Below are 87,255 nucleotides of genomic sequence, written 5' to 3' on the forward strand. Positions count from 1 at the left end.
CGAGTCGGTCACGGAAGGCCACCCGGACAAGATCGCTGACCAGATCAGCGACGGGATTCTCGACGCCCTGCTCGCACAGGACCCGCGCAGCCGTGTCGCGGTCGAGACCCTGATCACCACCGGCCAGGTGCACGTGGCGGGCGAGGTCACCACCCAGGCCTACGCCGACATCCCCAGCATCGTGCGCGACACCATCCTGCGGATCGGCTACGACTCGTCGAAGAAGGGCTTCGACGGCGCGTCCTGCGGCGTGAGCGTGTCGATCGGGTCGCAGTCCCCGGACATCGCCCAGGGCGTGGACAGTGCCATCGAGCTGCGCGAGGGTGACTCCGAGCACGTCCTCGACCAGCAGGGCGCCGGCGACCAGGGCATGATGTTCGGCTTCGCCTGCTCGGAGACGCCTGAGCTGATGCCGCTGCCGATCGCGCTGGCGCACCGGCTGGCGCGCCGGTTGTCCGCGGTGCGCAAGGACGGCACGATTCCGTACCTGCGTCCGGACGGCAAGACCCAGGTGACCATCGAGTACGACGGTCTGCGCCCGGTCCGGCTGGACACCGTGGTGGTGTCGACCCAGCACGCCGCGGACATCTCCCTGGAGTCGCTGCTGACCCCGGACATCCGGGACCACGTGATCGCGCCGGAGCTCGAGGGCCTGGGTATCGACACGAAGGACTACCGGCTGCTGGTGAACCCGACCGGTCGGTTCGAGATCGGTGGCCCGATGGGCGACGCGGGTCTGACCGGCCGCAAGATCATCGTGGACACGTACGGCGGGTACGCCCGGCACGGTGGCGGCGCGTTCTCCGGCAAGGACCCGTCGAAGGTGGACCGGTCCGCGGCGTACGCGATGCGCTGGGTGGCCAAGAACGTGGTCGCGGCGGGTCTGGCCGAGCGGTGCGAGACCCAGGTCGCGTACGCGATCGGCAAGGCGCACCCGGTGTCGCTGTTCGTGGAGACGTTCGGCACCGAGAACGTGCCGGTCGAGCGGATCGAGAAGGCCATCCGGGAGGTCTTCGACCTGCGCCCGGCCGCGATCATCCGGGACCTGGACCTGCTCCGGCCGATCTACCAGCAGACCGCGGCGTACGGCCACTTCGGCCGCGAGCTGCCGGACCTGCGCTGGGAGAGCACCGACCGCGCGCAGGACCTGAAGAACGCCGCTTCCTGAGGGTTTTCGCTTTTCGGACGGCCGGCACCCCACTCGGGGCGTCGGCCGTTTCGCGTCGCTCGGGGCGGTGCTTGCTGCGGCGCCGGCTCCGGTCGTACCACATCAGGGTTTGCCGAAAGCGGTCGGGGATCGATCGATCGTGGTGATCCGGTGGTGGATCTTTTGCGTGATTGTTCGCATGGGAGTCTTCGGAGGTTCGGGCGGCTACTCTGTCGCGATGACGGCTGTCCAAGGTGAACGGCTGTTCCTGGTCCGGCACGCGATGCCCGCGGTCGATCCCGGAGTGCCCGCCGAGCAGTGGCAACTCGCGCAGGAGAGCCGGGTCGCGGCCCGGTTGATCCGGCTGCACGTGAAGCATCCGGCGTACTACGTGGCCAGCACCGAGCCGAAGGCCGCGCAGACCATGCAGGAGATCGCCGGGGCGCAGCGGGTGGTGACCGACGACGACCTGACCGAGGTGCACCGGCCGCACGTCTGGCTCACCGACGCGGACTATCGCGGCGCGGCGCTGGCCTACGCGGGCGGCGAGTGCCCGGACGGCTGGGAGTCCCGCGAGCGGGTGGTCGAGCGCTTCGACGCGGCAGTGGTCCGGCACGCGGCGGCGGCCAGCGAGCGCGGGCAGACGCTGGTCATCGGTACGCACGGGCTGGCACCGACGGTGTGGATGGCGAGCCGGTACCGGCTGGACCCGGACCCGGCGCGGTTCTGGGCGGGGCTGCGCTTCCCGGACATCGTCGAGATCGACCTGGGCACCGAGACGGTCAGCTGCCTGGCCCACTGAGTCGTCTTGTCCACAGCCTCGGCGTGACGGTGCGGGTCTTGTCGGTGGGTGCGGGCAGAATGTTCGACGATGGCGACCAAGGGTGTGCGAGCGGAACGGGAACCGGCGGAGCGTCTGCCGGTGGCCAGGGTGTGTGTCGACGTCCCGTTGCCGCACCTGGATCGTCCGTTCGACTATCTGGTCGCCGGCGCCGACGACGTGGCCGCGCAGCCCGGGGTGCGGGTCAAGGTGCGGTTCGCCGGTCAGTTGGTCGGCGGGTTCCTGCTGGAGCGGGCCGAGGCGTCCGAGCACCAGGGCAAGCTGGCCTACCTGGAGAAGGTGGTCTCCCCGGAGCGGGTGCTCGATCCGGAGGTCGCCCGGCTGGCCCGGGCGGTCGCCGATCGTTATGCGGGCAGCCTCAACGACGTGCTGCGCCTGGCGATCCCGCCACGCCACGCCCGGGTGGAGTCCCCGCCCGCCAAGGCGAAAGGTGACGCACCGGCCGAGCCCGCTGAGCCCGCTGAGCCCGCTGTCCAGCGGGCGTTCCAGGCGCCCGTGCCCGGCGGCTGGGATTCCTATCCGACCGGCCCGGCATATCTGAAAGCGCTCGAAGCCGGCCGTCCCGCCCGCGCCGTCTGGTCGGCGCTGCCGGGGGAGGACTGGTCGTTGCGGATCGCCGAGGCGGCCGCGGCCACCGTGACCGGCGGCCGGGGCGTGGTCATCGTCGTCGGCGACGCGCGTGACCTGGACCGGGTCGACCGATCGCTCGGTGCGGTGCTCGGCCCGGGCCGGCACGTCGCGCTGAACGCGGCGCTGGGCCCGGCCGAGCGCTACCGGCGGTTCCTGGCCGCGAGCCGGCACCAGGTCCCGGTGGTCGTCGGCACCCGGGCCGCGATGTGGGCGCCGGCCGCCGAGCTGGGCCTGGTGGTGATCTGGGACGACGGCGACGACCTGCACGCCGAGCCCCGGTCGCCCTATCCGCACGCCCGCGACGTGCTGCTCACCCGTGCCCAGCTGGCCGACTGCGCGGCGCTGGTCGGCGGTTTCGCCCGGACCGGGGAGGGTCAGCTCCTGCTGGAGACCGGGTGGGCCAAGGAGATCGTCGCGGAGCGCGCCGTGCTGCGGCGGCGCCAGCCGGCGATCTCGCCGACCGGCGACGACCCGCAGCTGGCCCGGGACGCCGGCGCGGTGGTCGCCCGGCTGCCCAGCCTGGCCTGGCAGACCGCCAAGCAGGCGCTGCAGGCCGGCCTGCCGGTGCTGGTCCAGGTGCCCCGGCGGGGCTATCTGCCGTCGGTGGCCTGCGCCGAGTGCCGCACCCCGGCGCGCTGCCCGGAGTGCTCCGGGCCGCTGGCGCTGCAGAACGCCCGTGACGTGCCGGTGTGCCTGTGGTGCGGGCGGTCGTTCCCGGCCTACCAGTGCCCGGCCTGCGGCGAGCGCCGGCTGCGCGCGTCGGTGATCGGCGCGAAGCGCACGGCCGAGGAGCTGGGCCGGGCGTTCCCGGGTGTGCCGGTGCGCACGTCCGGGCGAGACGAGATCTTGGACACGGTTCCGGGGGAGGCGGCCATCGTGGTGGCCACCCCGGGCGCCGAGCCGGTGGCCGAGGGCGGCTTCGGCGCGGTGCTGCTGCTGGACACCTGGGCGCTGCTCAGCCGGGCCGACCTGCGCGCCGCCGAGGAGACCATGCGGCGCTGGCTGAACGCGTCCGCGCTGGCCCGGCCGGGTTCCGAGGGTGGCCGGGTGATCGTGGTCGCGGACGGTTCGCTGGCGCCGGTGCAGGCCCTGCTGCGCTGGGATCCGGGCTGGTTCGCCGCCCGTGAGCTGGCCGAACGCCGCGAGCTCGGCTTCCCGCCGGCGGCCCGGATGGCCAGTGTCACCGGTCCGGCGCCGGCCGTCGCCGACCTGCTGACCATCGCCGACCTGCCGGACGGCACCGAGCAGCTGGGCCCGGTCCCGGCCGGCGAGGAGCAGGAACGGATGCTGTTGCGGGTGTCCCGTTCCCGGGCCGCCGAGCTGGCGCACGCCCTGCACGTGGCGGCCGGCGTGCGCAGCGCGCGTAAAGCGGCGGTCGCGGTGCGCATCCAGGTGGACCCGGCCGAGCTCTTCTAGGTCCGTAGACTGTTTCGCAGCCGTTTCCCTGACTGCAGCCGTTCCTGACTGAGGAGTTCCGCCGCGTGACCGTCCAGCCCATCCGTCTCTTCGGCGACCCGGTGTTGCGCACCGAGGCCGACCTAGTGGTCGACTTCGACAAAGAACTCCGCAAGCTGGTCAAGGACCTCACCGACACCATGCTCGACGAGGGCGGTGCCGGCCTGGCCGCCCCGCAGCTCGGTGTCGGCCTGCGCGTGTTCACCTTCGACGTCGACGAGGTGGTCGGGCACATCGTCAACCCGGTGCTGTCGTTCCCCGACGAGGAGGAGCAGGACGGCCCGGAGGGCTGCCTCTCCATCCCGGGCATCTACGTCGACACCAAGCGCCGGCAGAACGTGGTGGCGAACGGCTTCTCCGAGCACGGCGACCCGATCCAGCTGGTCGGCACCGGGCTGATGGCACGCTGCGTGCAGCACGAGACCGACCACCTGGACGGCGTGCTCTTCCTGGACCGGCTGGACACCACCTCACGCAAGGATGCGATGAAGCAGATCCGCTCCGCCGAGTGGTACGACGTGGCAAAGCCCCCCACCGTCAAGGAGAGCCCGCACGGCCGGGGCATCTTCGGCATGGGCCGGTGATCTGATGCGCCTGGTCTTCGCCGGCACGCCCGAGGTGGCGCTGCCCAGCCTGGACGCGATCTCCGCGTCCGGACACGAACTGCTCGCCGTGGTGACCCGCCCGGACGCGCCGGCCGGTCGTGGCCGCCGCCTGGTCCGGTCGCCCGTCGGGGCCTGGGCCGACGAGCGCGGCATCGAGGTGCTCACCCCGGAGCGGCCGCGGGAGCCCGAGTTCCAGGAGCGCCTGCGCGAGCTCGCGCCCGACTGCGCGCCGGTGGTGGCGTACGGCGCGCTGGTCCCGCCGTCCGCGCTGGAGATCCCCCGCCACGGATGGGTGAACCTGCACTTCTCGCTGCTGCCCGCCTGGCGCGGCGCGGCGCCGGTGCAGCACGCCGTCCTGCACGGCGACGAGGTGACCGGTGCCAGCGTGTTCGAGCTGGAGGCCGGGCTGGACACCGGTCCGGTCTACGGCACCGTCACCGACCAGATCCGGTTCAACGACACCTCCGGCGATCTGCTGGAACGCCTCGCCACCGAGGGTGCCGGGCTGCTCGTCGCGGTGCTCGACGCGATCGAGTCGGGTCAGGCCGTGGCACGTCCGCAGCCGCACGACGGGATCAGCCTGGCGCCGAAGCTGAGCGTCGACGACGCGCGGATCCGCTGGACCGATCCGTCGTTCGCGGTGGACCGGCGGATCCGGGCGTGCACCCCGGCGCCGGGCGCGTGGACGACGCTGCGCGAGGACCGGCTGAAGCTGGGACCGGTCCGGCCGATCGCGAACGGGCCGTACCTGGAGCCCGGCGAGCTGCGGGTGGAGCGCGCCCAGGTGCTCGTCGGTACCGCGACGACACCGGTGCAGTTGGGTGAGGTGCGAGCCGCCGGCAAGAAGCCGATGGCCGCGACTGATTGGGCGCGTGGATTGCGCCTCGAAGCAGGGGAGAAACTGGCGTGACGGAACATCGGGCTTCACGGCCGCACAGTGCCGGGCCTCGTCGGCCGTCCGGCCCGGGAAGTCCCCGCGACGACCGCAGTGGCCGGGCGCCGCGGGCCGGTCGCCCGCCGTCCGACCCGGCGAGGCAGGCGGCGTACGAGGCGATCGCCGCCGTGCACCGCGACGACGCGTACGGAAACCTGGTCCTGTCCGACATCCTCAGCGGGATGGGTCTGCACGGGCGGGACGCGGCGTTCGCCACCGAGCTGACCTACGGCACCCTGCGTGCCCTCGGCACCCTCGACCTGATCATCGCCGAGGCGGCCGGCCGTGAGGTGTCCCGGATCGACCCGCCGGCCCGGGACGCGCTGCGGCTCGGCGCCTACCAGCTGCTCTACACCCGGGTCCCGTCGCACGCCGCGGTCAACCAGACCGTCGACCTGGTGCGCTCGGTGGCGCCGGCCGCGTCCGGCTTCGCCAACGCGGTGATGCGCACGATCTCCGAGACGCCGGTCGAGGCCTGGCTCGAGAAGATCACCCCGAAGTACGAGGACGACCCGATCGCCAGCCTGTCGGTGCTGCACAACCACCCGCAGTGGATCGTCCGGTCGTTCGCCGAGGCGCTCGGGGGCGACCTGGAGGAGACCGCCCGGCTGCTGATCGAGGACAACCAGCCGCCGGCCGTGCACCTGTGCGCGCGTCCGGGGCGGGTCGACGCGGTCGACCTGGCCGACGAGGTGAACGGGGTGCCGGGGGCGTTCTCGCCGTACTCGGTCTATCTCAGCGGTGGCGCGCCGCGCGAGATGGCAGCCATCCGGGAGGGCCGGGCCCACGTCCAGGACGAGGGTTCGCAGCTGGTCGCGGCGGCGTTGCTGGCCGCACCGGTCGAGGGCCGGGACACCCGCTGGCTGGACCTGTGCGCCGGCCCGGGTGGCAAGACCGGCCTGATCGGCGCGATCGCGGCCGGCCGGGGCGCCGAGGTGACCGCGGTCGAGGTGGCCGAGCACCGGGCCCGCCTGGTCGAGCAGGCCACCGAGGGGATGCCGGTGACGGTGTTCCCGATGGACGGCCGCTCGGTGGGCCGGGACCCGGACCTGCCCGAGGAGGCGTTCGACCGGGTGCTGGTGGACGCGCCGTGCACCGGGCTGGGCTCGCTGCGGCGCCGGCCCGAGTCGCGCTGGCGCCGGCAGCCGGCCGACCTGCCGCCGCTCACCAAGCTGCAGCGGGAGCTGCTGGTGGCAGCGCTGCGCGCGGTCCGTCCGGGCGGCGTGGTGGCGTACGTGACGTGCTCCCCGCACATGGTGGAGACCCAGGTGACGGTGAGCGAGGGGGCCCGGCGCAGCGGCGTCGAGGTCGACTTCGTGGACGCCCGTCCGCTGCTGCCGCCGGGCATGCCGGGGCTGGGCCCGGGACCGACGGTGCAGCTGTGGCCGCACCGCCACGGCACCGACGCGATGTTCCTGGCCGTGCTGCGCCGTACGAGCTGAGACCGGACGACGAACTAACTGACGACGCGGCCGGGCTGATCAGCCCGGCCGCCTCGCGAGGGCGGCCTGGTCGAGTTTCACCCGCATCACCCGGGCGAGTGGTCTCTCCACCAGGCGGTGCAGCAGCCAGGCGGCGAGAAGCAGCAGCAGGATCACCGCCACGAGCACGAGCAGGTGCGGCCGGATGCCGTTCATCGCGTGGATGAGCGACCAGCCGATGCTCTGGTGCAGCAGATAGAACGGGTAGGTCAGGGCGCCGGCCCAGGTCAGCCAGCGCCACTGGATCCGGGCCGTCCAGCCCATCGCGATCACGGCGAGCAGGGCGAAGAACAGGGTCACCATGACCATGCCGACCCGGGGGTCGAGGTGGTGCCGGTCCGAGGACGCGGTGCTCGCCACCCGTCCTACCACGGTGTGCATGGCGAGCGCCCAGGACAGGCCGACCAGCCCCCACAGCTGCAGGTCCGGTCCGAACTTGTGGATCAGGAAGAACGCGATGCCGGCCACGAAGAGCGGTGCGAAGGTGGGCTGGAAGATCTGGCCGAGGACCGGCATCTTCGAGGCGTCGCTCAGGACGGCGGCGACCAGCCAGCCGTACCCGAACAGCAGGGTGTTGCGCAGGGTCAGCCCGCGCCACACCAGGACGACGGCGAAGAGCAGGTAGAACCGCATCTCGGCCCAGAGCGTCCAGTACGACGCGTCGACGTTCTTCACCCCCATCGGGGTGTGCAGCATGGTCAGGTTGGCGATCACCTGGTCCCACGGCAGCCGGGTGGTGGCGACCGGCCAGAACGCCACCACGGCCGTGGTGATCAGCACGGCCGGCCAGTACGCCGGGAAGAGCCGGATCACCCGGGACCGGAAGAACTGCCCGGGGGTACGACCCCAGCAGCTCATGCAGATGACGAAACCGCTGATCATGAAGAACAGCTCGACGCCCAGCCAGCCGTAGGCGGCGATCGGGGACAGGGTGGGGAACAGGTCCCGAGGATGCGCCGCCCAGGCCTTGGCCACCGTCAGGCCACCGGACAGGTGGTAGAAGGCGACGGCCAGCGCGGCCAGCAGCCGGAGCCCGTCGAGGACCGCGATGCGGTGCGGCCGGCGGGGTTCCAGGGTGCTGGTGGGGTCCTCCGGCGCGCGGCGCTGGTCCAGCGTCGTGATCATGGGGCGGGACGATACCCAGCGCACAGCCCGTACACAGGCGCCCGCGGGCGGGTTCGCGGATTGGTGAGCGAAAGTTCGCGTGCCGGTCGGCTGCCGTTCCCGTGCTGTGGCTCGAGTGCGGGGTCATACACTTTGCCGGTGACGCCTTCACCGATCATCGCGCCGAGCATTCTCGCCTCCGACTTCTCCCGTCTCGGTGAGGAAGTGCGTGCCATCGAGGGGGCGGCCGACTGGGTGCACGTCGATGTCATGGACAACCATTTCGTGCCGAACCTGACGCTCGGCCTGCCGGTGGTGCAGAGCCTGCGCAAGGCCACCACGATCCCGTTCGACGTCCACCTGATGATCGCCGACCCGCAGCGCTGGGCGCCGGCCTACGCCGAGGCCGGGGCGTACAACGTGACGTTCCACGCCGAGGCGTGCGACGACCCGGTGGCGCTGGCGAAGTCGCTGCGGGCCGCGGGCGCCAAGGCCGGGCTGGCGATCGACCGGGACACGCCGGTCGAGCCGTACCTGGAGTTGCTGCCCTATCTGGACACCGTGCTGATCATGACGATCAAGGCCGGGTTCGGCGGGCAGAAGTTCATGCCGGAGATGCTCGACAAGGTGCGTGACGTGCGGCGGCGGGTCACCGTCGGCGACCTCGACGTGCGGATCGAGGTGGACGGCGGCATCGCGGCGGACACCATCGAGCAGGCCGCCGAGGCGGGTGCCGACGCGTTCGTGGCGGGCACGGCCGTCTATGGCGCGGCCGATCCCGCCGAGGCGGTGCGTAAGCTGCGTGCATTGGCCGCCGGACGTATGGGGAAGTCGATGTGAGTACTGCCGAGCCGGGACCCGTTGTCGACGACTTCGGGTTCGAGGACGAGGAGCAACGACCTGACCTGATCCTGGTCGTCGACGACGATCAGGACATCGCGAGTTTCGTCGAGTTCAACCTCAAGGTGCAGGGCTTCGAGGTGATCCGGGCCCGGGACGGGCAGGAAGCGCTCGACCTGATGGAGACGCACCGCCCGGATCTGGCGGTCGTCGACTGGATGATGCCCCGGATGGACGGGGTCGAGCTGGTCCGCAAGCTGCGCGCGGAGCCGCTGACCTCCGCCCTGCCGGTGATCATGCTGACCGCCCGGAGCATGACCGTGGACAAGGTGGTCGGGCTGACCAACGGCGCCGACGACTATCTGACGAAGCCCTTCGACACCGCCGAGCTGATCGCCCGGGTGACCACCACGCTGCGCCGCAACAAGGAATTCCGCGAGGTCTCGCCGCTGACCGGGCTGCCCGGCAACGCCCGGGTGCGCCGCGAGATCGGCGACCGGATGCGGGCCGGCGGCGACTACTCGGTCGGATACATCGACGTCGACCGGTTCAAGAGCGTCAACGACGTCTACGGCTTCGACCGCGGTGACGAGTTCATCATCACCCTGGCCCGGAGCCTGCAGCGGGCCAGCGCGTCGACCGGCAAGCCGTCGATCTTCCTGGGCCACATCGGCGGTGACGACTTCGTCTTCATCTGCCACCCGGACCAGGTGCTGCCGCTGACCAAGAGCATGGTCACCGACTTCGAGTCGGCCGCCGACCGGCTCTACGACGCGATCGACGCGCAGCGCGGCTACATCGAGGTGCCGGACCGCCGGGGCAACAAGCAGCGGGCCGCCCTGGTGACGCTCTCGATCGGGGTCGCGCAGGCCACCGACGGCGGCCGGCAGTTCGACGACCCCCGCATGGTCATCGCGGTCGCCTCGGAGATGAAGAAGGTCGCCAAGTCGCAGCCCGGCTCCTACGTCGCCATCGACCGCCGCAGGCCGGAGCCGGAAGGCTGACGCGGGCCGGAGCCGGAAGGCCGACGCCGGTCAGCCGTGTCGGATCGGGGCGTAGGACCCGGCGTACTCCTGCCCGGTCAGCGCCTGGATCGCGGCGATCAGCTCGTCGGTGAGCCGCCGCGCGTCGGGCGCCGACTCGACCTTCACCGGGATCGGCGTCCCGAACGCCAGGCTGATCGCCTGCGGCCGCGGGAACCGGTCGCCGGCCCGCCGGATGTGGTCGGTGCCGCGGATGCCGATCGGCACGACCGGCACCCCGGCCTGTCCCGCCAGGCGCACCGCACCGGTACGCCCGCGGTAGAGCCGGCCGTCGGGGGAACGGGTGCCCTCCGGGAAGACCGCGACCAGCCCGCCGCCCCGCAGGATCGGCACCGCCGCGTCGAAGGCGGTGAGCACCGCCCGCCCGCCGGCCCGCTCGACCGGGATGGCGCCCATCCCGGTGACCACCCGCCGGGTCAGCCCGCCGACCAGGCCGTCGCCGCGGAAGTACTCCGCCTTGGCCCAGAACGCGATGTGCCGGGGCGTGTTGATCCCGAGGAACAGCTGGTCGGCGATGGCGTGGTGGTTGGCGGCCAGGATCGCGCCGGTGGCCGGCAGGTTCTCCAAGCCGGTCACAGTGGTCGGCCAGAGGCCGCGCAGCAGGATGCCGAGGGTGCGGTGGGCCGAGGCGTACAGGGGCGGCATGCGGGTCATCGGGAACCTTCCGGTGCGGGCATGGCGGCGTTGTGTTCCGAAGGGCCGAGATGGGCGGTCAGGATCGCGTCGACGAACGGGGCCGGGTCGGTGGCGCCGGCGGCCAGGGTCAGCGAGCCCCAGTTCCACAACTCCGCGGTGCCGTGCAGGGCCGCCCAGATCGCGGCCGCGCTGATCTCGGCGGAGGTCCCGCCGGTCGGCCGGGCCGCGGCGACCAGGTCGACCAGGAGCCGGAACAACGGGAGCGACGCGTCCCGCAGGCCCAGGTGGCCGCCGCTCTGCAGCAGGTCGTGCCGGAACATCAGCTCGAACATGCTGCGGTTGGTCGCGGCGAACCGTACGTAGAGGTGCGCCATCGTGGTGATCTGCGTCCGCGGGTCCTGGGCGGCGGTGCGCAGGGCCGTGGTGACCTGTGCGGACAGGTCGGCGAAGCCGGACCGGGCGATGGCCGAGAGCAGCGCCAGGTGGGTCGGGAAGTAGCGGCGTGGCGCGCCGTGCGAGACGCCGGCCCGGCGGGCTATCTCACGCAGTGAGAGGGCGCCAGGACTTTCGGTACGCAACAACTCGGCGCCCACGCGCACCAGACGATCACGTAAGGCGTCGTCAGCGGGCATAGACAGTGTCTACCAGAGCCGGTAGACACTGTCTACGACAGGTGCGACGTGCCGGTGAATCTGCCAATCTGCGGAGATGGACGTCGACGCGCTTCGTGCCGGCACTCCCGGTTGCCGGCACCGGATCCACCTCAACAACGCGGGCGCGGCCCTGATGTCGCAGGCCACCCTGGACACCGTCGTCGGGCATCTGCGCCTGGAGGCCGAGATCGGCGGGTACGAGGCGGCGCAGGCGGCTGCCGGCCGGGTCGCCGCCGTCCACACCGGCCTGGCCGAGCTGCTCGGCGGCCGCCCCGACGAGATCGCGCTCTTCGACAACGCGACCCACGCCTGGCAGGCGGCGTTCTACGCGGTGCCGCTGCGCGCCGGCGACCGGGTGCTGACCGGCCGCAACGAGTACGGCAGCAACGTCCTGGCCTACCTGCAGGCGGCCCGCCGGGCCGGCGCCGAGGTGGTGGTGGTGCCGAACGACGAGCACGGCCAGATCGACACGTCCGCCCTGACCGGCCTGATCGACGACCGGACGAAGCTGATCGGCCTGACCCACGTGCCCACCGCCGGCGGGCTGGTCAACCCGGCCGCCGAGGTGGGGCGGATCGCCCGGGCGGCCGGCGTGCCGTACCTGCTGGACGCCACCCAGTCGGTCGGCCAGTTCCCGGTCGACGTCGAGGAGATCGGCTGCGACTTCCTCTGCGGCACCGGCCGCAAGTTCTTGCGCGGGCCGCGTGGCACCGGCTTCCTCTGGGTACGCACCGGCCTGCTGGAACGGCTCGACCCGCACGTCGTGGAGATCCAGTCGGCGGTCTGGGACGGCGCGCGCGGCTTCGACTGGGTGCCCGGCGCGCAGCGGTTCGCCACCTGGGAGCTCAACTACGCGGCCGTGCTCGGGCTGGGCGCGGCCGTCGACCAGGCACTCAACCTGGGCCTGGACGAGATCGGCAAGCGGAACGCGGAGCTCGGCGACCGGATGCGCGGCCTGCTCGAGGACACCCCCGGCGTGACCGTCTACGACCTGGGCCGCGAGCAGTGCGCGATCGTCACGGCGGTGGCCGAGGGGGTGCCGGCCGAGCAGGTGGTGGCCCGGCTGGCCGAGTCCGGGGTGAACGTCAGCAGCACCACGCCGGCGCACCAGCAGTTCGACACCGAGGACCGGAATCCGCCGCCGCTGGTCCGGTTCTCGCCGCACTACTACAACACCGAGGACGAGGTCGAGCACGCCGCAACCCTTATCGGAGCCCTGGTCGGTAAGCGGTTGTGAGATCCCTCGCGCCCGGGGTGGCAAATCCGCAAGTGCGTGCAAGACTCGGGGGTAACCCACCACGCGCTGGCGGGATTCGGTGAGATTCCGAACCGGCGGTGATCCGACGCGCAAGCATCGGTAAGCCCGCGACCCGGACGTCAGACCATGACGGCCGGTGGACCTGGTGAGACTCCGGGGCCGACGGTTGGTCAGGCGAAAGCCCGGCCAGACAGTCCGGATGGGAGACAGCGCGCGGAATCGGACGGGTGTGCCCTCAGCAGGGGTGCATCCAACCGGGGTGCGCGAAGCGTACCCTTGGTGTCCTTTTCTGGCGTTTTTCTCCCTCTCTCAGCGCGTGACCAGACCGCGCGAGAGATCGTGCGGACCGGATCGGGCGGGAAGATTCGCGGCAAAAGCCGCGTTTGTCTCCTCGCACGAACCGGACGAACGCGCGAGAGGACGACACGCGGATGGTGACCGAGGACGAGGCGATGCGCCGCGCGATCGCGCTGGCCGCCCGGGGCCTCGGCACGACCAGCCCCAACCCGGTGGTCGGTTGCCTGCTGCTCAGCCCCGAGGGCGAGGTGGTCGGCGAGGGCTTCCACGCGTACGCCGGCGGCCCGCACGCCGAGATCGTCGCGCTGGCGCAGGCCGGTGAACGGGCTCGCGGCGGCACCTGCGTGGTCACCCTGGAGCCGTGCAACCACACCGGCCGCACCGGCCCGTGCTCGGACGCGCTGATCCAGGCCGGGCTGCGCCGGGTGGTGATCGCTGTCGACGACCCGAACCCGGTGGCCTCCGGCGGCGCCGCCACCATGCGCGCGGCCGGTCTGCAGGTCGCGACCGGGATGCGCCGCCCCGACGCGGAGCTGGGCAACATCGCCTGGCTGACCGCGGTCCGCCGGGGCCGGCCGTATGTCACCTGGAAGTTCGCCGCCACCCTCGACGGGCGCTCGGCCGCCGCCGACGGCACCAGCCAGTGGGTCAGCTCCGCCGAGTCGCGCGCCGACGTGCACGTGCTGCGCAGCACGGTGGACGCGATCGTGGCCGGGGTCGGCACCGTGCTGGCCGACGACCCGCAGCTGACCGTCCGCGACCTGCGGGACGGTTCGCTCGCCATCAAACAGCCGCTGCGGGTGGTGGTCGACTCGCACGGGCGTACCCCCACGACCGCCCGGGTCCGCGACGCGGCCGCGTCCACCTGGATCGTCACCACGGCCGAGGCGGGTCCCGGGCCGGACGGCCGGGTCGACCTGACCGCCGTGCTCACCGGCCTGTTCGAGCGGGGCATCCGCAACGTCCTGCTGGAGGGTGGGCCGACCCTGGCCGGCGCGTTCCTGGCGGCCGGCCTGGTCGACCGGGTGATCGGCTACGTCGCGCCGAAACTGCTCGGCGCCGGCCGCGCCGCCCTGGTCGACGCCGGGATCGGCACCATCGCCGAAGCGCTCGAACTCGACTTCACGGATATCGCGCAGATCGGTGCAGACCTGCGCTTCACCGCCACGCTCCGCCCCAAGCCTTCCGACCGCCCCGCCCACCGCCCTAGTTCGGAGTGAAAGCCTTCCGACCGCCCCGCCCACCGCCCTAGTTCGGAGTGAAAGCCTTCCAACCGCCCCGCCCACCGCCCAAGTTCGGAGTGAAAGGCCCTTCTTTATGTTCACCGGCATCATCGAAGAACTCGGCGAGATCGTTCAGCTCACCGACGGCAAAGAGGACTCCGCCGTGATCGCGGTCCGAGGGCCGCTGGTCACCTCGGACGCCCGCGACGGCGACTCGATCTCGGTCAACGGGGTCTGTCTCACCGTCATCGACAACGTCGACGGCGTGTTCACCGCCGACGTGATGGGTGAGACCCTGCGCCGCTCCTCGCTCGGTGCGCTGAAGGTCGGCGGCAACGTCAACCTGGAGCGTGCCGCCGCCCTCGGCAGCCGCCTCGGCGGTCACCTGGTGCAGGGCCACGTGGACGGGGTCGCCAAGGTCGTCGGCCGGGAGGCCGCCGACCAGTGGGAGATCGTCACGTTCTCGCTGCCGGCCGAGCTGGCGCGCTACGTGGTGGAGAAGGGCTCGATCACGGTGGACGGCGTCTCGCTGACCGTCATGGCGGTCACCGACGACACGTTCTCGGTCGGGATGATCCCGGCCACCTCCACGAACACCGTTCTGGGCAGCAAAGCCATCGGCGAACCGGTCAACCTCGAGGTCGACGTGATCGCCAAGTACGTCGAGAAGATGCTGGGGAGCCGTCATGTCTGAGAGCGTCGAGCGCGCGATCGCCGAGATCCGCGCCGGTCGTCCGGTGATCGTGGTGGACGACGAGGACCGGGAGAACGAGGGCGACCTCATCTTCGCGGCCGAGCACGCCACCCCGGAGCTGGTCGCGTTCATGGTCCGCTACACGTCCGGGTACATCTGCGTGGCGATCACCGAGTCGGAGGCCGACCGGCTGGACCTGCCCCCGATGTACCACACCAACCAGGACAAGAAGGGCACCGCCTACGCGGTGGCCGTCGACGCCAAGCACGGGGTCAGCACCGGCATCTCGGCCGCTGACCGGGCGCGGACCATCGGCCTGCTCGGCTCGGCCACCACCGAGCCGGCCGACCTGTCCCGGCCCGGTCACGTCGTGCCGCTGCGGGCCAAGTCCGGCGGCGTGCTGCGCCGCCCGGGCCACACCGAGGCCGCGATCGACCTGGCCGTGCTGGCCGGGTGCAGCCCGTCCGGCGCGCTCTGCGAGATGGTCAACGACGACGGCACCATGCAGCGCCGCCCCGACCTGGAGAAGTTCGCGGTCGAGCACGACCTGGTGCTGGTCACCATCGCCGACCTGGTGGCGTACCTGCGGGAGAAGGACGGCAAGCAGGTCGAGCGGGTGGTGGAGACCACCATGCCGACCGAGCACGGCGTCTTCACCGCGGTCGGGTACCGCACCGCGGCCGACCAGGGCGAGCACGTCGCGCTGGTCTTCGGCGACCTGACCGACGGCGAGGACGTGCTGGTCCGGGTGCACTCCGAGTGCCTGACCGGCGACGTCTTCGGTTCCCGGCGCTGCGACTGCGGCCCGCAACTCGACGCCGCCCTGGAGCGGGTCGCGGCGGCCGGGCGCGGGGTGGTGCTCTACATGCGCGGTCACGAGGGGCGCGGCATCGGCCTGCTGCACAAGCTGCAGGCGTACCAGTTGCAGGACCGCGGCTTCGACACCGTCGACGCGAACCTCGAGCTGGGCCTGCCGGCCGACGCCCGTGACTACGGCACCGGCGCGCAGATCCTCTACGACCTGGGCGTGCGCTCGATGCGCCTGCTCACCAACAACCCGGCCAAGCGCGCCGGCCTCGAGGGTTACGGCCTGCGGGTCACCGGCCGCGAGTCGCTGCCGGTCCGCCTGCACCCGGAGAACGTCCGCTACCTGCGCACCAAGCGGGACCGGATGGGGCACCTGTTCGAGGCATTGGGCTGACCTGCACGCGTTCAAGGGGTGAAAATGACGATAAAGGGGGACGACTAATGGCCGGCTTCGGAGATCCACACACACAGCCCGTCGACGCGGCCGGGCTCCGGCTCGGTATCGTCGGCTCACGCTGGCACAACGACCTGGTCGATCACATGATCGAGCGCGCCTGGGCAGCGGCCGAGGCGTGCGGCGTCACGGACGTCGTGGTGGCCCGGGTGGCCGGCTCGGTCGAGCTGCCGGTGGTCGCCCAGGCGATGGCCAAGCGCTTCGACGCGGTGGTCGCCCTCGGCGTGGTGATCAAGGGCGAGACCCAGCACTTCGAGTATGTCTGCGACGCCGTCACGGCCGGCCTCACCCGGGTCGCGCTGGACGAGCAGACCCCGGTCGCGCACGGCGTCCTCACCGTGCAGAGCCTGGGCCAGGCCCGGGACCGCGCCGGCCTGGAGGACTCGATCGAGGACAAGGGCTGGCAGAGCACTGTCGCGGTCCTCGACGCCGCCCTGGCCATCCGCGAGATCGAGAAGTCCGACCGCTCCTGATCACCAAGAAGCCCGGCCCGCCTCGCTCCTTTCGGGAACGAGCGGGCCGCTTCATTTTTTTCGGTACGGATGGGGAGCGCCCGTCCGCAGGCTACGAGCCGAGTCCCGCCCGTGAGGCCGACGCGAGACCGCGGCTCCTCCCGGCCGCAGCGCGCCTCCGGGTCTTGGCTGGTTCTCAGGGGTGCCTCCGGCACCCTGAGACACCCCTGGGCGCCAGCCGGGGACCGGGAGCGCGGCACGGTCCGGGCCGCGGGTGGCCTCGCGTGCACGAGGACCGGATTACAGGCGGCCGGCCTCGATGATGCGGGCGAGGAACTGGCGGGTGCGGGGTTCGACCGGGTCGCCGAGGACCTGGGCGGGCGGGCCCTGTTCGAGCACCCGGCCGGCGTCCAGGAAGACCACCCGGTCGGCGACCCGCTTGGCGAAGCCCATCTCGTGGGTGGCCAGCACCATGGTCATGCCCTCGGCCTTGAGGTCACGGATCATGCTGAGCACCTCGCCGACCAGTTCCGGGTCGAGCGCCGAGGTGACCTCGTCGAGCAGCAGCAGCCGTGGGCTGTTGACCAGCGCCCGGACGATCGCCACCCGCTGCTGCTGGCCGCCGGATAGCCCGTCCGGGAAGGCCTTCGCCTTGTCGGCCAGCCCGACCCGGTCCAGCCACTGCATGGCCAGCTCACGAGCCTCGGTGGCGGACTTGCCGTGCACCCGGGTGGGCGCCAGGGTGATGTTGTCGAGCACCGTCATGTGCGGGAACAGGTTGTAGGACTGGAAGACCAGGCCGATCTTCTGGCGTACGAGATCGGGGTTGACCTTGGGGTCGGTGATCTCCTCGCCGTCCAGGTGGATCGTTCCGTCGTCGATCCCGGTGAGCAGGTTGACGCAGCGCAACAGCGTCGACTTGCCCGAGCCGGAGGCCCCGATCAGCGCCACCACCTCGTGTTCCGCGACCTCGAGGCCGAGGTTGTCCAGAACCACGTGGTCGCCGAACGTCTTACGCACGTCGGTGCAGGAGAGCAGCATCAGATCCCCGCGTTCTGGGTCCGGGCGGCCCGCAACGTCACCCGGTCGGTGATCACGATCAGGGGCAGGGCGAGCAGGATGAACAGGACCGCGGCCACCACGTAGGGCGTGAAGTTCGCGCTGCCCGCCTGGCCGATCTGCGCCGACCGGATCGCGTCGATCGGGCCGGCCAGCGAGATCAGGCCGACGTCCTTCTGCATCGACACGACGTCGTTGAGCAGCGGCGGCGCGACCCGGCGGACCGCCTGGGGCAGCACCACGTGCCGCATCGCCTGGCGATAGCTCAGGCCCAGCGACCGGGCCGCGGCGATCTGGCTAGGGTGCACCGACTCGATGCCGGCCCGGAACACCTCGGCCAGGTACGACCCGTAGGTGATCGTGATGGCCGCCCCGCCCAGCACCAGCACGTCCGGGGTGCCCTGCAGGCGCAGCCCGGGCAGGCCGAACGCGAACAGGTAGATCGTGATGATCAGCGGCAGCCCGCGGAACATGTACGTGTACCCGGTCGCGATCGCGCGCACCGGGAAGAAGACCGGCCCCCGCAGCGTGCGCAGCACCGCCATCAGCAGCCCGAGCAGCAACGCGAGCGGCGCGCAGACCAGGAACAGCTGGATGTTGAGCCAGAAGCCGTCGAGGATGTCCGGCAGGTACTTCGTGGCGACGTCGACGTTCAGGAACGACTGCTTGACGCGGGGCCAGCCGGGTGACCCGGTGATCCCGACGGCGAACAGCACGCCGACGACGGCGGTGGAGAGGGCGGCGAGCAGGACCGAGCGGATCGCCTGCCGGCGACGGTAGGCGAACCGCTCCTGCTGCCGCGCACTTGGCGCGTAGGTCACTTGAGTTCGGGTGCTCCCGCGTCGGACAACCAGGTCTTCTCCAGTACAGCGAGCGTGCCGTCCTGGCGCAGCTGATCCACGGCCTTGCTCACGCAGCCGGTCAGCTTCGAGCCCTTGTCCAGCACCAGGCCGAACTGCTCGGGCACGCCGACCTGCGGCAGCTGGCCGAGGATCACGCCGTCGTCCAGCTCGGCCGCGGTCATGTAGAACGCGGTCGGCAGGTCCACCACGATGCCGTCGACGGTGCCGTTCTCCAGCGCCGCCTTGGCGTCGTCGTTGCTGTTGAACACCGACGGCTTGCCGGACGGCTTGATGATGTCGGTGATCGCCTGGTAGCTGGTCGTACCGACCTGGGCGCCGAGCTTCGCGCCGGTCAGCCCGGCCAGCGTGGTGACGTTCGCGATCTTGGACTTCTTGGTGGTGATGACGGTCTGCCGGACCAGGTAGTACGGCGAGGAGAAGTCGACCGCCTGCTTGCGCTCGTCGGTGATCGAGAACTGGTTGACGTCGAAGTCGAACGTCTTGGGCCCGGGCGCGATGGCGTTGTTGAACGTCACCGAGGTCCAGACCACCTTGTCCTTGGAGTACCCGAGCCGCTCGGCGACCTGGTACGCCACGGCGGACTCGAAGCCCTCACCGCTGGCCGGCTTGTTGTCCTTGAACCACGGCTCGTACGCCGGGTTGTCGGTGCCGATCGTGATCTTGCCGGCGGTGGTGGTGTCCAGCGAGCCGGACGGGCAGGCATCCGCCGCTGAGGAGCTGGGGGATGCGGTGGATGTGGTGGTGTCGTCCTCGACCGGGGAGCAGGCCGTGACGGTGGCGAGCGCCAGCACGGCGCCGCCCACGAGGAGGGGGGTGAAACGGCTGACCATGACGGGCAGCTTAAAAGACGTCCCAACCGCTGGGGGCGTTCGTCGTCAAGACGTGATGAGCTGCCACAATCGTCTCCCGTGAAGACGTTCGAAGAACTGTTCGCCGAATTGCAGCGCAAGGCGGCGGAGCAGACCCCCGGTTCGGGCACGGTCGCCGCGCTCGAACGAGGAGTCCACTTCATCGGGAAGAAGGTCGTCGAGGAGGCGGCCGAGTCCTGGATGGCCGCCGAGCACGAGGGGCCGGAGCGGGCTGCCGAGGAGATCTCGCAGCTGCTCTACCAGGCACAAGTCCTGATGATCGCCACCGGTCTCGAGCTCAAGGACGTGTACCGACATCTCTGACGTGCGCCCCTATCCGTCCATCAGAACGAAGGAGCACGTCAATGCTGCGCATCGCCATTCCGAACAAGGGGACCCTCTCCGGGCCGGCATCACAGATGTTGCGGGACGCCGGCTATCGCCAGCGTTCCGACCCCAAGGACCTGGCCTGCCGTGACGAGGGCAACAACGTCGAGTTCTTCTACCTGCGGCCCCGGGACATCGCGACCTACGTCGGTTCGGGTGACCTGGATCTCGGGATCACCGGTCGCGACCTGCTCGTCGACTCCGGGGTGCCGGCCGCCGAGCTGCTCGACCTGAACTTCGGCGGTGCCACGTTCCGCTGGGCCGCCCCGGCCGGGACCCTGACCTCGGTCGACCAGCTCGGTGGCAAGCGGATCGCCACCGCGTTCCCCGGCCTGGTCGGCCAGTACCTGGACGAGCACGAGCTGAAGGCCGAAGTGGTCCGCCTGGACGGCGCGGTCGAGAACGCGGTCCGGCTCGGTGTCGCCGACCTGATCGCCGACGTGGTGGAGACCGGCGCCACGCTGCGCCAGGCCGGTCTGGTCACGCTCGGCGAGCCGCTGATGCGCTCGTCGGCGATCCTGATCGGCCGCCAGGCGGAGCCGCCGGCCGGCGCCGCCCAGCTGCTGCGCCGGCTCAACGGGGTGCTGGTGGCACGCAACTTCGTGATGCTCGCCTACGACGTCCGCGCCGACCTGCTGGAGCAGGCCACCGGGCTGACCCCGGGCATCGAGTCGCCGACCGTGTCGCCGCTGCACCGGGAGGGCTGGGTCGCCGTGCAGGCGATGGTCCAGCGCAGCCAGGTGCACCGGGTGATGGACGAGCTGTACGAGCTCGGCGCGCGTGCGATCCTGGTAACCGATATCGCCAACTGCAGGTTGTGATGATGGCTGACGTGATTTTTCGCCCGCAGAAGATCCGCTGGGTGGCCGGCACGCTCGCGCTCGGCGTGGTCGTGCTGTTCACCGTGCTCAGCTTCGGCCTGCACGGGCAGGGCGGTTTCGAGAACGCCGGGCAGGTCGGATCGGGCAGCTTCCAGCGCGGTGACCAGGCCGCCATGGTCGGTCTGGGCGTCCTGATCGGCCTCGGCATCCTGGCGTTCTGCCGGCCCAGGGTCACCGCTGACGACCAGGGTGTGCACGTGCGCAACGTGGTCGGCGGCTACGACCTGCCGTGGGCGGTGGTCCGCGCCGTGCGGTTCGACCGCAACTCGCCGTGGGCGCAGCTCGAGCTGCTGGACGACGAGCAGGTGTCGATCCACGCGCTGCAGGCGGTCGACAAGGACTACGCGGTGGACGGAGTGCGGAGCCTCCGGGCCCTGCACCAGGCCTCCCACGAGGCCTGATAGACTAGCGGGCAGTCGACCACGCCATGCGTTGCTCTTGATCTTCTGAGAGCCCAGCACGGCGCGAAAGAGGAGCCCGCTGGTTCCCACCCGAGTCATTGACTATGACCGGGTCCGGTCAGCCGTACAGGGAATTTTTCCTGTCCGGGGCGCGTCCTCCCTTTGGACGCCGATGACCGGTCGAGCGGGCCTCGGCATGCGCGGAAACGTGCGGCCGAGGTCTTCTGCTTTCCCGGCCGTTCCTGCCCATGCGGGGACGGTGACTCGGGGCCGACCGACATTGGCAGAAGTAGGTACGTTCTGAGGAGGCCCCATCAGCGTCGAACCACGCGTGAACGAACAGATCAGGGCTCGCGAAGTCCGTCTGGTCGGCCCTGAGGGTGAGCAGGTCGGCATTGTGCCGGTCGAGCGCGCCCTGCAGCTGGCTGCGGACGTAGACCTGGATCTGGTCGAGGTTGCTCCGATGGCGCGGCCGCCGGTGTGCAAGCTCATGGACTTCGGCAAGTTCAAGTACGAGAGCGCACTGAAGGCCCGCGAAGCGCGGCGCAACCAGCAGCAGACCGTCATCAAGGAAATGAAGCTTCGGCCGAAGATCGACCCGCACGACTACGAGACCAAAAAGGGTCACGTGGTGCGGTTCCTCAAGGCGGGCGACAAGGTCAAGGTGACGATCATGTTCCGCGGCCGTGAGCAGAGCCGCCCCGAGTTGGGTTTCCGGCTGTTGCGCCGGCTCAGCGAGGAGATCTCCGAGCTCGGATTCGTGGAAGCGAGCCCGAAGCAGGACGGTCGAAACATGATCATGGTGCTGGCACCGCACCGGGCCACCAAGGCCGCCGCGGTCGCCGCTGTCGCGGCCGGCGCGAAGCCCGCCCGGGAGCCGCGCGAGGGCGACGACGGCACCGAGGTTCCGTCGGCCGAGCCTGCCGACACCCCAGCAGCAGTAGAGTAGTCAGCTTTTCCGCGCGTCCCCCGGGCGCGCGGAAAGATCAGAAAGAGGCGTTTTAAAGTGCCGAAGATGAAGAGCCACACCGGCATGGGTAAGCGGGTGAAGGTCACCGGCAAGGGCAAGATCGTGCGCGAGCTGACCGGTAAGCGTCACCTGCTGGAGCACAAGTCCTCCCACGTTACCCGTCGGATGACCGGCACTGTCACGGTGGCCAAGGTCGACATTCCGCGAGTGAAGAAGCTTCTGGGTCGCTGACGCGAGCCTGACACGTTCCCCTGTAAGGAGTCCTTGAAATGGCACGCGTCAAGCGGGCGGTAAACGCCCAGAAGAAGCGCCGCACTCTGCTCGAGACCGCGAGCGGTTACCGCGGTCAGCGCTCTCGCCTGTACCGGAAGGCCAAGGAGCAGGTACTGCACTCGATGCAGTACGCCTACCGTGACCGCCGTGACCGGAAGGGCGACTTCCGTCAGCTCTGGATCACGCGCATCAACGCGGCCTCCCGGGCCAACGGCATGACCTACAACCGTCTCATCCAGGGTCTGAAGCTGGCTGAGGTGGAGGTCGACCGCAAGATCCTGGCTGAGCTCGCGGTCAACGACGCTGTCGCGTTCGCGGCCATCGTCGAGATCGCTCGCGCGGCCGTTCAGGCCGAGGGCATCGGCGGCGCTGCCGCTCAGGCTGCCTGAGTTTCTGCTTTCCGGAGACGCCCCCCGAGGAATCGGGGGGCGTTTCCCATTCCCGGAGTCGGAGCCGATGTTCACACCGCGTACCCCGAGAATCGTCACGGCCCGGCGCCTGCAGCGCCGTAAGGACCGCGACCAGGCCCGGCGGTTCCTCGCCGAAGGGCCGCAGGCCGTCCGGGAGGCCCTCGCCGCCGGCGTCGTGCTGGAGCTGTTCGGCACCCCGGCCGGGCTGGAGCGGCACGCCGACCTGGCCGCGCAGGCGCCGGAGGTCTCCCCGGTCACCGACGAGGCCCTGGCCGCGCTCACCGACACCGTCCACCCGCAGGGGCTGGTCGCGCTCTGCGAGCAGGTGGACGTGCCGATCGGCGAGGTGCTGGCGAAACAGCCGAAACTGATCGCGGTGCTCGCCGAGATCCGGGACCCGGGTAACGCCGGGACCGTGCTGCGCACGGCCGACGCCGCCGGCGCCGACGCGGTCATCTTCGCGGGAGACGCCGTCGATCCCTACAACGGCAAATGTGTACGGGCGTCCGCCGGCTCGCTGTTCCACCTCGACGTGGTCCGCGCCTCGCTCGATGTGCTCGACCTGCTGCAGAACTCCGGCCTGCAGGTGCTCGCCACCAGTGGCACCGGCGAGGACGACGTGGACTCGCTGCTGGACGGCGGGCTGCTGGCCGCGCCGACCGCGTGGCTGTTCGGTTCCGAGGCGCACGGGCTGCCGGGTGAGCTGATCGCGGCCGCCGACCGCCGGGTCCGGGTGCCGATCTACGGCGGCGCCGAGAGCCTCAACCTGGCCGCCGCCGCTGCCGTGTGCCTGTATTCGTCAGCTCGCGCCCAGCGCTGAGGGTGATTCTGCTCCCGGGATGAGCAACTGGGACGGGCCCGAGCCGTCGGCGGGCACGGTCCACACGTCCGGGCTGCCGTCGCTGTGCCGCAGCGTGTAGGCCAGCGTCGAGTCGTCCAGCCAGGCGGCCTGGTCGTCCACGCTGGCCGGTTCCGCGGTCGCGGTGACCCGCAGGGTGGCCAGGTCCAGCACCGAGAGGCGCCAGCCGCGCAGCGGGTCGCCGCCGATCGCCTGCTTGAACGCGACCCGGGTCCCGTCCGGGGACAGCGACGGGCACTCGACGTTCGTGGCCAGCGTCACCACGGCCCGTTTCGCGAAGTCGCCGCGGACCAGGTAGCGCTGCCCGCCGGTGGACATGGTGGCGTAGAAGACGTTGTCACCACCCGCTGTTCACGTCCAGTTCGAACCACGCCCCGTCCACCGGGACCCGGCCGCTCTACCAGGCGCTCTACGACTACAACGCGGACGTGGTGCTCTGGGGCCACAACCACGTCTACGAGCGCTTCGACCCGATGAACCCGAGCGGCGCGCTGGACACCGCCCGCGGTCTGCGTACCTGGGTGGCCGGGATGGGCGGCGCCGACCACTACAACTTCGGCACCATCCAGCCGAACAGTGCGGCCCGCAACAACAACACGTTCGGCGTTCTCAAGTTCACCCTGCACGCCGGATCGTACGATTGGCAGTTCGTGCCGGTCGCCGGCAAGACCTACACCGACAGCGGCACCGCCGGCTGCCACTGAGCCGATATCTCTCGGCGGGGCCCAGCAGCGTGCCGGTATGCTGGGCCCCATGTCAGGACTGAGGTCACTGTTTATCCGGCCCGCTGGTCGCGGGCGCCGGGTCTGACACTTTCCTGCGCGACTCCCGTGACCGGTGGGCTGCGGCTCAGCCGTGCCTCCGTACACTGCCCGATGGCTCATCCGGTGTGAGGGAGTTCGCCCGACCATGTCCTACCGCAACGATCCGTACGATCCGAAACAGGCCGTCCTGCTCGCGCCCGAGGCGCTGGAAGCCGCCGTCGCCGACGCCGAGAAGGCGTTCGCGCAGGCCGCCGACCTCGACGCGCTCGCCGCGCTGAAGTCCGCGCACCTCGGCGACCGCTCGCAGATCTCGCTGGCCCGCCGGGAGATCGGCTCGCTGCCCCCGGCCGCGAAGTCCGACGCCGGCAAGCGGGTCAACATCGCCCGTCAGGCCGTCCAGGCGGCGTACGACGCCCGCCTCGCCGAGCTCGAAGCCGACCAGGCCGCCCGGGTGCTGCTCGAGGAGCGGGTCGACGTCACCCTCCCGGTCGCCCGCCGCCCGCGCGGCGCCCGGCACCCGATGACCACGCTGATGGAGCACATGAGCGACATCTTCATCGGGATGGGCTACGACATCATCGACGGTCCCCAGCTCGAGCTGGAGTGGGCCAACTTCGACGCGCTCAACATCGGCCCGGACAACCCGGTGCGCGGTGCCTCCGACACGTTCTTCGTCGACGTGCCCGGCCTGGTGATGCGGACGCACACGTCGCCCGGCCAGGTGCGCACCATGCTCGACCGGCAGCCGCCGATCTACGTGGTCAGCCCGGGCCGGGTCTACCGGACCGACGAGCTGGACGCCACGCACAGCCCGGTCTTCCACCAGATCGAGGGTCTGGTCATCGACGAGGGCATCACGATGGCCCACCTGCGCGGCACGCTCGACCACTTCGCCAAGGCGATGTTCGGCGCGGACGCGAAGACCCGCTGGCGGCCGCACTACTTCCCGTTCACCGAGCCGTCCGGCGAGTTCGACGTCTGGTTCGCCGAGCACCGCGACGGCCCGCGCTGGGTCGAGTGGGGTGGCTGCGGCATGGTCAACCCGCGCGTGCTGGTGGCCTGCGGCATCGACCCGGAGAAGTACTCCGGCTTCGCGTTCGGCATGGGCGTGGACCGCACCCTGATGTTCCGCAACGGGGTGAGCGACATGCGCGACATGGTCGAGGGCGACGTGCGCTTCACCACGAACTTCGGAATGGAGGCCTGAGGACATGAAGACGTCACTGTCGTGGCTCCGCGAATACGTCGAGCTGCCCGCGGACCTCTCCGCGACCCGCCTCGACGAGGCGCTGACCAACCTCGGCATGGAGGTCGAGTCGATCGTCGACCAGGCCGCCACCATCCTCGGTGACCTGGTCGTCGGCCGGGTCCTGACGATCGAGGAACTGACCGGCTTCAAGAAGCCGATCCGGTTCTGCACGGTCGACGTGGGGCGCGACGCACCGCAGGAGATCGTTTGCGGTGCCCGCAACTTCGCCGAAGGCGATCTGGTGGTCACGATCCTGCCCGGCGGCGAGCTTCCCGGTGGTTTCAAGATCGGAGCCCGCAAGACGTACGGGCGGAACTCGCACGGGATGATCTGCTCGTCGGCCGAGCTCGGGCTCTCCGGCGACCACGACGGCATCATCGTGCTGCCGGCCGGCTCGGCCACGCCGGGTGTCGACGCGCGCCCGGTGGTCGGGCTGGACGAGATCCTGGTCGAGGTGGAGATCACCCCCGACCGCGGTTACGAGATGAGCGTCCGCGGCATCGCCCGGGAGCTGGCCACCCACTTCGGTGTGCCGTTCACCGACCCGGCCGCTGCCCAGGCCGTCCCGGCGACCCCGGACGCGCCGTACGCCGTCACGATCGAGGACACCGTCGGGTGTGACCGGTTCTCGGCGCGCGTGGTGCGCGGCATCGACCCGGCGGCCCCGTCGCCGGCCTGGATGCAGCGCCGCCTGATCGCGTCCGGCATCCGGGCCATCTCGCTGCCGGTCGACATCACCAACTACCTGATGCTCGAGTTCGGTCAGCCGATGCACGTCTTCGACCTGCAGCGGCTCAGCGGCGGCCTGCTGGTGCGCCGCGCCCACCCGGGCGAGAAGCTGACCACCCTGGACGGCGTCGCCCGTGTGCTGGACGCCGAGGACATGGTGATCTGCGACGAGACCGGGCCGATCTCGCTTGCCGCCGTGATGGGCGGGGAGACCAGCGAGTGGCAGCAGGGCACCGTCGACGTGCTCCTCGAGGCCGCGCACTGGGACCCGGTGATGGTCGGCCGGACCGCGCGCCGCCACAAGCTGTTCAGCGAGGCCGCCAAGCGCTGGGAGCGCGGTGTCGACCCGCAGCTGACCCTGGCCGCGCTGGAACGGGCCGTCGCGATCCTGATCGAGCACGCCGGCGGTACCGCCGACGAGCGGATCCTCGACATCGACCATGTCGCCGCGCCGGCCGTCATCACGCTGCCGGCCGAGGCGCCCGCGCAGCTGATCGGGCTGCCGTACACGTCGGCCAAGGTCGCCGAGCTGCTCACCGCGGTGGGCTGCGCGGTGACCGGCGTCGAGGTGCTCGAGGTCGTGCCGCCGAGCTGGCGTCCCGACCTGCAGGCACCGGTCGACCTGATCGAGGAGGTGGCCCGGCTCGGCGGCTACAACGAGATCCCGAGCCTGCTGCCCCGGGCCGTCGCCAGCAACGGGCTCACCCCGGGCCAGCGCCGCCGCCGTTCGATCGGCCGGGCGATGGCCGAGAACGGGTACGTCGAGGTGCTGTCCTACCCGTTCGTCGCCCCGGGCACCGCGGACCAGCTCGGGCTGCCCGTCGACGACCCGCGGCGCAGCGCGGTACGGCTGACCAACCCGCTCTCCGAGGAGGAACCGCTGCTGCGGACCACCCTGCTCGGGCCGCTGCTCGGCACGCTCAAGCGCAACCTGGGCCGGGGCCGCCGCGACGTCGCCCTCTACGAGACCGGCACGGTGTTCCTGCCGCACCTGTCCGCGGGCGCCCCGCCGGCGCTGGGTGTCGACCGGCGGCCGACCGACGAGGAGTGGGCACAGGCCAACGCGATCGTGCCGGAGCAGCCGTGGCACCTCGCCGCGGTGCTGGCCGGTGACATCGAACCGGCCGGTTGGTGGGGCGCGGGTCGCGCGGCCGGCTGGGCGGACGCCATCGAGGCGGCCCGGACCGCACTCAGCGCGGCCGGTGTCCCGGCCGTCCGGGTGACGGTGCGCGCGGCCGAGCAGGCGCCGTGGCACCCGGGCCGGTGCGCCGCGATCCTGGTCGGCGACACCGTGATCGGGTACGCCGGCGAGCTGCACCCGGCCGTGCTCTCCGCCCTCGACCTGCCCAAGCGCACCAGCGCCATGGAGATCGACCTGGACGTCCTGCCGGACGCCCCGGTGGTGGACGCTCCGTACATCTCCACGTTCCCGCCCGCGCTGATCGACGTGGCGCTGGTGCTGGACCGCGCGGTCCCGGCCGGCGAGGTGCAGACCGCGCTGGCCGAGGGCGCGGGGGAGCTGCTGGAGTCGGTCGCGCTCTTCGACGTGTACGAGTCGGAGCAGCTCGGCGAGGGGAAGCGGTCGCTGGCCTACAAGCTGACGTTCCGCGCTCCGGACCGCACGCTGACCTCGGAGGAGACGATCACCGCCCGCGACGCCGCGGTGGCGGTCACGGCGTCCCGCTTCGGCGCCGTCCTGCGCGGCGCCTGACCATCCCTGGAGAAGGGCCCGCGGCGACTTGCCGCGGGCCCTTCCTCATGTCCAGCCGCGCGGACGCACGCGATGTCCGCGTTCCGCACGGCCGCAGCGCGTGTTGCGACCTCGGCTGGTGCTCAGGGGTGTCTCGGACGGGTTGAGGCACCCCTGAGCACCAGCCGGGATCGGGAGCCGCGTTGCGGTCCGGGGTGGGGCGGGCCTGGCGAGGGTGACCAAGAGCTACACCTGTGAGGCGCGCAGCGATCGGGAGTGGGTGCGGCGTGGCGTGGAGACCCGGGACCTGCTTGCTGCGGTTGTCCGGGGTCGAGGTCGTACCGTAAAGGGGTTGGGGTCAGCGGACCCGGCCGCTTTCCGCGCTGAGGCGGGTCAGCGAGCGGTCGGCGAGGATCAGGACCAGCAGCAGGGCGGCGACCGCGATCAGGAACCAGGCGACGTCGTGCAGGCCCGCGGTGTCGGCGCCGTGGCGGAAGAACGCGCCGTAGGCCGCGGAGGCCACCAGCCGGCCCCGACCCGCGCCTGACTGACCCAGATCAGCCCCTGCGCGAAACGCCACGCCCCACCGGCCGGATCACTGGCCAACGCCGGCCCCGCGGCCGCGGGTGAAGGAGACGACGGTTGGCGTCGCTTGAAGAACATGCCCGCACGCTAACCAGCGGGTGTGACAATTTCCCGGAGCAGCAGCCTGGCCTGCGGCCGCTCGCCCGGATCGAGCCGCGCGCACCCGGCCTCCACCAGCTCCCACGGCCCCGCCGCCAGCGCAGTGTCGATCACCCCGCGGATCTCGTCGACCAGATCCGGCGCGGCGGCGAACAGCACCCGCAGCCGATCACCGTCCGGCGACACGGTGGTCCGGTGCGGTGTCGCCCCGCCGAGCGCTGACGTGACCACCGCGCCCGGGTCGGCGCCGTGGGCGCGCTGGAGGATCGCGTGGTGCGCGTAGACCTGCCGCATGGCTGCCCCTTCGCCCGTCGACGGCGTGTCCGCCGAGTGTCCGACGGCGTGTCCGCAGCCAACGGTAGCCCGCGTTCACCGGCGGTCGTTGCGCCGGCGGATCAGGACGACGGAACCCGCGACCACCAGGAGGGCGGGGAGGATGAGTCCCCACATCAGCCATCCGTTCATGCGAGCCAGAGTGCCGCCCCGGAGTCCACCACGGCTCATCCCGGCCGGGTGAAAGGCCCGCCGTTTGAAAAGGGGCCGCCGTTTGAAAAGGGGCCACCGGTTGAGAAGGGGCCGCCGGGTGAAAGGGCCGCCGGCGCCGGCGGCCCGTCCCGCTCAGTACTTGGCGATGTAGAGGCGCTTCCCGGCGGCCCGGTAGCCGACCCGCTCGTACACCCGCCAGGAGTCCTCGCCGGAAGCCTCCAGCCAGGCCAGATCGACCCCCGCCGCGAAGAGCCGGCTGGTGATCGCCGCGGTGATCGCGCCACCGAGGCCGGCGCGGCGGAACGGTTCGCCGACCGCGATCCCGGCGACCTCGCTGACCCCGTCACTCGGGGCTGTCGAGGTGCCGCCGCCGGCGTACCGGCCGTCGGCCGCCTGGGCGGTGATCTGGACCGCGCCGTGGTCCTGGTTGCGGCGATAGCGCGCCACGTCGTCCGGGGTGGCCGAGGCGGGACCGCCGAACGCCTGGTTCTGTGCGGCGATCATGCCGGTCAGGTCGTCGTCGGTGACCGGTGCGAAGACCCGGAAGCCGTCCGGCACGGGCGGTGTGGCCAGCGAGGACGGCGTGCAGACCAGGTACTCGTTCCGGGCCTCGACCGCAAAACCCGCGTCGAGCAGCAGCTTCTCCAGGTCGGGGGCGCAGCTGGTGACGTACTCCAGGCGGGGCGGGCGTCCGCCGAACGCCGTGACCAGGTCCGCGACGTCGTCCGAGGTGATCGCCGCGCCGGGCAGCGGTGTCGCGTAGTTGATGTGCGGGCTGTCGGTGCCGTGGTCCAGGCCGAGCACGAACGGACCGGCTTGCACGGCGTCCGGGCGGGTGCGGAGGTTGGCGACGACAGCGTTCTGGATACGCAGATCCATGGTGAGGTGAAACCTTTCGAGTGTTCTACAAGAAGGAAGACCGAAGCGTGGGGGTGGACACCGTGGTCATCACTGGCTTCATTCCTTCGAGCACTCGAGGATCGCCCATTCTGGGTGATCTCGCCGGAATGCTAACGCATCACGCGGCGGGCCGGGGGGCGGCTGCCGGGCTGCGGTGCCCGCCGGTGTCCACCGCCCGTACGCCGAATTGGACGTTGTCCTTGGACACGTCCACCGTGACCGCGCCGACCTTGCCGACCGGCAGCACGTCGGTCCAGTCCGGCGCGGTCGTCTCCCGCCAGACCACCTCATACCCGGCCAGGTCGGGCTCGGTGCCGACGGTCCAGCGCAGCGTGGTCTGGTTGGTCAGCTGGGTGGTGTCGACGACCACGCCCTTCGGGGTGCCGGGCGCGGTCGCCAGCGACCACAGCGTGGCGGCGTTGACCTTGGCGACCCGGGCGATGTAGTCGAAGTCGCAGAACTCGACGAGGTCGCCGTACTGCACGCCGTCGACCACCCGGACGTCCTGGTGCTCGTGGGCGAAGTTCTCCCGCGGCTCGGTGAACCGGGCCGCCGGGTAGCCGCGCAGCAGGAACGACACGTGGTCGCTGCCGCGCAGGTAGCGGTCGCGGCGCCAGACCACCCGGACGTCGGTTCCGGCGGGCTCGACCTCCTTGACGAACCGGCCCAGTTGCCGTGAAGGGCCGTCGTTCTCCCCGCCGATGCTCCTGCGCGTGGTCGCCTCGGCCGCCGTCTCCGCGGTCGGCACCCCTTCGACGAAGAGCCGCACCGTGCGGTGGTCGGGCCGGGTGCCGTCGTGCGCGTCACCGGTGCCGACGATGTCGTTGCTGAACATCGCCTGGATGTCGGCGCCCGCGTTCTGGTAGACCTGCGCCATGTGGTCGGAGCCGTAGAGCCCCTGCTCCTCACCGGCCACGGCGGCGAAGACCAGGGTGGCCTCCGGCTCACGACCGGCCAGCACCCGGGCCAGTTCCAGCACGACAGCGACTCCGGAGGCGTCGTCGTCGGCGCCCGGCGCGTCGCTGGTGAAGTCGAGCACGTCGGTGGCCCGGGAGTCGTAGTGGCCGGTCACCACGTAGATCCGCTCCGGGGTGACGCTGCCGCGCAGAGTGGCGATCACGTTGGTGATCACGGTCGGCGTGGGCACGCGCGGGGAGACCGGCTGGGTGAAGGACTGCAACTCGACGGTCATCCGGCCGCCGGACGTCGCCGCGTACGCGGTGAGCTGCTGGTGGATCCAGTCGCGGGCGGCGCCGATCCCGCGTACCGGATCGGTCTGTGACGACAGGGTGTGCCGGGTGCCGAAAGCGGCGAGCCTCCGCACCACGGCTTCGATCCGGTGGGGGTCGATCTCGCGCAGGATCGCCTTCAGCGTGGGGTCCGGCGGGCGCCGGCGCGGGCCGGCCGCCTGCGCGGCCCGCGCCGGCGCGGCAAGTGATGCCGCGGCCGCGGCGGAGAGGAGGCTACGCCGACTCGTCATGCCTGACACTGTGGTCCACTCTGGTTCAGATGTCCACGTCCGTCAATGTCCCGGGGTGTCGTGCAGGTACCGCTGGACGGTCGGCGCGAGCCAGGCGACCGCCGCGTCCCGGTCGAGCGCGACGATCGGCGGCAGCCGCAGCACGAACCGGCACAGCGCGAAGCCCAGGATCTGGGTGGCGATCAGGCCGGCCCGGGTGGCGGCGGTGGCCGGGTCGGGTGCCAGCCGGGCGGCGACCGGGCCGACCTGGGCCGCGAAGATCGTGCGCATCCGCTCGGCGGCGGCCTCGTGGCTGACCGCGGCCCGGATCAGCGCGAGCAGGGTCTCGTCGCCGGCCCAGCGGTCGAGGAAGTGCTCCACCAGCACGGCGCCGTGCCGGTCGGCGGGGACCAGGGCCATGTCCGGCAGGCGCAGGTCGAACTCGGCGGCCGCGGCGAACAGCTTCTCCTTGTTGCCGTAATAGCGCATCACCAGGGACGGGTCGATGTTCGCGTCGGCGGCGATGGCCCGGATGGTGGCCCGCTCGAACCCATCGGCGGCGAACCGCTCGCGTGCGGCGGTCAGGATCGCGGCCCGGGTGCCGTCCGAGCGGCGTGGCGCTGTCATGGTCCCAACCTATGTCAACGGGCGTTGGTCAACAAGTGTTGACTCGATCTCGCCGGGATGCCTATCGTTGTCAACAAGTGTTGGCAAACGAGTCGAGGAGTAGTCATGCACACCACCGTGGCGATCGTCGGAGCCGGGCCGACCGGTCTGCTCCTGGCCGGTGACCTGGCCCAGGCCGGGGTTCAGGTGACCGTTTTCGAGCAGCGTTCCGGCGCGTCCGGTCTGACCCGGGCGTTCGGCGTGCACGCCCGCACCCTCGAGGTGCTCGACGCACGCGGGCTGGCCGGCGAGCTGATCGAGACCGGGGCCAAGGTGCAGCGGCTGCGGCTGTTCAACCGGATCCGGGTCGATCTGGCCGGTCTGCCGTCGCGGTTCCCGTACCTGCTGATCACCCCGCAGTACCACGTCGAGCGGCTCCTCGAGCAGCGCGCGGAGAAGGCCGGGGCGCAGATCGTCAGGGGCGCCACGCTGACCGGGCTCGATCAGAGCGCCGACACGGTCACCCTGCACCTGGGCGCGGAGACCGTCACCGCCGACTGGGTGATCGGCGCGGACGGTGTGCACAGCGCGGTCCGCCAGGCGGTCGGCCTGCCCTTCCCCGGGCAGTCGGTGCTCACCTCGATCATGCTGGCCGACGTCCGGCTGGCCACCCCGCCGGAGGACGTGCTCGCGGTCAACGCGGTCGGCGACGCGTTCGCGTTCGTCGCCCCGTTCGGCGACGGGTGGTATCGGATCTTCGCGTGGGACCGCCGCAAGCAGGTCGGCGACGCCGAGCCGGTGACCCTCGACGAGATCCGCGCGGTCACCCGGCGGGCGCTCGGCACCGACTTCGGGGTCACCGAGAGCCGCTGGATGTCCCGTTTCCACAGCGACGAGCGACAGGTGCCGAGCTACCGGTCCGGCCGGGTGTTCCTGGCCGGCGACGCGGCGCACGTGCACTCGCCGGCCGGTGGGCAGGGCATGAACACCGGCTTGCAGGACGCCGCGAACCTGTCCTGGAAGCTCGCCGCGACCGTCCACGGCTGGGCGCCGGCCGGGCTGCTCGACACGTACCAGGCCGAACGCCACCCGGTCGGCAAGTTGGTCCTGCGCAGCAGCGGCACGCTGATCCGGCTCGCGATGATCCGTTCCACGGCGGGCCGCCGGACCCGCGACACGATCGGCTCCGCGCTGATGTCCCTGCCGCCGGTGATGCGCCGGGCCGCCGGCATCCTCTCCGGCGTCGGCATCGACTACCCGGACGCCCCGCGCGCCGCGGATCGGGAGCTGCGCGACGGAACACGCCTCTACGAGGCGCTGCGCGAGGGACGGCACGTCCTGCTCACCGACGATCAAAACCAGACAGGGTACGACGATCGTCTGCACCTGGCCCGGCCCCTGACGCCGTCCCGCCGAGCCACCCTGATCCGCCCGGACGGGTACGTCGCCTGGGAGGGCGCTGCCGCGCAGACCCCGACCGCGCTGCGCCGTCTCCTGGGCCCGCCCGATTAGCCCTTCGCGATCGCGGCCTCCACGCCGGTCTCGTGCGGGCCCAGGAAGATCGGGTCCCGGCCGGTGGCGGCGTCCCAACCGGCCTTCACCGCGGCCGCCCACTCCCGGACCTCGCCCCGCGCCCACATCGGCTTGAAGACCCGCGCGGTGTCGTCACCGACCCCGGTGGCGTCGATGCCCATCGCCCGGCACAGCGCCACCGCCCGCGGCACGTGGAACGACTGGCTGACCACGATCGCCTGCCGCACCCCGAAGATCTTGCTGGCCCGCGAGCACGAGTCGTAGGTGTCGAACCCGGCGTGGTCCATCACGATCCGGTCGGCGGGCACCCCGCGCGCGACCAGCCAGACCAGCATCGCGCCGGGCTCGTCGTACTTCCACTCGGCGTGATCACCGGAGACCAGGATCGCCTTGACCTTGCCGGCCTCGTAGAGCTGCCGGGCGATGTCCAGCCGCGCGGCCAGGAACGCCGACGGCTCACCGGGCGGGTCCACCTGCGCGCCCAGCACCAGAGCCACCGGCGCGTCCGGCACGTCGGCGATCGAGTAGACGTGACCGGCCGCGGCCCGATCGACCCAGAGGTTGGCGGCCGCCACGGTCGCGACCGTCAGCACCGTGCCGAGACCACCCGCGACGACCAGGCGGCGAAACCAGCGGGACCGGCCGAGCCGGCCGAGGGAAACCTTGCGCACCAGCACACTCTGGCAGCCCCCGACAAGATCCTCGTCCCGCCTTCGTGCCAACGGCAAACCCCTTTCCGGTACGAGATACCGAGCGCTCGTCCGCAGGCGACGAGCCGCGTCCCGTGGTGGCCTCGCGCGACACCGTCCCGGCACCGGGCCGCCGCGCGGCGCACTGTCACCGGCTGGCTCCCAGGGGTGTCTCGACGGTCGTGAGGCACCCCCGGGAGCCAGCCGGTGACCGGGACTCGCGCTGCGGGTCAGCTGATCCGGAACTTGGCGGACTGCAGGGCGGAGAGCCGCGAGTTCGGGCCGACCAGCAGCTCGAAGTCGCCGGGCTCGACCACCCGGCGGCAGTCCGCGTCGACCAGGGTGCACTCGGCGGCCGGGATCTCGATCTCCACGGTCACGCTCTCGCCGGCCGGCACGGTCACCTGCCGGTAGCCCTTCAGCTCCCGGCTCGCCCAGGTCACGCTGGTGACCAGGTCGCTGACGTACGCCTGGACGGTCTCCAGCGCCGGCCGCGTCCCGGTGTTCGACAGCCGCACGGTCGCCCGCACCACCCCGTCGGCCGGGACGTCCGGCTCGCCGATGGTCAGGCCGTCGTAGACCACGGTGGTGTAGCTGAGCCCCTCGCCGAACGCGAACAGCGGGTCCTGGGTCAGGTCGGCGTACCGGGTGCCGTGCTGGCCGCGCAGCTGGTTGTAGTAGACCGGCTGCTGGCCGACGTGCCGGGCGGCCGAGATCGGCAGGCGGCCGCTCGGCTCGATCGCGCCGAGCAGCAGCTCGGTGAGGGCCTGACCGCCGCGCATACCCGGGTTGAAGGTCTGCACGATCGCGGCCGCGCCGAGCGCCGACGGCGGGAGCGCCAGCGGCTTCGAGTTGACCAGCACGACGATCATCGGGGTGCCGGTCGCGGCCACCGCGTCGAGCAGCGCGATCTGCCCGCCGAGCAGCTCCAGGGTGGCGGTCGAGCAGCCCTCGCCGGTCAGGTTGACGGTGTCGCCGACCACCACGACGGCGTAGTCGGACTCGGCGGCCAGGTGCGCCGCCGCCGCGATCCGGGCCGGGTCGACCGGTGCCGACTCGGAGATCGGCGGCCGGGGCTGGCCGTCCGGGAACGTCTCACCCTCCGGGTCCGGCACCAGGCGCTCGACGTCGGCGCCGCGCTCGTACGTGACGGTCCAGCCGTCCGGCACCCCGGCGCGGAGGCCGTCCAGCACCGTGGCAGTCAGCTCGCGCGGGTGGCCGTCCGGCATCCAGCCGACCTGGCCGGAGTTGCCGGCCCAGTCGCCGAGCTGTGCGGAGACGTCGTCGGCGTTCGGGCCGAGCACGGCGATCCGGCGGGCGCCGGCGGCCGGGTCGATCGGCAGCGTGCCGTCGTTGCGCAGCAGCACCAGCGAGCGGCGGGCGATCTCCAGGTTCAGGTCCACGTGCTCGGCGCAGCCGATCACCTCGCGCTGGCGGTCGGCGTCCGGGGTGCGCGGGTTCTCGAACAGGCCGAGCTCGAACTTCAGGCGCAGGATCCGGCGGGCCGCCGCGTCGATGTCGGACTCGGCCAGGATGCCGCGCTGGACGGCCTCCTGTGCGCCCTCGAAGAACGCCGGGGTGGTCATCACCAGGTCGTTGCCGGCCTTGACGGCGAGGGCCGAGGCCTCCGCGTAGTCGGCGCAGACCTTCTGTTCCCAGACCATCCGGCCGACGTTGTCCCAGTCGGTGATCAGCGTGCCGGTGAAGCCCCACTCCTGCTTCAGCACGTCGTTGAGCAGCCACTTGTTCGCCGTGATCGGCACGCCGTCCATCGACTGGTAACCGAGCATGAAGACCTGGCAACCCTCCTTGGCGGCCCGCTCGAACGGCGGCAGGAACCAGGAGCGCAGCTTGCGCCGGCTGATGTCGGCCTCGCTGGCGTCCCGGCCGCCCTGGGTCTCGGAGTACCCGGCGAAGTGCTTGGCGGTGGCCAGGATGCCGGTCGGGTCGGTCAGGCCCCGGCCCTGGTATCCACGGATCATCGCGGCGCCGAGGTCGCTGATCAGCAGCGGGTCCTCGCCGAAAGTCTCGTCGACCCGGCCCCAGCGCAGATCCCGGGCGATGCACAGCACCGGCGAGAAGGTCTGGTGGATGCCGGTCGCGGAGACCTCGACCGCAGTGGCCCTCGCCACTCGTTCGAGCAGCTCCGGGTCCCAGGTGGCGGCCATCGCGAGCTGGCTCGGGAAGATCGTCGCACCCGGCCAGAACGAGTGGCCGTGGATGCAGTCCTCGGCCGTGAGGAGCGGAATTTTCAGCCGGGTGCGGGCCAGCAGCTCGCTCGCCTCGATCAGCTTGGCCGGCGAGGTGTGCAGGATCGATCCGGCCAGTTTGTCGTGAATGATCTCGGCCAGGTCCTGCCGGGCGTCGAGCTGCAGCATCTGGCCGACCTTCTCGGCCAGTGTCATGCGGCTGAGCAGGTCGTCCACCCGCCGCTCGACCTCGATAGAAGGGTCCAGATAGGGGAAGTCTGCGGGCACGCGGGCCTCCGGTCGTCATGACCGCAAAGCACGGTCTCCCAAACGCGAACGTGTCGGAGTCTTCCAGTCCGGAACCGGTTCCGGCACCCCGGGTCGGTTCCGGAACTTTTAGATCCCCCGAACGGTCGCCGCGCGGCCGGTCCGGCGGCATCGTGGAAGTCGCGGCTCGTTCGACGTCCGGGCGAGGTGCGGCTGACGTTCTAACGAACGTTCAGGTTCGGGGTGGGCGGATCCGGGCTATGCCGGTAAGGTCCGAAGAGCGGCAAACACATCGGAGTTCTTCGATTACCTAGGGTGATCGTCCGGACGTCGAGGGGGAACATGAGCACCACCGATCGAGTCCTTCGGGGCGTGGCGGAGGCGATCGAGCACATCGAGGGGATCTGCTTCAAGACCGGGCCACCCCGATGGATCGGCGCCGAGCTGGAATGGACCACACACCGTGCCGGTGACCCGGCCGCCTACCTGCGGCCCGAGGAGCTGAGCGCCGCACTCGGCGGGCACACGCCCGCCAGCCTCGGCAACCCGGAGCCGCGACCACTGCCCGGCGGAGGCCCAGTCACCGTCGAACCCGGTGGCCAGGTCGAGATCTCCTCCGCACCGGCGGAATCCCTCACCGCCCTGCACGCCGCCGTGACCGCCGATCACACCGCACTCACCGAGCTGCTCGCCCGGGGCGGGATCGAGCTGGGGGACCACGGGATCGACCCGCACCGGGCGCCGCGCCGGATCCTCGACACCCCGCGTTACGCGGCCATGGAACACGCCTTCGACGAGGCCGGCCGCACCATGATGGGCAGCACCGCGGGCCTGCAGGTCTGCCTGGACGCCGGTGAGGGCGCCGCGGTCGCCAGCCGGTGGGCCGCGGTGCACGAGTTCGGGCCGCCGCTGGTGGCGCTGTTCGCGAACTCGCCCCGGCACGCCGGCCGGGACACCGGGTGGGCCTCCGCCCGGATGGCCGCCTGGTACGGCATCGACCGCCGGCGTACCGCCCCGGCCTACGTGCCGTCCGGGCGCGACGACCCGGCCCGGGACTGGGCCCGGTACGCCCTGGACGCGCCGCTGCTCTGCGTACGCCGGGACAGCGGGGACTGGACCGCGCCGGCCGGGCTCACCTTCGCCGGCTGGATCACGACCGGCCGGCTCGGTGCCGAGGACCGGCCGCCCACCGTGGCCGACCTGGACTACCACCTGAACACCCTGTTCCCGCCGGTACGCCCGCGCGGCTACCTCGAGGTCCGCTACCTGGACACCCAGCCGGGTGAGGAGTGGATCGCGCCGGTCGCGGCGGTCGCGGCGCTGTTCGCCGACGACACCGTCACCGACCGGGGGCGGGAGATCGCCGCGCCGGCCGCTGACCGGTGGCTCCCGGCCGCCCGCGACGGGTTGCGTGACCCGGTCGTCCGGGCCGCCGCCACCGGGCTGGCCGAGCTGGCCTGCCGGAATCTGGACCGGACCGGGCTGCCCGAGGCGGTCCGCGACCGGGTCTCCGGGGTGCTGTCCCGGCGGCTCCGGTCGTACCCGGAAATTCCGAAGCGGACCGCGAGCGGACCGCTCGACCGTTACCCGGCGCCCAGCGTGGAAGGAACCGCACGGTGACCCCCGACAAGAATCAGATCGCGGCCCTGCTCGACCGGAGCCGCGCGCGCACCGCCCTGCTCACCGACGCGGTGGACGACGACGAGCTGGGCCGGCAGCACTCGCCGCTGATGTCGCCGCTGGTCTGGGACCTGGCGCACGTCGGCAACCAGGAGGAGCTCTGGCTGGTCCGGGACGTCGGCGGGCGCGAACCGGTCCGGGAGGACATCGACCACCTCTACGACGCGTTCAAGCACGCCCGCAAGGACCGCCCGGCGCTGCCGCTGCTCGACCCGGCCGAGGCCCGCCGCTACCTCGCGCAGGTCCGGGCCAAGGCCCTGGACGTGCTCGACCGGGTACGCCTGGTCGACGAGCAGCCGCTGCTCGCCGGTGGCTTCGCGTTCGGGATGATCGTGCAGCACGAGCAGCAGCACGACGAGACCATGCTCGCGACCCACCAGCTGCGGACCGGCGCCCCGGTGCTGTCGGCGCCGCCCGCGCCGCCGGGTGACCGCCGGATCCGCGGTGAGGTGCTGATCCCGGGCGGCGCGTTCACGATGGGCACCGACACCGACCCGTGGGCGCTGGACAACGAACGGCCGGCGCACGCCGTCGACGTCCCGGCGTTCCTGATCGACCGGGCGCCGGTGACCAACGGCGAATACCTGGCGTTCATCGACGCCGGCGGCTACGACGAGCCGCGCTGGTGGTCCACCCGGGGCTGGGAGCACCGCAACAACGCCGGGCTGACCGCGCCGTTGCACTGGTTGCAGGCCGAGGGCGGCTGGCATTACCGGCGGTTCGGGCGCGTCGAGGCGGTGCAGGCCGACGAGCCGGTGGTGCACGTCTGCTTCTTCGAGGCCGAGGCGTACGCGTCCTGGGCCGGCAAACGCCTGCCGACCGAGGCCGAGTGGGAGAAGGCGGCCCGCTGGGACCCGGAGACCGGCCGGTCCCGGCGCTTCCCGTGGGGTGACGAGGCGCCCGGCCCGGAGCACGCCAACCTGGGGCAGCGGCACCTCACCCCGGCGGCGGTCGGCGCGTACCCGGCCGGCGCGTCCCCGCTCGGCGTGCACCAGCTGATGGGTGACGTCTGGGAGTGGACGTCGTCGGAGTTCCATCCGCACCCCGGGTTCCGGGTGTTCCCGTACGCGGAGTACTCCGAGGTCTTCTTCGGCGGGGACTACCGGGTGCTGCGCGGTGGCTCGTTCGGCACCGACGGGTCCGCGGTGCGGGGCACGTTCCGCAACTGGGACCACCCGATCCGCCGGCAGATCTTCAGCGGCTTCCGCTGCGCCCGCGACCTCGCACCGGAGCTCGCCTGATGTGTCGGCACCTGGCCTACCTCGGGCCGGCCGTGACCCTGGCCGAGTTGCTGCTCGACCCGCCGCACGCGCTGGCCCACCAGGCCTGGGCGCCGCGGGACATGCGCGGCGGCGGCACCATCAACGCGGACGGTTTCGGGGTCGGCTGGTTCCCGCACGGGTCCGCCGCGCCGATCCGCTACCGCAGCGCCATGCCGATCTGGAGTGACGCCGCGCTGCCCGCGCTGGCCGCCGCGACCACGTCCGGCGCGGTGCTGGCGGCGGTCCGCTCGGCCACCGCCGGGATGCCGGTAGTGGAGACCGCGGCCGCGCCGTTCGCCGACGGCCGCTGGCTGTTCAGCCACAACGGCGTGGTGCGCGGCTACCCCGGCACGCTCGCCGGGCTCGCCGCCGACCTGCCGATCGAGGACCTGCTGACCCTCGACGCGCCGACCGACGCGGCGGCGCTGTTCGCCCTGGTCCGCCACCAGCTGCGGGCCGGGAAGCCGGCCGCCGAGGTGCTCGCCTCGGTGGTCCGCGAGACGTTGCGGGCCGCGCCCGGCTCCCGGCTCAACCTGCTGCTCACCGACGGTGAACAGATCACCGCGACGACCGCCGGGCACGCACTCTCGGTGCGGGCGGCCGGCGGTGCCGTGCTCGTCGCGTCCGAGCCGCTGGACGCGCACCCGGCCTGGCAGCCGGTACCGGACCACCACCTGTTGATCGCCACCCGGGCGGACATCGACGTCACCCCCTTAGGAGCACTGTGACCTCTCTGGAGAAGCACCTCGACGAGCGTGACCTGGCCCGATCGTTGCGCGCGGACGTGCGCGACGGGCTCACCGCCACGCCCAAACGGTTGCCACCCAAGTGGTTCTACGACGCGCGGGGCAGCCGGCTCTTCGAGGACATCACCCGGCTGCCGGAGTACTACCCGACCCGTACCGAGCGGCTGATCCTGACCGAGAACGCCGCCGAGATCGCCCGGATCACCGACGCCAAGACCCTTGTCGAGCTCGGTTCCGGCTCGTCGGAGAAGACCCGGCTGCTGCTCGACGCGATGTTGTCCCGGGGGACGCTCGGTTCGTTCGTACCGCTGGACGTGTCCGAATCTGCCCTGGTCGAGGCGGTGCAGTCGCTCGGCGTCGCCTACCCCGGGCTGAGCATCTCCGGCGTGGTCGGCGATCTGACCCGCCACCTGCGGCACCTGCCCGACGGCGACAACCGGGTGGTGGCGTTCCTGGGTGGCACGATCGGCAACCTGGTGCCCGAGGAGCGCACCGCGTTCCTGACCGATCTGCACGCGGCGCTGCACCCGGGCGAGTGGCTGCTCGTCGGCGCCGACCAGGTCAAGGATCCCGGCACGCTGGTGCCGGCCTACGACGACGCGGCCGGTGTGACGGCCGAGTTCAACAAGAACGTGCTCCACGTGATCAACAGGGAGCTGCGGGCCGATTTTGATCCGCTCGCGTTCGAGCACGCCGCGGTCTGGGACCCGGACCGAGAGTGGATCGAGATGCGGCTGCGCTCGGTGCGCGACCAGACCGTGCAGATCAAGGACCTGAACCTCACCGTGCCGTTCGCGGCCGGCGAGGAGATGCGCACCGAGGTCTCCGCGAAATTCCGCCGCGACGGCCTGACCGCGGAACTCGCCGCGTCGGGCTTCGCCCTCCGTCACTGGTGGACCGACCCGCAGGGCTGGTTCGGCGTCGCGCTGGCCCAGGCCGTCCAGATCTAACACCTTTTCCCGTACGGCCGCAGCACGCCGTGTCCGGCTCTGATCAGTCAGACCGGTTTTCCGTACGAGCGCGGCGTGCGCGGCCGTGGTGGGATGGGCCGATGAGGTTCGAGCATCCGGAACGGCGGGGGTGGCGAGACCACCGGGCGGAACTGCGGAGCGCGCTGACCGGCGAGCAGCTCCCGATGATCGGGTTGCCGGGTACGGCGGGCGGGTGGATCGCCGGCTGGGACACCTCGGCCGACGTGCTGACCTCGGTGACCGTCAAGTACGGCGAGCCGGACTCGTGGCTGTCGGTGGAGACCGCCGTCGCGTCGTCGGGGTCCTCACTGCGGGAGACGCTGGAGGAGCAGCTGCGGCTGGCCGGGGTCCGCTTCGCCGACGTCACCTGGGACGAGTCGGAGGCGGCGGTCACCGTCGACGGGCGTTCACTGACCGCCCAGGTGCTGCACGCCGGCGAGGACTGGTGGGCGGCCCGGGTGGTCCTCGGCGCCACCGCGGTGGCGCAGCTCGCCCCGGAGTTCCGCAGCGCGCCACCGGCCGCCGGTCAGGTGGGGCTGGCGGTGGGGCTGCTGGCGTACCGGAAAGGGTTTGAACCGCGGCTCGGCGCCCTGCCGCCCGGTGAGATCGCGGAGATGCTGAACGCGCCGATGCCGGACCTGGAGCGATGGGCGCCGTCGCGACCGGTGGCCGGCCCGGCCCTGCCCGACGGGGAACCGCACCGGGTGCTCGTCGACATCGTGCTGCAGCAGGCGATCGAGCAGCAGACCTGGATGGCGGAGGGCGGCCCGATGCCGCAGCTGCCGGCCTCCTGGGGCTCGCTCTGGACCTCGGTGGTCAAGCGCCAGTCCGACCTGGCCGGCCAGTCCGAGGATGCCGCGCAGAGCGCCGTGTCGGACATGTTGTCGCAGCTCGCCGCGCTGCAGCGGGAAGCGGCCTGGTTCCGCGAGGACACCGCCCTGCGCCACCGCGCGATCAGCGAGACGCTGCTGTTCGTGACCGGCCTCGCGACGGACGTGCCCAGCCGCCCGGCCCAGGAGGCCTGGCGCGAACGCCAGGGCACCCGCATCCCGACCACCCGCCCGGACGCCGTCCTCGCCGCCGGCGACCACTGGCTGACCGCCTGGACCACCTGGACCACCCACCCCTGACCCGCAGTCCCGCCCCCACGCCGGGCCCGCCGCCGCCGGTCCCGCCCGTTGCGCGCGTCCCGGCCTTGGCTGGTTCTCGGGGGTGTCTCGCGCCCGCTTTGACACCCCTCAGGACCAGCCGGTTCCGGGCTCGGCTGGTGCTGGCGGCTGTCTCGCGGTCGCTGAGGGGACCGTGAGCGCCAGCCGGTCTCGCTTCGCGCGGCCTTGCCCTGGGCTGGGTAATTTGGTGAATTTCGGGATGGTAGATGGGGATTTGTGGGGAGAGGGGTGGGGTGGGCGCGGGAAGGTGACTCCGGGCACGGCGTGGTTGCCGCAGGGAATGTGAGTTGATACGGTTCTTTGCATAGTCATGCGGAGGTGGGTATGGGAATCCGGGTCGCGGTGGCCGGGGCCAGTGGGTATGCCGGCGGGGAGTTGCTGCGCCTGCTGGCCGGGCACCCTGAGTTCGACCTGATCGCGGCGACCGCGCACAGTCAAGCCGGTCAGCACGTGACATCCGTCCACCCGCATCTGACCGGGCTGGACCTGACGCTCGGCAGCACCGACGCGGAGACGCTCGGCGACGCCGACCTGGTGTTCCTGGCGCTGCCGCACGGGCAGTCGGCCGCGGTGGCCGGGAAGCTGGCGCCGACCACCCGGGTGGTCGACCTGGGCGCCGACTTCCGGCTGGAGAGCGCCGAGCAGTGGACCCGTTACTACGGTGGCGGGCACGCCGGCACCTGGACCTACGGCCTGCCCGAGCTGCCCGGCGCCCGGGCGGCCATCAGGGACGCCGCGCGGGTGGCGAACACGGGTTGTTATGCGGCCACGATCATCCTGGCGCTGGCGCCGCTGATCGCCGCCGGTGTCGCCGACCCCGAGGACGTCGTGGTGGTGGCCAGCTCCGGCACCTCCGGCGCGGGCCGCAACGCGAAGGTGAACCTGCTGGCCAGCGAGATCATGGGTGACCTCTCGCCGTACAAGGTGGGCGCGCACCAGCACGTCGCCGAGATCAAGCAGGCCACCGGGGCGGCGTCGCTGTCGATGACCCCGATCCTGGCGCCGATGCCGCGGGGCATCCTGGCGACCGTCACCGCGAAGCGGCGCAACGGCGGGGACCCGCGCGAGGCGCTGCAGGCCGCCTACGCCGACGAGCCCTTCATCCACGTGCTTCCCGAAGGGGTCTGGCCGCACACCGCGGCCACCTCGGGTTCCAACTCGTGCCATCTGCAGGCCACTGTCGATGTCGACTCGGGCCGCATCATCGTGGTGAGCGCGCTCGACAACCTCGGCAAGGGCGCCGCCGGTCAAGCGGTGCAGAACGCCAACATCATGTTCGGCCTGGCTGAAACGGCCGGCCTCAGCGTCTTCGGAGTCGCACCGTGACCGTCACCCATCCCAAGGGCTTCCGGGCCTCCGGCGTCGCTGCCGGGCTCAAGACCAGCGGAAACCCGGATGTCGCCCTGGTACTTAACGACGGGCCGGACTACACGGCGGCCGGTGTCTTCACCGGCAACCGGGTCAAGGCCGCGCCGGTGCTCTGGAGCCAGCAGGTGCTCAAGGGCGGGGTGATCCGCGCGGTGGTGCTCAACTCGGGCGGCGCCAACGCCTGCACCGGCTCACAGGGTTTCCGCGACACGCACACCACCGCCGAGCACACCGCCCAGATCCTGCGCACCCAGAAGAAGCTGATGGTCGGCCCCGGCGACGTGGCGGTCTGCTCGACCGGCCTGATCGGCGAGCTGTTGCCGATGGGCAAGCTGCTGCCCGGCGTGACCGCCGCGGTCAAGGCGCTCGCCACCGACGGCGGGCCGAAGGCGGCCACGGCGATCATGACGACCGACACGGTCGCCAAGAACGCGGTCTTCCAGGGCGAGGGCTGGTCGGTCGGCGGGATCGCCAAGGGCGCCGGGATGCTGGCGCCGGCGCTGGCCACCATGCTCGTGGTGATCACCACCGACGCGTCGGCCGACAACGAGACCCTGGACAAGGCGTTGCGCGCGGCCACCCGGGTCACCTTCGACCGGATCGACGCGGACGGCTGCATGTCGACGAACGACACGGTGCTGCTGCTGGCCAGTGGCGCCTCGGACCGGCAGCCGTCGCTCGAGGAGCTGACCGCGGCGGTCACCGAGGTCTGCCACGACCTGGCGCAGCAGCTGATCGGGGACGCCGAGGGCGCCACCAAGCACATCGCGATCGAGGTGAAGGGCGCGGCCAGCGAGGCTGACGCCGTACAGGTGGGGCGGACCGTGGCCGGCAACAACCTGGTCAAGACCGCGTTCTTCGGCAACGACCCGAACTGGGGCCGGATCCTGGCCGCGGTCGGGACCACCGATGCGGCGTTCGAGCCGGACCGGATCGACGTGGCGATCAACGGCGTCTGGGTGTGCAAGAACGGCGCGGCCGCCGAGGACCGCAAGAAGGTCGACCTGGCCGGGCGGAACGTGGACGTCACCATCCACCTGCACGAGGGTGAGATGAACGCGACGATCTGGACCACCGACCTGTCGCACGCCTACGTGCACGAGAATTCGGCCTACTCCTCGTGAAGGCTCAGAAGAAGGCCGAGATCCTGATCGAGGCCCTCCCCTGGCTGGAGCGCTTCCACGGCACCACCATCGTGATCAAGTACGGCGGCAACGCCATGATCGATCCCGAGCTGCAGCGGGCGTTCGCCGCCGACATGGTGTTCCTGCGGCACGTCGGGATCAAGCCGGTCGTGGTGCACGGCGGCGGCCCGCAGATCAACCGGATGCTCAAGCGGGTCGGCATCGAGTCGGAGTTCCGCGGCGGCCTGCGGGTGACCACCCCGGAGACCATGGAGATCGTCCGGATGGTGCTCACCGGCCAGGTCGGCCGGGAGCTGGTCGGCCTGATCAACCAGCACGGCCCGCACGCGGTGGGCCTCTCCGGCGAGGACGCGGGGTTGTTCACCGCGGTCCGCCGGGGCGCCCTGATCGACGGCGAACAGGTCGACATCGGCCTGGTCGGCGACGTCGACCGGGTGGACACCTCGGCGGTCGACGACCTGATCGCGGCCGGTCGCATCCCGGTGATCGCCACGGTCGCCCCGGACGTCGACGGCGTGCTGCACAACGTGAACGCGGACACCGCCGCCTCCGCGCTCGCGGTCGCGCTCGGCGCCCGCAAGCTGGTGGTGCTGACCGACGTCCCCGGCCTCTACACGAACTGGCCGGACACCAGCTCGCTGACCTCCGAGATCGACGCGGACGCGCTGGCGAAACTGCTGCCCACCCTGGAATCCGGGATGGTGCCCAAGATGGAGGCCTGCCTGCGCGCGGTGCGCGGCGGAGTCCCCGCGGCGCACGTCGTCGACGGCCGGGTCGCCCACTCGACGCTGCTCGAAGTCTTCACGGAAGAAGGATTCGGAACGATGGTGATCCCCCGATGAGCACGCTCAGTGAGCGCTGGTCGCAGTCCATGATGAACAACTACGGCACCCCCGCGATCGGCCTGGTCAAGGGCGAGGGGGCGGTGCTCACCGCCGAGGACGGCACGCAGTACGTCGACTTCCTCGGCGGCATCGCGGTCAACGCCCTCGGCCACGCGCACCCGGCCGTCGTCGCCGCGGTCACCCACCAGATCCAGCAGCTCGGGCACGTCTCCAACTTCTACGTCTCGGAGCCGTCGGTGGCCCTGGCCGAGCTGCTGCTCGCGCTGGCCGGCCGGTCCGGGCGGGTGCTGTTCTGCAACTCCGGCGCCGAGGCCAACGAGGCCGCCTTCAAGATCTCCCGGCTCACCGGCCGCACCCACATGGTCGCCACCGACGGCGCGTTCCACGGCCGGACCATGGGCGCGCTCGCACTGACCGGCCAACCGGCGAAGCAGGCGCCCTTCCGGCCGCTGCCGGGCGATGTCACCCATATCCCGTACGGGGACACCGCCGCCCTGGAAGCCGCTGTCACCACGGACACCGCGATGGTGATCCTGGAGCCGATCCAGGGTGAGAACGGTGTGGTCGTCCCGCCGTCCGGTTACCTGGCCGCGGCCCGGGAGATCTGCACCCGCAACGGCGCGCTGCTCGTGCTGGACGAGATCCAGACCGGTATCGGACGGACCGGGCACTGGTTCCACCACCAGAGCGAGGGTGTCGAGCCCGACCTGGTGACCCTGGCCAAAGGGCTCGGTGGCGGGCTGCCGCTGGGCGCCTGCATCGCCTTCGGCGCGGCCGCCGACCTGCTGCAGCCCGGCCAGCACGGCAGCACGTTCGCCGGCAACCCGGTCTCCTGCGCGGCCGGTCTCGCGGTGATCCGGACGATCGCCAGCGAGGGCCTGCTCGACCACGTGAAACGGGTCGGTGAGCAGCTGCGGCGCGGGATCGAGGGGCTGGCTCACCCGTACGTGAAAAATGTCCGCGGCGCCGGCCTGCTCCTCGGCATCGTGTTGAACGGTCCGGTCGCCGCGGAGCTCGCAGCGCAGCTGCGCGAAGCGGGTTTCCTGGTCAACGCCCCGCAGCCGGACATCATCCGGCTCGCCCCGCCCCTGATCATCTCCTCCGATCAGGCGGACGCCCTGATCGCTGCCCTGGACGGTATCCGGTGACCACCCGCCACTTCCTCCGCGACGACGACCTGACCCCGCAGGAGCAGGCCGACGTGCTCGACCTGGCCGCCGAGATGAAGGCGAACCGGTTCGGCTACACGCCGCTCTCCGGCCCGCGCTCGGTCGCGGTCTTCTTCGACAAGGCCAGCCTGCGCACCCGGCTGTCGTTCGAGGCCGGCATCGCCGAGCTGGGCGGCCAGCCGATCATCGTGGACACCCAGAACACCCACTTCGGCCGGGGCGAGAGCCTGGCCGACGCGGGCCGGGTGGTCGCCCGCTACGTGTCCGCGATGGTCTACCGCACGCACGGCGACGAGCGGCTCGCCGAGCTGGCCTCCGGCGTCGACATCCCGGTGATCAACGCGCTCTCCGACGGGTACCACCCGTGCCAGTTGCTGGCCGATCTGCTGACCATCCGCGAGAAGCTGGGCACCACCCAAGGCAAGATCCTTTCGTACGTGGGTGACGCCGCGAACAACATGGCGCACTCCTACCTGCTGGCCGGGGCGACCGCCGGGATGCACGTCCGGGTGTCCGGCCCGTCCGGTTTCGACCCGGCGCCCGACGTGGTCGCGCGGGCCGCCGAGATCGCCGCGTGGACCGGTGGCTCGGTCGAGATCGTGCGGGACCCGCGCGAGGCGGCCGACGGCGCGCACGTGATCGCCACCGACACCTGGACGTCGATGGGGCAGGAGAGCGACGGCAAGGACCGGCTCACCCCGTTCCGGCCGTACCAGATCAACAAGGAGCTGCTGGCGGTGGCCGCGCCCGAGGCGATCGTGCTGCACTGCCTGCCCGCGCACCGCGGCGAGGAGATCACCGATGAGGTGATGGACGGCCCGCAGAGCGTGGTCTTCGACGAGGCCGAGAACCGGCTGCACGCGCAGAAGGCCCTGCTCACCTGGCTGCTGGCGGTCAACCAAAAGTGACTTCCGCGGTTACCCGAGCGGGGCGGCACGCCCGGATCGTCGAGCTGATCCGGGGCCGCACCGTGCGCTCCCAGACCGAACTGGCCGACCTGCTCGCCGCCGAGGGCGTGCAGGTCACCCAGGCGACCCTCTCCCGTGACCTGGAGGAGCTGAACGCGGTCAAGGTCAGCGGCGCCTACCTGATCCCGGAGGACGGCAAGCGCCCGCTGCGGGAGACCACCGGTCAGGGGCCGGCCCGGCTGATCCGGCTGCTCAAGGAGCTGCTGACCGGGGTGGACTCGAGCGGGAACATCGCGGTCCTGCGTACCCCGCCGGGCGCCGCGCAGTTCCTGGCCAGCGCGCTGGACCGGTCGGGGCTCTCGGACGTGGTCGGCACCATCGCCGGCGACGACACCATCCTGGTGGTGGCCCGGGACAACGGGCCCACCTCGGGCGCCGCCCTGGCCGAGAAGCTGGGCAACTGGAGCCGGTCGGACGCCGACCCTCGTGAGGAGAATCAGTCGTGAACTTCCCGCCCGCGGTGGAGACCCGCTTCCCGGACTTCGCCGATCAGACCGGCAAGCTGGCCGGCCTCGGCGTGGAGTTCTTCCTCGCCTCCAACGAGACGGTCCGCCCGCACCTCAACGAGGGCCCGTACGGGTACAAGCTGAGCTGGCTGGACTTCACCGACACGACCGAGAAGGACTGGTCGGTCCGCGAGTTCCTGAACCTGTTCAACGTGATCAACGGCATCGCGTTCGGTGACCGGGGCATCCCGATGCCGCAGTGGGTGATGGTCGACCTGATCCTGATGCCGGCCGCGGCGCTGATCGCCGGCCTGCCCCAGGACGAGTTCGCGGCGATGGTGGAGCGGTCCACGTTCCGCTTCGACACCGACGTCAAGCAGCTGCTGCGCAAGGTGCAGGAGGACATGCGGGCCAGTGGGTACCGTGGCCCGGTGCCGGTCGGCGGTTACTGCGCGGCGCCCTCGGCCGAGCCGGGCCGGTGGGTCGGCTGGTCGCTGTGGTCGCTGATGCCGGCCGTCGGGCTGGGCAAGGCCGCCAAGGCGCTGGCGCTGTCGGCGTACCGCGCGCAGAAGCTGGACGGCGTCACCCAGTACGACAACAGCGCCCTCAAGGTGCACACCGAGTTCGGCGCGCTGAAGGTGCTGGTCGCCACGGTGCCGTTCCACACGTCGCCGGGCTCGTTCGTCTACCAGAGTGACCTCACTCTTCCCGCCGGGGGAGAGTTGTCCGAGCCGAGTTTCCTGCTCGATCCGTTCGACTACAGCCGCCAGCAGGCGATGCAGAAGGACATCGAGGCGGGCCGCTCGGAGTTCTATGTCCTGCCGCCCGGCCACGTCCGCCGGGACGGTACGACATATGTGCCGATTCTCGAGAAGGAACTGCCCCGATGACCAAGCGCAAGATCGTTCTCGCCTTCTCCGGCGGGCTGGACACCTCGTACGCCCTCGTCGCGTTCCGCGAGGCCGGCTGGGACGTGGTGACCGCGAACATCGACACCGGCGGGCTGCACAGCGGCGAGGGTGAGGCGGTCCGGGCCCGCGCCGAGGAGCTGGGCGCCGTCGAGCACCACGTCGTGGACGCGCGCTCCGAGCTCTACGACCGGGTCGTCACCTACGCGATCAAGGCGAACTACCTGCGCAACGGCGCGTACCCGTCGTGTGTCGGCGCGGAGCGGCTGATCCAGGCGGAGAAGGTCGTCGAGGTCGCGCTGCAGGTCGGCGCGGACGCCGTCGCGCACGGGTCGACCGGCGCCGGCGCCGACCACGTCCGGTACGACGCCGTGATCCGCGCGCTCGCCCCGCAGCTGGAGATCGTCACGCCGATCCGGGACGAGCGGCTCACCCGCGAGGAGGAGACCGACTTCCTGCGCGCCCGGGGCTACGCGGTCAGCGAGAAGGTCAAGAAGTACTCGATCAACGAGGGCCTGATCGGTACGTCGATCGGCGGCGAGGAGACGTACGGCTCCTGGGAGTACCTCCCCGAGGACGCCTGGACGTACACCAAGCCGATCTCCGCGGCGCCGGACCAGGGTGTCGAGCTGCTGCTGACGTTCCACCAGGGTGCCGTGGTCGAGGCCACCACGGCCGGCGGCGTACCGATCGAGGGCACCGGCCCGGGCGCGGCGAACTTCGCGATCCTGCAGGCGCTGAACACGCTCGGCGGCGAGCACGGCGTCGGCCGCGGCATCCACATGGGCTCGACGATGGTCGGCAACCTGGCCCGGGTCGGTTTCGAGGCGCCCGGCATGCTGATCCTGATCGCCGCGCACCGCGAGCTGGAGAAGCTGGTGCTCTCCAACCGCCAGCAGGCGACGAAGGCCACGCTCGGCAACACGTACGGCGACCTGCTGCACGAGGCGGTCTACTTCGACCCGATCATGGATGACTTCCGGGCGTTCCTGGACTCCAGCCAGCGCCGGGTGGACGGGACCGTACGGGTGCTGCTGCACAAGGGCAACATCGTGCTGCTGGGCAGCAAGAGCCCGTACAGCCTGCTGGACGCGGCCACCCGCCAGGGCGTCGTCTACGGTCACGGCTCGTCGGCCTGGACCGGGGAGCAGGCCCGCGCGTTCGCCCACATGTACGCCATGCCGGGCAGCATCGCCCGCCTGGCCGGCAACCCCACCGACTAGCTGGACCGCGCTCACGAGCGTGCGGGGGTCCGGCTGGTGCTGAGGGGTGTCTCAACGTCGTTGAGACACCCCTCAGCACCAGCCGGGGCCGTGAGCGCCGGCTGTGCCGTGCGACGCGCGGCCCGGGGTCAGCTCCGCCGCGAGCGGCGGATCGGCGGGTCCGGCCGGCGCTCGCAGAACCTCCCCCCGGAGTCGTGGGTAGCGACCCGCTCATGGGGAGGTGAGCAGGCGCGCCAGGCCGTGCTCGAAGCGCTCGCTGAAGGCCTCCGAGGCCAGGTGGGGGAGGGCCCGCAGCAGCGCGGGGCGGTCGCCGACCGTGAGGTCGCGGGTGAAGCGGCTCGGGGCCGACTGCTCCTCCTGGGTCAGGCCGAGCGTGAAATAGACCAGGCTCCAGCACGTCCAGGCGGCCTCCCGCTCCGGCAGCCCGCCGTCGAGCAGCGCGCCGACCAGGGCTTCCGCCACGTCGAGGGTGGCCGGCTCGGCAGCGAACGTGCCGGCGACCACGGACGCGCCGTCGCGGTGGGCGAGCAGAGCGCTCCGGTACCGGCGGATGATCTCGGCGGCCCGCTCCCGCCACCCGGCCGGCAGGTCGTCGAGCGCGACCCCGCCGATGATCGCGTCGGCCATCAGGTCGCCGAGCCGGGCCCGGCTCTTGACGTGCCAGACGACCGTGTTCATCCGGACGCCCAGCTGGTCCGCGACGGCGCGCATCGAGACGGCCGCGGCCCCCTGCTCGTTCAGTACCGCCAGAGCGGCCCGGACCACATCCCCTTGACTCTTGGTCATTGACCAAGTCTACTCGACCACACATTGTTGGTCAGTGACCAAGAGGAGGTAGTCATGGATGACGTCGTGATCGTGGGCGCCGGGCCCACCGGGCTCTGGCTCGCCGGTGAGCTGCGCCTGGGTGGCGCCACCGTCACCGTGCTGGAGTCGCGGACCGAGCGTGATCCGCATTCCAAGGCGTTGACGATCCACCCCCGGACGATCGAGGTCCTCGACAGCCGCGGTGTCGCGGCGGCGTTCCTGGCCGAGGGGGTGCGGATCCCGTCCGGGCACTTCGGCGGCCTGCCCGACCGGATGGACTTCGCAGTGCTGGACACGCCGCATCCCTACACGCTGGCGCTGCCGCAGGCGCGCACCGAGGAGCTCCTCGAGATCCGCGCGCGGGACCTCGGCGCGACCGTCCGCCGAGGCTGCCGGGTCACCGGCCTGACCGGCGACGGCGTGGAGCTGGCGACCGGCGAGGTGGTGGCGTCCCGGTACGTGGCCGGGTGCGACGGCGTTCGCAGCACGGTCCGCGCGGCGGCCGGCATCGACTTCCCCGGCACCGAGGCCGGCACCTGGGGATGGCTCGGCGACGTGGTGCTCGACGCGCCACCCGAGCGGAGCGCCGCGAGCATCGCCGGGCCGCACGGCGCCGTGATGGCCGTGCCGCTCGGCGGCGGTGTCACCCGGCTCGTCGGCTCGGACCCGTCCTGCGACGGGCCCGGGTGGCCGGGCGAGCTGACCCTCGACGAGCTGCGCACGACGGTGCGGCGCATTGCCGGCACCGATTTCGGCATGCGTGACCCGGTCTGGCTGTCCCGCTTCGGCAATGCGACCCGGCAGGCGGCCGAGTACCGCCGTGGCCGGGTGCTGCTCGCCGGCGACGCCGCCCACCAGCACTTCCCGGCCGGCGGGGTGGGGATGAACGTCGGCATCCAGGACGCGCACAACCTCGGCTGGAAGCTCGCCGCAGTGGTCACCGGGCGGGCCGGCGAGGACCTGCTCGACACGTACCACCAGGAGCGGCACCCGGTCGGCGCGATCCTGCTCGAGCACACCCGGGCGCAGACCGCGCTGATGACCGGCTGGACGCCGGAGGGCCAGGCGCTGCGGGCGGTGCTCAGCCGGCTGATCGCGACGGTGCCGGAGATGTCACGGCAGCTGGCCGAGCGGCTGTCCGGGCTCGACGTGACGTATCCGAGTGGGCGACGGGTGCCGGAGATGTCCTTTCCGGACGGCACGACCCTCTTCGAACGGCTGCGCACCGGGGAGCACGTCAGGACCGAGGCCGGCCTGGTCCGGCCGGACGGTCACCTCGGGTGACCGCCGGACCGGGCCGTAGGCCCTGACCTGGACCACCCGCACCACCCCGGACGCCCGCTCAGCGATCGTGAGCGGGACTGCCTCGCGTTGTCCGGCGAGGGCTGTGCCCAGGTCGTACCAGATAGGGGTTAAATCAACCAGCGGGTCAGGTTGCCGAGCGCGGTCCGGATCTCGGGGACCGGGACGAACTCGCCGTCGGTGTGGGCGAGCAGGGGGTCGCCGGGGCCGTAGTTGACCGCGGGGACGCCGAGGGTGGCGAAGCGGGCGACGTCGGTCCAGCCGAGTTTGGCCTGCGGTGTGCGGCCGACCAGCTCGACGAACTCCTTGGCGGCCGGCTGGTCCAGGCCCGGACGCGCGCCCGGTGCGGCATCGGTCACCTCGAGCGCGAAGCCGGTGAAGACCTCGCGCAGGTGGGCCTCGGCGGTCGCGACGTCGCGGTCCGGTGCGAAGCGGTAGTTGACGAAGACCGTGCAGAGGTCCGGGATCACGTTGCCGGCGATGCCGCCCTCGATCTTCACGGCGTTCAGGCCTTCGTGGTACTGCAGGCCCTCGACGATCGGCCGGCGCGGCTCGTAGGCTCGGAGCACGTCGAGGACGCCACCGGCGCTGTGGATCGCGTTGCTGCCGCGCCACGAGCGGGCGGCGTGCGCGGCGACACCGGGCACGGTGATCTTCACGCGCATGGTGCCCTGGCAGCCGCCCTCGACCGTGCCGTCGGAGGGCTCGCCGAGGATCGCGAAGTCTCCGGTCAGCCAGGCCGGGTGGTTGCGCACCAGGCGGCCCAGGCCGTTGAGCTTGGCCGCGACCTCCTCGTGGTCGTAGAAGACGTAGGTGATGTCGTAACGCGGCGTCGTCAGCAGCGCGGCGAGCTGCAGCATGACGGCCACCCCGGCCTTCATGTCGACGGTGCCGCGGCCGCGCAGCAGGTCGCCGTCCTCGACGACCGGCAGATTGTTCGCGATCGGCACGGTGTCGAGGTGGCCGGCGAGCACCACCCGGGTCGCCCGGCCCAGGCCGGTGCGGGCCACCACGGCGTCACCGTCGCGCAGCACCTCCAGGTGGGCGAACTCCCGCAGCGCGCTCTCCACGGCGTCGGCGAGCTGCTTCTCGTCGCCGCTGACCGAGGGGATGTCGCAGAGGGTGCGGGTGAGGGCGACGACGTCGCCGGTGAGATCGAGATGCGCCATGCTGTAACTTTATCAGAGGTGTGGCATTATTATGCAGGCCGTGGTTGACGATAGGCTCGACCAGCAATGCACAGAGTGAACGATCGAGGAGTGGGTGTGCCGGAGAGTGACGAGCCGACCAGGCTTTGGGGTGCGCGGTTCGCCGGCGGGCCGGCGGAAGCCCTGGCCCGGTTGAGCGTCAGCGTCCAGTTCGACTGGCGCCTCGCGCCGTACGACCTGCTCGCCTCCCGCGCGCACGCCCGCGTGCTGGCGAACGCGGGTCTGCTCGACGCGGACGAGCTGGGCAAGATGCTGGCCGCGCTGGACGACCTGGAATCGGCCTGCGCCGCCGGTGAGTTCCGCCCCACCATCGAGGACGAGGACGTGCACACCGCCCTGGAGCGCGGCCTGCTGGAGCGCCTCGGCGCGCTCGGCGGCAAGCTGCGCGCCGGCCGGTCCCGCAACGACCAGGTCGCCACCGATCTGCGGCTCTACCTGCGTGACCACGCCCGCGGGGTGGCCGTCGCGCTGATCGAGCTGGCCGACGCGCTGACCGAGCAGGCGGCCCGCAACGTCGACACCGCGGCGCCCGGCCTGACCCACGTGCAGCACGCACAGCCGGTCAGCTTCGGGCACTGGCTGCTGGCCCACGTCCAGCCGCTGCTGCGCGACCTGGAGCGGCTCCGCGACTGGGACGTGCGGACCGCGATCAGCCCGCTCGGCTCCGGCGCACTGGCCGGCTCGTCGCTGCCGCTGGACCCGGCCGCCGTCGCCCGCGAGCTGGGCTTCTCGGCGCCGGCGGAGAACTCGATGGACGCCGTCGCCGACCGTGACTTCGTCGCCGAGTTCCTGTTCACCACCGCGCTGATCGGCGTGCACCTGTCCCGCCTCGGCGAGGAGGTGGTCCTCTGGACCTCCACCGAGTTCGGTTGGGTGGAGCTCGACGACGCGTTCGCCACCGGGTCGTCGATCATGCCGCAGAAGAAGAACGCGGACATCGCCGAACTGGCCCGGGGCAAGAGCGGCCGCCTGATCGGCGGCCTGGTCACGGTGCTGACCATGCTCAAGGGACTCCCGCTGACGTACGACCGGGACATGCAGGAGGACAAGGAGCCCGCCTTCGACGCGGTCGACACCCTGGAGCTGCTGCTGCCCGCCCTGGCCGGGATGATCTCCACGATGACCGTCCGGGTGGACCGGCTGGCCGCCGCGGCGCCGGTCGGCTTCTCCCTGGCCACCGAGGTGGCCGACTGGCTGGTCCGCCGGGGTGTGCCGTTCCGCGACGCGCACGAGATCACCGGGAAGCTGGTGGCGCTGTGCTCGGCCCGGGAGTGCGAGCTCGAGGACCTGTCCGACGAGGACCTGAAGACGGTCAGCGACCATCTGGACCCGTCGGTGCGTGAGGTGCTGTCGGTGTCGTCGGCGCTGGCCGCGCGGAAGACGAAGGGCTCGACCGGGCCCGGACCGGTGCGCGAGCAGCTGGCCACGGTCGAGCACAAGCTGGACACCTGGCGGCAGTGGGCCGTGGAGGCGGTCGTCCCGCGCCGCTGACGCCGTCGCCGACCAGCCGCCCATGTGACGGGAGTCACATTCGGGCGGCTGGTTCGCGCTGCAAGAGATCTGCATGTGCTTGCGGGAACTGCCGGATGACGTCGCCGCCGCAGGTCCGCCGCGCGGCGACCTGCGCGTCACCAGCACCGGCGCCTGCCGCTCAAAGGAGTCGGAGAACACGCTCTCTTGAGCGGCGGCGCGGATTTATCTGGCAGATCGTGCAAGAAGTTGCAGCAAGTTTCTTTCAGGTGCCGCTTCAAGGGCCGGCCCAGAGGCCGGCTCGGGCCGGATCAGGCGGCCGGGGTGTTCGCCGTCAACGCGCGGTGCGCGGGCGCCATCGCGGTCGAGTTCCGGACCACCAGCTCGGGGCGGAAAAGGTACTCCGACCTGTCCGAACCGTGCCCGTTGATCTCGTCCACCAGGGAGCGGACCGCGGCCACCGCCATCGAGGAGACCGGCTGGCGCAGTGTGGTCAGCGGCGGGTCGGTGAACGCCATCAGCGGCGAGTCGTCGAACCCGATGATCGACACCTCGGTCGGCACCGTCATCCCGCGGCGTCGCGCGGCCCGGATCGCGCCCAGCGCCATCAGGTCGGAACCGCAGATGATGCCGGTGACGCCCTTGTTCAACAGGCGTTCCGCGGCCACCTCGCCGCCCTCGACGCCGAACAGGGTCAGCTCCACCAGGTCGTCCACCTCGGCGGCCGGCACACCCAGCTCGCGCTGGATCGCCACCCGGTAGCCGGCCAGCTTGCGCTGCACCGGGCTGAACCGGTGCGGGCCGGAGATCATCCCGATCCGGCGGTGGCCGAGCGAGGCCAGGTGACCCACCGCCAGGTCGCCGGCGAGCTGCTCGTCGCACGAGACGAACGGTGCGTCGATGCCGTTGGTGTGCCCGTTGACCAGCACGATCGGCAGCGGCCGGGCCAGCAGCCGGCGGTACCGCTCGACGTCGGCGGTGGTGTCCGCGTGCAGGCCGGAGACGAAGACGATGCCGGAGACCTGCCGGTCGAGCAGCATCTCCACGTACTCGTCCTCGGTGACGCCGCCCGGTGACTGGGTGCAGAGCACCGGGGTGTAGCCGGACTGGGCCAGGGTCGACTCGATGACCTGGGCGAACGCCGGGAAGATCGGGTTGTCCAGCTCGGGCACGACCAGGCCGACCAGGCCGGCGCTGCGTTTGCGGAGCCGCTCGGGGCGCTCGTAGCCGAGCACGTCGAGGGCGGTGAGGACCGCCTGCCGGGTTTCCGGGGAGACGCCCGGGCGGTCGTTGATGACGCGAGAGACCGTCGCCTCGCTGACCTGGGCTTGACGGGCGATGTCCGCCATCCGTGCACGCATGTTGTCACTGTAGTGCCGAGCTGTTACCGGCCATCGTCTTGCAAGCCCTTCCATTGACTGCAAGAGCTTGCTAACGTCCCGGCAACAAGGACGACACCTTACCGATCTTGTGAGCGCCGTGTCATGCCTGCGCTCAGGACATCCCTTTTCTCGTGCTAAATCCGTTTAAGAACGGGAGTATTTCCATGCGCATTCGCACCGCAGGAGTGTTTGCGGCGAGCATGCTCTGCCTGGTCGGCGCCGCCGCTTGCGGCGACGGCAAGGACGACAAGGCCGCCGGGCCGAAGGCGTCCGCCGCCACCGGCGAGCTGGTGATCTGGGCCGACGACAAGCGCTCCGCCGCGCTCAAGCCGTTCGCCGACAAGTTCGGCCAGGAGAACGGCGTCACCGTCAAGATCCAGGCGATCTCCAAGGACCAGCAGACCACCTTCCTGACCGCCTCCCAGCAGGGCAGCGGCCCGGACGTGATGGTCGGCGCGCACGACTGGATCGGCAACCTCGTGCAGAACGGCGCCGTCGACCCGGTCCAGCTCTCCGACGAGCAGAAGAGCGGCATCCAGACCGGCGCGCTGAAGGCGGTCACCTTCAACAGCCAGACGTACGGCGTCCCGTACGCCACTGAGAACCTCGGCCTGATCCGCAACACCGAGCTGGCCCCGGCCGCGCCGGCCACCATCGAGGACCTGGTCGCCACGGGCAAGAAGCTGAAGGCCGACAAGAAGGTCTCCGAGATCCTCTGTCTGCAGTCCGGCCAGAACGGCGACGCCTACCACGCCTACCCGCTGTACGCCTCGGCCGGCGGTTACCTGTTCGGCACCGGCGCGGACGGTGGCTACGACGCCAAGGACCTCGGTGTCGGCAAGGAGGGCTCGATCGCGGCGTTCGAGAAGCTGCGCGCCCTCGGCGAGAAGGGTGACGGCGCCCTGAAGCGGTCGATCAGCCCGGACAACGCGATCGCGACGTTCACCGGCAAGAAGTGCGCGTTCCTGGTCTCCGGCCCGTGGGCGACCGCGGACGTGAAGAAGGCCGGCCTCAAGTACGACATCTCCGCCGTCCCCGGGTTCAAGGGCGGTAAGGAGGCCACCCCGTTCCTCGGTGTGCAGACCTTCTACGTCGCGTCGAAGGGCAAGAACAAGGCCCTCGCCCAGGAGTTCGTCACCAACTACGTGACCACCCCGGAGCTGGCCGTCGCGCTCTACGACGCCGAGCCCCGCCCGCCGGCGCTGACCGCGGCCCTGGAGCAGGTCAAGGCGCAGGACCCGGACCTGGCCAAGTGGGCCGAGGCCGGTAAGAACGCCATCCCGCTGCCGGCGATCCCGGAGATGGCCGCGATCTGGGAGCCGTTCGGCAAGGCCGAGGCGGCCGTGATCGGCGGCGCCGACGCCAAGACCACCGTCGCCGCGGCAGCCAAGACGATCTCGGCTCAGATCAAGTAATGACGACGCAGCTCGGAGGGCCCGCCACCCAGCGGGTCCTCCCCGTCACGGAGCCCCCGGCGGAGCGGTCCGTCACCGCGGCCGGGCTGATCACCAAGGTGCTGCTGCTCGGGCTGCTCGTCGCGGTCGCCGTCTGGGCGGCGTTCCCGCTGATCGCCGGCGACCACTGGATCGGCCTGGGCGTCCTGGTCACGACGACCGCCGGACTGCTCTACCTGTACCTCACACCGCGGCACGTCCCGGCGAAGTACCTGGTCCCGGGCACCATCTTCCTGATCATCTTCCAGATCTTCCCGGTGCTCTACACGGCGAGCACGGCGTTCACCAACTTCGGCGACGGTCACCGGGGGAGCAAGGCGGACGCGGTCACCGCGATCCAGACCGGCTCGGTCACCCGGGTGCCGGGCTCCACCGAGTACCGGCTGCGGATCGCCACCCAGGGCGACCCGGCCACCGGCGCGCTGGTCTTCCTGATCACCGATCCGGCCACCGGGCAGGTGCAGATCGGTGACGCCGGCGGGCTGCGGCCGGCCGACGGGAACCCGCCGGCCGGGTACACCGTGCTCACCGCGGGGCAGGCCAGCACGCGGAGCGCGGAGATCACCGACTTCGCGGTGCCGACCGCGGCGGGCGCGATCCGCTCGGCCGGACTGTCCCGGGCGTACGAGGGCAAGGCGGTCCGGGCGTACGACGCCGTGGCCGACGCCATCAAGGACACCGTCACCGGCAAGGTGTGGCCGGCGGACGAGTCGGCCGGCGCGTTCGTGGCGGCCGACGGCGAGCGCCTGGCCCAGGGCTGGAAGGTCAACGTCGGGTTCGCCAACTTCACCCGGGCGTTCACCGACGATGACGTCGCCAGCGCCTTCCTCGGCACGCTGATCTGGGACTTCGTCTTCGCGATCGGCTCCACCGGCGGCACGTTCGTGTTCGGCATGTTCTGCGCGATCGCGCTCCAGTCGACCCGGATGCGGTTCCGCGGGCTCTACCGGATCCTGATGGTCCTGCCGTACGCCATGCCGTCGTTCGCGATGCTGCTGGTCTGGCGGGACATGTTCAACACCGACTTCGGCCTGATCAACAACGTGCTCGGCATCCACGTGGACTGGCTCGGCACTCCGATCACCGCACAGTTCGCGGTGCTGCTGGTCCAGCTGTGGCTCGGGTATCCGTACATGTTCCTGGTGACCACCGGTGCGCTGCAGGCGATACCGGGGGAGCTGACCGACGCGACCAAGGTGGACGGTGCCGGGCCGTTCCAGTCGTTCCGCCGGGTCAAGCTGCCGCTGCTGCTCATCGCGCTGACCCCGCTGCTGATCTCGTCGTTCGCGTTCAACTTCAACAACTTCAACGCGATCTTCCTGACCACCGAGGGCGGCCCGTTCCCGGCCGACAATCCGAACAGCGGGGCGACCGACCTGCTGATCACGTACACGTATCGCCTGGCCTTCGGCGGATCCGGCGCCCAGTACGGCTTCGCCGCGGCCGTCTCGATCTTCATCTTCATGATCGTGGCCGTGGTCTCCGCGGTGAGCTTCCGGCGCACCCGCGCACAGGAAGAGGTCTACTCATGACGGCGACAGCAAAGTGGATCAAGCAGGTCGGGTGGCGTCACCTGGTCGCGATCCTGGCCGTGCTCTTCTCACTCGGGCCGATCGCGTTCGTGCTCTCCGCGGCGGTCAACCCGCTGGGAACGCTCTCGTCGAGTTCCTTGGTGCCGAGCGGAGTGTCACCGGACAACTTCTCGCGGCTGTGGAGCGACACCGACTTCGGGCACTGGTTCGTCAACTCGGTCGTGATCGCCGCCCTGGCCAGTTTCCTGTCGGTGTTCCTCTCCGCGCTGGCCGCGTTCGCGTTCAGCCGGCGGCGGTTCCGGGGCCGGCGCACCGGTCTGCTGGCGCTGCTGCTGATCCAGATGTTCCCGCAGTTCCTGGCGATCGTCGCGCTGTTCCTGATCTTCTCGACGGTCACCGACCTGTGGCCGCCGATCGGCTTCAACACCTGGTGGGGCATGGTCCTGATCTACCTGGGCGGCGCGCTGGGCGTGAACACCTGGCTGATGAAGGGCTTCTTCGACACGGTCCCGAAGGAGCTGGACGAGTCGGCGCACGTGGACGGCGCCTCACACGTACAGATCTTCTTCAAGATCCTGCTGCCGCTGGTGTCGCCGATCCTCGCGGTCAGCGGACTGCTCGCGTTCATCGGCACCATCAACGAGTTCCTGATCGCCAACGTGTTCCTGCGCGACGGCGCCGCCAAGACGCTCTCGGTCGGCCTGTACGGCCTGGTGCAGGGCTCGGAGCGGAACACCAACTTCGGGATGTTCTGCGCCGGCACCCTGCTCACCGCGATCCCGACCGTGGGTGTGTTCATGTACCTGCAGCGCTACATCGTGGAGGGTCTCAGCGCGGGTGCGGTGAAGGGATGACCGGGCTGCTCCGGCCGCACCACGACGGCTCCGAGGGGTACGTCTCGAACCCCGCGCCGGCCCTGGGCGAGACGGTCAGCGTCTTCGTCCGGGCGCCGGCCGGGAGCCGGGTGTCGCGGGTGCACATGCGCTGGGTCCGCGACGGCGAGCCGGTCTTCACCTCGGCGGTGCTGGACCGGCGCGACGCCGGCGGACAGTGGTGGCGGGCCGAGCTCCAGGTGCGGAACCCGGTCACGCCGTACCGGTTCCTGCTCCGCACTGCGGGTGGTGCGGTGCGCTGGCTGACCGGCTGCGGCCTGACCTCGCACGACGTGCCGGACTCGACCGACTTCCGGCTGGTCTCCTACGCCCCGGCACCCGCCTGGGCCCGTGACGCGGTGGTCTATCAGATCTTCCCGGACCGCTTCGGGAAGTCCGCCGCGGCGGACTCCCGGCAGACCCCGGACTGGGCGGTCCGTTGCGGTTGGGACGAACCGGTTGCGGCCCAAGGTCCGCTCAAAGGCACTCAGTGGTACGGCGGTGACCTGGACGGCGTCACCGACCACCTGGACCACGTCGCCGCCCTCGGCGCGAACACGCTCTACCTCACCCCGTTCTTCCCGTCCCGCTCCAACCACCGCTACGACAGCAGCTCGTTCGACCAGGTGGACCCGCTGCTCGGTGGCGACACCGCGCTGGTCCGGCTGGCCGAGGCGGCCCACGCGCGGGGGATGCGCCTGATCGGTGACCTGACCACGAACCACACCGGCGCCGTCCATCCGTGGTTCCCGGCCGAGCGGGACCTCTACTACTTCACCCCGGACGGCGGTTACGAGTCCTGGCTCGGCGCGCCGAGTCTGCCCAAGCTCAACTGGGGCAGTCCCGAGCTGCGCCGCCGGTTCGCGCGGATCGCCCAGCACTGGCTGACCTACCCGTACGCCCTGGACGGCTGGCGGATCGACGTGGCGAACATGACCGGTCGCCGCGGCGCCGAGGACTGGTCGCGGGAGGCGGCGGTGCTGTTGCGCCGCGCCGTCCAGCAGGTCCGCCCGGACGCGCTGCTGATCGGCGAGCACGCGCACGACGCCACCGCCGACCTGGACCGCAACGGCTGGCAGGGCACGATGAACTACGCCGGCTTCACCCGTCCGGTGTGGAGCTGGCTGCGCGCCGCGGTGCTGCCGTTCGACGACTTCCTGGGTGTGCCCGGCGAGATCCCGGATCGGGACGCCGGCGCGCTGGTGGCGACGATGAGCGCGTTCGCGGCGCAGATGTCCTGGCGTTCGTGGGCCAGTTCGTGGCAGATCCTCAGCTCGCACGACACCCCGCGGATCCGCTCGGTGGTCGGCGACGCGGCTCGCCACGAGGTGGCCGTGGGTCTGCTCTGCACGCTGCCCGGCACCCCGATGATCTTCGCGGGGGACGAGCTGGGGCTGACCGGGATCAACGGCGAGCACTCCCGTACGCCGATGCCCTGGCACCGCCCGGAGACCTGGGACCGCGGCACTCTCGCCGCCTACCGAGCTCTGCTCGCGGTGCGCCGGGCGCAGCCCGCGCTGCGTGCCGGCGGCCTGCGCTGGGCGCACGCGTCCGGCGACACCCTGGCCTTCCTGCGCGAGACGCGCGACGACGCGGTGCTGGTGGTGGCCCGGCGGGCGGCGGGCGAACCACTGCGCCTGGCCGGGCTGCCGACCGGGGTCAGCGGCGAGAACCTCTACGGCGGCGCCGGCGAGCTGAAGGTCGCCGCCGATGGATGTATTGAAATATCTGGTGATGGGCCTACCTTCCAGGTGTGGTCCGTGCGCCACATCTGATATCCACCGAATCGGAAGGTGCACCCGTGGCATCGAGTAAAACGCGGCTGGGGGCCGCGCTGCTCAGCCTTCTCCTCCCGCTGATCGCGGTCCCGGCCGCCGAGGCGTCCGCCGCCCCGGCCGAGCCGAGCGCGTCCGTCGTCGCGAACTGGGGCTCCGACCAGCCCGCGACCAACGAGCAGTACTACTTCGTCCTGCCGGACCGGTTCGCCAACGGCGACGTGTCCAACGACAAGGGCGGTCTCACCGGTGACCGGTTGTCCACCGGATACGACCCGGCCGACAAGGGCTTCTACCACGGCGGCGACCTCAAGGGCGTGATCGAGAAACTGGACTACATCCAGGGGCTCGGCACCACCTCGATCTGGCTCGCCCCGGTCTTCAAGAACCGTCCGGTCCAGGGCAGCGGCACCGACGTCTCGGCCGGCTACCACGGGTACTGGATCACCGACTTCACCCAGGTCGACCCGCATTTCGGTACGAACGCGGACCTGAAGAAGCTGGTCACGCTCGCACACCGGCGGGGCATGAAGATCTACCTGGACATCATCGTCAACCACACCGCTGACGTGATCAAATACGCCGAGAACAAGTACACGTACGTCGACAAGACGGCGTCGCCGTACACCGACACCGAGGGCCAGCCGTTCGAGGACCGCAACTACGCGACCGGCAAGAACGGCTTCCCGTCAGTGGACGGCACGTCATATCCCTACACGCCGGTCGTCGATGCCAAGGACAAGAAAGCCAAGACCCCGGCCTGGCTCAACGACGTGAACATTTACCACAACCGCGGTGACTCCACGTTCTCCGGCGAGAACAGCGAGTACGGCGACTTCTTCGGCCTCGACGACCTGTGGACCGAGCGTCCCGAAGTGGTCAAGGGCATGACCAAGATCTACGCCGACTGGATCACCAGCACCGGCATCGACGGCTACCGCCTGGACACCGTCAAGCACACCGACATGGACTTCTGGCCGCAGTTCGCCGCCGGGATCACCAAGGCCGCCGACCGGGCGGGCAAGAAGGATTTCTTCATGTTCGGCGAGGTCTACAGCGCCGACCAGGAGATCGAATCCTCTTATGTACGCCAGGGTGAGCTCCCGGCCACGCTGGACTTCTCGTTCCAGGCCGCCGCGCAGGCGTTCGTCACCGGAGCCGGCGCCGCGACCGGGCTCGCCGACGTCTACGCCAAGGACGACCTCTACACCACGCAGAGCACCAGCGCCGAGCGGCTGCCGACGTTCCTGGGCAACCACGACATGGGCCGGATCGGCTCGTTCATCGCGGCCGCCTCGACCGCCGACACCCAGCTCAAGCGGGATCAGCTCGCCCACGAGCTGATGTTCCTGACCCGTGGCCAGCCGGTCGTCTACTCCGGCGACGAGCAGGGCTTCACCGGACCGGGCGGTGACAAGGACGCCCGCCAGGACATGTTCGCCAGCAAGAGCGCGGACTACCTGGACGACGACCTGATCGGCACCGACCGCACCCACGCGGTCGACAACTACACCACCACGCACCCGCTCTACCAGGCCATCGCCGCGCTCGCGAAGCTGCGCAAGGCGCACCCGGCGCTGGTGAACGGCGTGCAGCTGACCCGGTACGCGGCCGAGGGCCAGGGCGTCTTCGCGGTGTCCCGGCTGGACCGCGCCAAGCGGTCCGAGTACGTGGTCGCCGCGAACAGCGCCACCACCACCCAGACGGTCAGCTTCGCCACCTCGTCACCCGGCGCCACCTTCACCGGCCTGTACGGCGGGGCGGCCCCGGTCACCGCGGACGGCACCGGCAAGATCACGGTGACCGTGCCGGCGCTGTCCACCGTCGTACTCAAATCGGGTGTGACCCTGCCCGTGCCGACTGCCGCGCCCACCGTCACGATCAGCACGCCGAAGGCGGGCGACCGGGTCGCGACCCGGACCGAGTTGGTGGCCACGACCACCGGCGACCCGCTCGCCACGGTCACCTTCGCCGCGCAGGTCGGCACCGGCAGGTGGGAGCTGCTCGGCACCGCCGACAAGGCGCCGTACCGGATCTACCACGACCTGGACGGGCTGGCCGGCGGCACCCCGGTGAAGTACAAAGCGGTGGTGCGAGACAGCTTGGGGCGGCTCGCGTCGTCCTCGACCAGCATCACCGTCGGCACCCCGGCCGCGGCGTCCACCGTGGACTACGCGATCGTGCACTACCAGCGCCCGGCCGGCGGCTACGACGACTACGGCCTCTACACCTGGGGCGACGTCGACCCGTCGATGTCCACCACGTGGCCTGCCGGGCAGCCGTTCGTCGGCGAGGACTCGTTCGGGCGGTTCGCCTACGTCAAGCTCGCGCCGAACGCCAAGAGCGTCGGGTTCATCGCGGTCAGCAAGGACGGCGTGAAGGACACCGACGCGGACCGGACGCTCGATCCGAGCACGACACCGGAAGTGTGGATCAAGCAGGGCGACACCGCGGTCTACCCGTCGCGGCAGGCCGCCACCGGTCAGCCCGACCCGGCGCAGGACACGTCGACAGCGGTCATCCACTGGCGCAAGGCGGACGGCAACTACGACGGCTGGGGCCTGCACGTCTGGGACGGCGCGGCGACCGGCACCGACTGGGGCAGCCCGTTGAAGCCGGCCCGGTTCGACGCGTTCGGCGCGGTCTTCCAGGTGCCGCTCGCCAACGGCGCGGCCGGGCTGAGCTACATCATCCACAACGGCGACGCCAAGGACCTGCCCACTGACCAGCGCCTGACGTTCAGCGAGTCGAGCCACGAGGTGTGGCTGCTCGGCGGTCAGGAGAAGCGGCTGCTGCCGCTGGTCAAGACCGCGGGCGGTGGCGGCTCGACGGACCTGTCCAAGGAGTCGGCGGTCTGGATGGACCGCTCGACGATCGCCTGGCAGACCGGCACCGGCACCACGCTGCAGGAGGTCGACGCGGGCACCGACGGCAAGGTCTACGACCTGGTCTGGTCGGCGACCGGCGGGATCGGGGTGGCCGACGGTGAGCTGACCGGTTCCTACCAGAGCACGCGGCTCAGCTCGCGGCGCAACGGGTTGACCGAGGCGCAGCGGGCGGCGTTCCCGCACCTGTGGCAGTACGGCGCGTTCACGGTGAACGCGCGGCACATCGCCGACATCTTGCGCGGACAGGTCGTCGTCACGGAGCGGGATGCGGCCGGCAAGCTGCTTGCCGCGACGGGAGTGCAGACGGCGGGCGTCCTCGACGATGTCTACGCTTCCGCCGCGAGTGCGGATCTCGGTCCGGTGTTCGCCGCCGGCAAACCGTCGGTCTCGGTCTGGGCGCCGACCGCGAGCAAGGTCGAGCTGGAGCTGGGCGACGCGGTCAAGCCGATGACCCGCGACGACCGTACCGGCATCTGGTCGATCAAGGGCGAGAAGAGCTGGTACGGCAAGGACTACAAGTTCCGGGTCACCGCGTGGCAGCCGGCCGCGCAGAAGGTCGTCACCGCGTCGGTGACCGACCCGTACTCGGTAGCGCTCTCCACCGACTCCCAGCAGAGCCGGTTCCTCGATCTCGGTGATCCGGCCCTGGCGCCCGCCGGGTGGAGTTCCCTGAAGAAACCGGCCGCTGTCACACCCGCGAAGATCCAGATCCAGGAGCTTTCGGTACGGGACTTCTCCATCTCGGACAGTTCCGTTCCGGCGAACGAGCGCGGCACCTATGCGGCGTTCACGCAGAAGACCGCGGCGACGAAGCACCTCGCGGCACTCGCCACCGCGGGCGTCACCCACCTGCACCTGCTCCCGGTGTTCGACTTCGCCACCATTCCGGAGAACCGGGCCGACCAGGCGCAGCCCGCCTGTGACCTGGCCGCCCTGCCGCCCGATTCTGATCAGCAGCAGGCCTGCATCGCGGCGGTGGCCGGCACGGACGGCTACAACTGGGGCTACGACCCGCTGCACTACACGGTCCCGGAGGGCGGCTACGCCGTCGACCCCACCCAGCGCACCAAGGAGTTCCGCTCCATGGTCGCCGGGGTCAACAAGGCCGGCCTGCGCGTGGTGATGGACGTCGTCTACAACCACACCTCGGCGGCCGGTGTCGACGACAAGTCGGTGCTCGACCAGATCGTGCCGGGCTACTACCAGCGGCTGCTCGCCGACGGCTCGGTGGCCACCTCGACGTGCTGCGCCAACACCGCGCCGGAGAACGCGATGATGGGCAAGCTGGTCGTCGACTCGATCGTCACCTGGGCCAAGCAGTACAAGGTGGACGGTTTCCGGTTCGACCTGATGGGTCACCACCCGAAGGCGAACATCCTCGCGGTCCGCAAGGCGCTGGACCGGCTCACCCTCGCGCGTGACGGCGTGGACGGGAAGAGCATCTACGTCTACGGCGAGGGCTGGAACTTCGGTGAGGTGGCGAACAACGCCCGCTTCGTGCAGGCGAGCCAGACCGAGATGGCCGGCACCGGGATCGGCACGTTCAACGACCGGCTCCGGGACGCGGTCCGTGGCGGTGGCCCGTTCGACGAGAACCCGCGGGTGCAGGGCTTCGCCTCGGGTCTCGCGGACCAGCCGAACGGCGACCCGGTGAACGGCACAACGGCGTCGCAACGCGAGCGGCTCCTGCACTACCAGGATCTGATCAAAGTCGGTCTGACCGGCAACCTCGCTGACTACTCGTTCACCGGTTCGTCGGGGTCGACGGTCACCGGGGCACAGATCGACTACAACGGCGCACCCGCGGGATACACCGCCGCGCCGGACGAGGCGATCACCTACGTCGACGCGCACGACAACGAGATCCTCTACGACGCACTCGCTTACAAGCTCCCGCAGGCCACCTCGGCGGCCGACCGGGCCCGGGCACAGTCGGTGGCGCTCGCCACCACCGTGCTCGGTCAGGGCGTCGGCTTCGTGGCGGCCGGCAGTGAACGGCTCCGCTCCAAGTCCCTGGACCGGAACTCGTTCAACTCGGGGGACTGGTTCAACGCCGTCGAGTGGGACTGCACGAAGGGCAACGGCTTCGGCAAGGGCCTGCCACCGGCGCCCGACAACCAGTCGAAGTGGCCGTACGCCAAGCCCCTGCTCGCCGACCCGGCCCTGAAGGCGGACTGCGCGGCGATCGCCCTGGCCGACAACCGCTACCAGGAGCTGCTGAAGATCCGGAAGTCCTCGCCGGTGTTCGGCCTGGCCACCGCGAAGCAGGTACAGGGCCGGCTGGCGTTCCCGCTCTCCGGCGCCGGCGAGACGCCCGGCGTGATCACCATGACCCTGGACGCCCGGGGCCTCGGCGGTCAGTGGAAGTCGATCACGGTGGTCTTCAACTCCACCGCGGCGGCCGCCACCCAGACGGTCCCGGCGCTGGCCGGCAAGAGCATCGCGCTGCACCCGGTGCAGCGGTCCTCCGCCGACCCGCTGGTCCGGACCGGATCGTTCGCCCAGGCGACCGGCACGTTCACAGCACCGGCGCGTACTGTCTCGGTGTTCGTCCAGAGCTGACGCACCCCGGTACACCGGCCCCGCTCACCCGATCAGCCCGGGAGGGCGGGGCCGGCTCGCTCACTGGTCCTGGCTGGTCCTCAGGGGTGCCTCCGGCCCCCGGAGGCACCCCTGAGGACCAGCCGGCACTCCTTGCGCCCGGCTTTCTCGAGGCCCGCTTTCCTTATGGCCGCTTTTCTCAAGGCGGGCCGCTTTTCTCACGCTCGGCGGCGCCGGCGTTTGGCCGCGACCGCGGCCGGGTCGACCTCCGGGTGTGCCCACTGCTCGGCCAGGCGCAGGCTGGTCTCCCGCCCGCTGGCCACGTGCTCGTGCGCCAGCGCGGCCGCCTTCTCCGCCGCCCCCGCCTCGATCGCCTCGTAGAGCTCCTCGTGCTCCGCGCACTGCCGCGCCGGGTCGCGCTGCGCGGTCAGCCGGAACAGCCAGTGGGTCCGCGCCTCGAGCGGCCGCATCAGGCCGGTGAGCAGCGGGTTCGCCGCCATCTCGACGATGTCCGCGTGGAAGCCGGCGTTCGCTGCCGCGATCCCGGCCTCGTCGCCGGCCGCGGTGGCCGTGCGGGCCGCGCTCAGCCGCTCGCGGAGCCGGGCCAGCCCGGCGTCGTCCCGGCGCTCCGCGGTCAGCCGGGCGGCGAGCGCCTCCAGGGACTCCCGGACGTCGAACAGGTCGCGGACGTCGGCCGGGGTGAACGGCGCGACGAGTGCGCCCCGGTGCGGCACCTGCAGCACCAGGCCGTCCGACTCCAGCAGGCGCAGCGCCTCGCGCAGCGGGATCCGCGACACGTCCAGGTCCGCCGCCAGGTCACGCTCCACCAGACGTTCGCCCGGCGCCAGCTCGGTGGTCAGGATCCGCCGACGCAGTTCCTGGTACGCCCGATCGCGCAGCGATGCCAAGTGGGGCCCCTTCCGTCGGTGCGGCGCTACCACCCTAGACCGGTGAGCCTTCGGAAACCCGGCCGCGAACGTGAAGTCCGGGCCGCACCGCGTCTCAGGCGAGCACGGCGGGCGCCGCCCGGAGCACCCGCAGCTCGTCGGCCGGCACCGGGCGGCCCAGGTGGTAGCCCTGGACGAACTTGCAGCCCATCACGCTGAGCAGGGCCAGCTGGTCGGCCTCCTCGATGCCCTCGACCACCACCCGCAGGCCGAGCATGTGACCGAGTTGGATCACCGCGTTCACCAGTTCCTGCTGGCGCCCGTTGCCGGTCATCCCGGTGATGAACGAGCGGTCGATCTTGAGGACGTCCACCGGGATGTCGCGCAGGTAGCCCAGCGACGAGTACCCGGTGCCGAAGTCGTCGATGGCGATCTTCACGCCCAGCTCGCGCAGTTCCTCGAGCCGGGCCGCGGTCACCGCGATGTCGCGCATCAGAATCGTCTCGGTCAGCTCCAGCACCAGGCAGCGGGCCGGCAGCCCGCTGGTGGACAGGGCGTACGCGATCCGGTCGGTCAGGTCCGGCACCTCCAGGTGCGCGGCCGAGAGGTTGACGCTGACCCAGGCCGGCGCGGTGGCCGGGTCGTCGTCCTGCCACTGCTTGATCGTCCGGCAGGCCTCCATCAGCACCCACCGGTCGATCTCCACGATCATGCCGGTCTCCTCGGCGAGCGGGATGAACGATCCCGGCTGCCGCAGCCCGTGCTGGGGGTCCTGCCAGCGCACCAGCGCCTCGGCGCCGACCATCTGCCCGTCCGGCACCGAGACCACCGGCTGCAGGTGCATCCGCAGCTCGCCCCGGTGCACCGCGTCGCGCAGCCGGGACTCCTGGTCCAGCCGGCTCAGCAGCTGCTCGTGCATCCGGTTCTCGAACGTCAGGAAGCGGTTCTTGCCCTGGTCCTTGGCCGCGTACATGGCCACGTCGGCGTTGCGCAGCACCTCGTCGGCGCTGGTGTAGCGGGCCGCGTCCGGCACCACGCCGATGCTGACCGTGACCAGCACCTCGCGGTTGTGGATCAGGAACGGCCGGGCCAGCGCGTCCAGGCAGTCCTGCGCGACCCGCTCGACGGCCTCCGGCACGGCGTTCTCCAGCAGCACCGCGAACTCGTCGCCACCCAGCCGGGCCACCGTGTCCTGGGCCCGCAGCACACCGGTGAGCCGCTCCGCCGCGGTACGCAACAGCAGGTCACCGGCGTTGTGCCCGAGGCTGTCGTTGACCCGCTTGAACCCGTCCAGGTCCAGGTAGAGCACGGCGAGCGGCTCCGACGCGGCCCGGGAGCGGGTGAGCGCGTGCTCCAGGCGGTCCAGCAGCAGCTTGCGGTTGGGCAGGCCGGTCAGCCCGTCGTGCAGGGCCTGGTGGCGCAGGTCGTACTCGAGGGCGTGCTGCCTGGTGACGTCGCGCAGCAGGATGACCGCGCCGATCGTCCGGCCGTCCTTCTCGATCGCGTTGACCGTGTACTCGACGGTCACGCTCGTGCCGTCGGCGCGCTGCAGCCGGCCCTCCCGGGTGGCGGCGGTCAGCCCGGCCGTCTCCGGCAGCACCTCCGCGGCGTCGCGATCGAGCAGGCCGGCCACGCCGAGCCCGGTGATCCGGCCGGCCGCGGCGTTGGCGAACGCGATCCGGCCGGTGGTGTCCAGGCCGCAGATGCCCTCGCCGGCGTTGGCCAGGATGCTGTCGGTGTACTCCTTGGCCAGGATCTCCCGGGCCGAGCGGTCCAGTTCGCCGGCCATCGCGTTGAACGCGCCGGCCAGCCGCCCGATCTCGTCGCGGCCGCCGGTCACCGGCACCCGGTGCGAGTAGTCCCCGGTGCGGATCACGCGGACCGCGGTGGTCAGCGCGGTGATCCGCCGGGTCAGCGAGGTCGCCAGCAGAAAACCGATCAGGAGTACGGACAGGAAGGCGACCGACCCGGTGCACAGGATGATGATCTGCGCCTGCCGGGTGCCGGCCAGCATCTGCTCGTAGAGCGGGGTGTACTCCAGGATGACCGCGCCGACCACCACGCCGCTGGCCCGGGTCATCTGCACCACGACCTGCTTGATGCCCTGCGGATAGTCGACGCTCTGCTCGACGAAGACCCGGGACCGGCCGTCGGCGATGGTCCGGCCGACCTCGTCGCCGGTGTCGTGGTCGAAGACCGAGCCGATGTTCTCGATCAACGCGTCGCCCAGGATGTACTTCGTGGTGTCCACCACGACGATGTCCCGGCGCTGGTTGTCGTGCAGCCGGTTGATGAAGTTGGTGAGCGCCGCCCGGTGGTCGTACAGCGGGGTGATCACCTCGCCGGGGGTGTCGACCGGCAGCCCGAGCGCGATGTCCTTGCCGATGCCACGGGCCACCTGGGCTGCCTCGAGCGCGGCCGCCCGGCGCGCCGACGCCGCGTCGGTGAGCCATGCGGTCAGCGCGGTGGCCACCACCAGGAGCGCCACCACCAGGTAACCGGCGAGCAGCTTCTGCCGTACGTTCATCGGTCCCTTCCCCCCGCCAACCTGTCACAGATCGGCACGGGGGGCCGGGAGATGAGCGATAAGCCGTCAGGCGGAGATCGTCTCGCGGTCCGGTGCGGGTGCCGGGGCGGGCTTGCGGTACCGCCGGCTCAGGCCGAGCCCGATCGCGATCAGCGCCGCGCCGCCGGCCACCGCGCCGACCACCTGGGTGGGCAGGTCGAACAGCTTGAGCGAGCTGGCCAGCAGCACGATGATCAGGGCGGATCGGACCAGTCCGCCCGGGGCGCGCGAGGAGATCCGGGATCCGATCAGCACGCCCGGGATGGAGCCGAGCACCACCGCGCCGGCGATGTCCAGGTGCAGGTCGCCGAAGAACGCGTGTCCCAGGGCGGCCGCGGTGACCAGCGGGACGGCCTGCACCAGGTCCGTGCCGACCAGATCGTTGGCCCGGAGCCGGGGGTAGAGCGCGAGCAGCGCCACGATGATCAGCGAGCCGGAGCCGACCGAGGTCAGGCCGACCACCAGGCCACCCGCGATGCCGATCAAAAGGGTCGGCACCGGCCTGACGACGATCTCGGCGGGCGGGCCGTCTCCGGTGCGCCGGGCGGTCCACGCCTTGAGGAGCATGCCGGCGGCGGCCAGCAGCAGCGCGGCGCCCAGGGCGACCTTGAGGGTGTGCTGCACGCTCTCGTCGTCGCCGAGCAGGCGCAGCAGCAGCACCCCGAGGAAGGCGCTGGGGACGCTGCCGGCGCAGAGCCAGCCGACCAGCCTCCAGTTCACCGTGCCGCGCCGGGCGTGCACCGCGCCGCCGAACGGCTTCATCACGGCGCTGGCCGCCAGGTCGCTGGAGATCGCGGCGACCGGGTTCACGTGGAAGAGCAGCACCAGAATCGGCGTCATCAAGGCGCCGCCACCCATGCCGGTCAGGCCGACGATGATGCCGACGCCGAGACCGGCGAGCGCCATGGTCCAATCCATGGCCGGGAGTTTTCCCGAGCATCCCCCACCTTGTCTACTAAATCAGTTGAATTTGTCGAGATTCTCGATGGCTGAGACGGTCCAGCAGCAGCGCCACGTCGCTGTCCGGCATCGGGCGGGCGAAGTGGAAGCCCTGCGCGAACCGGTAACCGGCCTGGTGCAGGCGGGCGGCCTGCTCGGCGGTCTCCACCCCCTCGGCGATCGCCTGGATGCGCAGCCCGCGGGTGATCCCGATCAGGCCGTCCACGATCACCGCCTCCGGGCTGTCGACGGTCACCCCGTCGACGAACGACTTGTCCACCTTCAGCCAGCTCACCGGGGTGTCGACGAGCAGGCTCAGCGACGACTGACCGGTGCCGAAGTCGTCCAGCGCGATCTTGAGGCCCAGCGCGTCGAGGCGGCGGACCGACTCCAGGGCGGTGCCGGTGCCGAGCACCGCGGTCTCGGTCACCTCGATCACCAGCCGGTCCGGGTCCAGGCCGGTCGAGGCGAGCAGGGCGGCGACCTCGTCCGGGAAGCCCGGCTCGTTCAGCTGGCGGGCCGAGACGTTCACCGAGACCTTCTCCGGCGCGGCCGGGCCGTACTCGTGGTGCCAGGCGGCGATCTGGCGCATCGCCTGCGCCAGGATCCACCGGCCGACCTCGATGATCTGCCCGTTGCGCTCGGCGAGCGGGATGAAGTCGGCCGGCGAGACCAGGCCGTGCTCCGGGTGCCGCCAGCGGACCAGCGCCTCCAGCCCGGCCAGGCGGCCGGTCGGCAGCTCGACGATCGGCTGGTAGAGCAGGAACAGCTCGTCCCGGGCGATCGCCTGACGCAGGTCGGCGCCGAGGCGGGCGTCGGTGTCCGCGCGGGAGTCCATGATCGGGTCGAACCAGGTCCAGCGGCCGCCACCGGCGTTCTTGGCGGCGTACATCGCCACGTCCGCGCGGCGCAGCAGTTCCTCGGGCGAGTCGCCGGCCGCGCTGCGGGTCACCCCGGCGCTGATCCGCGGGGCCATCTCCCGGCCGCCCAGCATCATCGGCTCCTGCACGGCGTCCATCAGCCGGCGCAGCAGCAGCTCGGTGTCGTCGGTGTCGATACCGGGCAGCAGCAGGGTGAACTCGTCGCCGCCGAGCCGGGCCACGGTGTCCCGGGTGCGCAGGCTGTTACGCAGCCGGTGGCTCAGCGCCTGCAGCAGGGCGTCGCCGGTCTCGTGCCCGTGCCGGTCGTTGACCACCTTGAAGTCGTCCAGGTCGAGCAGCACCACGACGAACGGTTCGCCGCCGGCGAGCTGGGCGGAGAGGCGTTCGGCGTACGCCGGGCGGTTGCTGATGCCGGTCAGCGGGTCGTGGGCGACCTGGTGGTCCAGCTCCTTCTGGTACGCGGTGAGCTGCCGCAGGCTGGCGTCGACGGTGTCCAGCAGCTGCGCGTTGTCCCGCAGCGTGCTGATCTGCCGTAGTACGACCAGCACGGTCAGCGCGGTCGCGGCCATCGCGATCACCGCCTCGTGCCCGCCCTGCGGCAGTTCCATGGCGAGCACGGTCAGGTACAGCGCGGCCACCGCGATGTACGGCAGCACGCTGAACCGCCGTGACCGGGGCCGGGGCGCGGCCGGCGCGTCGCGCATCCGCCACTGCCGGCGCGCGGCCAGTACGCCGATGAACTGCGACGCCGAGATGGCGAGCATGGCGGTGCTGAGGTAGGGCCGGCCGGCCAGCACCGGTGCGACGCCGGCGGTGCCCGCGGACAGGGCCACCGCGAGCGAGAGCAGGTGCAGCGACCGGCGGTCCAGCTGCCCGGCCCCGGCGAAGGCCACCTTGATGAACGTGACCAGCGAGACGATGGCCACCACCACGATCAGCAGGATCGAGGCCGGCGCGGCCGTCGGCGAGTCGCCGAAGTCGACCCGGCTCAGCCAGAAGTGCCAGGTCAGCACGCTGCCGGTGAGCAGGACGACGGTGGTGTCCAGGCCGAACCGCAGCCAGTCACTGCGCGAGCGCTGCCAGGCCGGCAGGCGCAGCAGCGACCACATGATGATCGCCAGGAGCACCCCGAAGATCAGCTCGGTCCGGACGCTGAAGGCCTGCGACGGCGCCGGTCCGCCGAGCGCGTCGGCCATGTTGCTGAGCACGCCGATCACCAGCACCACGCTGGACAGGCCCAGGTTGCCCCAGAACCGGCGGGTGTCCCGGTCCAGTTCCGGGGTCCGGGCGATCCGCCGGCACTCGTACGCGAACAGCAGGGGCAGCACCGGCAGCGGCACCCAGCCGACGATCGGATGCGACCAGACGTGCACCAGGCCGATCGCGAACCAGCCCAGGACGAAGGCGAGCAGGCCTAGCGCCACGGCGGTGGTGCCGTGTACCCGGCGCAGGACGCGGTTCGGAGCGGACATGGCCCATTCATCGGACGATTGAGCCGGGGGCTGAAGCGAAAGTGAGCTGCTCTACTCGGGCTCGGCGGAGTCGGTGAACGACTCCCAGTCCAGGCCGAGCTTGCGCAGCCGGCGCAGCAGGCCGGGGCGGCGGACCCCGACGTACATCTCGAACCAGTCCGCGTCGTCCTCGCCGATCAGCACGACCGTGCCCGGGCCGGCGTAACACCGGGAGAACAGCGACGGCCAGCGCATCGGCTGCAGCGGCACCCGGCGCAGCGGGGCGATCACCCGCCGGGCCTGCGGCCGGTCGACGAACGCCATCCCGCCGAGCGGGGAGTCCATCGCGGCCCGGGCCAGGGTGGCGTGCAGCAGGTAGCGGCTGAGCCGTTCGCGTTCCGGGAGCAGCCGGTCGCTGAGCCCGTCGTAGTAGACCCGCGGGTCGTCACCGTCCGGCTCCATCAGCACGGTGACCACCCCGTCACCGTCCTGGCCGAAGGTGATCAGCTCCTCCGGGTGGCCGGCGAACGGCTCCGGGTAGATCCGGGAGGTCAGTCCGTACACCTCGGGCCGGCCGGCGGCGGCCCGGTGGAAGGCCCGGAGCGCGGTGGGCAGCCCGGCCGCGGCGGGTGTCTCCCGCCGTTCCGGGATCTCGGCGTACCAGGAGGCGATGAACCGTTCCATCGCGCCGACCGGGTCGTCGACCGCGAGGTCCAGCCAGTCCATCCCGGGCGGGACCCGGCCGAGCAGGTCGGACGGGACCGGCGCCTCGAACCGCAGCCGGATGTCGTGCAGCGCGCCGCGGCGGTAGCTCAGCTCGGTCGCCTGCGCCGCGCCGAGCGCCAGGCAGCCGTCCGGCATCCGGGCGAACGCGTGCACCACCGGCCGCAGCATCCCGGCCAGCCGCTCCTCGATCAGTTCCGGGAACGGCCCCGGCAGGATCATCTCCTCGGCGGCGGCGTGCGCCTCACCGGAGACCCCGCCGCCGATCACCACGAGGGTGTCCGAGCCGACCGCGTAGGCGGCGCCGGCCCCGGTCAGCAGCGTCGCTCCCGGCCCGGCCAGGGCGAGCGCCTCGGGCTCGCCGACCATCGCCCAGAGTTCGATCTCCACCGCCACACGGTAGACGGCCGGGTCCCGCCCGGTCCGTCCCGTGACGCAGCCCTCATTCCGGAGGATGTCCTCTTTTCGTGCTGTTCGGCCCCCGGACACCTGGCGCGAGTAGACCGGGGACATGGGCGATGTGCGCTGTGTGATCCACCGTGACCCGGGCAAGACCGGGTCGACCGTCGTGCTGCACCTGGACGGCGACTTCGACCGGGAATCCGGTGCCGAATTGCGCCGTGAGCTGCGGCAGGCCTTCGACCGGGCCCGCAACTCCCGGGTCGTCGTCGACATGGCCGGCGTGGACCTGATCGGCAGCGAGTGCCTCGAGGTGCTGCTGGTCGGCTACACCCGCGCGATGCGCAGCGGCCACGGCTACGAAGTGGTCAACGCCACCGGCCACGTCCACCAGGCCTTGCAGGCCACCGGCCTCTGCCCGCGCACCGACGAGCACCTCTACACCCCGGCCGCCACCGACACGATCGAGCACCTCCTGGCCGACCTCAGCTAAACCCCCATTTGGTACGAAACAGGAGTCCCGCCCGCAGGCTACAAGCCACGTCCCGTGGCAGCCTCGCGCGACCTCCGCCCCGCTCCGGACCGCAGCGCGGCACCAGCCAGGACCCTGGCCCGTGCCGTGGTCCGGAGGGCTCGCGGTCGAGCGGGCGGTCCGGGTGGTCAGTCGGTGTCGAGGCGGGTGGCGGCCAGGGCCAGCCACAGCTGGACCCGGTCGGCGGTGCCGGCCAGCGAGCGCCCGGTCAGTTTCTCGATCTGCTCCATCCGGTACCGGACCGTGTTGCGGTGCACGATCAGTCGTTGCGCGACCGCGGCCACCGACCCGTTCGTGTCCAGATAGGCCCGCAGCGTCTCGACGAGCGACCCGCCGTGCTCGGCGTCGAAGAGCCGCAGCGGCCGCAGCACGTCCCGGGCCAGGTCCCGCAGCGGCACGTCCTCACTGGCCAGCAGCAGCCCGGACAGGCTCATCTGCTCGCGTTCGTTGATCCCGGCCCCGCGGGTCATCGCCTCGTGCGCCTCGTAGTAGCTCCACCGCAGCCCGGTCATCCCGGTGTACCAGCCGCCGACGCCGACCCGGGCCGGGTCGCCGTGCCGGCTCAGGTGGGCGTGCAGCAGCATCGCCACCTCCCGGGCCGGCTGTCCCGGCTCGAGGACCGCGATCAGGCAGTCCTCGACGACCGCGGTGGTCGCGCCGGTCAGCGGGGGAGCGCCGAGCAGCCGCCGCCCGTCGGCCGCGGCCACGCTCGCCACCAGCAGCGCGTGCTCGTCGGTGGCGCGGATCCCGAACGGCGCCAGCCGCCGTTCCGCTTCCGGCCCGCCGATCAGGCCACGGACCAGGTCTTCCAGGACCTGTCCGGCGAGGCGGCGTTTGCCGGCGAGTTCGGCCCGGCGGCGGGCCAGTTCCAGACCGACGAGCGAGACCGCGTACGGCAGGACGTCCGCCGACCGTCGCGGCCGCCGGCAGCAGAGGTACGCCTCCACGGTGTCCTCGACCGTGATCGGCAGGATCGACGTCTGATCCCGCCGGCCGGCGGCAGGGCTGCGCGCCGCGAAGAGGATCTGCTCCACCGGCCACGCCGCACTCGACGGTGCGGTGGCGAGCACCCCGCCGTAGACGTCGAGGACCATCGCGGGCGCGCCGAGGATCTGGTGCAGCGACTCGATCAGCGCGCCCAGCCCGCGCCCGGACAGCAGCGACTTGGCCAGGGTGTCGTGCTCGTCGAGCAGGTCGGCGAACCGGCCGTACTGCGCTTCGAGGATCCGGTCGGCGACGAACCGGTCGACCGCGATGAACGGCGTCTCGTACGGGATCTCCAGCACCGGCAGCCCGTGCACCCGCGCCTCGGCGAGCGTCCCGCCCGGGATCCGGTCGTGGCTCAGCCCGATCCCGAAGCCCAGCCCGGCGGCCCGGCCCTCGGCGACCCGGGCGACGAACTCGCGCTGGGCCCGCACCGTCCGCTGGCTCAGCCCGGTGGTCAGCACCAGCTCACCGCCGGACAGGAACGGCCGGGGGTCGGCCAGCTCGGTCACCGCCACCCAGCGGACCGGCCGGTTCAGCGCCGCGAGCGCGCCGTCGACCAGCCGCAGGCTCAGGTCGGGGTCGGCGAGCACATCGGCCAGACGCAGCGTCATCCCGGGACTGTACGGCTGCACAACGCCGTCGCGTAAGGACTGGACCGGCGTCCATTTACCGCCGCCCATGTCTGCCCCTACGGTGACCGGAACGTAGCGGGAGGTTCACAGGTGTTACAGGTTCCGGCACGGATCGGCGGGCGCCCGGTGAGCGCCGCCGAGTGGATCGAGGTGCGCAGCCCGTACGACGGCGCCCCGGTCGGCCGGGTGCCCGCACTGACCGCCGCGCACGTCGACGAGGCCTGCGCGGCCGCCGCCGATGCGCTGGCCCGCCGCGACTTCCCGCAGTACGCCCGGGCCGAGGTGCTCGAGCGCGCCGCCGAGATGCTCGCCGAGCGGGCCGAGGAGTTCGCGGTCACCGTCGCCCGGGAGGCGGGCACGCCGATCGTGGACGCCCGCGCCGAGGCGGCCCGGTGCGCGGACACCTTCCGGTTCGCCGCGGCCGAGGCGCGCACGCTGACCGGCGAGATGGTCCCGATGGACGCGTCGCGGAGCGGACCGGGCCGGCTCGGCCTGACGGTCCGGCACCCGGCCGGTGTGGTCGCCGCGATCACCCCGGTCACCTTCCCGCTGAACCTGGTCGCGCACCGGCTCGGCCCGGCGATCGCGGCCGGCTGCCCGGTGGTGCTCAAGCCGGCCGAGCTCACCCCGATCTCGGCGATCCGGCTGGTCGATCTGCTGGTCGAGGCGGGCCTGCCGGGTGACTGGATCTCGGTGGTCACCGGTACCGGCCCGGCGACCGGGATGCCTCTCGTCGAGCACCCGGTCCCGGCCGTGGTGTCGTTCACCGGCAGCGTGCCGGTGGGCCGCCGGATCCAGCGGGTCGCGGCCGGCAAGCGGGTGCTGCTGGAGCTCGGCTCGAACGCCCCGGTGCTGATCGAGCCGGGCGCCGACCTTTCGCGCGCGGTCGCCGCGATCCGGCGCGGCGGTTTCGCGTACGCCGGTCAGGTCTGCGTCTCCACCCAGCGGGTGCTGGCCCACCGCGCGGTCTACCCCGAGGTGCTCGCGCTGCTCCGGGACGCGGTGTCGACGCTGCGGCTCGGTGACCCGCTCGACGAGTGCACCGAGGTGGGCCCCTTGATCTCGGGCGCCGCCACCGGCCGGGTCGCCGACTGGCTGGCCGCGGCCCGCGAGGCCGGCGCGGACGTGCACGGCGGCGAACGGCGCGACGCGCTGCTCACCCCGGCGGTGGTCACCGACCCGCCCCGGGAGCTGGACGTGTACCGCCGCGAGGTGTTCGGGCCGGTCGTGACGGTCACGCCGTACGCGAAAATCGACGACGGCATCGCGCTGGCCAACGACAGTGACCACCGCCTGCAGGCCGGGATCTTCACCCCGGACCTGGCCGCGGCCCTGCGCGCGGCGAACGACCTGCGCTTCGACGGCGTGCTGATCAACGACGTGCCGGCGTTCCGCGCCGACCGGCAGCCGGATGTCTCCGACCTGACCGCATCGAGATTCGTGAGTGTGAGTGCGTGAACGCGATCAAGCTGACCGGGCTGCGCAAGTCGTTCGGCACCGTCGAGGCGGTGGCCGGCGTCGATCTGGAGATCGCCGACGGCGAGTTCTTCTCGATGCTGGGCCCGTCCGGTTCCGGCAAGACCACCGTGCTCCGGATGATCGCCGGCTTCGAGCTGCCCACCGCCGGCACGGTCGAGCTCGGCGGCCGCGACGTCACCCGGCTGGCGCCGTTCGAGCGGGACGTGAACACGGTCTTCCAGGACTACGCGCTGTTCCCGCATCTGAGCGTGCAGGAGAACGTCGAGTACGGCCTCAAGGTCCGCAAGGTGCCGCGCAAGGAACGCCGGGAGCGCGCCGAGCAGGCCCTCGCGTCGGTCCGGCTGACCGATTTCGGCTCGCGCCGCCCGGCCGCCATGTCCGGTGGACAGCGGCAGCGGGTGGCGCTGGCCCGGGCGCTGGTCAACCGGCCCAAGGTGCTGCTGCTCGACGAGCCGCTCGGCGCGCTCGACCTCAAGCTGCGCGAGCAGATGCAGGTCGAGCTGAAGGCGATCCAGCGCGAGGTCGGCATCACGTTCGTGTTCGTGACGCACGACCAGGACGAGGCGCTGACCATGAGCGACCGGGTCGCGGTCTTCGACGGCGGGAAGATCGTGCAGGTCGGCAGCCCGGAGGAGGTCTACGAGCGGCCGGCGAGCGCGTTCGTGGCCGGCTTCGTCGGCACCTCCAACGTCTTCACCGGCGAGGTGGCCAAGGCGCTCTTCGACCGCGCGGGCACTTTGTCGGTACGACCGGAAAAGATCACGTTCGACGGTGACGCCGGCGCACCCGGTGTGGTCGCCGAGGTGATCTACGCGGGTGCGGTGACCCGTTACGTGGTGGACCTGGAAGCCGGTGCCCGGGTGGTCGTGGTCGAGCAGAACCGCCACGGTTCCCCGGGCACCGGGCTGCGGGGGCAGCGGGTCCGGCTCAGCTGGCACGACGAGCACGTGATCGAGATCCCGGAGCGAAAGGAACCCTCAGATGGGGCATAACGGCAGGTGGATGACGGCGGTACTGGCCGCGGGTGTGCTCACCCTGGCCGCGTGCGGCGGTGGTTCCGACCAGGGCAGCGGTTCCGGCCCGGGCGGGCTCGCCGTCCCGAAGATCGACAAGCTGGCCGCGCTCGGCGCCGGCGAGGGCTCGGTCACCATCGTCTCGTGGGCCGGGTACGTCGAGGACGGCACCACCGACAAGACCGTCGACTGGGTGACCCCGTTCGAGAAGGACACCGGTTGCCAGGTGAACAACAAGGTCGCGGCCACCTCGGACGAGATGGTCACGCTGATGAAGACCGGCGACTACGACGTGGTCTCGGCCTCCGGCGACGCGTCGCTGCGGCTGATCTACGGCGGTGACGTGGCGCCGGTGAACACCGACCTGATCACCAACTACAAGGACATCTTCGACGGGCTGAAGAACAAGCAGTGGAACTCGGTCGACGGGGCCGCCTACGGCGTGCCGCACGGCCGGGGCGCGAACGTGCTGATGTACCGCACCGACACGGTCACCCCGGCGCCCACCTCGTGGGGTGCGGTGTTCGACGCGAACTCGCCGTACAAGGGCAAGATCACCGCGTACGACTCGCCGATCTACATCGCCGACGCCGCGCTCTACCTGATGAAGACCCAGCCCGACCTGGGGATCAAGAACCCGTACGCCCTGGACGACAAGCAGTTCGAGGCGTCCGTGGCGCTGCTCAAGGAGCAGAACAAGAACATCGGCGAGTACTGGTCGGACTACACCAAGGAGGTGCAGGCCTTCAAGTCGGGCAACTCGGTGATCGGTACGTCCTGGCAGGTCATCGCGAACCTGGCCAAGGCCGACAAGGCCCCGGTCGAGTCGGTGCTGCCCAGCGAGGGCGCGACCGGCTGGTCGGACACCTGGATGATCTCGTCGAAGGCCAAGCACCCGAACTGCGGCTACCGGTGGATGGACTACATCGTCTCGCCGAAGGCGAACGCCCAGGTCGCCGAGTGGTTCGGTGAGGCGCCGTCGAACAAGCTCGCGTGTGAGCAGACCACCGACAAGCATCACTGCACGACGTTCCACGCCGACGACGAGTCCTACTTCGACCAGGTCTGGTACTGGACCACCCCGCTCGCACAGTGCGTCGACGGGCGGACCGACGTGACCTGCAAGGACTACTCGGCCTGGACCCAGGCCTGGACGACGATCAAGGGCTGAGATGAGTTTCCTGCACCGGCATCCCCGCCTGCGCCTGGCGGCCCTGCTCTCCGCACCCCTGCTGTGGCTGGTCGTCGCGTATCTCGGCGCGCTCGCGGTGCTGCTGGTGTCGGCCTTCTGGACGGTGAACGGCTTCACCGGCGAGATGGTCCGGACGTTCTCCCTGGCGAACTTCCGGACCATCCTCACCGAACAGGTGTACCGCAACGTCACCTTGCGCAGTCTCGGGGTGGCGGCGTCGGTGACGGTCATCTGCGTGGTGCTGGCGGTGCCGATGGCGTTCTTCATGGCCAAGGTCGCCCGGCCGCGGTCCCGGCACTGGCTGGTGATCGCGATCCTCACCCCGCTCTGGGCGTCCTACCTGGTCAAGGCGTACGCCTGGCGGGTGCTGCTGGCCAACGGGGGACCGATCGAGTCGGTGTTCGGCGCGACCCCGGGCTACGGGCTGTTCGCGACGATCCTGGTGCTGTCCTACCTGTGGCTGCCGTACATGATCCTGCCGATCTGCGCCGGGCTGGAACGCCTCCCGGACTCGCTGCTGGAGGCGTCCGGTGACCTCGGCGCCCGCGCCGGGCGGACGTTCCGGTCGGTGGTGCTGCCGATGCTGATCCCGTCGGTGTTCGCCGGCTCGATCTTCACGTTCTCGTTGTCGCTGGGTGACTACATCACCGTGCAGATCGTCGGCGGCAAGTCGCAGCTGATCGGCAACCTGGTCTACGCGAACATCGGCGCGGCCAACAACCTGCCGTTCGCCGCCGCGATCGCCACCGTCCCGGTGCTCATCATGGTGATCTATCTGGTCGCGGTCCGCCGCTCCGGCGCTCTGGAGGAGTTGTGACGCTGTCCGGATCGGCGCGCTGGGCGCTGCGCCTGTTCATGGCGGTCGGGCTGACCTTCATCTACGTGCCGCTGCTGCTGGTGCTGGTGAACTCGTTCAACGGCGACCGGACGTTCGCGTGGCCGCCGCGCGACCTGACCACCCGCTGGTGGTCGGCGGCGTGGGAGAACGAGGGTGCCCGTCAGGCCCTGCTCACCTCGGTGCAGGCCGGCCTCGCCGCGACCGCGATCGCGTTGGTGCTCGGCACCCTGGTGGCGTTCGCGGTGCAGCGGTTCGCGTTCTTCGGCCGGGACACGCTGTCGTTGCTGATCGTGCTGCCGATCGCGCTGCCCGGGATCGTCACCGGCATCGCGCTGGACAGCGCCTGGCGGTCGGTGATGGGTGACCTCGGGATCGGCAAGGGGCTGTTCTCGGTGGTGGTCGGGCACGCGACGTTCTGCGTGGTCACGGTGTACAACAACGTGCTGGCGCGGCTGCGCCGCACCGGAACCAACCTCGAGGACGCTTCGGCCGATCTCGGCGCGTCCGGGTTACAGACTTTCCGGTACGTCACTTTCCCGCTGATCCGGTCGGCGTTGCTGGCCGGCGGGCTGCTGGCGTTCGCCCTGAGTTTCGACGAGATCATCGTGACCACGTTCACCGCGGGCCCGGGCGTGACGACGCTACCCATCTGGATCTTCAACAACCTGTTCCGCCCGAACCAGGCGCCGGTGGTGAACGTGGTCGCCGCGGTGCTGATCGTGCTCTCGGTGGTCCCGGTCTGGCTGGCCCAGCGCCTCGCCGGCCCCGAAGCCGGCGCCAGCCGCACCTGACCGGTTCAGTCGTGGACCAGGTGCGGGTCGTCCTCGTGGTCGGTGGCGCGGGCGGCGCAGAGGAAGGCGCCGCCGACCGCGAACGCGCCCAGCACCGACAGCGAGATCTGCTGCTGGTGGTCGACCTGCCGCTGGTAGACCTCCGGCGTGACCAGGACGACCCGGTCATGGTCGTTGAGGGCGTACTGCCCGTCCGCGGTCATCTCCGGGTTGCCCTCGAGCGCGACGAACGCCAGCACGATCGACAGCCAGAACCCGAAGAAGACCAGCCCGGCCGCGATCGCCGCCCAGACCGGCACGTGCGGCGGCACCCAGGACGCCAGACTCCACAGCCGTCGCGGCTGCTGTGTCCGGTAGGCGCGCCGGTTCGCCAGGATCCCGGCGGCGAACCCGGGCACGGTCATCAGCGCCGCGATCCCCACCGCCACCACCGAGTGAACCGGCCGATGCCCCAGGGCGAGCGCCACCACCAGCCCACCCGACCACAACACCCCGGCCCCGCACAGCGCGCTGTACCAGAGCAGCCCCCGATTAGACCTCATCCCGGAAAACGCTAGTGCCCACCCACCGCCCGCGGGCCACTTTCCCGTTCACCCACCCGGCTGTCCCGGTCCCGGCGCTCCCGCGGAGAAGCTCCTGTGGAGAAGCTCCTGTGGAGAAAGCGGAAGCGCTCCGGGCTCCCGCGGAGAGCGGAAGCGCGCGGAGAAAGCGAAAAGCGCGCCGGCTGACCGGCGCGCTGAAAGGGCATGGCTCAACCACCCACGCGCTGATACGCTAGGCAATTGTCACTGCCTTAATGGCAGCAAGGCCGAAAAACCCATATTCAGATTAAACCCTGGAGGCCCGGGTGTCAAGTCTGTCAAGTCTCGCCGAGGAACAATCCCAGCTCAGCGTGATCTACCGCCGCCTCGACGAACTCCGCGACCAGCTCCGCGCCCGTCTCACCGAGACGCAGCACCACGCCGGAGGCACCCCTGAGGCCCGCTCCCAGCGCGACGCCGCCTCCTACCGGTACGCCGAGCGTCTCGCCCAGTACGAGGCCGTCGAGCAGGGCCTCTGCTTCGGCCGCCTCGACCTGCGCGACGGCGACCGCCTGCGGATCGGCCGGATCGGCATCCACGACAGCGACCACCCGCTGCTCGTCGACTGGCGTGCCCCGGCCGCCCGCCCGTTCTACGTGGCGACCGCGATCACCCCGCACGACGTCACGCGGCGCCGCCACATCCGCACCCGGGACCGCACCGTCGTGGAGCTCGACGACGAGATCCTCGACCTGGCCGCCGCCACCGACCGTTCCCTGGTCGGCGAGGCGGCCCTGCTCGCCGCGCTGGCCGCGAACCGCACCGGCCGGATGCGCGACATCGTCGAGACCATCCAGGCCGAACAGGACCGGGTGATCCGTTCCGAGCCCGGTGGTGTCCTGGTCGTCCAGGGTGGCCCGGGCACCGGCAAGACCGCGGTCGCGCTGCACCGCGCCGCGTACCTGCTCTACACGTACCGGGAGCAGCTCGCCGCCCGTGGCGTCCTGATCGTCGGTCCGAACGCCACCTTCCTGCGCTACATCTCCCAGGTCCTTCCGTCGCTCGCCGAAACCGGCGTCCTGCTGGCCACCCCGGGCGACCTCTTCCCGGGGTTGACCGCGCGCCGGCCGGAACCCCCGGACGTCGCGGAGATCAAGGGCCGGTCCGTGATGACCGCGTTCCTGGCCGCCGCCGTCCGCGACCGCCAGCGGGTCCCCGGCCACCCGCGGGAGATCGAGGTCGACCGGCACGTGCTGCACCTGACCGCGGCGAACTGCGAACCGGCCCGGCAACGCGCCCGCGCCTCCGGTCTCCGCCACAACCTGGCCCGCCCGATCTTCACGGCCGGCGTCCTCGACGCGCTCGCCGCCCAGGTCGCCGACCGGATCGGCGCCGACCCGTTCTGGGACGACCCGCTCGGCGAGGCCGACGCGCTCACCTCCCCGAACCTCCTCGACGCCACCGACCTGGCCGACATCCGCTCCGACCTCGCCGCCAACCCGTCGGTCCAGGCCGCTCTCCACTCCCTGTGGCCGCTGCTCACCCCCACCCAACTGCTGACTGATCTGTACGCCTCACCCGGCGCCCTGGCCCGCGCCGCCGCGCCCCCGGCCCTCAGCACCGACCCGCCCACCCCGGTGAGCCAGGCGCCCGCGCAGCCGCTGCTCACTCCCGCCGAGTGCCGCCTGCTCCACCGTGACCCCGGTGGTGCCTGGTCGCCCGCCGACGTGCCGCTGCTCGACGAGGCTGCCGAACTCCTCGGCGAGGACGACCGTGCGATCCGCGCCGCCGCCGCCCGTGACCTGGCGCGACGCCTCGCCTACGCGCAGGGCGTCCTGGACATCACGGCCGGTTCGAAGTCCTACGAACTGGAGGACGACGACGAAGCCGCGATCCCGAACATCGCCGACGTCATGGAGGCCGACATGCTCGCCGAACGCCTGGAGGAGCGCGAGTTCCGGTCCACCGCCGAGCGCGCCGCCGCCGACCGGGACTGGGTCTTCGGCCACGTGATCGTCGACGAGGCGCAGGAACTCTCCCCGATGGCCTGGCGCCTGCTGATGCGCCGTTGCCCGAGCCGCTCGATGACGGTCGTCGGCGACCTCGCCCAGTCCGGTGCCCTGGGCGCGCCGAAGAGCTGGTCGGATGTGCTCACCGACTACGTCGCCGACCGCTGGCGACTGGCCGAGCTCACGGTCAGCTACCGCACCCCGGCCGAGATCATGGAGTACACCCGGCGGGTCCTGGCCACTGCCGACCCGGCGATCACCCCACCCCGCCCGGTCCGTTCGACGGGAGTGAACCCGTGGGAGGCCACCGGCACAATGGCCGACCTGGTCGCGCGGGTGTCGTACGAAATAGCCTCGATGAGCGACGGCCGCCTCGCGGTGATCGCCCCCGCCGGCCACCGCCCCGCCCTGGCCGCAGCCCTGCCCGAACTGACCACCGGCCACCGCCCCGCCCTGGCCGCGGCCCTGCCCGAACTGACCACCGGCCTGTCGCCGGACCTGGAGGCCCTGCCCGAACTGACCACAGGTCTGTCGCCGGACCTGGAGGCCCGGCCCGAGCTGACCACCGGTCTGTTGCCGGATCTGGAGGCCCGGGCCGTGCTGCTCACCGTCGCCCAGGCCAAAGGCCTGGAGTTCGACACCGTCGTGGTCGTCGACCCGGACCGCATCCGGACCGACTCCCCGCGCGGCGCCAACGATCTGTACGTCGCCCTGACCCGCCCCACCCAACGCCTCGGCGTCTTCACCCTGCTCCCCACCTGACCACCAGCCGGGTGGCGCCGCGGGCGATGGTGTGGCTCGGGGGCCAGGGTCCGCTGCGGTGGGCGGACGGCTGAGGGCTGGCCAGGCGGGGCAGCGGCAGCGGCCGGTAACGGCCCGCTGCCCCGCTCGCGCTCGCGCCCGCGCCCGGCCGTCCCGCAAGGTGGGCGCTGGTCCCAGCAGATGGTCCGGTCCGGGGTCTGCGGGGTCAGTGCGAGCACACGGTACGTCCCGGTGCCCCGCGATGTTCCGCGCTCCGTGGCGATAGCAGCGCGCGCCAAAACCCAGCTGGCCCTCACCGCCATCTCAAACCCGCCGCAACAACCCCCACCACCAGCCACCCACCTCAAGCTGGTCACAGCGGCCGTTATCCACCCGTCTTTCCGGCCCCCAGCACCAGCCGCCCACCCCGAGCTGGTCCTGGCGGCCGTTATCCGCCTGTCTTTCCGGCTCCCAGCGCCAGCCGAACGCGCCGAGCTGGTCCTGGCGGCCGTTATCCGCCCGTCATAGCGGCCCTCAGCGCCAGCCGAACGCGCCGGGCTGGTCGCAGCAGCCGTTATCCGCTCGTCTTTCCGGCCCTCAGCGCCAGCCGAACGTCCCGAGCTGGTCGCGGCGGCCGTTATTCACCGGTCTTTCGGGCTCGTAAGAGAACAAGCCGTTGCTTGACTGATTTCGTTTCGTTGATCTGTTATGGCGGTCACGGATGAGGTGCGGTCGATGTTGGCGGCGAAGTTCGAGGTGATCTTGCCGCATCTGAATGAGCGGCAGCAGCGGT

At 71.3% G+C, this 87,255-nt stretch carries 76 protein-coding genes and 1 riboswitch; of the genes, 51 read left to right on the forward strand and 25 right to left on the reverse strand.

Annotation, left to right across the window (positions count from 1 at the left end; genetic code table 11):
- From metK to ADL15_RS26170, 6 genes are all read left to right on the forward strand, one after another.
- Positions 1-1,168, forward strand: a 1,168-nt coding sequence (metK, locus tag ADL15_RS26145; RefSeq protein WP_067696582.1) for a methionine adenosyltransferase, incomplete at its 5' end; no start/stop codon positions are given.
- 217 nt (positions 1,169-1,385) lie between these two features.
- Complete coding sequence (locus ADL15_RS26150) at positions 1,386-1,949, forward strand: histidine phosphatase family protein (protein WP_067696584.1); 564 nt, start codon at positions 1,386-1,388, stop codon at positions 1,947-1,949.
- A 69-nt stretch (positions 1,950-2,018) separates the two neighbouring features.
- Positions 2,019-4,034, forward strand: a complete 2,016-nt coding sequence (locus ADL15_RS26155; RefSeq protein ID WP_198171015.1) for a primosomal protein N' — start codon at positions 2,019-2,021, stop codon at positions 4,032-4,034.
- Between the two features lie 65 nt (positions 4,035-4,099).
- Complete coding sequence (def, locus tag ADL15_RS26160) at positions 4,100-4,657, forward strand: peptide deformylase (RefSeq protein WP_067696587.1); 558 nt, start codon at positions 4,100-4,102, stop codon at positions 4,655-4,657.
- A 4-nt stretch (positions 4,658-4,661) separates the two neighbouring features.
- Entirely contained in the window at positions 4,662-5,588 is a 927-nt protein-coding gene (fmt, locus tag ADL15_RS26165) for a methionyl-tRNA formyltransferase (RefSeq protein ID WP_067696590.1), read from the forward strand.
- Positions 5,585-7,054 carry an RsmB/NOP family class I SAM-dependent RNA methyltransferase gene (locus tag ADL15_RS26170; RefSeq protein ID WP_067696593.1) on the forward strand — a complete coding sequence of 490 codons (1,470 nt, stop codon included), beginning with the start codon at positions 5,585-5,587 and terminating at the stop codon, positions 7,052-7,054. The genes fmt and ADL15_RS26170 overlap by 4 nt, the downstream gene beginning before the upstream one ends.
- Before the next feature lie 39 nt (positions 7,055-7,093).
- On the opposite strand, the gene ADL15_RS26175 is transcribed toward ADL15_RS26170, so the two are convergent.
- On the reverse strand, positions 7,094-8,218 hold the full coding sequence (locus ADL15_RS26175; RefSeq protein ID WP_083971747.1) for an acyltransferase family protein: 1,125 nt from the start codon (positions 8,216-8,218) through the stop codon (positions 7,094-7,096).
- Positions 8,219-8,356: 138 nt separating this feature from the next.
- Here ADL15_RS26175 and rpe point away from each other — a divergent pair, with 138 nt between their 5' ends.
- The gene (gene rpe / locus ADL15_RS26180) at positions 8,357-9,037 is read left to right on the forward strand and encodes a ribulose-phosphate 3-epimerase (RefSeq protein WP_067696596.1); all 681 of its coding nucleotides are present in this window, start codon (positions 8,357-8,359) and stop codon (positions 9,035-9,037) included.
- Positions 9,034-10,041: a GGDEF domain-containing response regulator gene (locus ADL15_RS26185; RefSeq protein WP_067696599.1), complete on the forward strand. Its 1,008-nt coding sequence runs from the start codon at positions 9,034-9,036 to the stop codon at positions 10,039-10,041. The genes rpe and ADL15_RS26185 overlap by 4 nt, the downstream gene beginning before the upstream one ends.
- 30 nt (positions 10,042-10,071) lie before the next feature.
- Here ADL15_RS26185 and ADL15_RS26190 read toward each other — a convergent pair whose 3' ends face one another.
- Both ADL15_RS26190 and ADL15_RS26195 read right to left on the reverse strand, forming a co-directional pair.
- Positions 10,072-10,725: a lysophospholipid acyltransferase family protein gene (locus ADL15_RS26190; RefSeq protein ID WP_067696819.1), complete on the reverse strand. Its 654-nt coding sequence runs from the start codon at positions 10,723-10,725 to the stop codon at positions 10,072-10,074.
- Positions 10,726-10,730: 5 nt separating this feature from the next.
- Positions 10,731-11,348 carry a TetR/AcrR family transcriptional regulator gene (locus ADL15_RS26195; RefSeq protein ID WP_067696602.1) on the reverse strand — a complete coding sequence of 206 codons (618 nt, stop codon included), beginning with the start codon at positions 11,346-11,348 and terminating at the stop codon, positions 10,731-10,733.
- 76 nt (positions 11,349-11,424) lie between these two features.
- On the opposite strand from ADL15_RS26195, the gene ADL15_RS26200 reads away from it, so the two are divergent.
- The 5 genes from ADL15_RS26200 (at position 11,425) to ribH (ending at position 16,575) form a co-directional block, all read left to right on the forward strand.
- Positions 11,425-12,606, forward strand: coding sequence for an aminotransferase class V-fold PLP-dependent enzyme (locus ADL15_RS26200; RefSeq protein ID WP_067696604.1), 1,182 nt, complete (start codon positions 11,425-11,427; stop codon positions 12,604-12,606).
- A 61-nt stretch (positions 12,607-12,667) separates the two neighbouring features.
- Positions 12,668-12,842: riboswitch (FMN riboswitch) on the forward strand.
- A 216-nt stretch (positions 12,843-13,058) separates the two neighbouring features.
- Positions 13,059-14,144: a bifunctional diaminohydroxyphosphoribosylaminopyrimidine deaminase/5-amino-6-(5-phosphoribosylamino)uracil reductase RibD gene (gene ribD / locus ADL15_RS26205; RefSeq protein WP_067696607.1), complete on the forward strand. Its 1,086-nt coding sequence runs from the start codon at positions 13,059-13,061 to the stop codon at positions 14,142-14,144.
- A gap of 97 nt (positions 14,145-14,241) precedes the next feature.
- A complete protein-coding gene (locus ADL15_RS26210) occupies positions 14,242-14,841 on the forward strand; it encodes a riboflavin synthase (protein ID WP_067696608.1) in 600 nt (199 codons plus the stop codon).
- Positions 14,834-16,042 carry a bifunctional 3,4-dihydroxy-2-butanone-4-phosphate synthase/GTP cyclohydrolase II gene (locus ADL15_RS26215; RefSeq protein ID WP_067696610.1) on the forward strand — a complete coding sequence of 403 codons (1,209 nt, stop codon included), beginning with the start codon at positions 14,834-14,836 and terminating at the stop codon, positions 16,040-16,042. The genes ADL15_RS26210 and ADL15_RS26215 overlap by 8 nt, the downstream gene beginning before the upstream one ends.
- A 47-nt stretch (positions 16,043-16,089) precedes the next feature.
- Positions 16,090-16,575, forward strand: coding sequence for a 6,7-dimethyl-8-ribityllumazine synthase (gene ribH / locus ADL15_RS26220; protein ID WP_067696613.1), 486 nt, complete (start codon positions 16,090-16,092; stop codon positions 16,573-16,575).
- A 279-nt stretch (positions 16,576-16,854) separates the two neighbouring features.
- Here ribH and ADL15_RS26225 read toward each other — a convergent pair whose 3' ends face one another.
- The 3 genes from ADL15_RS26225 to ADL15_RS26235 are packed head-to-tail and all read right to left on the reverse strand — an operon-like array spanning position 16,855 to position 19,306.
- Entirely contained in the window at positions 16,855-17,595 is a 741-nt protein-coding gene (locus ADL15_RS26225; protein ID WP_067696615.1) for an amino acid ABC transporter ATP-binding protein, read from the reverse strand.
- Positions 17,595-18,434, reverse strand: coding sequence for an amino acid ABC transporter permease (locus tag ADL15_RS26230; protein ID WP_067696618.1), 840 nt, complete (start codon positions 18,432-18,434; stop codon positions 17,595-17,597). The genes ADL15_RS26225 and ADL15_RS26230 overlap by 1 nt, the downstream gene beginning before the upstream one ends.
- Positions 18,431-19,306, reverse strand: coding sequence for an ABC transporter substrate-binding protein (locus ADL15_RS26235; RefSeq protein WP_067696622.1), 876 nt, complete (start codon positions 19,304-19,306; stop codon positions 18,431-18,433). The genes ADL15_RS26230 and ADL15_RS26235 overlap by 4 nt, the downstream gene beginning before the upstream one ends.
- 78 nt (positions 19,307-19,384) lie before the next feature.
- Between ADL15_RS26235 and ADL15_RS26240 the strand changes: the two genes are divergently transcribed.
- The 7 genes from ADL15_RS26240 to ADL15_RS26270 all read left to right on the forward strand — a co-directional run bounded on the left by ADL15_RS26240 (position 19,385) and on the right by ADL15_RS26270 (position 23,466).
- Positions 19,385-19,648, forward strand: a complete 264-nt coding sequence (locus tag ADL15_RS26240; protein ID WP_067696625.1) for a phosphoribosyl-ATP diphosphatase — start codon at positions 19,385-19,387, stop codon at positions 19,646-19,648.
- 41 nt (positions 19,649-19,689) lie between these two features.
- Positions 19,690-20,532, forward strand: coding sequence for an ATP phosphoribosyltransferase (hisG, locus tag ADL15_RS26245; RefSeq protein ID WP_067696628.1), 843 nt, complete (start codon positions 19,690-19,692; stop codon positions 20,530-20,532).
- A 2-nt stretch (positions 20,533-20,534) separates the two neighbouring features.
- Positions 20,535-20,993, forward strand: coding sequence for a PH domain-containing protein (locus tag ADL15_RS26250; protein ID WP_157441612.1), 459 nt, complete (start codon positions 20,535-20,537; stop codon positions 20,991-20,993).
- 331 nt (positions 20,994-21,324) lie between these two features.
- On the forward strand, positions 21,325-21,942 hold the full coding sequence (infC, locus tag ADL15_RS26255; RefSeq protein WP_067696634.1) for a translation initiation factor IF-3: 618 nt from the start codon (positions 21,325-21,327) through the stop codon (positions 21,940-21,942).
- A 57-nt stretch (positions 21,943-21,999) separates the two neighbouring features.
- Positions 22,000-22,194 carry a 50S ribosomal protein L35 gene (gene rpmI, locus ADL15_RS26260; protein ID WP_067696637.1) on the forward strand — a complete coding sequence of 65 codons (195 nt, stop codon included), beginning with the start codon at positions 22,000-22,002 and terminating at the stop codon, positions 22,192-22,194.
- Positions 22,195-22,232: 38 nt separating this feature from the next.
- Positions 22,233-22,625, forward strand: a complete 393-nt coding sequence (gene rplT / locus ADL15_RS26265) for a 50S ribosomal protein L20 (protein WP_067696640.1) — start codon at positions 22,233-22,235, stop codon at positions 22,623-22,625.
- A 67-nt stretch (positions 22,626-22,692) separates the two neighbouring features.
- Complete coding sequence (locus tag ADL15_RS26270) at positions 22,693-23,466, forward strand: TrmH family RNA methyltransferase (RefSeq protein WP_067696644.1); 774 nt, start codon at positions 22,693-22,695, stop codon at positions 23,464-23,466.
- Here the strand turns inward: ADL15_RS26270 and ADL15_RS26275 are convergent.
- Positions 23,446-23,823 (reverse strand): TolB family protein, encoded by a 378-nt coding sequence (locus tag ADL15_RS26275; protein ID WP_157441608.1) that lies wholly within the window; start codon positions 23,821-23,823, stop codon positions 23,446-23,448. The genes ADL15_RS26270 and ADL15_RS26275 overlap by 21 nt on opposite strands.
- A 110-nt stretch (positions 23,824-23,933) precedes the next feature.
- Here ADL15_RS26275 and ADL15_RS26280 point away from each other — a divergent pair, with 110 nt between their 5' ends.
- The 3 genes from ADL15_RS26280 (at position 23,934) to pheT (ending at position 27,958) form a co-directional block, all read left to right on the forward strand.
- Positions 23,934-24,209: a metallophosphoesterase family protein gene (locus tag ADL15_RS26280; protein WP_067696647.1), complete on the forward strand. Its 276-nt coding sequence runs from the start codon at positions 23,934-23,936 to the stop codon at positions 24,207-24,209.
- A gap of 205 nt (positions 24,210-24,414) precedes the next feature.
- Positions 24,415-25,476 carry a phenylalanine--tRNA ligase subunit alpha gene (pheS, locus tag ADL15_RS26285; RefSeq protein WP_067696649.1) on the forward strand — a complete coding sequence of 354 codons (1,062 nt, stop codon included), beginning with the start codon at positions 24,415-24,417 and terminating at the stop codon, positions 25,474-25,476.
- A gap of 4 nt (positions 25,477-25,480) precedes the next feature.
- The gene (gene pheT / locus ADL15_RS26290; protein WP_067696654.1) at positions 25,481-27,958 is read left to right on the forward strand and encodes a phenylalanine--tRNA ligase subunit beta; all 2,478 of its coding nucleotides are present in this window, start codon (positions 25,481-25,483) and stop codon (positions 27,956-27,958) included.
- Between the two features lie 337 nt (positions 27,959-28,295).
- Here the strand turns inward: pheT and ADL15_RS53245 are convergent, their stop codons facing one another.
- The 5 genes from ADL15_RS53245 to ADL15_RS26310 all read right to left on the reverse strand — a co-directional run bounded on the left by ADL15_RS53245 (position 28,296) and on the right by ADL15_RS26310 (position 32,093).
- Positions 28,296-28,460, reverse strand: a complete 165-nt coding sequence (locus tag ADL15_RS53245) for a hypothetical protein (RefSeq protein WP_157441609.1) — start codon at positions 28,458-28,460, stop codon at positions 28,296-28,298.
- Between the two features lie 149 nt (positions 28,461-28,609).
- Entirely contained in the window at positions 28,610-28,915 is a 306-nt protein-coding gene (locus ADL15_RS26295) for a hypothetical protein (protein WP_067696657.1), read from the reverse strand.
- Positions 28,916-29,239: 324 nt separating this feature from the next.
- The gene (locus tag ADL15_RS26300) at positions 29,240-29,986 is read right to left on the reverse strand and encodes a GNAT family N-acetyltransferase (RefSeq protein WP_067696660.1); all 747 of its coding nucleotides are present in this window, start codon (positions 29,984-29,986) and stop codon (positions 29,240-29,242) included.
- Positions 29,987-30,125: 139 nt separating this feature from the next.
- On the reverse strand, positions 30,126-31,487 hold the full coding sequence (locus ADL15_RS26305; RefSeq protein WP_067696663.1) for a M20/M25/M40 family metallo-hydrolase: 1,362 nt from the start codon (positions 31,485-31,487) through the stop codon (positions 30,126-30,128).
- Positions 31,488-31,529: 42 nt separating this feature from the next.
- The gene (locus tag ADL15_RS26310; RefSeq protein WP_067696666.1) at positions 31,530-32,093 is read right to left on the reverse strand and encodes a TetR/AcrR family transcriptional regulator; all 564 of its coding nucleotides are present in this window, start codon (positions 32,091-32,093) and stop codon (positions 31,530-31,532) included.
- 105 nt (positions 32,094-32,198) lie between these two features.
- Here ADL15_RS26310 and ADL15_RS26315 point away from each other — a divergent pair, with 105 nt between their 5' ends.
- The gene (locus ADL15_RS26315) at positions 32,199-33,584 is read left to right on the forward strand and encodes an FAD-dependent monooxygenase (protein ID WP_067696668.1); all 1,386 of its coding nucleotides are present in this window, start codon (positions 32,199-32,201) and stop codon (positions 33,582-33,584) included.
- Here the strand turns inward: ADL15_RS26315 and ADL15_RS26320 are convergent.
- Together ADL15_RS26320 and ADL15_RS26325 are read right to left on the reverse strand one after the other, a co-directional pair.
- Positions 33,581-34,282: a SanA/YdcF family protein gene (locus ADL15_RS26320; protein WP_083971748.1), complete on the reverse strand. Its 702-nt coding sequence runs from the start codon at positions 34,280-34,282 to the stop codon at positions 33,581-33,583. The genes ADL15_RS26315 and ADL15_RS26320 overlap by 4 nt on opposite strands.
- A 242-nt stretch (positions 34,283-34,524) precedes the next feature.
- Positions 34,525-36,771 (reverse strand): exo-beta-d-1,3/1,6-glucosidase, encoded by a 2,247-nt coding sequence (locus tag ADL15_RS26325; protein ID WP_067696671.1) that lies wholly within the window; start codon positions 36,769-36,771, stop codon positions 34,525-34,527.
- 321 nt (positions 36,772-37,092) lie between these two features.
- On the opposite strand from ADL15_RS26325, the gene egtA reads away from it, so the two are divergent.
- The 13 genes from egtA to argG all read left to right on the forward strand — a co-directional run bounded on the left by egtA (position 37,093) and on the right by argG (position 50,650).
- On the forward strand, positions 37,093-38,370 hold the full coding sequence (gene egtA, locus ADL15_RS26330; RefSeq protein WP_083971750.1) for an ergothioneine biosynthesis glutamate--cysteine ligase EgtA: 1,278 nt from the start codon (positions 37,093-37,095) through the stop codon (positions 38,368-38,370).
- Positions 38,367-39,671, forward strand: a complete 1,305-nt coding sequence (egtB, locus tag ADL15_RS26335) for an ergothioneine biosynthesis protein EgtB (protein WP_067696674.1) — start codon at positions 38,367-38,369, stop codon at positions 39,669-39,671. The genes egtA and egtB overlap by 4 nt, the downstream gene beginning before the upstream one ends.
- Positions 39,671-40,420 carry an ergothioneine biosynthesis protein EgtC gene (egtC, locus tag ADL15_RS26340; protein ID WP_067696677.1) on the forward strand — a complete coding sequence of 250 codons (750 nt, stop codon included), beginning with the start codon at positions 39,671-39,673 and terminating at the stop codon, positions 40,418-40,420. Before egtB ends, egtC begins: the two co-directional genes overlap by 1 nt.
- Positions 40,417-41,388 (forward strand): L-histidine N(alpha)-methyltransferase, encoded by a 972-nt coding sequence (gene egtD / locus ADL15_RS26345; protein WP_067696679.1) that lies wholly within the window; start codon positions 40,417-40,419, stop codon positions 41,386-41,388. The genes egtC and egtD overlap by 4 nt, the downstream gene beginning before the upstream one ends.
- A 101-nt stretch (positions 41,389-41,489) precedes the next feature.
- Positions 41,490-42,539, forward strand: coding sequence for a hypothetical protein (locus tag ADL15_RS26350; protein ID WP_067696682.1), 1,050 nt, complete (start codon positions 41,490-41,492; stop codon positions 42,537-42,539).
- A 363-nt stretch (positions 42,540-42,902) separates the two neighbouring features.
- Positions 42,903-43,904: an N-acetyl-gamma-glutamyl-phosphate reductase gene (gene argC / locus ADL15_RS26355; protein ID WP_067696686.1), complete on the forward strand. Its 1,002-nt coding sequence runs from the start codon at positions 42,903-42,905 to the stop codon at positions 43,902-43,904.
- On the forward strand, positions 43,901-45,070 hold the full coding sequence (gene argJ / locus ADL15_RS26360; RefSeq protein WP_067696690.1) for a bifunctional glutamate N-acetyltransferase/amino-acid acetyltransferase ArgJ: 1,170 nt from the start codon (positions 43,901-43,903) through the stop codon (positions 45,068-45,070). The genes argC and argJ overlap by 4 nt, the downstream gene beginning before the upstream one ends.
- Entirely contained in the window at positions 45,067-45,933 is an 867-nt protein-coding gene (gene argB, locus ADL15_RS26365; protein ID WP_067696698.1) for an acetylglutamate kinase, read from the forward strand. The genes argJ and argB overlap by 4 nt, the downstream gene beginning before the upstream one ends.
- A complete protein-coding gene (locus tag ADL15_RS26370) occupies positions 45,930-47,084 on the forward strand; it encodes an acetylornithine transaminase (protein WP_067696701.1) in 1,155 nt (384 codons plus the stop codon). The genes argB and ADL15_RS26370 overlap by 4 nt, the downstream gene beginning before the upstream one ends.
- On the forward strand, positions 47,081-48,013 hold the full coding sequence (gene argF / locus ADL15_RS26375; protein WP_067696704.1) for an ornithine carbamoyltransferase: 933 nt from the start codon (positions 47,081-47,083) through the stop codon (positions 48,011-48,013). The genes ADL15_RS26370 and argF overlap by 4 nt, the downstream gene beginning before the upstream one ends.
- Complete coding sequence (locus ADL15_RS26380) at positions 48,010-48,519, forward strand: arginine repressor (RefSeq protein WP_067696707.1); 510 nt, start codon at positions 48,010-48,012, stop codon at positions 48,517-48,519. The genes argF and ADL15_RS26380 overlap by 4 nt, the downstream gene beginning before the upstream one ends.
- Positions 48,516-49,409, forward strand: a complete 894-nt coding sequence (locus ADL15_RS26385; RefSeq protein ID WP_067696710.1) for a hypothetical protein — start codon at positions 48,516-48,518, stop codon at positions 49,407-49,409. The genes ADL15_RS26380 and ADL15_RS26385 overlap by 4 nt, the downstream gene beginning before the upstream one ends.
- Positions 49,406-50,650 carry an argininosuccinate synthase gene (gene argG, locus ADL15_RS26390; RefSeq protein WP_067696712.1) on the forward strand — a complete coding sequence of 415 codons (1,245 nt, stop codon included), beginning with the start codon at positions 49,406-49,408 and terminating at the stop codon, positions 50,648-50,650. The genes ADL15_RS26385 and argG overlap by 4 nt, the downstream gene beginning before the upstream one ends.
- A gap of 210 nt (positions 50,651-50,860) precedes the next feature.
- On the opposite strand, the gene ADL15_RS26395 is transcribed toward argG, so the two are convergent.
- Positions 50,861-51,436, reverse strand: coding sequence for a TetR/AcrR family transcriptional regulator (locus ADL15_RS26395; RefSeq protein ID WP_067696716.1), 576 nt, complete (start codon positions 51,434-51,436; stop codon positions 50,861-50,863).
- Between the two features lie 54 nt (positions 51,437-51,490).
- Between ADL15_RS26395 and ADL15_RS26400 the strand changes: the two genes are divergently transcribed.
- On the forward strand, positions 51,491-52,741 hold the full coding sequence (locus tag ADL15_RS26400) for an FAD-dependent monooxygenase (RefSeq protein ID WP_067696719.1): 1,251 nt from the start codon (positions 51,491-51,493) through the stop codon (positions 52,739-52,741).
- A gap of 128 nt (positions 52,742-52,869) precedes the next feature.
- On the opposite strand, the gene dapE is transcribed toward ADL15_RS26400, so the two are convergent.
- Complete coding sequence (gene dapE, locus ADL15_RS26405; RefSeq protein ID WP_067696722.1) at positions 52,870-53,928, reverse strand: succinyl-diaminopimelate desuccinylase; 1,059 nt, start codon at positions 53,926-53,928, stop codon at positions 52,870-52,872.
- 66 nt (positions 53,929-53,994) lie between these two features.
- On the opposite strand from dapE, the gene argH reads away from it, so the two are divergent.
- On the forward strand, positions 53,995-55,458 hold the full coding sequence (gene argH / locus ADL15_RS26410) for an argininosuccinate lyase (RefSeq protein ID WP_067696726.1): 1,464 nt from the start codon (positions 53,995-53,997) through the stop codon (positions 55,456-55,458).
- 290 nt (positions 55,459-55,748) lie between these two features.
- On the opposite strand, the gene ADL15_RS26415 is transcribed toward argH, so the two are convergent.
- Complete coding sequence (locus ADL15_RS26415; RefSeq protein WP_067696729.1) at positions 55,749-56,798, reverse strand: LacI family DNA-binding transcriptional regulator; 1,050 nt, start codon at positions 56,796-56,798, stop codon at positions 55,749-55,751.
- Between the two features lie 185 nt (positions 56,799-56,983).
- On the opposite strand from ADL15_RS26415, the gene ADL15_RS26420 reads away from it, so the two are divergent.
- The 5 genes from ADL15_RS26420 to pulA are packed head-to-tail and all read left to right on the forward strand — an operon-like array spanning position 56,984 to position 67,902.
- Complete coding sequence (locus ADL15_RS26420; protein WP_067696731.1) at positions 56,984-58,234, forward strand: sugar ABC transporter substrate-binding protein; 1,251 nt, start codon at positions 56,984-56,986, stop codon at positions 58,232-58,234.
- Positions 58,234-59,805, forward strand: a complete 1,572-nt coding sequence (locus tag ADL15_RS26425; RefSeq protein ID WP_157441610.1) for an ABC transporter permease subunit — start codon at positions 58,234-58,236, stop codon at positions 59,803-59,805. The genes ADL15_RS26420 and ADL15_RS26425 overlap by 1 nt, the downstream gene beginning before the upstream one ends.
- Positions 59,802-60,659, forward strand: a complete 858-nt coding sequence (locus ADL15_RS26430; protein WP_067696734.1) for a sugar ABC transporter permease — start codon at positions 59,802-59,804, stop codon at positions 60,657-60,659. Before ADL15_RS26425 ends, ADL15_RS26430 begins: the two co-directional genes overlap by 4 nt.
- Complete coding sequence (locus tag ADL15_RS26435; RefSeq protein ID WP_067696737.1) at positions 60,656-62,452, forward strand: glycoside hydrolase family 13 protein; 1,797 nt, start codon at positions 60,656-60,658, stop codon at positions 62,450-62,452. Before ADL15_RS26430 ends, ADL15_RS26435 begins: the two co-directional genes overlap by 4 nt.
- Positions 62,453-62,478: 26 nt before the next feature.
- Positions 62,479-67,902: a pullulanase-type alpha-1,6-glucosidase gene (gene pulA / locus ADL15_RS26440; protein WP_067696740.1), complete on the forward strand. Its 5,424-nt coding sequence runs from the start codon at positions 62,479-62,481 to the stop codon at positions 67,900-67,902.
- A gap of 197 nt (positions 67,903-68,099) precedes the next feature.
- Here pulA and ADL15_RS26445 read toward each other — a convergent pair whose 3' ends face one another.
- The 5 genes from ADL15_RS26445 to ADL15_RS26465 all read right to left on the reverse strand — a co-directional run bounded on the left by ADL15_RS26445 (position 68,100) and on the right by ADL15_RS26465 (position 75,718).
- Positions 68,100-68,789: a GntR family transcriptional regulator gene (locus tag ADL15_RS26445; RefSeq protein ID WP_067696743.1), complete on the reverse strand. Its 690-nt coding sequence runs from the start codon at positions 68,787-68,789 to the stop codon at positions 68,100-68,102.
- Between the two features lie 94 nt (positions 68,790-68,883).
- Positions 68,884-71,295: a putative bifunctional diguanylate cyclase/phosphodiesterase gene (locus ADL15_RS26450; RefSeq protein WP_067696746.1), complete on the reverse strand. Its 2,412-nt coding sequence runs from the start codon at positions 71,293-71,295 to the stop codon at positions 68,884-68,886.
- A 66-nt stretch (positions 71,296-71,361) separates the two neighbouring features.
- Positions 71,362-72,252 (reverse strand): sulfite exporter TauE/SafE family protein, encoded by an 891-nt coding sequence (locus tag ADL15_RS26455; RefSeq protein WP_067696751.1) that lies wholly within the window; start codon positions 72,250-72,252, stop codon positions 71,362-71,364.
- Positions 72,253-72,289: 37 nt separating this feature from the next.
- Positions 72,290-74,626: a putative bifunctional diguanylate cyclase/phosphodiesterase gene (locus ADL15_RS26460; RefSeq protein WP_067696754.1), complete on the reverse strand. Its 2,337-nt coding sequence runs from the start codon at positions 74,624-74,626 to the stop codon at positions 72,290-72,292.
- Positions 74,627-74,677: 51 nt separating this feature from the next.
- Positions 74,678-75,718: a hypothetical protein gene (locus tag ADL15_RS26465; protein ID WP_232344337.1), complete on the reverse strand. Its 1,041-nt coding sequence runs from the start codon at positions 75,716-75,718 to the stop codon at positions 74,678-74,680.
- Positions 75,719-75,839: 121 nt separating this feature from the next.
- Between ADL15_RS26465 and ADL15_RS26470 the strand changes: the two genes are divergently transcribed.
- The gene (locus tag ADL15_RS26470) at positions 75,840-76,220 is read left to right on the forward strand and encodes an STAS domain-containing protein (protein ID WP_067696760.1); all 381 of its coding nucleotides are present in this window, start codon (positions 75,840-75,842) and stop codon (positions 76,218-76,220) included.
- Positions 76,221-76,387: 167 nt separating this feature from the next.
- On the opposite strand, the gene ADL15_RS26475 is transcribed toward ADL15_RS26470, so the two are convergent.
- The gene (locus ADL15_RS26475) at positions 76,388-77,857 is read right to left on the reverse strand and encodes a PucR family transcriptional regulator (protein WP_067696763.1); all 1,470 of its coding nucleotides are present in this window, start codon (positions 77,855-77,857) and stop codon (positions 76,388-76,390) included.
- Between the two features lie 111 nt (positions 77,858-77,968).
- On the opposite strand from ADL15_RS26475, the gene ADL15_RS26480 reads away from it, so the two are divergent.
- From ADL15_RS26480 to ADL15_RS26500, 5 genes are read left to right on the forward strand one after another with little or no spacing between them, the layout of a single operon-like run.
- Positions 77,969-79,336, forward strand: a complete 1,368-nt coding sequence (locus ADL15_RS26480; protein ID WP_232344338.1) for an aldehyde dehydrogenase family protein — start codon at positions 77,969-77,971, stop codon at positions 79,334-79,336.
- A complete protein-coding gene (locus ADL15_RS26485; RefSeq protein ID WP_198171016.1) occupies positions 79,333-80,349 on the forward strand; it encodes an ABC transporter ATP-binding protein in 1,017 nt (338 codons plus the stop codon). Before ADL15_RS26480 ends, ADL15_RS26485 begins: the two co-directional genes overlap by 4 nt.
- A 10-nt stretch (positions 80,350-80,359) precedes the next feature.
- Entirely contained in the window at positions 80,360-81,541 is a 1,182-nt protein-coding gene (locus ADL15_RS26490; RefSeq protein WP_198171017.1) for an ABC transporter substrate-binding protein, read from the forward strand.
- 1 nt (position 81,542) lies between these two features.
- A complete protein-coding gene (locus ADL15_RS26495) occupies positions 81,543-82,379 on the forward strand; it encodes an ABC transporter permease (RefSeq protein WP_067696804.1) in 837 nt (278 codons plus the stop codon).
- On the forward strand, positions 82,376-83,191 hold the full coding sequence (locus tag ADL15_RS26500) for an ABC transporter permease (protein WP_067696807.1): 816 nt from the start codon (positions 82,376-82,378) through the stop codon (positions 83,189-83,191). The genes ADL15_RS26495 and ADL15_RS26500 overlap by 4 nt, the downstream gene beginning before the upstream one ends.
- Before the next feature lie 5 nt (positions 83,192-83,196).
- Here the strand turns inward: ADL15_RS26500 and ADL15_RS26505 are convergent, their stop codons facing one another.
- Positions 83,197-83,733: a hypothetical protein gene (locus tag ADL15_RS26505; RefSeq protein ID WP_067696810.1), complete on the reverse strand. Its 537-nt coding sequence runs from the start codon at positions 83,731-83,733 to the stop codon at positions 83,197-83,199.
- 305 nt (positions 83,734-84,038) lie between these two features.
- On the opposite strand from ADL15_RS26505, the gene ADL15_RS26510 reads away from it, so the two are divergent.
- Entirely contained in the window at positions 84,039-86,483 is a 2,445-nt protein-coding gene (locus ADL15_RS26510) for a HelD family protein (RefSeq protein ID WP_157441611.1), read from the forward strand.
- A gap of 576 nt (positions 86,484-87,059) precedes the next feature.
- Here the strand turns inward: ADL15_RS26510 and ADL15_RS55630 are convergent.
- Positions 87,060-87,255, reverse strand: a 196-nt coding sequence (locus ADL15_RS55630; RefSeq protein WP_232344339.1) for a hypothetical protein, incomplete at its 5' end; no start/stop codon positions are given.

Origin of the sequence: Actinoplanes awajinensis subsp. mycoplanecinus, assembly GCF_001509495.1 — a bacterium.
Taxonomy (GTDB): Bacteria; Actinomycetota; Actinomycetes; order Mycobacteriales; family Micromonosporaceae; genus Actinoplanes; species Actinoplanes palleronii.

Excerpts from the sequence above, each read along its gene's own strand:
- ADL15_RS26175 (WP_083971747.1), bottom strand. The coding sequence starts at position 8,218 with ATGATCACGACGCTGGACCAGCGCCGCGCGCCGGAGGACCCCACCAGC.
- ADL15_RS26420 (WP_067696731.1), top strand. The coding sequence starts at position 56,984 with ATGCGCATTCGCACCGCAGGAGTGTTTGCGGCGAGCATGCTCTGCCTG.
- ADL15_RS26190 (WP_067696819.1), bottom strand. The coding sequence starts at position 10,725 with ATGCCGCCCCTGTACGCCTCGGCCCACCGCACCCTCGGCATCCTGCTG.
- ADL15_RS26475 (WP_067696763.1), bottom strand. The coding sequence starts at position 77,857 with ATGACGCTGCGTCTGGCCGATGTGCTCGCCGACCCCGACCTGAGCCTG.
- ADL15_RS26150 (WP_067696584.1), top strand. The coding sequence starts at position 1,386 with ATGACGGCTGTCCAAGGTGAACGGCTGTTCCTGGTCCGGCACGCGATG.
- ADL15_RS26430 (WP_067696734.1), top strand. The coding sequence starts at position 59,802 with ATGACGGCGACAGCAAAGTGGATCAAGCAGGTCGGGTGGCGTCACCTG.
- ADL15_RS26200 (WP_067696604.1), top strand. The coding sequence starts at position 11,425 with ATGGACGTCGACGCGCTTCGTGCCGGCACTCCCGGTTGCCGGCACCGG.
- ADL15_RS26460 (WP_067696754.1), bottom strand. The coding sequence starts at position 74,626 with ATGTCCGCTCCGAACCGCGTCCTGCGCCGGGTACACGGCACCACCGCC.
- ADL15_RS26250 (WP_157441612.1), top strand. The coding sequence starts at position 20,535 with ATGGCTGACGTGATTTTTCGCCCGCAGAAGATCCGCTGGGTGGCCGGC.
- fmt (WP_067696590.1), top strand. The coding sequence starts at position 4,662 with ATGCGCCTGGTCTTCGCCGGCACGCCCGAGGTGGCGCTGCCCAGCCTG.
- ribD (WP_067696607.1), top strand. The coding sequence starts at position 13,059 with ATGGTGACCGAGGACGAGGCGATGCGCCGCGCGATCGCGCTGGCCGCC.
- ADL15_RS26415 (WP_067696729.1), bottom strand. The coding sequence starts at position 56,798 with ATGCGTGCACGGATGGCGGACATCGCCCGTCAAGCCCAGGTCAGCGAG.
- rplT (WP_067696640.1), top strand. The coding sequence starts at position 22,233 with ATGGCACGCGTCAAGCGGGCGGTAAACGCCCAGAAGAAGCGCCGCACT.
- ADL15_RS26505 (WP_067696810.1), bottom strand. The coding sequence starts at position 83,733 with ATGAGGTCTAATCGGGGGCTGCTCTGGTACAGCGCGCTGTGCGGGGCC.
- ADL15_RS26370 (WP_067696701.1), top strand. The coding sequence starts at position 45,930 with ATGAGCACGCTCAGTGAGCGCTGGTCGCAGTCCATGATGAACAACTAC.
- ADL15_RS26350 (WP_067696682.1), top strand. The coding sequence starts at position 41,490 with ATGAGGTTCGAGCATCCGGAACGGCGGGGGTGGCGAGACCACCGGGCG.
- ADL15_RS26235 (WP_067696622.1), bottom strand. The coding sequence starts at position 19,306 with ATGGTCAGCCGTTTCACCCCCCTCCTCGTGGGCGGCGCCGTGCTGGCG.
- argH (WP_067696726.1), top strand. The coding sequence starts at position 53,995 with ATGCACAGAGTGAACGATCGAGGAGTGGGTGTGCCGGAGAGTGACGAG.
- ADL15_RS26450 (WP_067696746.1), bottom strand. The coding sequence starts at position 71,295 with ATGAACGTACGGCAGAAGCTGCTCGCCGGTTACCTGGTGGTGGCGCTC.
- argC (WP_067696686.1), top strand. The coding sequence starts at position 42,903 with ATGGGAATCCGGGTCGCGGTGGCCGGGGCCAGTGGGTATGCCGGCGGG.
- ADL15_RS26195 (WP_067696602.1), bottom strand. The coding sequence starts at position 11,348 with ATGCCCGCTGACGACGCCTTACGTGATCGTCTGGTGCGCGTGGGCGCC.
- ADL15_RS26210 (WP_067696608.1), top strand. The coding sequence starts at position 14,242 with ATGTTCACCGGCATCATCGAAGAACTCGGCGAGATCGTTCAGCTCACC.
- ADL15_RS26315 (WP_067696668.1), top strand. The coding sequence starts at position 32,199 with ATGCACACCACCGTGGCGATCGTCGGAGCCGGGCCGACCGGTCTGCTC.
- ADL15_RS26455 (WP_067696751.1), bottom strand. The coding sequence starts at position 72,252 with ATGGATTGGACCATGGCGCTCGCCGGTCTCGGCGTCGGCATCATCGTC.
- ADL15_RS26155 (WP_198171015.1), top strand. The coding sequence starts at position 2,019 with ATGGCGACCAAGGGTGTGCGAGCGGAACGGGAACCGGCGGAGCGTCTG.
- ADL15_RS26425 (WP_157441610.1), top strand. The coding sequence starts at position 58,234 with ATGACGACGCAGCTCGGAGGGCCCGCCACCCAGCGGGTCCTCCCCGTC.
- pheT (WP_067696654.1), top strand. The coding sequence starts at position 25,481 with ATGAAGACGTCACTGTCGTGGCTCCGCGAATACGTCGAGCTGCCCGCG.
- ADL15_RS26300 (WP_067696660.1), bottom strand. The coding sequence starts at position 29,986 with ATGGATCTGCGTATCCAGAACGCTGTCGTCGCCAACCTCCGCACCCGC.
- ADL15_RS26495 (WP_067696804.1), top strand. The coding sequence starts at position 81,543 with ATGAGTTTCCTGCACCGGCATCCCCGCCTGCGCCTGGCGGCCCTGCTC.
- ADL15_RS26395 (WP_067696716.1), bottom strand. The coding sequence starts at position 51,436 with ATGACCAAGAGTCAAGGGGATGTGGTCCGGGCCGCTCTGGCGGTACTG.
- ADL15_RS26490 (WP_198171017.1), top strand. The coding sequence starts at position 80,360 with ATGACGGCGGTACTGGCCGCGGGTGTGCTCACCCTGGCCGCGTGCGGC.
- ADL15_RS26295 (WP_067696657.1), bottom strand. The coding sequence starts at position 28,915 with ATGCGGCAGGTCTACGCGCACCACGCGATCCTCCAGCGCGCCCACGGC.
- ADL15_RS26435 (WP_067696737.1), top strand. The coding sequence starts at position 60,656 with ATGACCGGGCTGCTCCGGCCGCACCACGACGGCTCCGAGGGGTACGTC.
- ADL15_RS26400 (WP_067696719.1), top strand. The coding sequence starts at position 51,491 with ATGGATGACGTCGTGATCGTGGGCGCCGGGCCCACCGGGCTCTGGCTC.
- egtC (WP_067696677.1), top strand. The coding sequence starts at position 39,671 with ATGTGTCGGCACCTGGCCTACCTCGGGCCGGCCGTGACCCTGGCCGAG.
- ADL15_RS26310 (WP_067696666.1), bottom strand. The coding sequence starts at position 32,093 with ATGACAGCGCCACGCCGCTCGGACGGCACCCGGGCCGCGATCCTGACC.
- ADL15_RS26470 (WP_067696760.1), top strand. The coding sequence starts at position 75,840 with ATGGGCGATGTGCGCTGTGTGATCCACCGTGACCCGGGCAAGACCGGG.
- ADL15_RS26270 (WP_067696644.1), top strand. The coding sequence starts at position 22,693 with ATGTTCACACCGCGTACCCCGAGAATCGTCACGGCCCGGCGCCTGCAG.
- ribH (WP_067696613.1), top strand. The coding sequence starts at position 16,090 with ATGGCCGGCTTCGGAGATCCACACACACAGCCCGTCGACGCGGCCGGG.
- ADL15_RS26225 (WP_067696615.1), bottom strand. The coding sequence starts at position 17,595 with ATGCTGCTCTCCTGCACCGACGTGCGTAAGACGTTCGGCGACCACGTG.
- ADL15_RS26215 (WP_067696610.1), top strand. The coding sequence starts at position 14,834 with ATGTCTGAGAGCGTCGAGCGCGCGATCGCCGAGATCCGCGCCGGTCGT.
- hisG (WP_067696628.1), top strand. The coding sequence starts at position 19,690 with ATGCTGCGCATCGCCATTCCGAACAAGGGGACCCTCTCCGGGCCGGCA.
- ADL15_RS26275 (WP_157441608.1), bottom strand. The coding sequence starts at position 23,823 with ATGTCCACCGGCGGGCAGCGCTACCTGGTCCGCGGCGACTTCGCGAAA.
- ADL15_RS26305 (WP_067696663.1), bottom strand. The coding sequence starts at position 31,487 with ATGACGAGTCGGCGTAGCCTCCTCTCCGCCGCGGCCGCGGCATCACTT.
- egtA (WP_083971750.1), top strand. The coding sequence starts at position 37,093 with ATGAGCACCACCGATCGAGTCCTTCGGGGCGTGGCGGAGGCGATCGAG.
- argG (WP_067696712.1), top strand. The coding sequence starts at position 49,406 with ATGACCAAGCGCAAGATCGTTCTCGCCTTCTCCGGCGGGCTGGACACC.
- pheS (WP_067696649.1), top strand. The coding sequence starts at position 24,415 with ATGTCCTACCGCAACGATCCGTACGATCCGAAACAGGCCGTCCTGCTC.
- dapE (WP_067696722.1), bottom strand. The coding sequence starts at position 53,928 with ATGGCGCATCTCGATCTCACCGGCGACGTCGTCGCCCTCACCCGCACC.